Raw genomic sequence first — 115,343 nt, 5'->3', positions numbered from 1 at the left:
CGTGCCAGAGAACCGGGCGGTTGCGAAGAGAAAGGGGTGCGGCAGGTGTGCGCAGTCTGCCGTTCAGCCAGAAATCAGGAAGAGGATTTCTTTTTCTTCTTGGCTTTTTTCGTATCTTTGCTGGGGTCGTCTTTGTGCATCTGGAGCGGGTCAGCATCATCCGTCTTGCTGGGGTTGGTGATCTGGCTGCTGTCCTGCACATGGTCCCGGTAGCCGTATTTTTCCCACTCTGCCGGTGTTGTCATATGGCGCGGCTCGCTCTTGCCGAACATCCCGCAGGAGCAGAGCGTAAAAGCACATACCAGCATCAGAACCGCGTGTTTCATGTCTTGTTCCTGTGTTGCAATCCGGTTGTGCTTCTATCTCACCCGGCGGGGAGGCGAGCAAGTGGAAAAGCACGGCCCCACAGCACTGCCTAGCGCCGCAGTTCCATGGTAATGGGGCCTTCACGCCGCCCGTGGGTGAACTGGTCCACCATGGCGTTCCCGCTATCCATCAGCGCGCTTGCCGGGCCTTTCCAGATTAACTGGCCTTTGTAGAGCATTGCGGCGTCATCCCCGATGCGCTGGGCGGAGGCCATGTCATGCGTAATGGCAATGGCGGTAGAGCCGAGTTTTTTCACACAGTCTACAATCAGCCCGTCAATCACGGCGCCCATAATCGGGTCCAGCCCGGTGGTGGGTTCGTCAAAAAACAGGATGTCCGGCTGCGCGGCAATGGCGCGGGCCAGTCCGACACGCTTCTGCATTCCGCCTGAGAGTTCGGAAGGGTAAAGCTCCCCAACCGATGGGTCCAACCCGACCTGCGCGAGAATGCTGCCAGCATGGCTGCGGCCTTCCTTGCGGGTCAACCGCTTGAGCGCCAGCAGGCCGAAGGTCACGTTTTCCCACACGGGCAGGCTGTCAAACAGCGCGCCGTTCTGGAACAGCATGCCAATCTTGCCACGCAAAACGTCCTGCCGCCGGGGGGAGGCGGTGAGCATGTCCTCGCCGTCAATCTCGATGCTGCCTGAGTCCGGGATAATAAGCCCCAGAATACAGCGCAGCAGCACAGACTTCCCGCTGCCGGACCCACCGATGATGACAAAGGAGGTGCCGGGCATGACATCCAGATTGATGCCGTCCAGCACCTTTTTGGAACCGAAGGACTTGTGAAGGTCCCGGATGCGGATTTTGGGGAGGGTGCCGGTCATTGTGAGAAGAACAGATCCGTCAGGAGGTAATCAAACGCCAGCAGCAGGATGGAGGCTGCGACCACGGCGGAGGTTGTGGCCGTGCCAACACCTTCTGCACCGCCTTTGCTGTTATAGCCGTAATAGCAGCCCATCAGGGCAATCAGGAACCCGAACAGGGCGGCTTTGACCAGCCCGACTGTCACATCAATCACCTTTACGGAATTGAGTGTGGCGGTGATGTAAGCATGGGGTGAAAAGCCAAGCTTTACAACAGACACAGTAAAGCCCCCGGCCACACCCAGCACGTCCGCCACCAGCACCAGCAGGGGCAGAGCGATAATGCCTGCCAGCAGGCGCGGAGCCACCAGATATTTCATGGGGTTGGTGGAGAGGGTCGTCAGCGCATCAACCTGATCCGTGACGCGCATGGTGCCAATTTCCGCCGCCATGGCGGCCCCCACGCGGCCCGCCACCATCAGTCCGGCCAGAACAGGCCCCAATTCACGGGTAACAGCCAGCACCACAATGCCCGCAATGGCGCTCTGCACATGGTACTGCGCAAAGCCGGTGTAGGATTGCAGGGCAATCACGCCACCGGAGAACAGGGCCGTGAGCGCCACGACTGGCAGCGAGAAAAACCCGGTTTCCAGAAAGGTGGACAGAAACACGCGCCCGTAGAACGGCGGCCTGACAAGATGGGACAGGCCAGAGAGGGCAAACAGGGTCAAGGACCCCGCCGCGCGGATCAGGCCGAGGGTGGTTCGGCCCAGTCTGGCCACAAGATCGAGCAACATATCCATACGGTCAGGCGGTCCGGTCCTGTTTCTGGGTCAATAAGCGGAAGGGTCCAGCCGTAGCGTGAAGTCCCGCCCCCGTCAAAGGCTGTGTGGCGCGGGCATGGAGTGCGGATGCCGTGTTTGGCGGGAAAAGAGAGCGGGGCGGAGGCTGCTGGAGAGGGCATGCCACGGGCTGAATGTCTGAAATCTGTGCCACAGGCATTGCGGCAATCGTCCGCTGAGGGCATGTGTGTCAGCCAGTTTTAAAGTCCACCCTAACCGCGGTGATGATTACCAGCGGTGATGAGTAAAGGCAGGAGGGCAGCGGATGCGCATAGCCATGATTGGCGGCGGGTATGTCGGGCTTGTATCAGGCGCGTGTTTTGCCGAGTTCGGTATCAATGTTGCGATTGTTGAAACCAATCCTGAGCGTCTGTCCGCCCTGCGGGAAGGCCGTATTCCCATTTACGAGCCGGGGCTGGATGCGCTCGTGGCCTCCAACAGTCAGGCAGGCCGCCTGACCTTTGGGGACGATATTGCCACGGCCGTTGCCGGGGCCGAGGCCGTGTTCATTGCCGTAGGCACTCCGCCCCGCAATGGGGATGGCGCTGCCGATATGCAGTACGTCCACGCAGCCGCCCGCCAGATTGCGGAAGCCCTGACGGGCTATGCCGTGATTGTCACCAAATCCACCGTACCGGTGGGCAGCAGCCGTCGCATTGCCGAAATTATCCGGCAGGCGCGCCCGGACGCGGATTTTGATGTGGCCTCCAACCCGGAGTTTCTGCGGGAAGGCAGCGCGATTGGGGACTTTATGCGGCCGGACCGCGTGATTATCGGGCTTGACCAGACGCGCCCCGAGCGCGCCAGCCGGGCAGAGGATGTGCTGCGCCGGGTCTATCGTCCGCTGTCCGTGATTGAGGCTCCGCTGCTCTTCACCGGGCTGGAAACGGCGGAACTGACCAAATACGCCTCCAACTCTTTCCTCGCGATGAAGATCTCCTTCATCAATGAAATGGCCGATCTGTGCGAGACGCTGGGGGCTGATGTGCATGATCTGGCGCGTGGCATGGGGCTGGACGGGCGGATTGGTCGCAAGTTCCTGCAACCCGGCCCCGGCTATGGTGGCTCCTGCTTCCCCAAGGATACGCTCGCTCTCTCTCGTATTGCGCAAGAAGCCCACAGCGCCTGCCGTCTGGTGGAAACCACGGTGCAGGTGAATGAGGCGCGCAAGGCGGGTATGGCCGGGCGTATTATCGCGGCGTGCGGAGGTTCTGTTGCTGGCAAGACGGTGGCCGTGCTCGGCCTGACCTTCAAGCCGGAAACCGATGATATGCGCGAGTCCGCCTCCATCCCGATTCTGCATCGTCTGGCGGAAGCCGGGGCGGAAATCCGGGCGTATGACCCGGTCGGCATGGTCGCAGCCAAACCGCTGCTGCCGGAAAGCGTGACCTATTGTGGGGATGCGCTGGATGCTGCGGAGCAGGCGGACGTGCTGGTGGTGCTGACGGAGTGGAATATTTTCCGGGCACTCTCGCCGGTTGAACTGCGCCGTCGGATGCGCACTAAAACCATTGTGGACCTGCGCAATATTTTTGACCCTGCCGCCATGCGGGCTGCCGGATTTACCTATGAGTCCGTGGGGCGTCCGTAAGCTCCCGGCTCTTGAGAACCGGGGTGTTCACCCCCAGATGAGCGACAAGATAATGGGGGAGAACGCTCTTGGCTAAACGACCAGCCCGCCAGTTTGCGTGCCGGGCCTGCGGGGCGGTGTATCCTAAGTGGATGGGCCAGTGTGAAGCCTGTGGTGAGTGGAATACGCTGGAGGAAATAGCGGTTGAACCGCTTGCCGCCTCGTCCCCCCGCGCCAGCAGCAAGGGGCGGCGCGTCCAGCTTGAAGGGCTGGAGGGCATGGCGGCTCCCCCGCCCCGCATTAAAACCAGTATTGAAGAACTGGACCGCGTGCTGGGCGGCGGGCTTGTGCCTGCCTCCGTGGTGCTGGTGGGGGGTGATCCGGGAATTGGGAAATCCACCCTTCTGCTTCAGGCTGCTTGCAAGCTGGCCGGGAAAGGTGAGCGCGTTCTCTATATTTCGGGCGAGGAAGCGGTGGACCAAATCCGCCTGCGTGCCCTGCGTCTTGAGGTCGGGCAGGCCAAGCTGGACCTCGCGGCCTCCATTAACGTTGCGGACATAGTTGCCACGCTGGAAGCTGAGCCGGATGTGCGGGCGGTCGTGATTGATTCCATTCAGACCATGTGGCTGGAAACGGTGGAAAGCGCTCCCGGCTCTGTCTCGCAGGTACGGGCCTGCGCGTTTGAACTCATCCGTCTGGCCAAACGTAAAGGCTTCAGCCTCATTCTGGTGGGGCATGTGACGAAGGAAGGCGCACTGGCAGGCCCGCGTGTGCTGGAGCACATGGTGGATGCCGTCATGTATTTTGAGGGCGACCGCGGGCATCAGTTCCGCATTTTGCGCGCTGCCAAAAATCGCTTTGGCGCCACGGATGAAATTGGCGTGTTCGCCATGACCGACCGTGGGCTGGAAGAAGTCTCCAACCCCTCAGCCCTGTTCCTTGCGGAACGGCGCGGCAATATTGCCGGGTCCGCCGTCTTTGCTGGGCTGGAAGGCACACGCCCCGTTCTGCTGGAAGTGCAGGCGCTGCTGGCCCCCAAAAGTGGGGACAACGCGCCGCGCCGTGCCGTGGTGGGCTGGGATAGTGGCCGCCTGTCCATGCTGCTGGCCGTGCTGGAAACGCGCTGCGGCGTGAAGCTGTCTGGTATGGATGTGTATCTCAACGTTGCCGGTGGCCTGAAGGTGGCCGAGCCTGCGGCGGATCTCGCTGTCGCGGCGGCCCTGATTTCCGCAGCAACCGGCATGCCGACCAGTTCGGGTGAAGTTTATTTTGGCGAAGTTGGCCTATCGGGCGAGGTGCGGCAGGTCTCACAGGCTGATGCGCGGCTGAAAGAAGCGGCCAAGCTGGGGTTTGATAAAGCTGTCTTGCCCCGCCGTATTGCCAGAGGAAGTGCGCGCACTAAACCACCAGAGGGCCTAACTCTGCGAGAGATTGGGCATCTGTCTGATCTGGTCACAGCAGACATGGAAGCCGAATAGGCAGAGGCGGCAAGGACACAGGGCCAGAACCGACCTTCAGTTGTGCGAAGGTGAGGGAAGGGCAAAAAGAACGGCGGCCCAAACGCAAAAAACCGCTTCTGGCCGGATTGTCAGACCTAGCTGAACTCGCTATAGTGCGCGCCACGGTATGCGGATGTAGTTCAATGGTAGAACGGCAGCTTCCCAAGCTGCATACGGGGGTTCGATTCCCCTCATCCGCTCCAGTTCCCAAAAATCCAATGAAATCGACAGCTTATGACCACCAAATGGAAGCGACTGATACCGTGTTGGTCGGTGTTCAGCGGTAGTCCTTTATGCCCAAGAAGGACGCTGAAATGTTTGGTCTGAAGCTGACAGGTGGCAGGACATGGTCTGCCCGCCTGTCTATTCGGCAAAAACTATAGATATTTTCTATTTTTAATTTTTTAAAACTTCTTTTGTATCTCTATATGAATAGAAGATTATGAGGCATTACTCTTTTGAGTCATGCCTCATAATGAACAGTCTCCCTATTTTACCGGAAAAACGGAAGATTGGTTTTGGCGACGTCAAGTATTTCATCACCACGTCCATTCATAACGGCTTTCAGGGCGTAGAGGCTGAAGCCGGTAATCTGTGATTTTTCGATTTTAGGCGGCAAAGCGAGTTCCTGTGTGTTGGTGACGGCATCCAGCACGGCGGGGCCGGGGTAGTTCAGAATTTCCTCTACCGCAGCAGGGAGATCTGCCGGGTTTTCAACACGTATTGCGTGTAGGCCCATGGCGCGGGCCATCGCGGCAAAATCCGGGTTATCCAGCGTGACGCCGGTTTCCAGATAACCTGCGGCCTTCATCTCCATAGCGACAAACCCGAGGGTGCCGTTGTTTACAATCACCAGTTTAACCGGCAGTTTTTCTTGCGTGAGGGTAATTAGATCACCCATCAGCATGGTAAAGCCGCCATCGCCTGAAAGGCTGATAACCTGCCGGTTTGGTTGCGCGACCTGCGCGCCAATGGCCTGTGGCAGCGCGTTGGCCATGGAGCCGTGGACAAAGGAGCCAATCAGTTGTCGGCGGCCATTCATGGTCAGATACCGGGCGGCCCAGACAGTTGGGGTACCCACATCCGTAGTGAAAATGGCATCCTCTGTTGCCGCCTGATCAACCAGCCGCGTGAGGTATTGCGGGTGAATAGGGCCTTTACCGTTACCCGGTGTTGCCAGATCATCCAGCCCATGGCGGGCTTTGGCGTATAGGTCGAGGCTGCGATCAAGATGGGACCTGTCCGTGCGCAGGGGCAGGCGCGGTAGAAGGGCGTCCAATGTGTCAGCAATGTCTCCCACAAGCCCTTGTGCCAGTGTGCAGCGACGGCCCAGTTGTTCTGGCCGGATATCAATTTGCGCAATTTTGGCGTTTTCCGGGTAGAACTGCCGGTAAGGAAAGTCCGTGCCCAGCATCAGCACCACGTCCGCCGCCATCAGGGTGTGATAGCCGGAGGAAAAGCCGATCAGCCCGGTCATGCCCACGTCATAAGGATTATTGTAAGCAACGTGCTCTTTGCCGCCCAGAGCATGCACAATGGGGGCTTTCAGCACTTCCGCCAGTTTTAAAAGCTGTGAATGCGACCCGGCACAGCCGCGCCCCGCGAGCAGAGTGATTTTCTTGCCACTTTTTAGAAGTGCCACCAGTGCGTCCAGTTCTTCTTCCGACGGTAGAACGCGCGGCGCTTTGGGTAGAAGGGCTGATTGCGCAGAAATTGCAGTGTGAACCGCCGCTTTCAGCGCGACATCTCCGGGGATGACAAGCACGGCCACGCCACGCTGCCCCACGGCCGCGCGAATAGCGAGTTCTACAAGGCGTGGTGCCTGCTCGGGTGAGGAAATGGTCTCACAATAATGGCTGCATTCCCGGAACAGCGCTTCTGGCCGTGTCTCCTGAAAATAGCCGGTACCGAGTTCCGCGCTGGGAATTTGTGCGGCTAGGGCGAGTACTGGCACGCGTGAGCGGTGGGCATCATAGAGCCCGTTGATAAGGTGCAAATTGCCCGGACCGCAGGAGCCGGCGCAAACAGCCAGCTTGCCTGTCACATGCGCGGCCCCGGCGGCGGCAAAAGCGGCCACTTCTTCATGCCGGACATGAACCCAACGAATGGTTTTATGCTTGAGCAGGCTCTCTGTAATGCCGTTCAGGCTGTCGCCCACCACGCCGTAAATGGCGTCCACACCAGCGGTTTCAAGAGTTTGGACAATAACATCCGAAACATTGGGTTTCGCCATGGAGGAGGGTTTCCTTTTGCTTAGAGAGGGGCGTCAGAGGCGCGCTTTTTACGTAATTTCAGAACGCACGAGAGCGAGAGGGACGTCGCAGGGAGCCTGTCACAATTTTGTGACAGGCGCTTTTGGTGGTTAGGATGCTGGTGGGAGAGGCGCGTGGCGAGGAAGGAGAGGGATTAAAAAAGGGGAAGTTTTTCGTCAGCACAAAAAACTACAGATAAATATCTTTGTTCCGGTTTCGCACAATAATTAGCGTGAAAAAAATTTGTTTCATTGTCTTTTCAAAACCATATGCCGTTGAAATGTATTTTTATTACTTGGTTTTTTGAGGTCATACGTGCTAATAACATTTTCACACGGCAATAAACATAAGCGCGCCTTGCGCTTGAAAAGAATATAATACCGTGCCTATCTTATATCGCGATGCGGTTATTATAGGGTTTTCCGGCGCGTTCTCTCGGATCACTGTGGCCTTGTTGGCTGGTAGTGGTTTATAGCCGGGTGCGGTTATGCTCTGCGCGTTTTGTGCTTGTAGCGTAACATCTTGTAGAGCAACGCGTTTTACGAGGCTCAGAGAATTTGTCTGGTCCGGCAGGCGGGCCTGCAGGCAGAGGAAGAGCATACCGCAGGGCGCTCGCTGTCAGGAGTGTTTTGTGAAAATGTTGGAGTATCAGAGCATGAAACAGACTATTGCGGCTTGCTGGCGCGGTGTGCGTTAGAGCGGTATGCGCAAAACAGTTCATTCTCTTGTTGTGGGGAGTGCCTGCCTGTGTACGGCTTTTGGTACGCAGTCGGCACAGGCCGAGACAACTCTTGTTTCTCTGCATGGCCTGACAGTTCAGGGGGCTCTTGATATTGGCGGTTCAGCCTTTTTTGTCCCTAAGGTCAATTTTGGCGCAGGATCGTTTGCACCGCAGAAAAATGGCACTTTCGAGCGGCATAAAAGCCCCGTTTATGGGGAGTTGTATGGCAAACCGATCCTGACAGCCAACTGGGCGCTTGGGCATGGGTTCACCATAATAGGGAAAGCTTCCGCCATTGGCGCGGCCACCATGGGTGATGGGGATGCGGAGGAGGTTTCCCAAACCTCTGGCACACCGCGCTCTGTGTATCTGGAGGACGCAAATCTGGGCGTGGAAATGCCCGTCAAACTCTTTGGAAACCCAAACAAATTGACAATTCTGGGGGGGCGGCAGTCCTTTCTGGTGGATGATGGCTTTCTGATTGGTAAAGGTACCTATAGCGCAGGTAACCGGGGCGCGTGGTGGTATGCGCCACGTTTTGCGTTTTCCGGCCCCGGTGTCATCAAGCTGGAGGGGAACCCGGTAAGGGCGGATGTCTTCATGCTGGAAAGCAATTCCGATAATGATATTGATAAAGGCTATGACAGGCCAAAAACCAAATTTGTCGGGTTTGATGTCAGTTGGTTTCTCAACCGGCCCGGCGGACATGGGGAAAGCATTTATGTGGACCGCGCGGCATTTGTCACACTGACATATTTCCATGTGCGGCAGGCCGATACATCCTCCCATTATGATTATTCCATGCGCGGAGACAGGGAGGGGATGAATGTGGCCTCCCTAAGCTGGGGCGGGACACTGGTTCCCATAAAAGCTCTTGGTATTTCAAAAAACTTTACATTCTATGGGGATTTTGTTTCCGAGCAGAACAGCCACGCCGGGAATGGTTATAAATCGGTTGAGGCTTATGCTTTTTTTCTTGAACCCGGCTACAGATTTTTGATGCTGCCTTGGCAGCCTAGCCTGTTCTATCGCTACACCCGTTTTGGAGGGAGCCGAAACCCCGAAGGGTCCGTCAAACGAAGTTATGACACGTTGTTTTTGTTTGACGGTAAACGCTACACCTATGGCGGATACTGGCCGGGAGAAATTGTGGGTATGTATATGGCCCCGCTTTCCAATCTGGAAGTCAACCAGATTGATCTGACAGCGACCCCCCCAGTCCACCTGCTAACCCCCAAGGATAGCCTGAAGCTGGGAGTGCATTATTACAACCTGTCTGTGCTCTATGCCACTGGGGCTGGCCTTAAATCCAATACAGGCCGGCATATTTCAGATGAGTTGGATTTTTCCGCCGAATATACGCTTAGCCCCACAATGTCCGCTGCATTAACTGGCGGTGTCGCCTTTTCCGGTCCTGCCGGGAAGGCACTGGCCCGGGCAGGTGTGCCTGCCCAATACGCGTTGCCGAATATCGGGCGACATGCTGGCATTATTGAAGCCTACTTCTTTAAGCATTTCTGACGCAAATTTCCATTTCCATTCCGAATAAGCAATAATACCCGGAATAACACCAACACAGGATGCCGAACTTATGGTTGATCAGGAGAGTACCCAAGCCCCCGTGCAGTCTGCGGGTTTAAGAAACCGGCATATCGCGATGATTGCGCTTGGCGGCATTATTGGTGCGGGCCTGTTTGTTGGCAGCAGCGCCGCTATTGCGGCCACCGGGCCTGCTATATTGCTGGCATTTCTGGCTGTTGGTATTCTGGTCATTCTGGTTATGCGTATGTTGGGGGAGATGGTAACGGCAAACCCCGGCCGTGGCTCCTTTGTGGAGTATATTCGCGCGGCTCACGGAGACAGACTTGGGTTTACCGCGGGCTGGCTCTACTGGTTTTTCTGGGTTGTGGTGCTGGGTAGTGAGGCAATTGCCGGGGCCATTTTGCTACAGGACTGGGTTGCCCTACCTGTCTGGGTGTTGTCCATTGCCTTAATCGTGTTGCTCAAGCTGGTGAATTTTGCCGCCCCACGGGTGTTTGGGGAATGTGAATTCTGGCTCTCCATGATCAAGGTGCTCAGCATTGTCGCCTTCATTAGTGCGGCATTGCTCTATGTTTTTCATGTCTTTGGGCCGGGTGTGCCTGTGCGGGAAAATCTGCTGGGTCATGGCGGTTTTTTCCCGCATGGGTTTGTTGCAGTGCTTTCCATTATCCCTACCATTCTGTTCACCATGATGGGGTCTGAAATTGCGACGGTCGCGGCGGCGGAATCTCCTGAGCCGGGCCGCAATGTGGCGCGTGTTACGCGCAGTATCGGCACGCGTGTAACACTGTTTTATCTGGCGTCTGTCGCCATGATTCTCATGGTTGTGCCATGGCCGTCCATTGTGCCGGGTCGCTCTCCGTTTGTGGCAGCCATGGATGTTATGGGGATACCGGGTGCGGGCTTGCTGATGCGCATTGTGGTGCTGAGCGCCGTGCTCTCCTGCCTGAATTCCAGCATGTATATTACCTCCCGTATTCTGACAGAACTGGCTGGCGTGGGGGACGCTCCAGCCATATTGGCGCGGAAATCGACCACCCAGACGCCTCGTCTGGCCATTACGGTCAGCAGTCTGGCGGGTACGCTGGTGGCGTTTTCCTCCATCCTCGCCCCGAACACCATTTTTGCTTTTTTGCTGAACTGTAGCGGTGGCGTTATTCTGGTGGTGTATTGCCTGATTGTTTCCGCCTATGTGCAGGCCCGCCATCGGGCGGAAAAATCCGGGCAGGGTGAGGGCTATAATCTGCCGCTATTTCCGGCCTGCAATTATGCAACTCTGGTGGCTGTGGCTTTTGTGTTTATCGCCATGATGTTCAACTCGGCGGAACGCATGACGGCTGTTGCAAGCCTTGGCACGGCAGTCTTTTTCTTCCTTTTAGCATCTGTAAAAAACAAGCGGGCTTGAGGGAAAATTTCTGCGGCCTGTTTTAATATGGAAACCTTCTTGCAGCAGAGCGTTCAAGTGATGCGCCCTGCACGCAGGCTGGAGATCTTTCCTGCTGTTTTCCATGCCTGACGGGCGATTTTTCACAGTTAAATGTGAGGTTCTGTCATGGTCGAGAAAAAAGACAAAAACAGTAAACGACAGGTTCAGGAAGAAAATCTGGATGAGGCGCTGGATGACACCTTTCCGGCGAGCGATCCTCCGGCCCATAGCGGTGTGACAGGTGACCGCGGACCACCGAAAAAGCCTGAAAATGCACCCAAGAAGTAAGGTCAGTGCGGCATCTGGCACGCAGGAAAGCACACGTGTTCCGCGTGCCAGTGACGACTGTATTTAGTGCACCATTTAATGCACTGTAATCTGGTCCAGACGGGCCAGAAGTTTATGGTCACGCATATGCAGTAGCGCGCCTGCTGTCAGAATAGTGGCAGCGGCCATGGCAATTGCGATGGAAATGCTATGGCTGGAAGTAAGTGTGCCAATAACGGCCCCGACAAACAGACTGCTGATTGCGGCTAACCGCCGCCGGGTGCCCGGATTGGTGCCGCCAGCAAACGTGCTGTTATGGGCTAAACCGTGCAGAAGCATGGTCGCGGCGGGCAGGCTCATATCTGCAACCTTGGCGTGGCGTGTGGCGGACGTTTGCAGGCCCATGGCAAAGGCCAGCATGCCCAGCGTAATGTAGATACAGCCCGGCGGTTGGGCTGCCCATTCCAGCGCGGTCAGCGCCACAATGGAGCCGACAATCAGCAAAATATCTCCTACGGCAAGGCGCACGGTGCGGTCCCGCCGCACAAGGCGACCGCCCGTCAGCGCACCCACAAGGTAGAGACCAATGGCCTCAAACCCGGACAAAACAATGGTTTCTGATGTTGCAATATGCACGGCCATCAGCAGCACCGTCGCCGTCATGTAGCCTGCAAAAATCTTGAGATGTACCAGAGAGATCGCGTCCAGCATGCCCATGGCCATGGTTACCAGAATAATACTGATAACCAGTCTCGGGTCATGTCCTATACGCGTGCTCATAGGGTCTCCACTTAGAAAAAAGGCTGAAAGGAAGGATTAAGCCGGGTTCCATATCATTGTTTCCCCGGCTTGTGTGTATTGTTTTGTCTGTATTGCAGTGGATGCAAGGGAGGTGGCTTAGCTCCCTCCTTCGTTTTGCTCTTGTCTAGCCCTGCGTCGGTCAGCCCAGTGCCATCAGGCTGGCATTGCCTCCCGCCGCTGTGGTGTTGATGCTGCGGCATTGCTCTTCCACCACGCTTTCCGGGGCGGGTAGGCCAGCAGACGTAAGCCATGCCGAGGCAATGGGGCAATCGCTGGCACTCAGTGCCGAGCGGGCTTCTGTAAAGGCAGTGTCATCCTGTTCGCCAAGCACAATCGCGCAGGGTTCGTCCTTTGCGGTGCTGACGGGGCGAATAACCCGTTGCAGCGCATCTGGTAGAGTTGCAATCCAGCCCGTTAGGCTTTTATCGGCCAGAATCAGTGCCGTGTTGTCGCCAGACAGCGCGAGAGAAATCTGGTCGTACAGCCCGGCTTTTGTCTGGGCGATGCACAGAATGTTCCCGCGCCGTGTCAGGCTGTAGAGGTTGCTTTCCCCCACCGGGCCGGGGAGGGTGATCCGCCCACCCACGAGGGTCTGCCGGGTGAGGGCGGCGGCCGTACTGGCGGCTTTGCTTTCCCCCTGCTCCCGCAGCCAGTCCGTCCAGCGCGCCATGGTAGCTGGAATACGCCCACGCACTAGCGCCGGGAGGGCCGGAGCCTGTGCCAGCAGACGGCGCAGAATAAGCGGGCCACCAGCCTTTGGGCCGGTGCCGGACAGACCTCGCCCGCCAAAAGGCTGCACACCAACCACCGCGCCAATGGTGTTGCGGTTGACGTAGAGGTTCCCGGCATCAATACGCGAGAGTACATGTTGCACTGTTGAATCAATGCGCGTGTGCAGGCCAAAGGTCAGGCCGTAGCCGGTTTCATTGATTTCGGAGAGCACCGTGTCCAGCGCGCTGCGGGAATAGCGTAACACATGCAGCACGGGGCCAAACACTTCCGGACCAATTTCCCGAATAGTGGCAACTTCTATGAGTGTGGGAGCGACAAAGCTGCCAACGGCGCAGTGTTCCGGCAGGGGCAGCGCGTAAACGGGCGCCTTTTTCTGGCGGAAGGCGTCCACATGCTTTGTAATTCCCTCTGCCGCTTCCGCCGTAATGACTGGGCCAACATCGGTGGAGAGGAGCGCGGGGTTGCCAAGGCGTAGCTCGCGCATGGCTCCGCGCAGCATGGTTAAGACATGCTCGGCGCAGTCTTCCTGCACACACAGCACCCGGAGGGCGGAGCAACGCTGGCCCGCGCTGTCAAAAGCGGAGGCCACAACATCCATCACGACCTGCTCGGCCAGAGCGGAGGAATCAACAATCATGGCGTTCTGGCCACCAGTTTCCGCAATCAACGGAACTGGTTGGCTGGTATGAGTGCGGCGGTTTTGAAGCTGACGGTTGATGATCTGCGCAACCACGGTGGAGCCGGTAAACATCACGCCGGAAACGCGCTTATCCTCTACCAGAGCAGCCCCGACATCCCCTTCACCCGGAAGCAGTTGCAGGGCTGTGGCAGGCACGCCGGCCGCATGCAGGATCCGCACGGCGAGGGCCGCGATCAGCGGTGTTTCTTCCGCCGGTTTGGCCAGAACAACATTACCTGCGGCAAGGGCTGCGGCAATCTGCCCAAGGAAAATGGCCAGCGGGAAGTTCCACGGGCTGATACAGGCCACCACACCCAACGGGGTGTGGGTTGTATTATCAAAGTCCCGCGCGATGGTGGCGGCGTAATAGCGGAGGAAGTCCACGGCTTCCCGCACTTCCGCAACGCCATTGGGCAGGGATTTTCCGGCCTCACGCGAGAGCAGGGCCAAAAGGTCATCCCGGTGCGATTCAAGACTGTCAGATGCTTTAACCAGAATATCAGCCCGTGCCTGCGGGGTCAGGCCAGACCAGTCTTTCTGTTTTTTAGCGGCTGTGGCTGCGGCTTTTTGCACGCTATCCGCTGTGGCGTATTCAACTGTGCCCACCACGTCCTGTCGGTTTGCGGGGTTGGTGACAGGCCGTGTTTTCTTACCGGGTTTTACACCCACAACCATGGGACCTGCGTGCCACGGGCCAGAGGCTTTGGTCAGGCCATCCAGAAGTTCTGAGAGTACGAAATCATCCGCCAGATCAGTCCCGGCGGAGTTGCGGCGTTCTGCGCCAAACAGGGCCGGGGGTTTTCGAATATCCGGGTGAGAGGCCCCATAGGGTGTGAATTTGTGTGCGACCTCAACCGGGTCCTGCACCAGACTGGAGACCGGAATGGCGGCATCCCCAATCTGGTTGACGAAGGAGGAATTCGCGCCGTTTTCCAGCAGGCGACGCACCAGATAGGCCAGAAGCGTTTCATGCGTACCCACGGGCGCGTAAATACGGGCCGGGCGGTTGAGTTTACCAGCCCCGACAACCTGTTTGTAGAGCGGTTCCCCCATGCCGTGCAGGCACTGGAATTCATAGGAGCCGGTTTCAAATTGTTCGCCAGCCAGTGTGTAAATGGTGGCAAGTGTGCGGGCGTTATGTGTGGCGAATTGTGGGAAAATGACATCCCGCGCATTCAGCAGTTTGCGGGCGCAGGCAGTATAGCTGATATCCGTATGGGCCTTGCGTGTGTAAACAGGGAAGTCTTGCAGCCCTTCAACCTGTGCTTTTTTAATCTCGCTGTCCCAATAAGCGCCTTTAACCAGACGCACCATGATGCGATGGTTGCTGCGGCGGGCGAGGTCAATAATATAATCCAGCACGTACGGGCAGCGTTTGCCGTAAGCCTGCACCACAAAGCCAATGCCGTTCCAGCCGTCCAGACCCGGCGTGTGGCACAGGGCTTCCAGCAGGTCGAGCGAGAGGTCCAGACGCTCGGTTTCTTCGGCGTCAATATTCAGGCCAATGTCATAGCTGCGGGCCAGCAGGGTGAGTTCCTGCACAACCGGCAGTAGTTCCGTCATCACCCGCTCATGCTGGGCGCGGATATAGCGGGGGTGCAGGGCGGAGAGTTTGATGGAAATACCGGGGCGTTCATACACATTGGCCCCTTGCGCGCTGCGGCCAATGGCGTGAATGGCTGTCAGATAATCTTGTTTATACCGTTCAGCATCGCGCGCGGTCAGAGCGGCTTCGCCCAGCATATCGTAGGAATAGGAAAAGCCGATTTCTTCCAGCTTGCGGCTGTTGGCCCGTGCTTTTTCAATGGTTTCACCCAGCACAAACTGCTCGCCCATCATTCGCATGGCGGCATCCACCGCTTTACGGATTACGGGTTTGGTGCCCCGGCTGACAAAGCCGAGTAGGGCGGATTTCAGGCTGTTGTCATCCTGCGGGGTGACGAGTTTACCGGTCAGAGCTAACCCCCAAGCGGCGGCATTAGCAAAAATTGGTGTGGTGCGAGAGATGTGGGAGAGCCAGTCTCCTTCCCCAATCTTGTCACGGATCAAGGCATCGCGTGTTGCGGTATCGGGGATGCGCAGCAGGGCTTCCGCCAGACACATCAGCGCCACGCCCTCGGCGGAAGAGAGCGCGAATTCCTGCACCAGACTTTCCACAATACCGGGGTTACGGTCAGCCCGCAGGGCGGTGGCGAGGCCAGAGGCGAGATCCATAACCCGCTTGCCCTCTGCGGCAGAGAGTGTGGCGTCGGGTGTGAGTGCGGCTACGCACTGCTCTTCCGGCTGGCGCATGGCCCGGATAATGGCCTGACGGAGCGGGCTTCGGGAAACGAATGCGGGCGCAAAAGAGTCAGATAAGGACATGGCATGAATTCCGAACAGGATAAGCCGGACTTCACCTGAGCGCTGAAGACTCAGGAAGTTTTGGCTCCATAACGACTTTTCCTCGTTACACGATATTATATGATTTTCAAAATTATATAATCGTTGTCCAGCCAAGCAAATGGTTTTGCCGGATTTCTGAGGCGTGGTGCGGGACGTAGACTGGCGCGCGGTCTGTTATCGGCGTTTCAGCCAGCCTGCTCCAGACTGTTTTTGCGACGGAAAACATCGACGGAAATATTGGCGGCGTCCAGAATATGCTCGCGCGTCAGGCGGGCGGCGAGGTCCGCATCCCGAGCACGGCAGGCTTTCAGGATTGCCAGATGTTCTGCGTCGGTGATGGTTTTGCGGCCTTCCAGCACCAGATGCCCGCGAATATAGCGGTCCAGCCGGTTATGCAGGTCATCAATCATCGCCAGCAGGCGCGGTTTGCGCGCCGCCGCGTAAATGGCGTTGTGAAAGGCCCGGTTCAGCGCGCCGGAAGGGCGCGTGGTGTCTGGATTGCGGGTGCCTTCCACAAAGGCCTCATACGCATCTTCTATATGGGCAAGGTCCACGCGCGTCAGGTTCGCCACGGCGTCCCGCGCGGCCTGTTCTTCCAGCAGGGCGCGGATGTGCGAGTATTCCAGAATATCCGCGGCATCCAGCCTCATGACCATGGCACCGCGATTAGGCTGGAATGTCACCAGCCCTTCGGCTTCCAGATGTTTCAGGGCTTCCCGCACGGGGATGATGCTGACACCGAACCCGGTGGCGAGTTCAGACTGCGGAAGCGTCTGCCCGGCGTGAAGGGTGTCGGCCAGAATAGCTTTGCGCAGGGCGTCACAAATGGTGTCGGATGCCTTGCCATGGCCTGCAAATGCGGTCTGGTGAAAAAGACTGGCCGGCAGCATGGGCGACGGATCCCTTCAGATCATTTCTGATTCGTGATTATCCATCATAGTCCGCCGCTGCCGCCTGTCCAATCAGTTTGCATAAAGCAGTCGTTACAGCGGGTTGGAGGCTACGGTCACACTATCGTGATCACTTTCTGGGGGAGGAGGCGCGATGGTCTTGAAGGACCATGGAACAGACGGGCGGGAGGCAGCGGAATTACGGGATATTAGGCGTTGGTATGTGTCGGAAAAGAAGGGATGCAAGTTCTGGAGAACAGGTGTTGATCCTCTGCATAAAAGGAAAAAAATTCCTCTATCATCAAGATATTTTGTAACCTCTTCGGGCTTTGAGGTGCTTGGTGCATTCGCAGAATAACGCCCTGCCAGCGTCTTTGCAGCATGAAGAAAGTCGGATGAGAGAGGAGGCTGTTTGCGGGGTCCGGCCGGTGCCGCATTGCGCATCCGCAGGAATGTGGAGGGCAATCTGTGGTCTGCCATGCTCTTGGTGCGCGGAGGGCTGGCTTGATCTTTCCCAAATTTACAGGCCACTTTGAGGCACATTCCGCTAGGGAGATTCTGAATGAAACTGATTTCCGTACGTGCCCTGTCGGCGCTTGCTGTTACAACAATGCTGGCTGGCGCGCCGCTTTTTGCTCACGCTGCCGATACTCCTGCACCTGTCTCCAAAGGGGGCGAGCAGGCTGAAACTGGCGCCAAAACAGCAGTCCTGACGGATACAGACCTGTCCGGTTATGTCGGTTCCATCAACCCGGCTGAAGTCGGTGGCCTGCTGAACTACTGTACGCAGGGTAACTATGTTGATTATGACGACGGCTTCAAAGTGCTGCAGTCCTACAACAAGAAGACCAATGCTGTGCCGGACGGTCAGGAAGGCAACATGTTCTACGCCCGTGGGACAGCAGGCCAGTTGCAGGCCAATGGCAAGACCTATTCCATTGCCACGTCCAGCATTCCTGTGCGCCAGAAAACCTGTAAGGCCGTTCTGGATCGCGCCAAGGCTGCTCTGTAAAACAAAAAGTCTGATCCTCTTCCGGCCTGTGCTGCTCTGCGGTGCCGGGCTGGGGAGAGCAAACAGATGGGAAAGGTCAGTCGCTCCGCGGCTGGCCTTTTTTGTTGTAATGAACTAAGTTTAATGGCCCGGATCAAGCGTCTGTGCCTTTCCCCTTAGTGCCTGATGTGGTCAACATCTTTCTCGCCCTGCGACCAGACAGAACAGGGCCGAGAGATAAAAAAGGAGCGGAAAGAACGTGCCAGAAGCGTTTGAGGCTCCGGCTGGAGCAGGTCTGACAGCCGGACACTATGAGGATATGGTGCAGAAGGCACAGCAGGACCCTGAAACCTTCTGGCTGGATCAGGCCCGCAAGCTGGACTGGCATGTACCGCCGCAACAGGCCTCACGCTCTGACTTCCATCACGATGTGCGCGTTGACTGGTTTTCTGACGGACGGCTGAATGTTTCCGAAAACTGTCTGGACCGGCACGTTCGCACCCAGCCGGACAAGATCGCCCTGATCTGGCAGGGGCAGGATGAGGATAACAAGGACAGCCTGACCTATCGGGACCTGCACGCCCGCGTGTGCCGTCTGGCCAATGTGCTGCGGCGTCTTGGTGTGAAAAAAGGAGATTGCGTGGCCATTCATCTACCCATGGTGGTGGAGGGAGTGGTTGCCATGCTGGCCTGTGCGCGGATTGGCGCAATTCATGTCGTGCTGTTTGGAGGCTTTTCCGCCGAGGGTCTGGCCGAGCGGCTGAGTGACAGCGGTGCCGTGGTTGTGCTGACGGCGGACGTTGCTCGGCGGGGCGATAAACGTATTCCCAGCAAAGTCACTATGGATGAAGCCATTGAGTTCTGCGGGGCGGAAAGCCGTGTGCGGACCGTGCTGGTCGTGTCCGTGACAGGGGCTGACGTGCCGATGCAACAGGGGCGGGATCTGTTTTATACGGATGAAGTCGCGCAGGAAGTGCCAGATTGCCTACCGGAAAGCATGAACGCGCAGGACCCGCTGTTTCTCCTCTATACCTCCGGCAGCACCGGGCGGCCGAAAGGGCTTGTTCACGGGTCTGGAGGGTATCTGGTCTGGGCAGCATTTACGCACGCCATCGTGTTTGACCATAAGCCGGATGATATTTTCTGGTGTACCGCGGATACAAGCTGGATTACCGGCCATACATATGTGGTGTACGGCCCGCTGGCCAACGGCGGCACTATTATGGTGTATGAAGGTCTGCCCTCATGGCCCGCACCGGGCCGCTGGTGGGATGTGATCGACCAGTATGGCGTAACCGTCTTTTATTCCTCGCCCACCGTGGTGCGCGGTGTCATGCGGGAAGGGAATGAGGTTGTGCGCAGTCGCTCGCTCGCCAGCCTGCGCGTAATTGGCACAGTGGGGGAACCGATTGGGCCGGAAGCATGGCAGTGGTTTTATAAAGAAGTCGGTAAAAGCCGCTGCCCTGTAGCGGACACATGGTGGCAGACGGAAACTGGCGGGATCATGATTACCGCCGCCGCCAATCTGGTCACGCCTCGCCCCGGTTCGGCCTGCCTGCCGCTGCCCGGCGTGGAGGCCGCGCTGCTGGAGACGCAGGGGCACACTGTTGTGGAGGGAGCAGGTGAAGGGCTGCTGTGCATGGCGGGGTCTTGGCCGGGGCAGGCGCTGTCCATCTGGAAAGATCATGACCGCTACCGCCAGACCTATTTTACCACCTGTCCGGGCTATTATTTTACGGGTGACGGCGCGCGGCGGGAGGCTGACGGCTATTACTGGATTACGGGGCGTGTGGATGACGTTGTGAATGTCTCCGGCCATCGTATCGGCACGGCGGAAATTGAAGATGCCGTGGCGCTGGACCCACAGGTGGCGGAAAGTGCGGCTGTTGGCGTTCCGCATGATCTGAAAGGGCAGGCGCTGGTGGTGTTTGCGGTCCCCAAGAAAGCGGGCGTTTTCCATCCTGACGCTATTAACCGTGCTGTGGAGGTCGGGGTAGGGCGCTATGCCGTGCCCGAGAAGATCTATGTGGTGCGGGATCTGCCTAAAACCCGATCTGGCAAAATTGTTCGGCGTCTGCTGCGCAAAATTGCCTCGCATGATCTGGAAGGTCTGGGAGATCTGTCCACATTGGCAGACCCGGATATTGTGGCGGAACTGATCGCTCAGGTGAAAGAGCAGAACACCTGAGGGTTTTTATCAGAGCGGATGCTGTGCCTTAGCTGTGCTGCACCCTGTTCTTCTAGGTTGTTTGTTCTATAAAGCATGAAAAAGGGGCTGGTCTTGTGGACCAGCCCCTTCTTTGTATCCGCCTGCTTTCAGGCAAGGTCAGATTTATTTGGTTTTGGTGTCCGGAGCCGGAACGAGCTGCGCGCGGACCTCACCATGCGGGTGGGATGCGGTGCCCAGACCAACAAAAAGCTGACCATGGCGATACAGATCAATCTGGTCCGCGCTGAGAGTGATGGTGCCGGTCAGCGGGGCAACATACGGGCCTTTCAGGTCAGAAACTTTTTCAGCGGTTTTTCTCAGATCTTTTGCCGCCATCAGTTCTGCTCCCGTCACCGGGCCAGACAGGTTGTTCCACGTAATGGTGTAGCTAAGCTGATTGTTCTCAGTTTCCAGCGTTGCGCGGACACCGCCGGTGGCTTGGCTCGGCATTGCTTTCGCGCTGGCAAAATGGCCTTCAGACTGAATGGTTTCAGCGTGAGAAAGAACAGGCGTAAAAGCCAGAGCACCAGTCAGAAGAGCAGCGCCAAGCGTAAAATGTTTTTTTGAAATCATGATCGTCTCCTGTGAAGTATAATGTGTCTTACAGAAGTCTATAACGCGGCCTTTTGAAAACGGTTTCATGAGATTTTTTGCAGTCGGTTCTACGTCAGCACATTTTTGTGTTGTGAAGGGTGCTTTTTTCATGAGTTAACGGAAGAAAATAGTCCGGGTAATGACTTTACGGAGTGCTGCCAGAAGAGATCGGAGCAAAACGTGGCGCGCCGTTTACGGTTTCCTGCCACATGGCCAGAGGGCGCACCCAGTAATCGCCGCGTGCCTCGCTGCGGTAGGTGACAAGCCATTCCTCGGTCTCGCTGTGGCGTCCCACGCAAATCACAGTATAAAGCCCACCTTTGTAATGTCGGTACGGGCCGGGGCGAGGGTGGTTCGGGTCAGGGGTATCGAGAGTATTGGGATCGTGTGTTTTCATGGTAGTCTTCTGTTCCACAGCTTGCGGGAGGATCGCAACCTTGAACCGACATGTTCTTTCAGGCCGGATGCTGGCAGGCCTTGCTATGCTGGCGTTGGGTGCGGCACCCGGTTATAGCGCGATGCAGGCAATGGCCACCACGCATAAAAGCAGCGCGCACAGAGGGCATGCCGGGAAAGTGGCGGCACAGCAGGGCGGCGCGCCGGTGATTATGACCAGCCAGCCGGGTAGTGCGCTGGATAAGGAAGCCCGTAAGCTGAATGCGGATGATCTGGCCTCCGCCGCACGGCACCATGAAACACCACTGGTGCTGATTGGCTCGGCCCCCCTTTCCGTCAGCGGGAAGAGCATGGGCCTGTTTGTGCAGGTGCAGTCCGCCAGCCTGTGTGGCTCTGCCGGATGCTCGACAGACGTTTATTTGCAGCAAAAAGGGGGCTGGACCAAGGTGCTGGATTCCGTCAGTGGTCCCATCACCCTGCTGCCCACAACGCACGGCATCATGAAAGATATTCTGGTGGATGGGTCTGACCGCTGGATCTGGAAAAAAGGCACTTACGTGGATACGCTGGTAGCAACTGATCTGCCGGGCTTTAAAACCTCCATCCGCCGCCATCAGGCCGCTATGAAAAAAAGCGGCCATCCGGTTTCTGAATAAGAAATCTGTTTGAAAAGCCCGGTCTTGCTACACGAAAAAAGGTGGCGCGGCCGGGGTGAACGAGTACGGAGACTGCATGCCGGATAAAAGGCCACCTTCGACTGCCGCTGGCAGCATTGGGCGCACTTTGCTGAAAACCCTCGTGACCGTTGCTGTCTCGGTTTTACTGATTACCCTGCTGCGCGAAGGGCTGAGCCTGCTTCCGGCACTGGACCGCGTAACGGGCCTGCATGGTGGTGCGGCGGTGCTTCAGGTTCTGGCCGCCGATGGCAATGCCAGCCAGCAGCAAATGATTGCCGCTGGTCTGATGATCCTGTGCTTCCTGCTGGCGATTGTTCTGGTGCGTTGCGGCGAGCGGCTGTTAGACCGCAGCCGCTGAGTCCGCCTCAGCCTGAGACCAGAAAAACGTCAGCTCATGCTTGTTGTGCGCCAGATGCCGCAGGCTGCCACCGGGAATGGCCTCAAAGGCGGACACGGTCTCATGGTCTGTTTCCCCCTGAAATTTGACGGTCAGCACCATGTTGCGCGTGCGGCCTGAGTCAATCCAGCGTCTGGCTAGTGCCAGCAGGCGGGCTGGGTAGGCGATAATATCAGAAAAAACCCAGTCCACTTCCGGCAAGGACGCTGGTTCCAGCCCGAACGCGCTGCCTTGCTGAAACTGCACATGCGGCATGGCGGCCACGGCGGGGTCCAGTGGTGCGCGGTCAATCGCGGTGACATCCGCGCCAAGCTGCGCGATGGCCCATGTCCAGCCGCCGGGTGTGGCCCCAAGGTCCAGACAGGTTTCACCCGGTTGCGGCCAGCGGCGCAGAAGGGTGCAGGCTTCCCACAGCTTTAGATACGCGCGGGACGGCGGGCCTGTCCGGTTTTCCACAAATTTTGGCGCACCGTTAATGAATGGGCTGCTTTTACGCGCGGAAAACAGCATGGTGTCCGGGCTAAGTAGGGTCCATGCCCCCAGCGGGCTAACAGGCGCTGCCGTGGGAAAGGTGAGGAGCGCGGTTTTAATGGGCGGTAGATTTTCTTCAATTAACGCGGCGCGGCGGAAATAATCGGTGGCGTATAGCCCCCAGTTCCGCTGGCGGGCGCGCAGGATTTTTGCAGCCCCTTTGATGGAGGGAATAGTGACCAACTCCGGCTCTTCCCACACATCCAGCGCCCAAGGAGAAAATACGGAGGGCTGGCGGGAAAGGGCAAGTTGCCCATGCCAGCGGTCCACCGTTACGCCGCGCCGTTGTAAGTCCTGCTCCAGAACAGCTTCCAGCCCTTCCGGCCCAAGCCATGCGCCCCGAATATCCTCCGTCATGCGCGCAGCCATCCGATAGCAAGGGTGAGCCATGAAAGGATAAGAATGCTGCCGCCCGTGGGGGCAACATGAGCGGCATGCTGCCCGGTAAAGGCTGTGTAATACACACCGCCGCAGAACAGCAGCGTGCCCAACAGGAGCCCGCAGCCACCTAATGCCAGCAGTTTTGTGGGCTTCTCCCGCATAGTCAGGCCGAGCATCAGCAAGGCAAGCCCATGCCACATCTGCATTTCCATGGCGCCGTGGGCCATCAGGCGGCCACCCGAGCCGAAGTCAGCCTCTGGCAGATGGGCAATCAGCGCGCCGAGGATGACGCCAGAACCGGCAAGCAGAGCGCCGCAAACGCGCCATGAACGGGGAAGACTGGATATAGAGAGCATGATGACGCCTTATAGAGGCAGAACCGGGTAGGGCGGAAGCATAAACCTGCCTGTGAGGTTAAAGTAGCAGTAGGATAAAGTGAGTGAGCTATGAGTATTCGTATTGATCGCGTTGTGACGCGTGGGGGAGATAGCGGGCAGACCTCTCTGGGGGATGGCTCCCGTGTGGCAAAAAATAGTGCCCGGATTGAAGCCATGGGCTCTCTGGATGAATTGAATGCCGTGGTGGGCCTGTTGCGCAGCCATGGTACAGCGGACAGTCCAGTTGCCGCGCATTTGGCGCAACTTCAGAACTGGTTGTTTGATATGGGCGCTCTGCTCTGCCAGCCTCAAAAAACGGAGGCTCAGGCAGCCAGTCCATTGGGCGAGACTATTGTGGCAGAACTGGAATGCTGGGTGGAGCACCTGCGGGAGGCTCAGGCTCCGTTAACCAGCTTTATTCTCCCCGGTGGCACGCCCGCCGCCGCATGGGCGCATCTGGCGCGGACACAGGCCCGCACCACAGAGCGGCGCGTTGTCGCATTGGCGCAGGAGGAGGCCGTGAGCCCGGACTTGTTGAAAATACTGAATAGAGTGTCTGATTATTTCTTTGTTCTGGCCCGGCATTTTAATCAGGATGGCAGAACAGATCTTGTCTGGACTCCTGCCGCGCAGCGTGCGGAAAGGTAAAGGCTGGTTTAATAGGGCAGGCTTTTCTGGTTTCAAGAAAGGCCTGTCTGACATGTCACGATAAGGAGAAATTAGCCGCTGTTACTGGCATAACAGAACTTAAAATCGACTATAGTGTCCAGATTAAATATTTTTGAAACAGAATTTAGATTTAAAGAAAATTGATGATTTTTTCTTGTATCTGTTCTCAGAACTCGGAGGAACTGTCCGGGTGCGGGCCGGATTTTTGCGGAAAATGAGGCAGGTCTGCCGGAAACTGTTTGAAAATTACGGAATGCATGGTAAGCAGGCTGCACAAACCCGCTTAAGTGCTTTTAAAGCTCGGGCTGGGTGTTACCAACAAATATCATGGAACCTGTTGGGTTATTGCCCAGCCTTACCGCAAGTAAGGAAAAACGCTTTCCGGATGGTCTGACAGAAGCTGTTGCATAATCTTGCTGATCTGTATGGAAAATCCGGTTGTTACGTTTAACAGAGTCAGGAAAGTATAAAGACGCGTGACGTCCGAATTTATGAAGACCCCCTCATTTTTATCCCCTTCGATGGGTGACGAAAAACATGATGAGGCTTTTGAAGAAGCCTCTCTGCGCAGCGCACTGGACCGGTTAGGCGCACCCTCTCGTGCCCGTGCCGGAACCCCGCGCCCAGCGGTTGACCCTGCACAGGGCAAGCGGCGCCGTTTTGCAAAAGATGGTGAAGTGCTGGTGGAGAAACATTCTCTGGCCCGCACCACGCCGCGCACTCTGGCCATGCCGCGCGCAGCCAGCACATCCCGCGCCGTGCATTTTTCTGATGAGGACGCAACGGAAGTTTCCAGACTGCGCCGCCAGCTTGCAGATGAAAAACTGCGTTTTGAGGATGCTGAACGCCAGCTTGAAACTTTGCAGACCGCGCAGCGCGGGCTGGAAACCCGGCAGGCCCATGCGGACATGGTGGTGCGTGAACTCAAGTCCAAGCTGGCTGAGCGTGAAGAAGAGCTGACAGAAGCCGGTCGTGCTCTGCGCAGCGCCCAGCGCACAGTGGAAACGCTGGAAGAAGAAATGCAGGCTCTGCGCAAGAAACTGGAAGCCCGCCCGCGCGGCCGCCCGCGCCTGAAACCGCTTGAAGACGAGCAGGAAGACGAGATGCTGGTTGCCGAAGCGGATGAGCCGCAGCCCGTCAAGTGGTGGAAAGACTGAACTCCTGAGCCATTATGCATGTAGAGTGCGGGCATGAAGAATAATTCTGTCACACCTGCGCTGGTCTTTCTGGTGGTTGATGTCGCTCTGGGGGTTGCCTTTGTGCTGCTGCCCCCGGTGGTGATGAGTTTCCTGATGCTGCTTAAAGATGTGTTTGGTGTGCTGATTCTGCCGTTCAGTTTTCTGTTTGGGCTGGCGGGTTGGTCATCGGATATGTCTTCTCTGGGCAGTGTGATGGGCGGGCTGACGCCCACCATGCTACGCCATCCGTTCCGCGCAATTATTGCGGCGGCCTTTATTGCCGTGGGTGGCCTCTGCTCTGTTTTGGCCTGTAGCAGCCCGCGCGCGGCCCATGTGGAGCGGATTATTGCACCGCTTTTGACAGTGGCCGCCATTGCCCTGATGGGGTTGGAACTGGCTGTAATCCTTCTGCCAGCTTTGCTGCTCCAGCTTTCCGCCCTGCGCTATCCGGAAATGGATTTTTTCTCGCGCCGGAAATAAGCGTCGTTCCCGACTTCTGATTTTGTCTGAGAAAAACAGCGCCCTTTGCCTGATGCTATCAGGGGAGCGCTGCCTTTGCGGTTACGCTTGCGGGAAAATCTTGCCCGGATTCATTACAGTCTGCGGGTCCAGCGCGGCCTTGATTTTACGCATGGCATCCAGTTCAGCACCACCACGCCATGATGGCATCATGTAGGTTTTAAGCTGGCCGACACCGTGTTCGGCGGAAAATGATCCATCCAGTGTGCGGACAATGTTGGCAACGGTGTCCATCATCGCATGATCCTGTGCGAGAAAGTCTTTCGGGTCCATCCCTTCCGGCTGCACCAGATTAAAGTGGATGTTGCCATCCCCAATATGCCCGAACGGGGCTACGCGGATGCCGGGGATCAGCGCTTCACAGGCAGCGGTGGCTTTAGTGATAAACTCGGGGATGGCGGAAAGAGGGACGGATACGTCGTTCTTGACGGACGCGCCCGCGCGTTTCTGGGCTTCCGCATGTTCTTCACGGATCATCCACAGCGCCTGACGCTGGCTCTCGCTTTCCGCCAGCACGGCATCTGTCACCAGACCATCTTCCAACGCTTGCCCCAGCACCTCTTCCATCAAGGTGCGCAGGCTGTCATCCGCCCGAGGGCTGCCCAGTTCCACCAGAGCATAAGCCGGAGCGGGTTCGGACAGCGGCAGGGATGCGCCGTCAATCAGGCTGTTAACCAGCGCCATGCTGGTGCCAGACATATATTCAAAGGCCTGAATGGCCGCCGGGTCCTGTTTGCGGAAGGCGGCGAACAGGGTCAGCACAGCCTGCGGGTCCGCCAGTGCGCATAGGGCTGTCTCGCGTGAGCGGGGGGCGGGCTGAAGCTGAAGAATGGCGGTGGTAATAAGGCCCAACGTGCCCTCTGACCCGATCAGTAATTGTCGTAACGCATAGCCCGTATTGTCCTTGCGCAGACGGCGCATCAGGTTGAGCACCTGTCCGTCCGGCAGCACGGCTTCCAACCCCAGAGCGAGTTCCCGCGCGTTGCCGTAGCGCACCGTATTGTTGCCGCCCGCATTGGTGGCCAGAATCCCGCCAATTTCGGCTGACCCTTCGGACGAGATGGACAGGGGCAGCATCAGCCCTTCCGCCGCAGCGGCATCCTGCGCGGCTTTGAGGGTAACACCAGCTTCCACCGTCATGGTCAGGTCGGCGTGGTCAATGGTGTGAATACGCGTCATGCGGTTGGTGGAAATGACCACAGCCTTGCCGCTTGCATCCGGTGTGGCACCGCCCACCATACTGGTATTACCCCCCTGCGGCACCATCGGCACGCCGTATTCCGCACAGAGGGCCACGGCTTTTGCGCAGTCTTGTGTTGTCGCCGGACGCAGCACAGCCGCGCAGCGACCGTGGTAGAGCATGCGCCAGTCTGTGCAGAACGAGTCTGTATCCCCGGCATCGGTCAGCAGCCCGGTGGGGCCAAGCAGTTCAGACAGAGCAGTAAGAAGGGCGGCGGGCAGGGCGGTGTCGGACATGGGATAAGCCTTGGTCGGGGTCAGGGTCTTATAGGGCGGAAAGCCATGCGCTGGTCACGGATTTTCCTTAATACAGGTAACGTGCGTTGTCTGTTACGGGATGAAACGCCGCGTAAAACAGATGGAAAAGCTGTGTTCCGGCAATCCCGGCCAGCAATCCGGCGATGACGGCGACAGAGATGATCATCAACCGGGGGTAGCTGCTGTCCATCATCTTCATGCCCAGCTTGTGGTTTGCTTCGGCATAGGCTGTCTGCGCAACATGGAGTTGGGATTTCAGATTTTCATTATTCCCGCGCACAATACGCAGGTTATGTTCCATCCGGTTCAGAATTTCTCCCCGGTCATGCAACTGGATGCGCAGGGTGTGAACGGTGTTTTCCAGTGTGCGGATTTCCGCGATATCCGCTGCCGTGCGGGGCGTGTTTTGGGCGTCAACATGCGGGGCGAGGCTCTGGAACAGGTTTTTCAGTGCGCCGCCGGTTATGCCGTCGCGGCGTGCCCGGGATTTGATAGCTTCCAGCGCGGTCTCGGATTGTCCTGACTGCTCTTCCAGCACCAGTGCCAGAATATCAGAGAGAATCTTGATTTCTCTTTGGTCCATCCGGCTCATGGTTTGTCTGCATCCGTCGGCCGAGGGGCTGCGGCGCGGCGCAGACGGTCCTGAATGGCAAGGCCAAGCCCCTGCGTGGGGATGGGCTGCACGGCAAGGCCGGTCAACTCAAAGGTCGCCTGCTGGCTGTCCAGAAAACGCAGGCCGGAAAACAGGCGAGCAGCGGCTTCTTCCAGATTGCCCGTGGGGCTGAGGTTCCATGTCACAACAGCATCCGGCAGCGGTGTCGGGCCAAAAGCCAGCAAACCTTCCTGCGGGCTAATGCTGGTGGCGTTCAGGCGCACGGGCAGGCTGGGGGCGTAATGCGAAAGCATCCGGCCCGGCGAGAGCGGGGCTGTATCGGCGTTCGTTTCCGGGTAGGCGAGGGGACCACACAGCACTTCCAGCGCTTCAACCGGAATACCGCCGGGGCGCAGCAGGCAGGGGCGGCTTGGGTCGGTCAGATCCAGCACAGTGCTTTCCAGCCCTACGGTGCACGGGCCGGTATCCAGCACGGCATCAATCCGGCCTTCCAGTTCTTCCAGAACATGGCTGGCGTCAGACGGGCTGATGCGGCCGGAGCGGTTGGCGGAGGGGGCTGCAACCGGCCGCCCGACGGCTTCCAGCAAAGCCAGAACGGCATCTCCCCGTGGCACACGCACGGCAAGGGAGGAGAGGCCATCCGCAGCCAGATCGCTCACCGTGCTGTCGGGGGTGCGAGGGAGCACGAGTGTCAGCGGGCCGGGCCAGAAGGCTTCTGCCAGTTTCAGGGCAAGCGGATTGGCCTGCACCTGCGTAAAGGCAGCTTCCGCGCTGGCAAAATGGCTAATTAGCGGGTTAAAGCGCGGGCGGTTCTTGGCTTCAAAAATACGCGCAACGGCTGCGGGTTGTGTGGCGTCTCCGCCCAGCCCGTAAACAGTCTCCGTGCCAAACGCCACAAGGCCACCTTCCCGCAGGATGTGGGCGGCGGTGGCAATGCCGGATGGGGTGGCGGCAAGACGTTCTGTCATGGAAACTCAGAGTTTTCCGGTGCAGATAAAAGGCGGATTTTTCCAGTCCGCTTTGCCGTAAAGCAGCGGGCTACCATCCAGCAGCGTGACGTGACCGCCAGCGGCTTCCACAATAGCCTGTGGCGCTGCGGTGTCCCACTCCATGGTGGGGCCAAGGCGGGGGTAAAAATCCACAGCCCCTTCCGCCACGCGCGCGAATTTTACAGCAGAGCCGATATTGCCCACGGAGGCCACGCGGCGCTCGCCCAGACAGGCAGATAGGCGTGGGTCATCCGCATAATGGCGGGAGGCCAGAACACTCAGCCCTTCAGGTGGCGGGGTGCGGGTCTGGATCACAGTGGTGCCGTTTTTATCGCGGCGTTCAGCAGGCAGACCAACGCCCCCCGTATAAAGCTGATAATAAGCGGGGAGAGCCATGGCGCCCAGCACGGCGCGACCGCCGCGCACAAGGCCGATATTCACCGTAAAATCATCCCGCCCGGCGGCAAATTCCCGCGTGCCGTCCAGCGGGTCCACCAGCCAGTAGGTGTCAGATACCGCATGGCGCAGCCCAGCAGCCATTTCTTCTTCGGCTATCACGGGAATATCCGGCACAGCCGCGCGCAGACCTTTGAGGATATGGGCTTCTGCCGCATGGTCCGCTTCCGTCACCGGGGAGGAGTCGGTTTTGGTCAGCGTTTCAAAACCCCGCGCACGGATGGTGCGGATAATTTCGGCGGCTTCATCCGCCAGTCTGGCGGCAAGAGCCAGCAGGCCTGCATCGGTATGGGTGTTCATTCCGCCACCATACGCTAGGAACGGCGGCGCGTCATGCCCTGCCAGTTTTTTTAAGAGTGCCCCTGCCGTGCTCTTGCCAAGGGGCGAGGCGGGACGTACCCAAGGTAGGTATAAAGCTTGAGACGTTTATGGAGGCCAGCCATCATGCTTCAGATTTCATTTTCTCCCGAAACCCTGCCAGAAGACGGGGCACTGGCTCTTCTGCTGGCTGAAGGGCAGGATCGTCCCGCTATTTTCGCCGCGGCTGACAAGGCGACCGGCGGTGCGCTGAGCCGCGCGGCAGAAGCAGATGACTTTACCGGCAAAGACGGCTCTACCTGTGTTGTGCTGGCACCGGGCGCTGGCTTTTCCCGCATTGTGCTGGTGGGCGTTGGCAAACTGGACGCTTTTGGCGCGAAGGAAGCCGAAGCCGCTGGTGGCGTTGCGGCCTCTGCGCTGAGCGCGCAGGAAAAAGCGACTGTTGCGCTGGGCAATGTGCCACAAAACTTTGCTGCATCTGTTGCGCAGGGTGCCGTGCTGGGCGCGTATCATTTCTCACTCTATCACAGCGCACCGGCTGTTGAGAAAAAGCACCGTCTGGCTACCGTAACGGTTCTGACGGCAGACGTGGCCGCGGCAGAAGCCGCTTTTGCGCCGCTGGCCGCTGTGGCGCGTGGCGTAATCCTGACGCGTGATCTGGTGACGGAACCAGCCAACGTCCTGAACCCCGAAGAATTTACCGCCCGTGTTACGACTCTGCGCAGCCTTGGGCTTGAGATTGAGGTGCTTGAGCAGGCCGAGATGGAAAAGCTCGGCTTTGGTGCGCTGCTGGGTGTGGCGCAGGGGAGTGCGAACGCCCCGCGCACCGTCATCATGCGTTGGAATGGCGGCGCGAAGGATGAAGCCCCGCTGGCCTTTATTGGCAAAGGCGTAACGTTTGATTCCGGCGGCATTTCCATCAAGCCCGCAGCGGGCATGGAAGAAATGAAAGAAGACATGGCTGGTGCTGCCACCGTGACCGGCCTGATGACCGCGCTTGCTGGCCGTAAGGCGAAAGTGAATGCTGTTGGTGTGATCGGGTTGGTGGAAAACATGGTGTCCGGCACGGCCCAGCGCCCCGGGGACGTTGTGCGCAGTGCTTCCGGCCAGACCATTGAAGTGCTGAACACAGACGCCGAAGGGCGCCTCGTTCTGGCAGATATTCTCTGGTACGCGCGGGACCGTTTTGCACCGAAGCTGATGGTGGATCTCGCTACGCTGACAGGGGCCATCATCATCAGCCTTGGCCATGAATATGCTGGCCTGTTCTCCAATAATGATGCTCTCTCGGCCCATCTGACCGCCGCAGGTACCGCAACGGGTGACAAGCTGTGGCGCATGCCGATGGGCGCTGAGTATGATGCCATGCTGAAATCCGACATTGCGGACATGAAGAACATCGGTGGCCGTCCGGGAGGCTCCATCACCGCCGCCCAGTTCCTGAAGCGCTTTGTGGGGGAAACTCCGTGGGCGCATCTGGATATTGCCGGAATGGCATGGAACAAAACCCCGCGTAACGGTCAGCCCAAAGGTGCCTCCGGCTTTGGTGTGCGTCTGCTGAACGAATTTGTGCAGAAAAACTACGAAAACGCCTGAGTTTTTCTGGCTTTACATGACGAAAAAGGGCCTCTTGCGAGGCCCTTTTTTATGGGTCGCTCTGTCTGCTACCGCTTTCGTGGCGGTCATGTGATGGCCCAAGGGTTTGCAAGTTCCGAAAGCGAACCGGCGACAGACCCATCAAGCCGGTAAAAGCTTTTGCAAAGGCGCTAAGCGATGCGTAACCGACACTTGCGGCCACGTCCGTTACGCGCTGCCCCTCTGCAAGCAGGTTTGCCGCGTGGAAGAGGCGAGCCTGAGTGATCCACTCCTGCCATGTCATGCCGGTTTCTTCCTGAAAATAGCGGCGAAAGCTGCGTTCTGACATTCCGGCATAACGTAGCGCCAGAGGCAGGTTTGCCTGACCGGGGCTGACAAGGGCTGCGTCCATGGCGCGTATCACAGACGGATGGGTTGCGCGCGGCAGTGTGAAAAACCTGTCTGATCTCGCCTGCATTTGCTCCATGCAGAGCATACCCAGAGTCTGGAAAAAACTCTGGGCAATGGGGGTTTGTTCTACTGTGCCCGGTGGCCAGCGCAGGGTGTGGAGCAGCATCTCCTGCACCAATGTCGTTATGGGGAATGTCTGGATAGTGTTCACGCGGTTATGCGGAAAATATGCAGGGTCAAAATAGACGGAAACACCATCCAGATCACGGATCATGGTCCTATGGCGTGTTTCGGCGGGAATCCAGATGGCATGAGCCGTGGGCAACAGATGATGGCCGTCCGGCCCCTCAATCTGCGTTGCGCCGCGTCTTGCATATGTGATCTGGTGGCATGGATGGGCGTGCCAGTCGTAAAAGATGGCTGACGAGGGATTGCGGAATGCAAAGCCGGGTTTCCCCGGGCCATCCAGTCTGTTCTCGACAAGGACGCTTTGTGTTTCTCTGGCTGTCAGATTTTTCATTGGCCGATATTCGCTTGTTTCTGGCCGTATGGCGTTAGACGGCCAGTGCTCACGTCTTTATCCTGAATCGACAAGGAAAGGAATAAAGATGTCTGCTTCTCGCACACCTCATGACGCTCAGATTGTTGCGCAGTTTACACGCTGGGCGAAGCCGTTTGCCGAGTTGGCTATTCACGCGGAAGCGGAAAGCATGGCGCAGACCCTTGCTGCCTGCGCATTAACAAGAGGCATGAAAGTGCTTGATGTTGCCTGCGGTCCCGGGATTGTTGCGTGTGAACTGGCCCGCGTTGGCGCGCAGGTTACAGGCATTGATCTGACACCGGCCATGATCGAACAGGCACGCCTGCGTGCGGACAATATGGGTGTCACGGTGGCATATCATGTTGGCAATGCACTGCATTTACCGTTTCAGGCGGACAGTTTTGACCGAGTGGTGACACGCTACAGCTTTCACCACATGCAGGAACCGGAGAAAGCTCTGGCGGAAATGGTACGCGTCTGCCGTCCCGGTGGCCGGATTATTGTGATTGACGCCACCCCGGCACCAGAATGTCAGGAAGGCTATGATCGGGCGGAAACTTTGCGTGATCCTTCGCATACTAGCGCCCTGACACTGCCTCAACTCTTGTCGCTGGGGGAGGGTGCGGGGTTATCTCCTGTGGTGATGCATCAGTATCGTCTTGCCTCCCATCTGCAAGATCAGGTCGCGCCGGAGGACTGGAATGCCCTGAAGGCGCTGTTTGCAGAGGACATCGCAGGAGGTCAGGATCGTTTGGGTATGGGGGCATGGGAAGATGCAGACGGCATCCATTTCTATTTCCCGATCTCTATCGTGGCGTGGAGCAAAAATGTGCACGACAAGACTCTCACTTGATCTTGAGTGAATAAACTATCTGTCAACAGGCCTGTCATGTTGGGATGAGGCAAGTAGACAGGCATTTTCTGCCTTCATCTGAGTCGATTAACGAACCCTGAAACTTATCCAGCAGGAGACCTGTCACTCTTCCTTAGTCGTCGGTCAAACGCGTTGGCGCTTTGCCTGCTATCAGGTGACCTGCGCGACCTGTTGGAGCCTATCTGTTATGCTGTGGGCGTGTTCGCCATCATTGTATAGATATAGGGTCTGACCATGGAACGCATTGCTCATAGACGTTATCTTTTATTACCGGAACTGTCAGAGTAATGCCGACTGTCCTTCTCCCTGTTTCGATTTCCGCCCGGCGGGTATTCATTCTCGGGCTTGTCGCGGGTTATGTCGATGCTCTGAGTTTTGTCGATCTGGGCGGTCTCTTCGCGGGTGCGATGACGGGCAACACGACGCATATGGGCGCATCATTTATCAGTGGCAACTGGCAACGCGGTCTGCTTCTAACTGGTGCATTGGGCATATTTTTTCTTGCCGCCACTCTGGCCAGCTTGTTGCGGTTATTGTGGGCACCAGCTTGCGGGATTTTGATCATGACGATCCTCATGGTTCTGGCGCAGGCAGTTCATGGCTCAGCCTTACGATATTGGGGAGAATTTCTTGTGCTTCCCGTCCTTCTTGGTGTGCAAGGCGAGACGATCGCCAAGTTTTCGGGCACCCCTATGCCAACCATTGTCGTGACGACAAATCTTCTGAAAGCAGCATCTGGAGTTGCGGAGTGGATGGGCGCTTGTATCGCACCGGATAGGGTTACACGCCCTGCCGCAGGAAGTATTTTTTTGCCGTTGCTGTCTTGGGTAGCTTTTCTTGCGGGTGTGATGGCTGCTGCAATGGGGCTGGCTTTGCACGGTAGTTTTCCGTTTTTATGGCCAGTCCCTTTCCTTGCTTTTCTTTATTGGGATATCAGGAAAACTGAGCGGGCAGGGCAGGATGATAATTGATATTTTTGCGCCACACCATTGGATCAGGGCAAGATATCATGTCTTCTGCCATAGTGCAGACAGTCCGTTTTCTCCCGCTTTGCCAACGTGCCATATGATCATGGGATCGATAATTTTTTATTAAGGCTTGGTAGGGGTGTCATAAAAAAACGACAACCCCTACCAAGATATTTTAGAAAAATCAGGATTTTTTCTTGGTGTCAGAAGGCGCTTTTTTAGCGGTTTCCCCTGCCTGCGCAAAAATCCGTCCTTCTTTAATTGCCGCACAGAATCCTTTCCAGTCCGTATTGGTCTGGTCGGCATAGGCGGTGGAGAAGCTGGCAATGGCGTCTGCAAAGGCGCGGCCTGCGCCGAGATAGCCTGAAAGGGTGGCAACGTCCCCGGAGCGGGCATGGGCGCGGGCGAGTGTGCGACCGCAGAGGACGGCGTAATCAGGCAGACCGACCTGCGCGAATTCTGCACCAATGGCGGCCAGACGCTGGTCTTTCAGGCGGCGGACATAAAACTGCCGCTGGCCGACGGGCAGAGTGCCCGTTTCTCCGTCCACCTCATCCGTGCCGCCGCTATGTGTCCAGCCCAGAAAGGCATCTGTTGCTGTCTGCATGATGCGCTGACCCGTAACAACCCGCTCTCCCTGATTATGGAACGGGGAGGGGGCAAGATACGGAGCCAGAACGGAGGTCTGCGCTTCCTTGATCTGGAGCAGAAGCACCTCATTATCCGGCGTGGAAAACAGGCCGATCGCGCAGAACGTGCCAACGCTGCCTACGCCGACAACCTTGAAGATCACGTCCTGCAAGCGGTAGCGGGAAAGCAGAATGGCGCGCTCTGGCGGCTGTGTTGCAAGGTAACGGGCAAAGGCGGCGCGAATGGTGTCATCCTGCTCCGGCAGGCGGACTACCAGCGGCGGCTTTTCCGTCAGGCGCGGCGTGCCGCAATCCTGCGCCACAAGGCCGAAGTGGGTGCGGGCACTTTCCAGCCGGGCATCCAGCAAGCTCTGCACTTTTTTACGGGCCTGCTTGTCCTGAAAGCCGGCAATGGCGGCAGAAAGATCAATGCGCTCAGCCCAGACGGCCAGCGGGTTGAGGGGGGCCAGATACGCCATTTCCTGCGCGTAAGCCTGTGCCATGTTGCGGGCCAGCGCGCGGGCGGCAGTGTTGGGCAGGCCGCCTTCACGTCCCGCCAGCACTAGAGAGGTGCCTAGGCGCTTTACGTCCCATTCAAAAGGCGCGGACAGTGTTTCATCAAAATCATTGATGTCAAAAACAGGCAGGCCTTCGGGAGAGGCATAGCTGCCGAAATTGGCCAGATGGCAATCGCCACAGCTTTGCACCTTTTGGCCAGTGGTGGGTGTTCCGGCCAGATCCGCCGCCATGACGGCCGCTGCCCCGCGCAGGAAGGCAAAGGGGGAGACCGCCATGCGAGCATAGCGGACCGGCAGCAGCGCACTGATGCGGTGCGTACCCTGCTCCACAAGAATGGAAACAGGGTCCTTCCTGTGTTTGGGGGGCTGCCATTCCGCCTGTTGGGTGCGGGGGGCGCTTTTGCGAAGTTTCACGCCCTCAGCATGGCGGAGGGCGCGGGGGCGGAGGCTGGCAGTCTGGGCCGGAGGAGCTGATGTCATACAACATTTTTAGGCTCAGTCCGGCGGTTGTGCAAACACACTAATTATAACGGCGCTTAGTTCCGCGTCGGTGTCATTTTTGATCCGGCTTATGTCGCCAGAACATGCCTCAGCCCGAGATTTTCAGATTGACGTAAAAGTTGCGCCCCTGTTCCGGGTAACCACCGACCATCTGATAGTTTTGGTCCAGCAGGTTGGAGGCGTTCGCGCCAATCTGCACGTTAGGTGTGATCTGGTAATCCACTCGGGCGGAAATATTTACGTTATGGCCCGTGCGGAAATAGGTTGTGCCGAGTGAGTTCATGGTCCAGCGGTTGGAGGAAATAGCCACGTTCGGCACAAAGCGCAGTTTTTTGACAGGCGACCATTCTACATAGGCGAATGCCTTATGAGACGGCACATCCATGGGCCGATAGCGGGGTTCAGACCCCGGCGCGCTGACCTCCTGATGCGTATAGGTATAGTTGCCGCCGAGCAGAAGGTTTTTGCGGAGCGGAATAGCGAGAGAAATTTCAGCCCCGGCATAATTCCCACTGTTGATGTTCCGGCTTTGGGAGACCGTGACGCCATTATAGTGGACTGGGAACGAGGCAATAAGGTCTGTCAGGTGGGAATAGAAAAGTGCTCCCGCGACTTCGATATGTCCGAAAATGTGAGAACCGCCAAGCTCATAGTTCTGTGCGCGTTCCGGGCGCAGGCCGGGGTTGGAGACAGCGCCGCCAAACCGGGTGCTGAAACGCTCAAACAGCGTGGGGAAGCGCACACGGTCTGAGACGCTGATGTGCAGTTCGGACATTTTATCCGGCCGCCAGCTCAGGCGGGCCTGCCCGTTTGGAGCGCCCCGGTTGCGGGTAGGATAGCGGATAATACCGTCAGCATACCCCTGCGCATGATCCAGCACGCGCCAGTCGTAACTGACTCCGGTTGTCAGATCCAGTGTGGGCAGGAAACGAAACACGTTTTCCGCAGCGATACTGTAGCTTTCCTCAACAGAGGACGTGGTTGGCTGGTACGTCCCGCTGGGGAAAACCTGCTCATGCTCTGTATGTTCGTCACGGCGGCCATAAAAGGCGATGCCCAGCGTATCCTTGCGGGAAAGTTCCGCATCCAGCCGGACGTTTCCACCCCATGCGGTGTCATTATAATAGCTGTTGAAGGCTTTGGGTCTGGTCTGGGTATTCAGGTTGGCATTATCAAAACTTTGTAGAAGATTATAGAATGTATTGCGATACAGGCGGGAACGTAGGGTGAGCCTGTCGCTCAGTCTGGTGCGGGAGGTTAGGGAAAGGCTGTCCAGATCCCACGCGGGCCATGTCCAGTCCTTCTGGGCGCTGACAGGGTCCGTCACGCTGAAGGGCGCACGTTTCTCCCCGCTCTGGCGGGTGTAGTTAACGGTATATTCGTCTGTCGCGTTTGGTGTGTAGCCGACTTTAAAATTAACGCGCCAGTCTTGAGAGTCTGTCAGAAGCCGTTTGCCTTTGCCTTGTGAGGGCGTGGGCTCGTAGTTGGAGGACAGGTCCGTATGGTCCACATTATTGATCGCGAAATTGGCCTGTGCGTACCATTTTTCATGCTTGGTGCCGATCAGCCCGAACACGTTATAGCCTGAATAGCCGCCATCATGCCCCAGCATGGTGCCGCCGCGAAGTTCCCCTTCCAGCGCCTTATGGGGTTTTCTGGTCACAAGGTTGACCATGCCGCCCATGGCGTCTGGCCCGTCCAGAACGGAAGCATACCCTTTGGCGACCTGAATTTCCGCAATGTCAGGGGTTAAAAAGCGCCCGTAATCCAGCCGGTTGTCAGCAGGCAGATAAATGCGGATACCGTCCACCATAAGCGGCACCTGAAAGCGGTTGAACCCGCGCACCATAATTGTGCGCTCATTGCGCGCGCCGCCGGTATTGGCTGCGTTCACACCGGGGATGAGATTAGCGGCCTCATCCAGCGTATTTTTGTTCAGAGTATAAATAGCATTTGCGGAGAGAGTGGAGGTACCTACCAGCGCGTTGCGATGTGGGTTGCCGAACACTGTAATTTCGCCGGGACCATAAATGTCGGACCCAGCGCGATCAGCCACCACGCTTTTATAGGTTGGAGTGCCGGTAGTCAGCGCATCATAGGCACTGTCAGGACGTGTCTGCGGTGGGGCGGCGGGCGTGGCGGCTGCGGGGAAGGAAGCCTTCTTTTTGGCGGGTCTCTGCTTTGGCGCGTCCATGAGCGGAGTGGGGGCGGCAAAGGCTGCTCCCGTGGAGAGCAGACTGGCCAATGTCATGGCGGAAAGCGCGCGCGTGCTTGCCGGGAGAAAGGCTTTCATTGAGGGGGAAGTTCCTTTAACAATATATCAGAATATACAATATTTCACCGTATATAGATGGAGCGTAAAGCCAATGGCAATCAGCAAGCAGATTGCGTTAAAAACTGTTGCGGTTTTATCACTTGCTCTGGCCGCAACAGGGGGTTTTAGGGGGGAAGTCATGCCCTTGGCGCAGGCTGCGGAGGTAGGCCAACCTCAGGCTGGTTCGGCAAGTCATGGGATGCAGAATTGTCCAAAAGGACCGATCTCCCTGCCAGATGCGCTCAAGGGGTGGGCTGAGCCAGCATCCGTGATCACCGCCGCGACCTCAAAAGAACTGGACGGAGTAAAGCTGACAGTTGGTAAATCTGTCGCTGCGCATCTCCGCTCCACCGCAGAAATGCAGTATGTCGCACGGCCCGAGGAGCCGGGCGGCAAGGTGAGTTCCGGCGGCATGTTTGCGTTTGATGCTCCTGCGGCAGGGACATACCGCGTCATGCTGGGTAGTCGGGCGTGGCTGGATGTGGTGCAGGATGGCAAAACCGTTGTTTCCTCGGACCATCATCGCGGGCCGGCCTGTAGCGGAATTGGCAAGATGGTGGATTTCCCGCTGACTGCCGGGCGTGCGGTGGTGGAAGTTAGTGGAAGCGGTAAGCCGGACATGACGGTGATGGTCATCCGGGTTCCATGAGGGCAGGCGTGCCTCTCCGCCGTTTTTTGGCTTTGCGTCTCCTGATCGGGGTGGGCCTGCTGTCCGCAGTCTGGGGTGCGGCGGATAGGTGTGACGCCGCGCAGGTCGCGCCGGTTCTAGCGCCGACCGAGATGAGACCCTCCAAGACGGAAAAGGTCGGGGAAGCTGCCTCTGAGCAAGGTGCTACGCATAAGGACATTGAAGCCCCAAAGAACGCGCCTTTGTCGGATGAAGAGGCACGTATCCAGCTTGGGCGGCGGTTGTTTTATGATGCCGATCTGTCGGGTGACGGCAGCATGGCCTGCGCGTCCTGCCATGAACAACGGCATGCCTTTTCTGATGGAATGGCCACACATGCGGGCATTACGGATGAACCCGGAGTGCGCAACGTGCCCTCCTTGGGGAATGTAGGTGCCTTTAAAACTCTGACATGGCTGGATCAGCACATCACAACGCTGGAGCAGCAGGTGGGTACACCGGTTTTTGGGCATGTTCCTGTGGAAATGGGCATGCCAGACGGGGCGACGCTTCTGCGCCGCGTATCGGCGGACGCCTGCTACCGAAAGCTGTTTGCACAGGCGTTTAAAAACGAAAATGGACGGATTGATGCCCAAACGGTTCCCAAAGCACTGGCTGCGTTTGAACGCACGCTGACATCTGCCAACAGCCTGTGGGATCAGGCGCGGCGGGAAAAGGCGCATCTGCCAGACGCGGCGCAGCAAGGGGAGGCGCTCTTTTTCGGGCGAGGCCACTGTGCCTCGTGTCACAGCGGCTTTCTCTTGAGTGATCAGTCTTTTCACAGCATTAATGCGGCCCGCCCAATGCGGATCAGAACGCCGTCTTTGCGGAATGTGGGCGTCACGGCCCCGTATCTGCATGATGGGTCTGCCCCCACACTGCGGGATGCCTTAGTGGCCCATACCCAAAGCCCCGCTTTGTCCGCTAAAGAAGAAAAGGCGCTGGAAGCGTTCCTCCATACGCTGACAGACACGGATTTTTTGCATAATCCGGCTTTGTCCCTGCCGCCGGAACAGTGCCCTGTCTAGCCGCACTATGGAGCGGGCAGGGGCTTCCTGAAGGTCGATCGGCGTTCGTTCCTGTGGGTGCGTATTAGGCTCTTCCGCGTAGCCTGCGCGGCACGGGGTATGCAACTTTCCAGTGTGTCCTGCGTCCCACATAACGCCTGTTTATCATGTCATGATGAAAAATGCTTTGTCGCGTGTGGCGTGCTCAGGCATCAACATAGGTACCATGCGGTAGCAGTCTGGCGCGTAAGCCGGGGATGCTTCGCACTAAAACCACGTTCGTGTCATCGAGACCGGGTCCTGAGGGCGCGTGCGTTCTGAAAATGGAGTACGGGCCTCGTGGGTGCACTGGATCCCTTATTTCTGGCACGATTGCAGTTTGCATTCACTGTCGGATTTCACATCGTCTTTCCCGCTTTTTCCATCGGGCTGGCGGCTTTTCTGGCCGTGCTGGAAGGGTTGTGGCTTAAAACCGGACGACAGGTCTATCTGGACCTCTTTCGCTACTGGCTGCGGACCTTTTCTATTGTTTTTGGTATGGGCGTGGTCTCCGGGCTGGTTATGTCCTACGAGTTCGGCACCAACTGGGCGCAGTTTTCCCAAAAAGCCGGGCCTATTTTAGGGCCGCTGCTTGGGTATGAAGTCATGACGGCCTTCTTTCTGGAGGCAGGCTTCCTCGGCATCATGCTGTTTGGCATGAACAAGGTTGGCCGGAAGTTGCATTTCTTCGCTACCTGTGTGGTGTCCCTCGGCACGCTGATTTCTATGAGCTGGATCCTCTCCTCCAACTCATGGATGCAAACGCCGCAGGGATATACCATTGAAGCAGGCACAGGCCGCTTTATTCCCGCAGACTGGTGGGCGATTGTCTTTAACCCCTCCTTCCCCTTCCGCCTTGTGCATATGGCGCTGGCGGCGTTCCTGTGCGTGGCGTTTGCCGTCGGGGGCGTGGGGGCGTGGCATCTGCTGAAAGCCAGACGGGAAGGACGTGCTCCGACGGAAGCTGTGAAGGTCATGTTCTCCATGGCCATGTGGATGGCGGCGATTGTGGCGCCGGTGCAGATTCTGGCTGGCGATACGCAAGGGCTGAATACACTGAAATACCAGCCTGCTAAAATTGCAGCCATTGAAGGCGACTGGGACAGTGAAAGCCGTGCGCCAGAATTGCTGTTTGGTATTCCGGACATGGAGCAGGAAACCACGCATTATAAGGTGGCCGTGCCGCTACTTGGCTCGCTTATCCTCACCCACAGCCTTGATGGCAAAGTGCCGGGCCTGAAGGACTACCCGAAGGACCAGCGCGCCCCGTCTCCCATCGTGTTCTTCAGTTTCCGCATCATGGTGGCGCTGGGTATGCTCATGGCGTTGATGGGCGTGTATTCGCTCTGGCTCCGCTGGCGCGGCCGCCTGTGCGCGGATGTGCTGTTGCAGCGTTTTGCGCTGGTCATGGCGCCTGCCGGATTTATAGCCATGTTGTGTGGCTGGGTAACGACGGAAGTTGGGCGGCAGCCCTTTACCGTTTACGGGCTGCTGCGCACGGCGGACAGTGCCTCGCCCGTGGCCGGGGGCACGATTGCCACTACACTGGTTGTTTTTGTTATTGTGTATTTCATTGTGTTTGCGTCTGGCATTAGCATTCTTCTGCGCGGATTTGCGCAGGAACCGCATGTGGGTGAAGTCGGGCCGGATGCCCATGCGCCACAGCGGGCCGCGTCCATGCAGGCGGCTGTTTCAAGCACCGCCGCCGCAGGCCAGACAGGGAAGGATAACTGAGCATGGATATGACCGGTGCAGCCTATTGGCTCCCCATTGTCTGGTCGGTTCTCGCGGCTCTGGCAATTTTTATCTATATTGTGCTGGATGGGTTTGATCTCGGGCTCGGCATTCTTTTTCTTGCCGAGCAGAACAAGACCTATCGCAACGTTATGGTGCAGACCATCGCCCCCGTATGGGACGGCAATGAGACATGGATGATTTTTGGCGGCGCGGCGCTGTATGGCGTTTTTCCCAACGCCTACGCCACCATCCTGCCTGCGCTCTATCTGCCTGTTCTGATCATGCTTTTTGCCTTGATCATGCGCGGAGTGGCGTTTGAATTCCGGTCCCGCATGCATACGGAAAAAATGCGGGATTTGTGGGATGTCGGGTTCTGCGGTGGCTCCCTTGTGGCCTCTGTCATGCAGGGGGTTATTCTGGGCACGCTGGTGTCCGGTATTCCTGTTGAAAACAATGCCTTTGTCGGCAGCGGGTTTGACTGGCTGGCTCCGTTCCCGCTGTTTTGTGGTCTGGCTGTGGCTTGCGGCTACACGCTGCTGGGCGCGACGTGGCTGGTCTGGCGGACGGAAAACACCTTGCAGAACACCATGCGCAAGTGGTCCGGCGTTCTCTCCATTATCATGCTGGTGATGATTGCGGGTGTATCCGTATGGACCCCGGCGCTGCATGCTACATATATGCAGAACTGGACAGAATGGCCGCGTATTCTCTTTGTAGCACCCGTGCCTGTAGCGGTACTTATTCTGGCCCTCATTATGTTCAGAGCGCTGCGCGGCAAGGAGTCTCGTCGTGTTCCGTTTTTCTGTGCGCTGGGCTGGTTTTTCCTGTCTTTTTCAGGGTTGGGTATTTCCATCTGGCCATATATCGTGCCGCCGGGCATGACCATCTGGCAGGCATCCGCTCCGCCATCCAGTCAGGCCTTTCTGCTGGTTGGGGCTGCGGTGCTGATCCCGCTGATCCTGTCTTATACAGCCTTTGCCTACCATGTGTTCCGTGGCACCGTGAACGAGCATAGCGAAAGCTACCATTGAGGGAGAGCCCCATGCAGCAGACAGCAGAACGCCCGCTCTGGCTCAAGCTCCTCTGGTTTGTGGGGCTATGGGCTGGCGGTGTGGTCGCGCTGGGTGTGGTGGCCGGAGTGCTGCGGTTGCTGATCCATCCGTGACCTGAGCCAGCGTTTCAGGCTTGCAACAGGGCGTATTCGCTTTTGAGAGCGGATACGCCCTGTTTGTTTTGTGGAGCACTGTTGCTTTATAAAAACGGTCGTGAATAGTGTTGGGTCTGACTTTAGCCAACTGGAATGCAGGACACAGCAGAATGCGCAAAACTGATAAAACCGTGCCGTACCCTACAGTGCGTGACGGAGCGATGCGCCCTCTGCGGCGTGGCCTGCTGGCCTGTGCTGTATCGGCTGTCGCTCTTGTTGCTAGTGTGGAGCCGATGATGGTCGGGCGTGTCGCACAGGCAGAAGATGTTTCTCCGTCCGTTTATGCCCCTATCAGCCCGCAGCGTATGTCAGACGCCATGAAGGTGTTGGGGAGCGATGCATTTGAAGGCCGCGCGCCCGGCACACCGGGGGAAGCAAAAACCGTTGCGTGGCTTATTGAACGTTATAAGCAGATCGGTCTGGAACCAGCGGGTGAGAACGGCGGATGGATACAGCGTGTGCCCTTGCAGCACACCCGCGTTGGCACACCGGACCTGTTGCAGGTTGCGTTTGGCAAGAACACCCTCAAGCTGGCGCATGTGCAGGATATTTATTTCACCACCGCACGTGGAGTGGACCGCCTGACAATTCGCAACGCCCCGTTAGTGTTTGTGGGTTACGGTGTTCATGCGCCAGAACGGGGGTGGGATGATTTCAAGGATGTCGATCTGAGAGGAAAAATTGCTGTCTTTCTGGTTAACGATCCTGATTTTGACGCAAAACCGGGTGAAGCTGTTGCAGGCAAATTCGGCGGTCGCGCCATGACGTATTATGGCCGCTGGACCTATAAATATGAGGAAGCCGCCCGCCGAGGCGCCATTGGCGCGCTGATTGTGCATGATACGCCGGGAGCGTCCTATGGCTGGTCCACGGTTATTGCACCGGGGGGTGAGTCCTTTGATATTGCCCGCAGTGGAGAAAGGCAGCCAGTGCTGATGCAGGGCTGGATTTCCACCCCTGCTGCGATAAAGGTTTTTGCACAGGCCGGGTTGGACCTGCCTGCGTTGCGGGTGCAGGCGCGGCAGGTATCCTTCAAACCTGTTACTTTGCCAAAAGCACTGTTCTCTGTTGATGCGCCAGTTGAGGTCTCACATCTGGAAAGCCAGAACGTGCTGGGCAAGCTGACAGGTAGTAAACATCCGGATGAAACCGTTATGTTTGGCGCACATTGGGATGCGTTTGGCATGAGCAAGGATGCGCAGGGCCACACTATTATCCGTCATGGTGCGATTGATGACGGGTCCGGTGTGGCAGGCGTTCTGGAAATTGCCCGCGCGTTTAAAGCAGGCCCACAACCGGACCGCACGGTGATGTTCGCATCATGGACGGCTGAGGAACGCGGGCTGCTTGGCTCCGCATGGTACACCATGCACCCGATGGCACCCCTTGAGAAAACAGCCGCCAATTTCACCATGGATGTGTTGCAGATGGCCGGCCCTGCCCGCAATGTCTTTATGGTCGGGGCAGGGCAGGATAGCGTGCAGGATGATATTGCCGCCGCTGCGGAAAAGCAGGGTCGGGTGATGCTACCGGAAGCCATGCCAGAACGCGGTGCCTTCTACCGCGCCGACCATCTGCCTTTTGCGCGCGCCGGTGTGCCGGTGGCTGCTTTAATGGATATGGCGGGCTACCCGGATCTGATCAAAGGTGGCGTGCCCGCTGGGCGGAAATGGTTGCAGGATTATATGGTGTGCTACCATCAGGCATGTGATGCGTGGAGCCCGGATTGGGACGTACGGGGTGCGGCGGAAGATGTCGCGCTACTTTACACTGTCGGTCGCAATCTCGCATTTTCGCAAAATTGGCCGCAGTGGAAGCCGGGCTCAGAATTTGCGTCTGTGCGTGCAAAAAGTGCGGCGGTGCGGGGCAATAAGTAAGTCTGTTTAGATGCGGGCTGACGGTTTCTGTCATGAGACTGTCAGCCTTTTTCAAAGCGTAATCACCAACGTATGCTGATCAGCTCTCGTTGAATGCCGTGTGGACATTATGTTTTGAAAGACCTTTGCGCACGTTTACAAATACGGTGTGTCGCTGGATTGTGCCCTGTTTCGCTCAGCCAGCGATGACATAAGTTTTTTACAAAGTCAGGTTGATCCTTGGCTGCATCGTTCAGCCAGTTGGCAACGGAATCCTGCACATATTTCTCGCTCTCACATTTTAACGGTTCAAGGAGCGGCAGTCCGCGTTGTGGCTCTTTGCGCAAGATGGGGCTATGGCGAGCCCACACGCCGCGAGGGCGTAAAACCTCAACAGCAAAACGCCGGATAAATGGACGGGGAGAGGCTGTCTACGGCACAAGAGCGATCAGTGAGTCGCCCAGCGAGGCCATTAGCTTGTCCCGCACGGCCAACCACGCCCACTCGCGAACGCCAAAATGTGTGTCATCAGCAAAAGGTTTGATCGCAGAGAGTAACGTTGGTACGTCATCAGTGGATGTTAATCGTGCCGTGGCGAAAGCGGCAATGCCGCGTACCGTGTCGCTCCGATGGTCGGCAAGGGCTTGCACGGTGGCAGGACTGGTTTTGTCCACAAAAATATCTGCCGCCATTTGCATCCGTTTAACGATACCCACCTGAGCCAGAGGCGAGAGTGCCTGCAAAGCGGACGTATCAAATACTTCAAGACTTGAAATAAGAATTTTGAAATCGATTAAAAGAATGTCAGTCAGGGTCCCACTCTCGCATAGCCCATGGTTGAGGTCGTTTATTTTCTGTGTATCCATCATGGCGGGCGGCTTTCATAGTGGTTCCAGTGTTCCAGTGTTCCAGTGTTCCAGTGTTCCAGCGTGCGCGCAGGGGTGGGGTGGGAGTAGCCCGCTAGGCAGAGGGTGTCAGAGCAGGTGGAGCAGGCGCTCTAAACCACCCAAAACGTCGGCACAGTATGAGGACGCGCCGGCCATTCATGCTGATCAGCATCATGACACCCAGACTGCTCCAGCCGATCAGTGTACGCAGCGTAAGGGCTTTTGTGAGCGGGAACGCGGTCATCAGCCAGAAGAATACACCGGCTCGGGCAACAAAATAGGCGGCCCACAGGAGTGTAAACGCCCGGAAAAACCGGATGAGTTCAGGCTGATCTTTCGGGATCATATGTCCGTTTTTTGAGCGCGCGGCAAAGCGCAGCACTAGGGGTTCTTCCGCCACGGCTCCGGCTGTAAAAAAGGCGGCGGTGATGAGGTTGGACACTGTGGCTTCATAGCGCAGCATGAAAGGAGTTTTGGCGTAGAGATCAATCACGCCGAACACCAGCGCCATGCTGTTAGAGAACCACCACAAAACCGGAAACGGGCGGCGGGTGGCTAAGCGCCAGACACATTCCGCGACAATAAAAAGCAGTGTGATGGCAATGGCAGGCTTAATGCCAAAAACAAGCAGCATACCCCAGTAGAGGATCAGGCCGCCGAACATATGGAAAAGACTGACCAGTGATCTGGAAAATCGTTTCATTTTTTCTGTCACAGGATTTTTCCATAATGTTGGTTCTGGGTTTAAGCCGTGTGGCAGAGTATGAGCAGAGTTTGTGTCTGTTGTCCCGTGAAAGAAGGAATGTTAGCGCGCGCGCTTCCAGCCCCGGTCTTCCTGCCGCCAGTAGGCCAGATCATGCCCGGCGGCTTTCATGGCGGTCCAGCGTTCCCGCGCTGCGGCAACGGCGGCGGCGTCATGCCCGTCAAACAGGTCGAACACACGGTCAAAAGGAGGGGTGTCCGGGCAGGTGCGGCCTTCCAGAAGGAACAGGAACGGGGCGGCGTTGGGCACGTCTTCCCCTTGTGTCAGCCAGATCGGTTGCAGGTCCGGGCACAGGATGCCCTCACTGCCATGCGGCAACCATGCCGGTTCCGAGACTTTCCACAAGGCTTTATCCACCGCGTCCAGTAGGGGTTTGGTTGCACACCACACTACGGCTTTCTGCCCACTGGCCAACGTGCGAGCGAGCAGTTGTGGCAGAGCCTCCTCCACGCTGGTGCGGGTAAGATGATAAAAGCCAATCTGCGTCATGCGGGCCGGGTCCTGTCTTCTGGCATAAGGGGCAGCCTATCAGCTTTCGGTCTGTATGCAGAGGGCCGCAGGCGGTCAAACCGGTGGGTAAAGGACCGGCTTTGTGTTTCGGCGCCGCTATGTGCTGCCAGCATGTGCGGCTCCCGCAGGGGAACGATTGCAGTGCTGCCGCGCTGGCAAGACTATGCACTCACCACAAAAGACGCCGCCTGACTGATATATCATGCGCCCCTTCGTGCTCTCCGTCGCTGTGCGACAGGATGAACGCGCGGTGGCGAGGCGGGCTTTGTATGAAGAAGGACACAGACATGATGGCGAAAACAGTCACGCTACCCGATGGCACCAAACTGCCCGCGCTGGGTATGGGCACTTGGAACATGGGAGATTCGTCTGCCTCATGGAAGGATGAAGTCGCCACGTTGCGCCATGGCGTGGAGGCTGGCCTGAAGGTGGTGGATACTGCGGAAATGTATGGGCAGGGCCGGTCGGAAAGTCTGGTGGGCGAAGCCATGCGGGACGTGCGGGACGATATTTTTCTGGTCAGCAAGGTTCTGCCGTCCAATGCCTCGGCAGAAGGTGTGGCCAAAGCCTGTCGCTCTTCCCTCCGGCGGTTGGCGACGGACCGGATCGACCTCTACCTACTGCACTGGCGCGGGAGTGTGCCGTTGGCCGAAACCATAGAGGCGTTCCGCAAGCTGAAAGAGGACGGGCTGATCCGCTACTGGGGCGTGTCCAATTTTGATGTGGACGATATGCAGGATTTAGAGAAATACACCCGATCCTGTGAGTGCGCGAGCAACCAGATCCTCTATAATTTGGAGCATCGTGGCGTGGAGTATGACCTGCTGGACACCAACCGCTTCCGGCATGTGATGACCATGGCTTATTCTCCCATTGGGCAGGGTGGGGAATTGTTGCAAAACTCGGCTGTTAAAGCCGTAGCGGCTCGCCATACAACCAGTAATGGCCCAGCAAGCCCCGCACAGATTGCGCTGGCTTGGGTGCTTCGGATGAGCAATGTCATGGCGATCCCTAAAGCCTCTTCTCTTGCGCATATCAAGGATAATATCGCCGCGCAGGAGATTACGCTGACTGAGGATGATCTTGCTGCGCTGGACGCTGCCTTTCCGCCGCCTTCCCGCAAGACGCCGCTGGATATGATCTGATCCGGTGTGTCTGACGCGCGGCATAAAGGGCGTCAGACACAAAAAAGCCGCCGGGCAGAACCACGGCGGCTTTTTTTGACTTCAGTCAGATAAATCGGGGCTGAAAAATCAGACGCCGTCTTTCTGCATGTTGTCCAGAATGTAGGTGGCCATCAGCACGACCGGCAGGCCGAAGGCCAGAGAGAAGGTCAGAAAGTTCATGTCGTTCAGCTTGAGGCCGGTAAACAGCATGTCCAGACCCAGCAGTGTCAGAAAACCGTACATTTGCATGGTGAAGCCCTTTCGGTAGCGCGCAACATCGGAAGAAAGTCAGCCAACTCCCGGTATGGGGCGGCATCATTCAGAAACTTTGTTCCTTTTGAGGCGTATTTTACGCTGCCGCTAGGCGGGGTCAATATTTATTTGGTTTCCGTAAGTAATGGACCATTCTGGTCTTGTTTCATCAAACCGTAATTTAAGTCGGATCACGGTGAGTTTTTGAGAACTTATCTGATTTTTAAATAGAAATCAGAAGCGTGGCAGGCTGCGTGAGCCGATCAGTCTTCCGAAACCGGGCGATGGCCAACATGGATAGTCAGGGTCATGGGCTGGCTTTGCCGCTGCACGCTGATCTGCACCGTGCTGTTGGGGTGGGCGGCGGCTACGGCGCGGATCATGGTGCGGGCAGTGTCCATATGCTCGCCGCTCATGGCGGTAATAATATCGCCACGCTTTAGGCCGCCTTGTGCGGCGGGGCCGTTGCGGTCCACTTCCGCCACGCGGGTGCCGTTGCGGGTGGTAATGTCTTCCAACGTGGCACCCAGCCAGCCACGGTCAATCCGCCCGTCCCGTTGGAGCGCGTTGACAACGGGGATGACAATTTCAGACGGAATGGAAAAGCCCAGCCCGACAGACCCACCCGTGGGGGAGACAATAGCGGTATTCAGCGCAATGACCTGTCCGGCCAGATTAAAAGTCGGGCCGCCGGAATTGCCCGGGTTGATGGGGGCATCCAGTTGCAGAAAATCATCAAATGGGCCGGTGCCAATATCCCGCCCACGGGCGGAAACAATGCCTGCGGTGACGGATGAGCCAAGGCCAAACGGGTTGCCTGCGGCCATAATCCAGTCCCCCACCTGCACAAGGCGGCTGTCTCCCCATTCCACAAACGGAAGCGGGGTGGGGCTGTCGATCTTGATGACAGCAATATCCGTCAGATCATCAATCCCGATCAGGCGGGCGGAAAACTCCTTACCGGTGACAAGAGCCACGGTAATTTTGTCCGCGTCTTCCACCACATGCCCGTTGGTGACAATCACGCCGGATGGGTCAAGAATAAAGCCCGAGCCTGCGCCTAGCACTTCATCCCCATGCTTGCGCATCCGTTCCCGAAAACGGCGTTCCAGCGGTGTGCCTTTAACGGCGGAGGGTAGCTTTTTGCGTGTGCTGGAATCTGAATCCCGCGTGACGGCGATATTGACCACCGCAGGCACAACCTTACGCACCAGTGGCGCAAAGCTGGTTGGGCCGGGGGCAGCAACCAGAGGCGTAGGCGGTGCAAAAGTGGGGGCTGGGTCCGCCAGTGCAGTGCTCGTCCCGGTGGAAAGGCCGGACAGACTCATGGCGGCCATTACAGGTAGGCTCCGCAGCAATGTCTTCATGAGTAGGTGATCTGCTTTCCGGTCATATCGACTTTTGGCCCTGTTTCTCAATTTTACGCAATGATTCTATGCGCCAACAGGTCACACTGGTGCGGGTTTGCAACGCAAGTGTGGTGCTTGGGTAACAAAATCTTAATGTGCAGGGCGGCCCAGATATAGTCTTATCGGGCGGGCTTGCGCGGCGTTGCTGGGTTGAGGGCCGGGTTTTCCGGCCATTCATGCCGAGGGTAGCGCCCCCGCATATCCCGCCGCATGTCGGCCCAGCCGCCTTTCCAGAAGCCAGCCAAATCCGCCGTAATGGCTTGCGGGCGGCCAGCGGGGGAGAGCAGGGCGAGGCGTAGCGGCACACGGCCACCTGCCAGTTTCGGGGTGTCTTCCGTGCCGTAAAAAACCTGCGCGCGGGCGGAGGCTACAGGCACAGGTTGCGTATAGTCCACGCTGGCCTTGCCACCGGGGAAGGAGAGGGCGGTCGGCAGGTTTTTATCCAGCCACGCGTTGAGCGTGTAGCCCAGATGGTTTTTCAGCAGCGTTGTTAAGTCCAGCCCGCGCAGATCAGCCAGAGAGGTTAGGCCTTCAAGGGAGGGGGCGAGCCAGTCGTCCATCCGCGCGGCCAGAGCCGGGGTCGTGAAATCCGGCCACTCTTCACCCACGCCTACGCCATCAGGCAGGGCGCGGGCCAGTTCCACGCGGGCCTGAAGCTGGCGGGCGGCATCCGGCCAGTCCAGCGTGGTGTCTGGCGCGGCTTTGGCCTGTGCCAGCAGCAGGGAGGCGGCATTACCGGCCTGCACCTTTTCTGTCAGGTCCCGCAACACAAGGCAGCCGATGCGCGTGCGGCGGCGGGCGAGGATATTGCCAGAGACCGGGTCCAGAGAGGTTTCTACCTGCTCCTTCGTGCGGTCCAGCAGCGCGGGGGGCAGCGCATTGAGGTCGAGCGGGGCGGCAAGGCGGATTTCCGCGGAGGTGCGTAAATGCAGCCCGGCCACGGCGAGCAGTTTTTTCTCCGCCAGCCCATCATCCCGGCGCAGGCGGGCATTGCTGCCATTGGAGAGGCGGAACGTGCCAGCTTCCCCACGGGAGAGCGCGATACGGTCCGGGAAGCCTGCGGCAATTAAGGCGGCAGGGTCTCCCCCGACCTGCTGGCGGGCACGTAGCCCAAGCCGGAGGCGGAAGCGGGACGCGGCCTGACGGATGCGGGCCAGAGCGCCTCGGTCGGCTTCAGGATGATCCCCCCCGGCAATCAGATCCAGCCGTAAGGAAATATCAGAAGGGGGGATGGGGGGTGGCCCGCCGCGTCCAGCCGCGCGGGGGCGGAGAGGGTCACGTTCCTCCAGCAGGGCCGCGAGGTCCGCCGCCATCGCGGCTTCCTCCGCTGTGCGGGCGGCGAGCATCATCGCGGCAAGGCGCGGATGTGTGCCAAGGGCGGCCATGTCGCGACCATGGGGGGTAATCACGCCGTCCTCATCCAGTGCGCCGAGCATGATCAGCAACTCCCGCGCCGCAGCGATCGCGCTACCGGAAGGCTGGTCTGGCAGGGGCAGAGGCGTGTCAGACTGACCGACCGTATCCGCCCATAAGGCTGTAGCCAGAACGAAATCAGACAGGTCTGCTTCCAGAATTTCCGGCCTGTCATGCTGGGGCAGGCCGCGTTCCGTCGCGGTGGTCCAGAGGCAGAAGGCGGTGCCGGGAGCTTCTCGTCCAGCGCGTCCGGCCCGCTGGCGGGCGGCGGCGCGGGAGATGCGCAGGGTTTCCAGCCGGGAAAGACCTGCTCCGGCATCAAAACGCGGAGCGCGACGGAAACCGCAATCCACCACAACGCGCACACCGGGCACGGTTAGCGATGTTTCCGCAATGGAGGTGGAAAGAATAACCCGCCGTTGCCCCTGTGGGCCGGGGCGTAGCACGAGCGCTTGCTCTGCCGGGGAGAGTTCCCCATGCAGGGGGAGAACTGTGGCGCGGCAGTCTTCCAGAAGCTGCGCCGTGCGGCGGATTTCCCCCGTGCCGGGCAGGAAGACCAGAATATCGCCTTCGGTTTCCGCCAGTGCCTGCCGCACCCCGGCGGCGGTTACGGCGGGCAGGTCACGCAGGTGCGGAATGTCGCGTTTGGCGTGCTGCACGGTAAGGGGATACATCCGCCCTTCGCTGGTCAACACCGGGGCGTTCATCAGTGCTGCGAGCCGTTCCGTTTCCGCAGTGGCGGACATGGCAACCAGCCGCAGGTCTGGCCGCAGGGTGCGTTGCAGGTCCAGACAGAAGGCTAGCGCGAGGTCCGCGTCCAGAGAGCGCTCATGCACTTCATCAATAATCACGCAGGCGACATTTTCTAGCATCGGGTCGCCCAGCAGGCGGCGCAGAAACAGCCCTTCTGTCAGCACTTCGATGCGTGTGCGCTCCGAGACCACGGACTCCAGCCGGGTGCGGAAGCCGACAAACCCGCCCAGCTCTTCTCCCATCAGGGACGCAATGCGCGTGGCGGCGGCGCGGGCTGCCAGACGGCGCGGTTCCAGCATGATGATGCGGTCCGCCTCTCCCCGCCACGGAGCAGCCGCCAGAACCGGGGGCACCGTTGTGGTTTTCCCCGCGCCCGGCGGAGCAACCAGAATGGCGGATGCAGGCTGCCCCTCCACGGGAGTGCGGGCAAGTGCGGCGCAGAGGTCTGGCAGCACGTCCTGCACGGGCAGGCCATCGGCAATGGCAAACGGTGAGGCAGCGGGCATCTGGTTCAGTATAAAAGAGTGAGAATGGCGGTGTGGACCGAGATGCGTCTTTTTACCGTTTGGGCAGTTTCAGAACGCCGGGCTCGGGCGAGCGGACTTTTGGCGTTGCGGGGGCTGCGCTTTCATTATCTTCACCTGCCGGAAAAACCGGGTCGGGTTCAGAGGATTGTGCGGGAGCCGCACGGTTTGGTGTCGCACTATCCGCCGTGCCATCCGTGGCGGGTGCATTTTCCGGCACCGTGGCGGAGGGTGTTGCGTCCGGGACGGAGACCGTCGGGGTTGTCACGGTCGGCACTGTGACCGTGGGTGTTGTAATTTCTGGCGTTGTCACAGCAGGTGTTGTGAAGGCGGGAGTGCTGCTCAGGCCAGTCGCGGCTACCGGAATCGCGGCCGCTGCTCCTTTACGGGCTGCGCTGGTTTTTGCGCCCGGCGCATCAAGGGACTGGCTCTGAATAGCCGAGCCAACCGGTGTGCCGCCCGCATCCACCATCCAGTCTTTCAGGGTTTTGCGCACCTGATATTCAAACTCTACATTCATGCGCTGCATCATGTCTTTGGTGAGTTCGTACAGGTTGGCCGGGCTGTCCGCATCGCCTTTGGACAGGTCAGGCCGGATGGTTTCGGACACATGGGCTTCCGCTCGTGCCGCCTGTGTGCCGCCGCTGTTCAGCAGTTCCAGATGCACCGCCATCTGCCCGACCAGCACGCCGCCTGCGTTATGCAGGATGGAGGCGCGGTCAATCACGAACTTTGCCGTGCCGGATGAGCCTGCAGCCACCAGCCGGTCCTGCGCCATCTGGCGGAGTGCCTGCGCGGGTGGGGTCGGCGCGTTGGGGCCAATGTCCCCCGGAACTGGGTTTTGCAGCGTCTTATCTTCAATATCCAGCGTGCCAGCGTTCAGGTGCATCACGCTCAGATAATCATAGCGCAGGGGGGCGAAGTGTGTCGGCTGCGTATCGCCCGCGCAGCCTGCCAGAAAGGCTGGCAGGAGCAGAGCGACAGAGCATGTTGCGCGAAGCGGGCGAGAAAACAGCGACATGGAAACACGGTCCTTCAGGCGCGGAGTCCGGATATGGCAGCCAGAATCCTGCCTGCCCGGACAGATGCGGTCAACGGGTCTGTGCCGCGTCCTTTACGGGGTGCGCGGCGTAATATCCTTACGCGGAAAGCGGAAGTCGTGATTGCAGAATTCGCATGTCATCACAATCTGCCCGTCATCCTGACACATATGGTCCAGATCATCCGCGTCAAACCCCTGCAAGACATCAGACAGACGCGCGCGGGAGCAGCGGCAGCCATAGGCCAGAGCGCGCGGCTGGCTGACGTGCAAGTCTTCCTGATGGAACAGGCGGTGCAGGAGCGTGGCGGAGGACAGGGTATCATCCAGCACTTCCTTTGTGGAAAGCGTGGAAGCCAGAATAGTGGCAGTTTCCCAGCTTGCGTCGGCGTTTTCCTCGCCCACAACAGCGGTGCCACCTTCACCGGCAATGCGTTCCAGCACAAGGCTACCCGCGCGCCAGCCTGCGTCCGTCATGGTGCAGCACAGGTAAATCCAGCAAGCATGCTGCTCACTCGTGTTGAAATAATGCACAGCCATTGTCGCAAGGTCATCCCCCGCGAGGTCTACAATGCCCTGATGGCGCTCCATGTCCGCGCCCTGATCCACCGTGAGGGCCATATAGCCATCGCCCAGCAGTTCGCGGTCGGTCGGGTTCGGGGTTTCTTCAAGCAGCGCATCCAGAGCGTCATCGTCCGTGCGGGCGTAAAAGCGCAGCGCACCGGTATCTGTGCAGTCCGCCACCAGCATCGTCACGGGGCCATCGCCCTTGATCTGGAGCGAAAACGCCCCCTGAAACTTCAGGGCGGACGCCAGACCAGCCACCAGAGCCAGCGCTTTGCCTGCCAGACGGTTGACCACGCCGGGGTGGTCGTGGCGGGTCAACAGGACGTCGGTCAGCACACCAAGGCGGACCAGACGCCCGCGCACGGGACGGCCTTGCAGGTAGAACGGTGTCACACCACCGGGGACAACCAGATCCGGCACATCGGGGCGGTCACGGTCGAGAAAAGCAGGAGTTTCCATAAAAAACCTTAAATGCGATCAGTTCTGAGAATATGGGGAGACGCCCCGCATAATAACAGGGGGCGCCTTTGCTGACTGATGCAGTGGCCCCAGAGGCCCGAGGATGCCCAGAGGCCCAAGGATGCTCAGATATCCGAGGAAATGGACAGTTCCAGTTGTTCAAGCTGCTGTTCCAGCGTGCGTAGCGTGCTGGCATCCAGTTCAAGCCCGTCCTTTACCGCGCGCAAGAAGCCCTGACGGCAGGCATCATGGGCCTGATCGAGATCCGTCGTGCGGCCACAGCCTGCCAGACAGTCAAGGTAAGAGGCGCGGAACGGAGCAAGCTTGTCCGCCGTAACCGGCAGGCTGGCCAGAATACGGTCCAGACTCTCTTCCACCCAACCCGGTGTGGCGGGGGTGTCTTCCGTGCTGGTAGGGGTTACTGGTGTGTCTGCGCCGTTCATCCGCTTAGTCCTTCCCGAAAGAGGTCCAGTTCTCGCCGCCCATCGTCCAAGCCAGCAGGCCTTTTTGGGCATGTAGCCGGTTTTCGGCTTCATCAAACACGACCGACTGCCGCCCTTCAAACACGTCTTCCGTCACTTCCTCCCCAATATGGGCAGGGAGGCAGTGCATGAAGAGGGCATCCGGCGCGGCCAGAGCCATCAGGGCCGCATTCACCCGATAGGGGGAGAGTTTGGCAAGGCGCATGGCGGATTCTTCTTCCGAATCCGACATGCTCAGCCATGTATCCGTCACCACACAGTCTGCACCTTCAACAGCGGCGCGGGGGTCTGTGGTCAGCACCACATCGCCCCCTTCCTGTCTGGCCCAGTCCAGCACGGCTTGCGGCGGGGCCATGTCCGCAGGCGTTGCGGCGCGGAGTTTAAAGCCGAAGCGCACCGCGCCTTCAATCAGGGACACCAGCACGTTGTTGCCATCCCCGGTCCACGCAAAGGTGCGCCCTTTGACCGAGCCACGATGCTCTTCATAGGTCAAAACATCCGCCAGAATCTGCACCGGGTGGGAAGAGGGCGTCAGGCCGTTGATAACCGGCACGCTAGCGGCGCGGGCCAGTTCATGCAGGTTTTCCGTCCGGCCTGTGCGCAGCACGAGTGCATCCACAAAGCGCGAAAGAACGCGGGCGGTGTCCGTAATGGTTTCGCCTCGGCCAATCTGCATATCGGACGGGGAGAGGATGACAGCATCCCCCCCAAGCTGACGGATGCCCACTTCAAACGAAACACGGGTGCGGGTGGACGGTTTGGAGAGAATAATCCCCAGAGCACGGCCAGCCAGCGGCACGCGGGGGTGTAATGGAAAGCGGCGGCCCTTCTGCATCTGTTTCATACCGGCGGCCACATCCAGAATCTGGCGCAGCGTGGTGGCATCCAGATCTTTCAGGTCGAGAAAGTGGCGCGGCCCGGACTGTGTGGAAGATGTGGAGAGGGAAGACAGGGCGGCACTCACAGGCTTGGCTCCAGTGTTTTCGTGGTCTGGGTATCAGTCAGGGTCTGCACCGCTTTTTTCAGGCGTGTCGCGGCTTCACGGCACTCGTCTTCGGAAATGGTCAGAGGCGGGACCAGACGGAGCACGTTGTCTCCCGCCGTGACGCACAGCAGGTCGGCCTCCTGCGCCGCCGCCTGCACCGTGCCAACCGGCAGCACGCAGCGCAGGCCGATCAGCAGGCCAAGGCCGCGCCGTTCCGCAAAAATGGCAGGGGCGTTCTGCACCAGATCATCCAGAAGCCTATCCAGCAGGGCGGCGCGGGCACGGACCTGCTCCAGAAAGCCGGGGGCCAGCAGGACATCCAGCACTGCATTGCCAGCCGTGCAGGCCAGCGGGTTGCCACCAAAGGTTGTGCCGTGTGTGCCCGCCGTCATGTTTTTTGCGACGGCTTCCGTCGCCAGAACAGCCCCGATGGGGAAGCCCCCACCCAGACCTTTGGCAGCGGACATGACATCCGGCGTAATGCCTGCCCATTCATGCGCGAACAGCTTGCCGGTCCGGCCCATGCCGCACTGCACTTCATCCAGTGCGAGCAGTACGCCGGTTTCATCACACAGCGCGCGGACCGCCTTGAGATAGTCCGGGCTTGCAACTTTGATGCCGCTTTCCCCCTGAATGGGCTCCAGCATAATGGCGGCGGTCTGCGGGGTGATGGCGGCTTTCAGGGCGGCAATGTCATGAAACGGGACATGCACAAAGCCCGGAACCGGGGTGCCAAAGCCCTCCAGATATTTCGGGTTGCCCGTGGCGGAGAGCATGGCCAGCGTCCGGCCATGGAATGCGCCGTCCATGCAGATAATGTCCGTCCGCTCCGGGTGGCCTGCCATGGCCTGCGCCCGGCGGGCGAACTTCACCATGCCTTCATTGGCTTCCGCGCCGGAATTGCAGAAGAACACGCTGTCCGCAAAGCTGTTGGCCACCAGCCGCTCCGCCAGCCGTGTGGCCTGCGGAATCTGGAACAGGTTGGAGACATGCATGACCCGCCCGATCTGGCCGGTCAGTTCACTTACCATATGCGGGTGTGCGTGCCCGATGGAGCAGGTTGCAATGCCTGCGGCAAAGTCCAGAAATCGTCGCCCGTCCGTCGTGTACAGCCAAGCGCCTTCGCCACGCTCAAAAGCGAGGGAGGCACGGTTGTAGGTCGGTGTCAGGGCTGGAATCATGGAACAGTTCTTTGTGTTGCGTTGAGGTGATCAGCAAAAAAGGAAAAATGGCGCAAAACAGAAAATGCCCGCTGCCTGTCTGGAGCGGGCGACCCGTTTGCACCCGGCATGATGCGGCTGTCCTGCGCGCAGAGTCAAACGTCTAAAACGAAAGTCTCGCATGAAATTGTTATATTTGTTGCGTCTGGAGGGGGTTCGCTGGTCACGAATGGTCTTTTTACAGCAAAATAGGGCATAAGGGGTACTATGGGATCCGAAACCACACCCGCTGCCGAGGCACCGCCGCCACCTGACCGCAAAATCCTGCGGGAAGCAGCACTCGCGCATCTGGCGCGCTTTGCCACCACGCGGCAGGGGCTGGAGCAGGTTCTGCTTCGTCGCATAGCCCGCTGGGAGCGCAGCGCCTTGAAAGCCGGGGTGGAGCAGGATGACGTACGCGCCAAGGCCGCCGCCCTGCGGCCGGTGGTGGAGGCTGTGGCGGAGGAGATGATTCGTCTGGGCGCGGTGGATGATGCCGCCTTCGCGCAGGCCCGTGCCCGCAGGCTGGTGCGCTCCGGCCGGTCTGGCCGCGCCGTGCAGGCGCACCTTGCCGCGCGCGGTGTGGAAGCTGATGTGCGGGAGGCCGCCTTGCAGGAAGTGGTGGAAGGGTTTTCCCCTGCGGATGTGGAATTATCCTCAGCCCTTGTGCTTGCACGCAAGCGGCGGCTGGGGCCTTTTGCTGGTGCGCCCTCCCTCAGGCCGCCGCGTGTGTCCGGGATGCAGGAGTCTGGCGCGCAGGATTTCGGGGCTCAGGACGATGGGGACGGACGTAGCCCCGGCCTCAGCCCGGAAGAGGCGGAGCAGAGGCGGGCTATGGGGATTTTTGCCCGCGCCGGTTTCGGGCGGGATGTGGCGCAGCGGGTTCTGGAAATGGACCCGGAGGAGGCGCAGGAGTGGATGGAGCGTTTGAGGGCCGAGTCGTGAAGCGTTGGAGTAGTCTTTGTCTGCCCCTGCTGCTATCCGCCTGTGCGGGGCATGGGGGCTGGAACGGACCTGTGCAGTGCGCGCCATATGCGCGGGAACAGTCAGGTATTCAGTTGCGCGGGGATGCGGCGAGCTGGTGGCGGCAGGCAAGCGGGCATTATACGCGCACCTCCACGCCGGAACCGGGTGAGGTGCTGGTGTTCCGGTCCACCCGGCGGTTGCCGTCCGGGCATGTCTCGGTAGTGCGGGCCGTGAAAAATTCGCGCCTTGTGCTGGTGGACCATGCCAACTGGGAGCCGGGGCGGGTGACGCACCGTGCCCCGGTGGAAGATGTCTCGCCGGGGAATAACTGGACGCAGGTGCGCGTCTGGTGGACGCCTATTCACGGCATGGGGAAAACCGTCTACCCTGCGTATGGGTTTATAGAACCTGTGCTGGCGGGTGGCAGTTCCTGAGCCAAAACCCGCCGAGGGAAGGCCACAGGCAGTTTGCCCCGTTTTTCAGGCAGGCAGAGAGATCGGGCTTGCATGATGGGGGAAGCGCCGCCATGTGGTCAGAACACAAACAGGGAACTGGGCCGTAGCGCACTGCGTCGGCCTGCTAAACTAGAGGGCTGTTGAATGGGTAGCTTAAGCATCTGGCACTGGCTGATTGTGCTTGCGGTTGTGCTGGTGGTTTTTGGCGGTGGCGGCAAGATCAGCTCCATGATGGGTGATTTCGCGAAAGGGATTAAATCCTTCAAGAAACACATGGCGGATGATGAGCCGATGGATGAACCGGCCCCGCGCGCTGGTGGCCATATTTCCCCTCCGCCTGCCACAAACCCGGCAGACCCCGCTGCCGTGCAGCCAGAAAAAACGCGCCAGCCCTGAGCTTTGATCCTTGCTGCACGGCACAGGGATGCGCCTTAGGGCGGCTTTCTGGCTGGCCCGCAGACTGAGGACAGTGCCTTACAATAGCGCCGGATTTGAAGCATGAGCGAAAGCATGACGGATTTTGCACGCGCCACGCAGGAGATTCTGCTGGCAGGGCAGCGGATGGATGCGCGTGGCTGGGTGCCTGCTACAGCGGGTAATATCAGCCGCCGCCTGCCGGACGGGCGCATCGCCATTACGCGGTCTGGGTGCCACAAGGGCTTTCTGAAGGCTGAGGATGTCATCACGGTCAATGGCGGTGGCATTGCGCATCGCCCCGGTGACAAGCCGAGTGCTGAAACACTGCTGCATTGCCAGATCTATCAGCAGGACCCGACCGCAGGGGCCGTGCTGCATGGCCATTCCGTGGCGTCCACCGTGCTGTCCATGATCGAGAAAAGCCCGGCCCTGCACCTTGCGGACTATGAAGTGCAGAAGGTGTTTGAAGGCCAGACCACGCACGAAGCCTCCGTGCCGGTGCCGTTGTTTGAGAATGATCAGGACATTGCGCGTCTGGCGCAGAAGGTCACGCCGTTCTTTGGCACCATGCCCGCCGGATACATCATTCGCGGGCATGGCGTGTATGTGTGGGGCAAGGATATGCCAACCGCACTGGCACGGCTGGAAGGGCTGGAGTTTCTGCTGGCCTGCCTGCTGGAAAGAAGGAAGCTGGGGCAGTGAGCACGCTCACCATCTATCAGGATACCGTGCCGGAAACGCCTGTTCTGCAAACGCAGGACCCGGCGGACATTGCCAGCCATCTGCGCCCGCTGGGGGTGCGGTTCGAGCGGTGGCAGGGCCCGGAAATCCCGCCGCGCTCGGCAGATGCGGAGACCGTTCTGGCCACCTATCGCCCGTTTCTGGACAAGTTGATGGGTGAGACCGGCGCTGGCTCCGCCGATGTCATGCGTGTGGACCCGGCCACTCCCGGCCTTGAAGCGCTCCGGGCCAAATTCCTGTCCGAACATACGCATAGCGAAGATGAAGTGCGCTTTTTTGTGCATGGCTCCGGCCATTTCATCCTGCATGTGGCGGACAAGATTTATGACGTGGAATGCACGCAGACAGACCTGATTTCCGTGCCCGAAGGCACAAAACACTGGTTTGATGCCGGGCCGGAGCCGGATGTGGTGGCTCTGCGGATTTTTACCCACAAGGAAGGCTGGGTGGCCAACTACACCGGCACCGACCTTGCAAACCGTTTTATGGCGTATGATCAATGAGTGCAGTCTCTCACACCCCGCGCGTCGCCCTGCTGGATATTGAGGGCACAACAGCGCCGGTCTCCTTCGTGCATCAGGTACTGTTTCCCTACGCCCGTACGCATCTGCCGCACTTGCTGGCGGAGCAGGCGCATGACCCTGTGGTGCAGGCTGAACTGGAAGAAATCGCTCGGCTGGCCCCCGGTGTGCCACCCATGGAGCAGTTGACGCGCTGGATGGATGCGGACGCCAAGGTCGGCCCGCTCAAGGCGCTTCAAGGGATTGTCTGGGGGCAGGGCTACCAACGCGGTGAGCTTGTTGCGAGCCTCTACCCGGATGTGGTGCCAACATTGGAAGCGTGGTCAAAAGCCGGGCTGACGCTGGCGGTGTATTCTTCCGGCTCCCAGCCCGCGCAGAAGCTGATTTTTGGCCATACCCAGCAGGGTGATGTGACCCCGCTGTTCAGCAAGTTTTTTGATCTGAGGGTTGGCGGTAAGAAAGAGGCGGAAAGCTATCGCAACATCCTGCGTGAAACAGGTTGGCAGGCGGAGGACGTGCTGTTCCTGTCTGACGTGACGGCGGAACTGGATGCCGCGGCGCAGGCCGGGTTGCAGGTCTGCCAGATTGTCCGCCCGGAGGACGCTACGGTGGCGGGGAAACATCATCCGGTGGCGGCCACGCTGCCAGAAGCAGCGCATTTGTTTGGCCTGCCGGACACGGAGTCTGCGGCGTGATCAGGGCGCAACTGCACGAGGGTTGGCAGGCTACTCCGCAGGAGGCCCGTGGCTGCGCGGCCGCTTTGGGGAATTTTGACGGCGTGCATCTGGGCCACGCGCACCTTGTGCATACGCTCCATTCCGCACGGCCTGACCTGCCGTTGGCTGTGGTGACGTTTGACCCGCACCCGCGTGAGTTGTTCCGCCCGCAGGACCCGCCCTTCCGTCTGACGCTTTCAGACGAAAAACTGGCGGCCCTTGAAGCACTTGGGGTGCGGCATGTTTTTCAGATCAGGTTTGATGAAGACTTCTCTCGCATGTCCGCCGAGCGATTTGTGGAAGATGTGCTGTATGACGGACTGGGCCTGAAGCACGTTGCCTGCGGGCCGGATTTTGCGTTCGGGCATCGGCGCGGCGGCAATGTTTCCTTTCTGTCTGAACGCTCGGCGGAACTGGGTATGGGCTTTACCCCTGTGCAGGCGCTTTCGGACGGAACCGCGCCGTATTCGTCCTCCCGCATCCGGCGGCTGTTGCAGGATGGGTATCCGGAACGGGCGGCGGAAGAACTTGGTCGCCCGTGGTTTATCCGGGGTGAGGTGCAGCATGGGGACAAACGCGGTCGTCTGCTCGGTTTCCCCACGGCCAATATTCCGCTGGGGCGGCATCTGGAACCCGCGCGTGGTGTGTATGCCGTAACGGTCCGCCTGCCAGACGGGCAGACCCGGCCCGGCGTGGCCAATATTGGCCGCCGCCCGACGATTAATGACGGGCAGGAAAGCCGGCTTGAGGTCAATCTGTTTGATTTTGATGGGGATTTGTATGGCCAGACACTCTCCGTCGCGCTGCACCGCATGTTGCGGACAGAAAAACGGTTTGACGGGCTGGACGCGCTGAAAGACCAGATTGCGCAGGACGCCACACAGGCCCGCGCCGTTCTGGACGAAGAACTCCGCGCGAATTATCTCTGAAATGCCGCTTGCTGCTTGACCCTGCGGGCTGGCGCTTGGATAACGGATACCCCTGCGGGTCTGCCAGTCTGGCGGGCCTGTTCTTGTGCTGAACCCGAACCAGAGTGACACCTGCCGTTCCATGTCTAAATCCAGCAGCAGTGATTCAGAAACAAGCGCTAATGCCGATCTGTATCGCGATACCGTCTTTCTGCCCCGCACGTCCTTCCCCATGCGTGGCAATCTGCCCAAGCGGGAGCCGGACTGGCTTGCCCGGTGGGCCGAGATTGGGCTGGATGCGCAGATAAAGCAGCAGGCGGAAGGCCGCCCGGCGTTTACGCTGCATGATGGCCCACCCTATGCCAATGGTCATCTGCACATTGGTCACGCTCTGAACAAGATCAATAAGGATGTCATCAACCGCGCCCATCGCATGTCTGGCTATGCCGTGCGGTATGTGCCGGGCTGGGACTGCCACGGTCTGCCGATTGAGTGGAAGGTGGAAGAGGAATACCGCAAGGCTAAACGGGACAAGGATTCCGTGCCTGTGCTGGAATTCCGTGCGGAATGTCGGGCCTATGCGGCCAAATGGCTGGCCGTGCAGATGGAGGAATTCAAGCGTCTGGGCGTGCAGGCCGAATGGGCCAACCGCTACGCGACGATGGATTTCTCTTCCGAATCCGCCATTGTGGGTGAGATCGGGCGTTTTCTGCTGAATGGTGGCCTGTATCGTGGTCTGCGCCCGGTGATGTGGAGCCCGGTTGAAAAAACCGCTCTGGCCGAAGCCGAAATTGAATATCACGACCACAAATCCACAACCATTCTGGTGGCTTTCCCGATTGTGAAAGACCCCACGCCCGCGCAGGCGCTCAAGGATGTGTCCGTGGTGATCTGGACCACCACGCCGTGGACCATCCCCGGTAACCGCGCGCTGGCCTATGGGGCGGAGATTACCTACGTGGTGCTGCGCGTGGATGAAACGCGGGAGGGCGCGCTGCTGGAGCCGGGAGCCAAGGTTCTGGTGGCCGAAGCTCTGGTGGAAAACTTCTGCAAGGAAGCGCACATTTCCGCGCATCATATCCTCTACACCCTGCCGGGTGAGGCGCTGGAAGGGGCTGTCTGCGCGCATCCGCTGCGTGGCGCGGGCTATGATTATGATGTGCCGATGCTGCCGGGTGATTTTGTCACGACCGAAGCAGGCACCGGCCTTGTGCACATGGCCCCGGCCCATGGTGAAGATGACTTCCGCCTGTGCAAATCCTTCGGCGTTGAAGTGCCGGAAACCGTGCAGGATGACGGCACTTATGCCCCATGGGTTCCGGGTTTTGCCGGTGTGCATGTGTTCAAGGCGGCAGACCCGGTCTGCGCCGCGCTGACAGCCGTGATGGAGCAGGCCAACACCGCAGGCACGGCCCCTGCTGGTCTGGTGGCGCGTGGCGAGCTTGTCCATTCCTACCCGCACTCTTGGCGCTCCCGCGCGCCTGTCATCTACCGGGCGACGCCACAATGGTTCATCCGGATGGATGGCGAATCCGCGCTCCGCCAGAAGGCGCTGGACGCGCTGGATGATGTGACGTTTGTGCCCGCACAGGCCCGCAACCGCCTGACCTCCATGATCGAAAACCGCCCGGACTGGTGCATCAGCCGCCAGCGCGCATGGGGCGTGCCGATTGCCGTGTTTGTTGAAAAACGCACGGGCGAAGTCCTGCGGGATGCGGAGGTGATGCAACGCGTGGTGGATATCTTCCGTGAGGAAGGGGCGGACGCCTGGTACAGCTCTCCAGCCTCCCGCTTCCTCGGCGCGGATCGCAACGTGGATGACTACGAGCAGGTGTTCGACATTGTCGATGTCTGGTTTGAAAGTGGCTCCACCCATTCCTTCGTGCTCGGCCAGCCCGGCCTGTCTTTCCCGGCGGACTTGTATCTGGAAGGCTCTGACCAGCATCGCGGCTGGTTCCAGTCTTCCCTGCTGGAAAGCGTGGGCACACGCGGGATTTCCCCGTTCAAAGCGGTGGTGACCAATGGGTTCGTGCTGGATGAGCACGGACGCAAAATGTCCAAATCTCTGGGCAACGTGATTGCCCCGCAGGAAGTGAATGATGAGCTGGGCGCGGATATTCTGCGCCTGTGGGTCATGAATTCCGACACCAATGAAGATCTGCGGATTGGCAAGGAAATTCTCAAACAGCAGGGCGAACTTTATCGCCGCCTGCGCAACACGCTGCGCTGGTTGCTGGGTGCGTTGGATGGCTTTGCGGAGGAAGAGGCGCTGCCGTATGACCAGCTTCCCGAACTGGAACGCTGGGTGCTGCACCGCCTGACTGATCTGGGCGGCCTGATGGCCCGTGCGGTGGAAACACATGAGTGGGTTGGGGTCTATCCGGCCCTGCATGGTTTCTGCACAACCGATCTATCCGCGTTCTACTTCGATATTCGTAAAGACACGCTCTATTGCGATGCACCATCCAGCCTGACGCGTCGCGCCGCGCGGACGGTGCTGGACCATCTGCATCGCTGCCTGACCACATGGCTCGCCCCCGTTCTGGTCTTTACGGCGGAAGAAGCATGGACGGCCCGCTTCGGGGATGCGGAGAGTGTGCACATGCAGGCTTTCCCGGACCTCCCGGCGGAATGGAGCAATCCGGAGTTGGATGAACGCTGGACGCGCCTGCGCGCCGTGCGTCGTATCATCACCACGGAAATTGAGGGTGCGCGGCGGGATGGCACGGTCGGGTCCTCCCTTCAGGCGCAGGTTGAACTCACGCTTTCAGAGGCGGAAGCAGGTGAGTTTGCCGGGGTGAACTGGAGCGAACTCGCCATTGTCTCCCACGTCGATGTGCTGATCGTCCCGCAGAGTGGCTCGGTTTATGGCGAGAGCGAGCAGGGAGGCATCTTGCATGGCGCCCCGGTTGTGCGTCCGGCTGAGGGTGAAAAATGCGCCCGCTGTTGGAAAGTCCTGCCGGAAACCGGAACTCGTGCCGGTGCGCCGGGCCTGTGCCTGCGTTGTGCCGATGTGGTGGCGGAGCGGGAACAGCAGATAATGACAGCCGCGCAGGAGGGAGCGTGAGCACACCGCTTATGCGCAGACCTTTCAGCATCGGTTTTCTGGTGCTGATGCTGTCCCTCTCGGCGGACCAGTTGAGCAAATACTGGATTTTATATGGGCTGGACTTGCCGGACCGTGTGTCCGTCAAGGTGCTCCCATTTCTGAATTTTACCATGGTCTGGAATCATGCCGTCACGTTCGGCATGTTTGGCGGGTTGGGTAATGCCGGGCGCGTTCTGTTTTCCGTCATCGCGCTCAGCGTGGCCTGTGGCCTGCTGGTGTGGATGGCCAGAACGCCCAGTAAGCTGACAGCCGCCTGCGTGGGTGCCATTACCGGCGGGGCCATTGGAAATGTCATTGACCGGGTGCGCTATGGCGCGGTGGTCGATTTTATTCATGCACATGCTTTTGGTTGGTCATGGTATGTGTTTAATGTGGCTGACTCTGCTATTGTATGTGCAGTCTGTGTTCTGGTGTTGCAGAGTGTCTTTTCAGACCGTCAGCAGCAGGCATCGTGAGTTATAAAGCAACCTGTCATCCCGGCAGGTTGGGCAGGAAGGATATAAGACAGAAGATGGCGCGCCGTGTCTCGACACTGATTTCTCCGCTGCTTCTTGTTGGTGGCTGCGTAATGCTGACCGGATGTACCGGGTCTGAAGCGGCCCGTGCGTTCGGGCTGGAACGCAGTATGCCGGATGAATATACCGTCACCACCCGTGCGCCGCTGTCCATGCCGCCCATGGATGCGCTGGCCAAACCCGTGAGCGGCGCAGATCGCCCGCAGGATGAAAGTGAACGCCTGCAGGCGCTGGAAACACTTTCTCCAGATGTGGCCCTGCGCGGCACGAACGGGGACACCAGCGGTGCCCAAACCATTCTGGTGAACGAAGCAGCGGAAGCGTCCGATGCCCCGGATGAAGGTGAACTGGGAGAAGCTGGGTCCGGCTTTGTCAGCCAGTTGATGTTCTGGAAAGGTGGCAAGGCGGGCTCCGCTGTGGATGCAGACGCGGAAAACCGCCGCCTGAAGTCCAATGCCGCTCTGGGTAATAAGCCCACCAAGGGCGTGACGCCCACCGTTCATCCCAAAAAATCCGGCCTGTTCTGAGGCTGAGGTCTGACCATGTCGGACCCGGTCTCATCCTCGGCTGAACACTCCGGCATTCTACCGCTGCGGCCCACGCTGCGGCGGTTGCCGGAAGTGTTGGTCAACCGCATTGCCGCGGGTGAGGTGATTGAGCGCCCGGCCGCCGCCCTGAAGGAACTGGTGGAAAACGCCATTGATGCCGGGGCGAAGCGGCTGGATGTCAGCCTGCGAAATGGCGGGATTGACCAGATTATTGTGACAGATGACGGGAACGGCATGTTCCCGGAGGAACTCACATTGGCGGTTGAACGCCATTGCACGTCCAAGTTGCAGGACGAATCCCTTGTGCATATCCGCACCCTTGGTTTCCGGGGGGAGGCGTTGCCATCCATCGGGGCTGCGGCGCGGCTGAGCATAACCTCCCGCCCACGTGGGGAAAGTGGGGCATGGAAAATCCGTGTGGAAGGCGGCAAGGTTTTTCCGCCCGAACCCAGCGCGGGCGCGCCCGGCACCAGCGTGGTGGTGGAAGACCTGTTTTTTGCCACTCCGGCGCGGCGCAAATTTCTTAAAAGTGCGCGGGTTGAAGGTGGCCATGCGGAAAGCGTTATCCGGCGCTTGGCCTTGGCGGTGCCGGACACGGCCTTCCGCTTCAGTTTAGATGACCGTGTGGTGTTTGACCTGCCCGCGCAGGACATGGCGGCGCGGGCTGCGGCCCTGCTTGGCGCGAATGAGGCTGATGGTTTTCTGAGCATTCATGGCGAGCGGGACGGCATGACTCTGTCCGGCTTTGCCTGTGGCCCGTCCGTGCATCGCGCTACGGCGGCGGGGCAGTTTATGCTGGTTAATGGTCGCCCGGTGGTGGACCCGGTGCTGAAAACCGCCGTGCGCGTCGCCTATCGGCGGGTAATTGAACACGGACGGCACCCGGTCGTGGCGCTGATGCTCACCATCCCGCCTGACCGCGTGGACGTAAATGTGCATCCGGCTAAAACGGAACTCCGCTTTGCGGATGAAGCCTCAGTCCGTTCTTTAGTAATTGGCACGCTCGGGCGCGCTCTGGAGGCAGGGGCCGGGATAGTGGGTGTGCGGCCCTCCTTTTCCGCCGTCAGGCCGGGACGAATCTGGTATCCGCCGGAAAACACACAGCAACAGTCTGGCCTATTAACGCCCGGCCAGCGTTCTACAACGTCGCCTGCTCAAAGCAGTTTCGCCGAACCCCGGCTCGGGTTGGGCGATACGCCCTCCGCCCGTATGCTGCCGCCTCTGCCGACAGGGAGCTTATCTGATGGGCAGGATTCCGGTTTTGACGAGGCCGGAGCCGGACTTGGCACCGGACTGGGAGGCTCAGCTTATCCGCAGCAGGACTATCAGCGTACGGCGGCTGGCGGCGCTGCGCAGGGCAGGCTGTTAACCGAATCGGGAACAGGATTCGCCGGACAAAATGACGGTGGGGATGCCGGATGGGAGGCTCGGGCCGTCAGCTTTGCGGAGTCGCACCCCGGTCAGTCAGGGGCGTCCGTTCCACATCCCGCTGGGCAGATTGCGGCGCATCCGCTAGGGGCGGCGGTCGCGCAGGTGCTGGATACCTACATTATTGCCGTGGCGGCCGATGGTAGTCTTGTGCTGGTGGACCAGCATGCCGCGCATGAGCGGCTGACGCATGAGCGACTACGGGAGCAGTTTCTGAGCGGCAGCGTGCGGGGGCAGCGGTTGCTGGTGCCGGACGTGATTGAACTGGCGCGTGGGCAAGTGGAATTGCTGCTCAGCCGACAGGAGATGCTGGCCAGACTAGGGATTGAACTGGAAGCTTTTGGCGGCACTGCGGTGCTGGTGCGCGCTTTGCCCGCCATGCTCAACAGCACGGACGCTCTTGGTCTGTTGCGGGATCTGGCGGAAGAGCTGGAAGCGGATGATGCCGGTGCGCCGGATGAAATGCCCTCGCTGGATGGGCGGCTGGACGCGGTGATTGCCCGCATGGCCTGCCACGGCAGCATTCGCGCGGGGCGACGGCTGACGCGGGAGGAAATGGACGCCCTGCTGCGGCAGATGGAAGCCACGCCACGGGCTGGCACCTGCTCCCACGGGCGGCCAACATGGCTGAAACTCAGCAAAAATGATCTTGAAAAACTCTTCAGCCGACGCTGAGAAAGTGCCGGTTTTCATGGCACGTGCGTGTCTGCTCTGCTGAACGTGAACAGAACTTCTCTGGTTTCTCTTTTTAAAAGGGGGCAGAGTCCGGGCGAAGTCATGCAATCCGGATGGTAAAAACACCGTGCCTCATGCTCTGTTGTCTCTGATAACCTATCTTCCTCTCGCCGGTGCGCTGGTAGCGTGGCTGTTTTGCCGAGGAGGAGCGGCGCAGGATATTTTAGCCCGCCGTATAGGCATAGGCACAAGTCTGGCCGTGCTGGCTCTGAGCGTTGCGCTGTGGTGCGGCTTTAATCCCGCAACGCCGGGCCTCCAGTTTGAAACCCGGCTGGGCTGGGTGTCGGACGCCGGGATTTCGTACCATACCGGGGTGGATGGCATCTCGCTGGTCTTTATTCTGCTGACAGCGTTTCTCACACCACTGGCCATGGCAACGGGTGCTCGGAGCATCCGCACGCAGGGGCGTGAGTTTGTTGCTGCCATGCTGCTGCTTGAAACAGCATTGTTTGGCCTGTTTTCAGCGCAGGACCTGCTGCTGTTTTATGTGTTTTATGAAGCAACGCTGATCCCCGCCAGTTTGATGATCGGCATCTGGGGTGGCCCCAAACGGGCGTGGGCCTCCTTGCAGTTTTTCCTGTTCACGTTCGGCGGCTCGCTGTTCATGCTCATCGCGCTTATCGTGATGTGGCAGCAGGCAGGCACCACGGATATTCCGTCCCTCATGCAGGCTGGTTTTTCCCACTCCCTGCAAGGCTGGCTGCTTCTGGCCTTCCTGCTGGCCTTTGGCGTGAAGCTACCGCTCTTTCCGCTGCATGCATGGCTGCCCGATGCGTATTCCGAGGCACCGGCTCCGGCCTCCGCCATGCTCTCCGGCGTGCTGTCCAAAACGGGGGCCTATGGGCTGCTGCGGTTTGGGGTGCTGATGTTCCCGGATGCAGCCCATCTTTTCGCGCCCTATGTGCTGGCGCTGGGTGTTGTGGCGATTCTCTATGCTGCCTTCGTGGCGTTTGCGCAGACGGACATGAAGCGCGTCATCGCTTATTCCTCCTTCTCCCACATGGGCATGATTGCCGTTGGCCTGTTCACGCTGACAGCGGAAGGGATTGATGGCGCTATTTTCCAGATGCTCTCGCATGGTGTGGTGATTGCAGCACTATTCTTCTGTGTCTCCGCCGTGGCTGTGCGGTCAGAAACACAGCAGATTTCAGCCCTTGGCGGCGTGGCGCGGCAGATGCCGGTGCTGGCGGTGCTGACCATGCTGTTCACCATGGCCAATGTTGGCCTGCCCGGTACGGGCTCTTTTGTGGGAGAGTTGCTGGTGCTGATGGGGGCGATCCACGTCTCTTTCTGGGTCGCGCTGCTGGCTGGGGGCACCATGATTATGGGGGCGGTTTATATGCTCTCGCTATATCGCCGGGTGCTGTTTGGCGGCTTGCAGGGCACGGTGCATCTGCTGCGTGATCTCAGCATGGGAGAAATTGCAGTGCTGGCACCATTGGCGCTTGTTACGCTCTGGATGGGTATTCACCCCGGCAGCTTTACCCGCCTGTTTGACCCCGTGGTGATGCAGGCCGTGCATCATGGGGCTACAGCTGCCACGGCGTCTTTGTCCGATGGCACGCTGCATCTGGCCTCCCGTTAAGGTGCAACTGGCGGACTGATAAGAGCGTCCGCCAGCCCATTACGGTGTTCCCGCCAGAAGGCTGAGCGGATAGGGCAGGGGTGGAAAGGGCGCTGTGGCTCAGAGAGAGGGAGGTGAAAGCCTCCTGACTATGAGCATTTATCTGTGACTCCGTCCTTCGTAATCTGAAAATGGTGGCTGGAAAGGAGCAAATGGCTTCTTTGATGTTGAACTCTCTCGCTTGCCAGAGAGGGCTTGGTAACCAGTCTGAAATGCTTTCCCGGACTATAGATTTTGCGCTGTTGCGTCCTGAGATGGCCGAGGTTCTGGCTTGTTCCGATGGGAGTAGGGGCAGTGGGCCGCCGCCGTGCGATCTGATCAGGGTCAGATCGAAAATGTCCGTATCATCTATTCTTTGATTTCTTTACGTTTATAGCAGAATAGGTCCGTCGTCGCTTTTGCTTCGGCCATGACGGGGTGAACGTAACAAGTGCGGTGCGCGTAGAAGAGCATCACACGGCTGCTTCAGGCAGCAGGTTTGCGTTCGGCCATGTAACGGCCGGGCGGCGCACCCAGATTTTTACGGAACATCGTCACGAAGCTACTGGCGCTTTCATAACCCAAAGCATCGGAGACCTGTTGAACTGAGGAACCTGCACCCAGCCACCTGACCGCAAGCATCAGATGGAGTTGCTGACGCCAGCGGCCAAAGCTCATGCCGGTTTCGTGGACGAGAAGACGTGCCAGTGTGCGCTCGCTCATGCCCACGCGCCGTGCCCATGTCTGGATCGTGCCGCGGTCGGCGGGATCATCCATGATCATGTCAACAATCTTGCGTAGCCTAACATCGGTTGGCATCGGCAGATGCAGGTTCCCGACCTGTTGCAGCGCGATTTCATCCAACAGCAAGGTCATCAGGTGCGATTCCATGCCGCCCTCGGCGTAAAGCATGGGGAGGCTTGCGGAACGGACCATCAATTCACGCAGTAGCGGCGTGGTAGACAGGGAGCAACAGGTCAACGGGAGCTTCAGGGCCGCATGCGGATCAATAAAGACGACATAGCATTCGAGCAGACCGGTCGTTGTGAATTTATGCTCGACGCCCCCCGGTACCCAGATGGCGCTTTGCGGCGGCACTATCCAGAAGCCGTTTTCCACTTCGCAGGTCATCACGCCACGCAGCGCCAACAGGAGTTCACCCTTGAGGTGGCGATGGAAATCTATTGCTGGTTGATGGCGGAAATCTGCATCCTGACGGTCAAGGCTTTCCATCACGATACCTGTGGCACCAATGCTCACCACTGGGCGCGGTACGAGGTCCGGGTCGGTCCATTCGAAGGACGGTGAGTGCTCGTTCCAGAGAGGCATGGCGCGGTTCTGATCGTCATCCCGAGAGAATTGGCCATATTTCCATATATTCTGGCCATATTGCCCAATGCTGTCAAACCTGTCCGACCCTACCATGCCTGAAGCGGTAACGGAGTTCTGTTACCGCCCCCCTTTTCGGAGCAGGCGATATCATGGATTCATTGAGCACGGGACGCGTTGCCCAAACCTTGCAACGGGTTTTTCAAGAAGCAGAACAGGCGGATCGGGCCTTGATGGCGCAGTTCGAGAACGCAGAAAATCTCGAACAACTAATGGCTGAGAGCGTCGCCGAGCATCGCGAGCAGGAGTGTCGCGATGTCCGCAGTTTCTATCATGGCTACGTCAATAACTACCTTAACGTAGAGCCAGCATATGGCCGCTTTCTTTATCAGTGCGCACGGGCACGTCAGGCGACACGCATCGTCGAGTTCGGCACGTCGATGGGCGTCTCCACCCTGTATCTGGCCGCAGCCCTGCGCGACATGGGGGGTGGCCATCTGATCGGCACCGAACTGGAGCCCGACAAGGCCGCGCGTGCCCGCGCCAATCTGGAAGAGGCGGGGCTGGCCGATCTGGTCGAAATCCGTGTGGGCGATGCACGGGAAACACTTGCCGATGTTGGAGGGGAGGTGGATCTGGTATTGCTCGATGGCGCGTTCAGCCTCTATCTGCCGGTGCTGAAGCTATTGGAGCCTCATCTGAAGTCCGGCACCCCGATCCTTGGGGAAAATGCCTTTGACTATGACAACGAATATCTGACCTATGTGCGCAATCCCATGAACGGTTATCTCTCGCAACCGATCCCGATCAGCGCATGCCGGGGCAACGAGTTCACCGTGTTCACGCGATGACTAGGTCCTACGTCTGGGAGGTGTCGGCCATCTGATAATCCGGGCGACTGGGCGGGGCGCTCTGTTTCACGAGGTCATGAAACGCGCAGGTGCCACTGCTGTAGTGTTTCCTGCCGTGGCGCATGAGTGCCCCCGCTTAAATAGCGTTACGGAAGACTATTGCAAAAATTGCGGATGACCAGTGGGGCGTGCCCGTTTGCGCCTGACCGCATGGTCTGGTTTCCGCGATGCCACCCGCAGCATCGGGGCTGTAAAGCCCGCGGTTCAGTCATAAAAATGCCTGCAATCCTTGGCTCTGAGCTTTCGGATCAGCTTTTTAAAGAAGGATGTCAGATTGCCCCGATCCTGAACGCTCTGAGGCGATGGCTGGTGTTTTACTGGGGTAACTCAGGCAGTTCGTTCGGTGGACCCTTTTTGCCCGGCGTCAGCACCGTTCCAGCAGATGCCACCACAATGCATAGAATGCCGACCATGCGTAGCGGGGAGAGGGTTTCGTGCAGCAGCAGGATGCCCGCGCAGGCTGCGCAGACGGGTTCCAGACTATACAGCACACCCAGATCTCGCGCGGAGAGCCGGTGCATGGCCTGCATTTCCAGTGCGTAAGGCAGCGCGGAGGAGCAGAACGCCACTAGCACAGCCATCCCTAGCAGAAGCGGGTGATGCAGTCCGGTCACGAAGGCCGGGGTGAAGCAGGGCAGGAACAAAATAGCCGCGCTGCACAGCAGACCCAGAGCGCAGGCGTGGCCGGGGGCGAGTTTCCCCGTCATCCGTTTACCAAAAATAATATAGAGCGCCCAGCAGATGGCTGCGCCAATGGCATAGGCCACACCCAGCATATCGGGGAGTGCCGCTGTATCTGGCCGCAACAACAGGGCTAAACCGAGCACTGTCAACGCAACCCAGCCAATATCCGCCAGCCTGCGGGAGCCGATAAAGGCCAGAAAGAGGGGGCCGGTAAATTCAATGGCGACCGTCATGCCCAGCGGGATGCGTTCCAGCGCCAGATAGAAGCACAGGTTCATCCCGGCAATTGCAATGCCGTAGGGCAGCACCAGCCGTATCGTGCGGCGTGAGAGGACATGCCAGCTTCGGAAGAACAGGACCAGCACGATCGCGGCAAACGCCGTGCGCAGGCCGACCATGCCCACGGCCCCGAAGAGCGGGAACAGGGACTTGGCCATGGAGGAACCGAACTGAAGGCAGATTATGCCGCCGACCAGTTGGGTGAGCGCCAGCAGACGCTCCCTGAGGGCGGTGTTGGGAAGGGAAGCCGCCATGCTCAGACCTGCTCAGAAGTCCGGAGCATGCCGAACGTGATGTTAGAAAAAGGCGGCTGAATCATACATCCAGCAATTCGCCAACAGATTGCGCGTGTTCCTGAATGAACGCAAAGCGCAGTTCCGGCTTGCGGCCCATCAGACTTTCCACCCGTTCCCGCGTGGCCAGACGGTCTTCCGGCGGGGCCACCACGCGCAACAATGTGCGGCGTTTGGGGTCCATGGTGGTTTCTTTCAGGTCACCCGGCGGCATTTCGCCCAAGCCTTTAAAGCGGGAGACATCAATTTTGCCACGCGCCTTGAAAGCCGTTTTCATTTTCCGCTCGCGGTCAGCATCATCCATTGCATAAACGGAGTGTGCGCCCTGCGTCAGTCGATAAAGTGGGGGCTGGGCCAGATAGAGATGCCCGTTGCGGATCAATTCCGGCAGTTCCCTGTAGAAAAACGTCATCAGCAGGGAGGCGATATGTGCACCGTCCACGTCAGCATCGGTCATGATGATGACGCGGCCATAGCGTAGCTTGCTCAGATCAAACCGATCGCCTGAACCGCAGCCGAGGGCTTCAATCAGATCCCGCAATTCCTGATTGGCGCGGAGTTTTTCCGTGGTGGCGCTGGCCACGTTCAGGATTTTACCGCGCAGGGGCAGGACAGCCTGTGTCTCACGATTGCGGGCCTGCTTGGCGGAGCCACCGGCGGAGTCACCCTCCACCAGAAAAATTTCGGTCTCTTCCGCCCGTTCCCGCGTGCAGTCTGTCAGCTTACCCGGCAGGCGCAGGCGGCGCGTTGCACTTTTGCGCGGTGTGTCTTTCTGCTCACGCCGGCGCAGGCGTTCTTCCGCGCGCTCAATCACAAAACTGAGCAGGGCATCAGCCTGAGGCGGGTTTTGCGCAAGCCAGTGGTCAAACCGGTCCCGCAGGGCGGTTTCCACCAGTTTGCTGGCTTCGGCGGAGGTCAGCTTTTCCTTGGTCTGGCCCTGAAATTGCGGGTCACGGATAAAAACAGACAGTTTGGCGGCAATCGTGCCCAGCACGTCTTCGGCTGTAACAGACGCGGCTTTTTTATTGGACCGCTGCTCCCCCCATGCGCGCAGGCCTTTGACCAGCGCGTTCCGGAATCCCGTCTCATGCGTGCCGCCCTGCGGGGTGGGGATGGTGTTGCAGTAGGAGGCAAGGGCTGCCGTACCGCTTTCCAGAAAAGCGACGGCCCATTCCACCCGGCCATTATCCGTGCCATCGGCGGCCGGCGGAAGGCTGGCATCTCCATCCCAGAGCGGGGTGAGCAACGGGGCGGAGGCCCCCAGCTCGTCCGTCAGGCTGTCAGCCAGCCCGCCGGGAAAGTGCAGCGTGGCTTCCGTCGGGGTTTCATCGCCCGCTTTGATCAGGGACGGGTCACATGACCAGCGAATGGTCACGCCCCGGAACAGGAACGCCTTGGAGCGGCACAGCTTATACAGCCGGGACGGCACAAATACATGGGAACCGAAAATGAGGGTGTCCGGCTGGAAAGTAATTTGCGTTCCGCGCCGGTTTTGCGTGGGGCCTACTTTTTCCAGTGGCGTGACGGGTTTGCCGCGCTCATAGGCCTGTCGCCAGATGGCGCGGTCTCGCGCAATTTCCACATCCATGCGGGAGGACAGGGCGTTCACTACGGAAGACCCGACTCCATGCAGACCGCCGGACGTGGCGTAGGCCTTGCCGGAGAATTTACCGCCAGCGTGGAGGGTGGTGAGGATGACTTCCAGCGCCGAGCGGTCCGGAAAACGCGGATGCGCGTCCACGGGGATGCCGCGCCCGTTGTCCCGGATGGTCAGGCGATTATCCGGGTCCAGCCGCACATCAATGGCGGAGGCGTGGCCAGCCACGGCTTCGTCCATGGCGTTATCCAGCACCTCGGCGGCGAGGTGATGCAACGCTGCCTCATCCGTGCCGCCAATATACATGCCGGGGCGACGGCGCACAGGTTCAAGCCCTTCCAGAACCTCAATGGCGCTGGCGTCATAGGCTTGGGGGCTGGTGTCCGCTTTGGTCGCAGTTTTCCCTGCAGGCTTGCGGGAAGGCGGGGGCGGAGAAAACAGGTCGCTCATGGATAAGGTCTGTCCCGCTTTGTCGCTGATTCGTCAAGCAGGCCTGAACAAAAGGTGGACGGATGGCCGGGCCTGAAACGCGACGCCACCCGCCGGAATGCTGTGACGATTAAGCGCGGTGTGCTGTTTTTGCCTTTGTCGTACGGCGCGCAGGGCGAGACGGACGGGAAGAGGCGGCAGGAGCTGCACAGGTTTCAAAAGAGGCAGGCTGGGTCACGTCTTTGGCATCTGTGTAGTTGGCCAGATCTTCAGAGCTTTCCAGCGCGCTGACTTCATCAAACATGGCAAGACGCTGCATGCAGAAAATGGTGCCGGACTGGAGGCCTTTTTCAGACTGAATGTTGGCGAGCTGCGTGATGTAGTCATCATGCTCGCGCTGGGCGCTACGGCCATAGGTGGTGCGGAAGTAGGAGTTGAGCTTCTGCTCTTCGTTCAGCAGCGTGGAGCGGAATTTGCCCACGAACGCGTTGTAACGGTCCTGCGCGTTGCAGGAGAGAGCTGTCACCATCAGCTCGCTTTTTAGAGCCTGAATGTTGAATGCTTCATGCGCCGGGGAATGGCCGCACGGGGTGGCGGCTAACGTGACAGTGCTGTGCAGCACACCAAAAGCAACGGCACCAGCGGCAAGAAAACGGGAAAAAGACATGCGGGTCCTCCGATACATGCTGGAGCGGGCGTGCCTCTTCATAGCAAGGTCTCCCCGGCAGGCTCAGCGTATAAAACGGTTTCTACAAGGTTTGATGAACGAAATAGCGTATTCAGCAGAGAAAGATAGAAGTATTTTTTCATACCGCGTCTTAGCATTTCCGGATGCAGGAAACTCGTTGTTGCGAGTGGGCCGGCACACACGAAGGACACAGTCTGCTCTTCCAAACCGTTAATTTCGGGCAAAATAATGTTTCTTGTGAATAGGCCAGCCAGAAACTGAAACAGAAAAGCCCGCGTTGCCCTGCGGGAGAGGGATATGAGTTACCCCCTTTCTTCCTTCTGCCGTATGCTCTAAAGGCAGAGACGAATCATGTGGCACAGCGGGAGATGGGCATAAATTTGCCTGATTTGCCCGCATACGGTGCGCAGAAGGTTCATGTACTGAATAATAATAGTGAAGCGGAGCTGTCGAGTGCGCTTACGAGGAATTGCCGTTCTGGCGCTAACTGGTGGTATGCTTGCCGGCTGTGCAACTACAGGTGGCCCAGTTATTACCGGGTCTCCTAACCCGTTCGGGTATATGAAGAAATCAGCGGTCTGCCAGACCACACCGCTGAAAAAGGCCGCTGATGGCAGCCTGAGCACCACGATGACGGTGCGTTCAGACGATGGCCTGTGTGACCTGAAGGTCTCTAAGGATTCTGGTAAGGCCTACACCTCTTTCGGTGTCTCTCCGTCACCAGAGCATGGGAAAGCCTTCCTGTATAATCTGGATAACGACACCCATGTGACCTACACGCCCACCATGGGCTACGCTGGTCAGGATACGTTTACGGCCATTCTGGTGCCCGCACCCGGTGAAAAGCGTGTCCGCCTGACGGTAACGGCACAGGTTGACGCGACAGGCGTTGTGCTGCCCAAGGCTCCGGCTCCGGTTGAAAGCAAAACGGACGCCACGAAAACAACAGGCTCCAAAGGCAAGAAGGCCGTCACGCGCCGTCGTGTTGTGAGCCACAAGAAATAAGCCTCAAACAAGAAAGCCTCACAGTCGCGGATGACGCCATCGTGTAAACGGTGGCGTTATTCTTTCTGAGTGTCTCTACAAAAACGCGCTGCCACCAGTTTGCTGGTGCAGCGCGTTTTTTGTTCAACATCCCGGCCGGCCAGATTGACCAGACCCGCAACAGCCAGCCTGCTACAGGTCTGTCCACCACAGGTTAGCTCTCATCTGGTCAGATTGAGAAAGTAATCGGCTCACTCAGCGGGCGTTTAAGGCCGCAGTTCTCGGTTTTTTTAACCAGATCATCCAGCGTGGTCTTTTTCATCTGTGCTGTGAGCTCTTTATCAAATTGCTTCCAGCACGGCTCTATCACCTTGTTGAATAGCGGGCCTTGCGGACCATCCTCCCCGTTACCGTCATCCTGCGTGACAGCATTGATGATGTCTACCAGAGAGATATCCCGGCGGGGACGACCCAGACGATACCCGCCACGCGGCCCACGGATGCTCTCTAGCAGGCCTGTGCGTGAGAGAGCCTGAAGCAGAGGCTCAATGCCACGCCGTGCCAGAGCGGAGCGTTCTGCAATATCCGCAGCACTAACCGTGCCGGAGCGGCCCGCATGAAATGCCACATCCAGCATGATGAGAACGGCTGTCATGGCTCTGTCCCGACGCAAAATCATGAGTCTGGTTTCCTTTCACACCAAGAAAAGGCCGATCGGCCGTTAAACATGAATAATGGTGAGATATAGCAGGCGTTCTTCTGTTTATCTACGTTGATAATTCGTATTATACAAAGAGCAACGAGAAAGAAGACACTCAGAAAAGGGACGTTCATGGCAAGTTCGGATAAATCCGGCGGGAGTTACGGTTTTGCTGCTCCGCGCGGCAAAGTGTACGACTCGGTTGTCGATCTGGTGGGTGGAACGCCTCTGGTGGCTCTTCCCCATCTGTCGCGAGAGGAAGAGCTGCAATGCCGGCTCCTGCTCAAGCTGGAATTTTTCAATCCGCTAGGCTCTGTTAAGGACCGGATTGGCGCGGCCATGGTGCTGCAAGCGGAGCGGGAAGGGCGCATTACCCCCGGCCGCACGGTGCTGGTGGAGCCCACATCCGGCAATACTGGTATTTCGCTGGCGTTTGTCGCTGCGGCGCGAGGCTACCGGCTGATTGTAACCATGCCCGAAGGTGCCTCCATTGAGCGGCGGCGGATGCTGCGCCTGATGGACGCACAGGTGGAACTTACCCCGGCCCGTTTGGGAATGGCCGGAGCCATTGCCCGTGCGAATGAGATTTTGCAGGAAACGCCGGACGCATGGATGCCGGACCAGTTTGATAATCCGGCCAACCCGGCTGTCCATGCTGCCACCACGGCAGAAGAAATCTGGGTGGATACGGACGGCACGGTAGATGCAGTTATTGCGGGGGTGGGCACAGGGGGCACCGCGACGGGTATTGCTGAAGCTCTGAAGCCGCGCCGCAAAGGTTTACAGGTATTTGGGGTTGAGCCGACAGAAAGCGCCATTCTGAATGGCGACGAACCCGGCCCGCATGGCATTCAGGGCATTGGCCCCGGTTTCTGTCCGGCGACACTCAACACGAAACTGCTGGATGGGGTCATTACCGTTTCCGAGCGTGAGGCGATTGCCTCTGCCCGCCGCTGTGCGCGGCTGGACGGTGTGCCTGTGGGGATTTCTTCCGGCGCGGCCCTGCATGCGGCCCTTCAGGTGGCGAAGAAGCCAACCTCTAAAGGCAAGACGATTGTTGTTATCGCACCGTCTTTTGCAGAACGGTATTTGTCCACGTCCTTATTTTCAGGGTTATAAAAAGGGTTTAAAAAAGCCGCTCCGGCATTGCGCTAGAGCGGCTTTTTTTGGGTTTAGAACCCTTCATTACCCCTCTGTTTGAGAGGGGCGTAAGACACCGACGGTCTTAGCGGAAAATGATTTCCACACGACGGTTCTGGGGTTCTTTGGTGTTCGGGCCGGTTTTAACCAGCGGGTTTTCTTCACCGTAGCCGTGAATGTCGATGGTCGCGCCGGGTACGCCATCCCGCACCAGTTCGGCTTTCACAATCTCTGCACGACGGAGGGACAGCTTCATATTATAGGCCTCACCGCGCTTCTGGCCGGGGAAAGCGGAGGAGTTATCCGTGTAACCAGACACGAGAATGCGAGTCAGGCTGGTGTGCGCGGTGGCTTGCGCAGCAACCGCCACAATGGAGCGTGCCCTGTTGGACAGTTCAGACTTGTCCCAATCAAAAAACACCAGATAGCTACGCGCTGGCTGCGGGGCCGGGGCTGCTGTGGGTTCTGGTATTGCGGGGGGAGGGGGCGGTGCGGGATTGAACTCATACCGCAGGCCCAGCATCAGGGAATGGTTGAAGTCTGTTTTGGTGTCCCGGTTGCCGGTGGCAAAGCTGTATGGCTTGGACTGGTTGGCGCCCCCAATGGTGCCCCACGCGGAAGACCCATGAGACTGCGGGCCAAGCATGGTCCAGAAGCGGTATTCCGCCGTGAAGGACAGTCCCACCACCCACGGCGTGGGGAAGGCGACACCAAAAATGCCCTGATAGGCAAAATTGCCAAACGTGCCACCGACATGCTGGGAAAGCTGGTTCCCCGGTGCCGTGATGGAGGTGTTCAGCGCCGTCCAGCCATAGCCGACACCCGCGCCAAAATACGGAAAGATGAACGGGTTGCCCACATCCATGTCAAACAGGGCGTTAGCCATCACGCCGTAGGTCTGGCGGCGGCCATCGGCGCGGCTGCTGAGGGAGTTGGTTACAAACCGCTGATAGGTCTGGTTGCGGTAGTCGCCTTCCACTTCCACACGGAACCCGTTGCCCAGACCGTAACCGATAGACCCGATTCCGGTCGCACCGGTGCGCCAGCGGTCACGCCCGTCAGGGAACATGTTGGAGGTGCGGACGCGCTGGTCCTGATTGAAGGTAGCACCGCCCTCACCTGCAATATACAGACCTTGAACAGGCTGAGCCATGGCAGGCGCGGCACACAGCAGGAAACCTGCCACCAACGGTGCAGAAAGCAGTGATTGCGCGAGGAGGCCTTGGCGCAGCGTCATGTTCTTCTCCCTGCTGTGGCACTGTTTCCGCAGTGGCCGGGCATTGTGGTCTTGGTGCTCGTGGCACATATGCCTGCCTTCTTTGCTGTAAACTGGCGTTCTGCGCAACTGCTTGTGGAAACAGTTTTCAAAAACACCCCGATTTTAGAGGTAATCAATGTGTCAGGCGTGTGACATAAGTCACACAGCGTTAAGTCTTATCAGAGCAGCGTTGCTTCAAACGGAGGTCTGAAGTCCGGGGCTTCCACTTCCAGAACCCACAAATCCGGGTCGTAGCGGAGTTGCCGGTCAAGATAGGTCTGTGTTTTTTCCGCACTAAGCGGTGTGTCCCCAGAGCTTTTCAGCCATGCGGCATCTCCTGCCGCGGTACGGGTCTGGCTGAGCACCACGGCCTTATCTTCCCGCCCCAGTAGAACAACCAGAATGCCCCCGGCATCGGCATCACCCCGCTTGAGTAGCATGGCGGACCGCCCATCCTGCCCGCATTGGCGGAGCAGGGCGCGGGCAACAATGTCAGAACGCAGGCGGGGTGTCGTCATTCATGCGTGGCCGGGCCGGGGGAGGCGGAATCATCCGGCATGGCGGCAATGGCGGTTTTGTACCCTTTCGGGTTTTCCAGCAGGGCGCGGGCAGCGTCCAGATCCCGATCACTCCCGAGTGCCGCCGGACAGGCTTTGCGGATGGCCAGAATGCGTGACACCGGTAGCGGGAAACGGGCAAGGCGAGACGCCTCGACCGCAGGCTGATTGTCTAGTTTGCCCGCAGCAAGGTCATGCATCTGGCGCGTTATCTCGGCTTCGCCAAGGCTGGTGCAGACCTGCGGCATAACGCCCAGCCCCTGAAGCGGCCAGTGGAGGGGGGCAATCACGCGGCTCCATGTCACAAACAGTTCGCCTTCATCCGGCAACTGCGCCACGGTCTGCACCAGTCCTTTGCCAAGGGTTGAACTGCCAATAACCACCGCCCGACGATGGTCCGCCAGAGCTGCGGCGAGGATTTCCGCCGCACTGGCCGTGCGCCCGTCCACCAGAATGGCAATGGGCAGGCCTTTGGTCATGTCCCCACCCTGCACAGCCCAGATATGGTTGGCCTGCTGGTCGCGCCCGTCGGTCACGGCGGCTACGCCGCGGTCCAGCAGCAGTGCTGCTGCGGTTACCGCCTGTTGCAGCACGCCGCCCCGGTTGCCGCGCAGGTCTATAATCAGCCCTTTCAGGTTCGGGTCCTGCGTGGCTTGGTCGAGATACTGGCTCATTTCTTCCGCTGTATCGGAAGAAAAGGAGGTAACGCGCAGCACCACGAGCGGGCCGCTGGCAAAAGCGAAAACGGTTTCCGGCGGCACCTTGGCGCGGCGCAGCACAATGGTATGCCCGCGCCGGTTGCCCGGAGAGAGCAGGCGCAGGGTGACGCGAGAGTCTTCCTCGCCCCGCAGCCAGCCGGTTACGGTTTCTACCGACTGCCCGGCTGTCAGCCTGTTATTTACCGCCAGCACCTTGTCTCCCGGGTCCACCGTGGCGGTCCATGCCGGTCCGTTGGCGTTGACAGCGGAGATGACGATATCCCGCCCCTTGCGCGTCAGGCTAACGCCAGCATCAGCCTCTCCCCCCACGCGGGCCTGACGGTCCGTTGTGGCGGAGGAAGGGCCGATATAGCGGGAATAGGGGTCTAGGTGATTGAACAATTCATCAAAGAACGCCTGCACCAGATCTTCCCGGCTCGCACTCCCTACAGAGGTGGAATGGGCGCGGGCTGCGGAAATGAAGTCCACGGCCAGCTTCGCCCATTGTTCCACATTGTCGGCAGTCGGAGCGGGTTGGGCGAGCAGGGTGGTCTGCCCGGTCAGCAGGCGGATGTCAGCGCCGCGTGTATCGAGGGTGAGCATCGGGTCGAGCGCCGTCAGGCACCCAAGACCCCATAGCGTAAACTCCCGGCTGGTATGGGCTTCCAGCGTACGCGGGGCGAGAAATTCCAGAGCCGTGGCAATCACGGAGCGCACCAACGCCATATCGACGACGGGTTTGTCCGGCTCCACGGCCTCTGGTGCTTCAGCCGTGTTTGCCGGAGGAGCGCTGGGTGTCGCGCTGCCTGTCGCACTGGAGGATGCACTAGGGGGTGCATTGGGAGGCTCGCTGGGGGGCGCACTGGCGGTTGAACTGGCGGTTGAACTGGCAGTTGCATTGGTGGGCACGCTGGGGGCCGCTTCGGCTTGGGGCACCGTGGCTTTGGCCGGGCTGGCGTGCGCTGCGTCTAGTGGGGCAGAGTCCGGCGGGGCAGAAGGCAGCTTGTCTGGTTCGGACGCAGGCGCGCTGCCCTGTGCATACAGAGGTAGCGGCTGATAGATCAGCAGGGTTGCGATCAAAATGCAGGGGAGTGCACGGCGCAACGGGCTGGGAAGAAGCAAGCGGCGAGCCGTACTAGCTGTCATGGCATACGGAAGCCAGAGCCAGTGTACCCTGTGCTGGATGGGTGGCGGTCAGGACAACAGGCAGCACGTCGCCGTTCAGGAAACGGGTTCCTGAACTGAAGTCTGAGCGCGTGAGTAACGAGTCGTCATGCATCCCTGAGTCATCCGGCAAGGCAAGAAAGGAAAGGAAAGACGGAGTTCCTGTTTTCGTCAATGTCACGGCAAGGCCAGACCGGGTTGCAGTGGTGATGTGTGTTTCCAGAGTCTGCCCGATGAACGGGGTCAGAAAAATGGCAGCAAGTCTGTCCTGACAAGCCTGAACGGCGGAAGTGGCTCTGCGTTCCGTCATCTGGAGATGTTCGGCGAGGGCGGGCAGGTCTGCTCTGTCTGGCTGGTGGGAGGCTGTATTGCGTGCAGTGCGGTCAAGGAGAGCAAGTAGCGCGCGGTGCGTGACAAGGTCCGCATAGCGGCGGATCGGGCTGGTGAAATGCGTGTAGCGTGCCAGCGCCAGACCGTGATGCTGTCCCGGCGTTGCACTGTAACGTGCTTGCATGCGTGCGGGCGGTTGGGAATGGCTCGTCCGCTCTGCGGACGGGGCGGGTGGTGCGGGGTGTACACGGAACAGCCCCGGTGCAGTGTGGCGCACAAGCTCTTCCGCGGCAAAGCGGTTGGCGGCGATCATGAAGGCCGCCACAAGATCATGCGCGGGCAGGCGTTCACGGAGTTTGAAGTCTGCTGGCTGTCCGGTGGCATCAAGCGTGACGTGATAGTCTTCTTCCGGCAGGGTCAGCACGCCGCGGGCAGCGGCGTCTGCTTGCAACGCCGCTGCGGCCGCCTGTAACGTCGGGATCAGGTCTGGCGGGAGAGTCGAGAGGTTGGCCGTGCCACCTTCAGAGAAACCGGACGGGCTCGCCGATACCTGCGCCGCTATCGCTGTTTTGGGTTCAAGTGCTCGCTGCACATCCTGATAGGTCAACCGTGCGGCGCTGCGCATGATCCCCCGGCCCAGCGTGCCGGAACGAGTCTGCCCCGTAGGGGTGATGGTGAGTTCAACAAATACGCACAGCCGGTCTTCCTGCGGTTTGAGCGAGCAAACCCCAGCCGAAAGAGCCAATGGCAGCATAGGCACCACGCGGCCCGGCAGATAGACAGAGTTGCCTCGTTTTCTGGCTTCAATATCCAGTGCCGAGCCGGGGGTGACGTAATGCGCGACATCCGCGATGGCGATCATCAGGCGGAAGCCGTCCGATGTTCGTTCCGCCCAGATGGCGTCATCAAAATCCTGCGCGCTGGCATCATCAATAGTGACAAGGGGGAGAGCGCGCAGGTCCGTTCGCCCGTCCAGCGGGTCATCCGTGGCGTTGCCCATGGTGGCCGGGTGTGAAGGGGGCCGGGCGACGCGTTGTGCCTCGGCTTCTACCTCTGGCGGGAACTCTGCGGGGATGTCGTGGGTCAACAGGCTTAAGGTGGCGGGCATGCCTGCTGCTGTGGCGGGCCCCAGAATAGTGCGGATCCGCGCACAGGGAGCGTGATGGCTATCCCGTGCGGGAAGAAGGTCCGCCAGCACGATTTCCCCCGCTACAGGGTGCTTGGTGAGGGAAGCCAGCGCGGGATGTGAGGGGGCGGACTCCAAAGGGAATTGCGGAGGGATGGCATCCAGAGCGCTTTCTGGTGCGCTCGCCGGTGAATTAATGTGTCCGTTTTCTGGTGCATTCTCTGGTGCGGTGTCCTCTGGCGTGGTGCCCGCTGGTACGGTGTCCGGCCCGTCCCGCGATGCGGGTAAGTCGGGCACGATGTCCAGCGCCCGCGTGAGCCTGCGGTCACAGGGGAGCAGCCTGTCCGGGTTGGTCTGAAAAACAGCGGCAATCTGGCGCGGGGCGGTGGAGACGAGACGGATTGGCCGCCCTTCCCGCCGGGTACGGCCGGTGGCGGGGCGGAGGCGAAGGATCACCTCATCACCGGGGATAAGCAGGCTGCCGTCCAGATGCGACGTGACGAGTGCCACGCTGCTGCCATACGGGTCATCGGGCAGGTGGGCCAGAGGCAAGCCGTCATGCCTCATGCGTGTGATGATGGCGCGGGCGGTCTCCGGCAGGCCGGTCACACCTTTCAGTCTGCCCGGCGGCAGGAGCGCGAGATCTCCCGCGACGGCCATGGCGTGCAGATGCGTCCGCAAAGCGGCTTTTAGATGCGCGGGTAAACCAAAGGCCCGAAGAATATCGGGCGGGGAAATGGGGGTGCGGTCTGCTTCCAGAAAAGTCCGGAGGGCCGCAGAGTCAGGCAGAGTTGCGGCCCCCGATCTTTTCTGCACGGGTTAGTCCGCCTTTTTCTTTCGGGCGGCGGGCTTTTTGGCGGGAGCCTCAGCGCCGTCTTCCGTCGTGCTTTTTTTGGCTGCCGTTTTACGGGTAGTCGTTTTCTTGGCGGCTGCCGTGGTCTTGGTCGCAGTCTTTTTCGGTGCCGCTTTTGGCTTGGGTTCTGCCTTGCTTGCGGTCTTTTTTGTAGCCGTTTTGGCGGTGGCCTTCTTTTTGGCAGCACCCCCCTTGGCTTTCAGGGGTTTGCCTTTTTCAGCCAGCAGGGCCACGGCCTCATCCAGCGTGACCTCGTTCATATCCGCGCCACGCGGCAGGGTGGCGACCAGATTGCCATGCTGCGCATAAGGGCCAAAGCGGCCTTTGCGGATCGTGACAGGTTCGCCATCCTTGGGGTGCGCGCCCATAGCGCGGATGGAGGCCATTTTTTTAGCCAGCGCATCCACAGCGCGGTTCAGGCCGATGGTCAGAACATCATCGTCCTTGTCCAGAGAGCCGAAGATCCCGCCCATTTTCACGTAAGGGCCGAAGCGGCCCAGACCGGCTTCAATCGGTTCCCCGCTTTCCGGGTGCAGGCCGACAAGGCGGGGCAGGGACAGCAGACCAACCGCCTGATCCAGTGTAATGGCCTCGCCATCCATTCCTTTGGGGAGGGAGGCGCGTTTCGGCTTGGCTTTCTTGTCCGCCGGGTCCGGCTCGCCCTGCTGTACATACAGGCCATAAGGCCCCTGACGCACGGTGATGTCCTCACCCGTATCGGGGTGCTGGCCCAGCACACGCATACCGTCTTTCAGCGCAGCGCCTTCCCCTTCTTCCGCACTTTCGGAAGAGAGGCGGCGGGTGAAGGAACATTCCGGGTAATTGGAGCAGCCAATAAAGGCGCCGTAACGGCCCAATTTGAGGCCGAGGCGGCCCGTGCCGCAGGCTGTGCAGTGGCGCGGGTCGGACCCATCCTCACGCGGCGGGAAGAAGAACGGACCGAGATCCTTATCGAGTGCGTTCAGCACATCGGTAATGGTCAGATCCTTGGTGTCCGCCACAGCTTTGGAAAAAGCGGACCAGAAGTTGGCCAGCACATGCTTCCATTCGGCCCGGCCATCGGAAATATCGTCCAGCAGTTCTTCAAGGCTGGCGGTGAACGTGGTGTCCACATACTTCTCAAAGAAGGACACAAGGAACGCCGTGACCAGCCGCCCGCGTGCTTCGGGGATGAAGCGGCGGTTTTCCAGCGTGACGTAGTTGCGGTCCCGCAGCACGGTCAGGATGGAGGCGTAGGTGGAAGGGCGGCCAATGCCGATTTCTTCCATTTTTTTGACCAGCGAGGCTTCCGAAAAGCGCGGCGGCGGCTGGGTGAAGTGCTGGTCCGCCGAAACGCTTTCACGCTTGAGCGGGTCCTTTTCCTTCATGGGCGGCAGCATGCGGGACTCGTCATCCGCAGGCTTGTCGCTATCGTCCCGGCCTTCCGTATAAAGACGCAGGAAGCCGTCAAACGTGATGATGGAGCCGTTGGCGCGCAGCACGGTCTGGCCGGAGGGACCCGCAATATCCACGGCAACCTGATCAAGGGCAGCGGATTCCATCTGGCTGGCAACGGCCCGCTTCCAGATCAATTCATAGAGGCGGCGCTGTTCCGGCGTGAGGTGGGAGGCGACGGAAGAGGGGGTGCGGGAAACATCCGTCGGGCGGATGGCTTCATGCGCTTCCTGCGCGTTCTTGGCTTTGGAGCTGTAAAAGCGCGGCTGGGCGGGCACATAGTCCCCACCAATATGCTGGCCGATATGGTCCCGGATGGCGAACATGGCTTCCTTGGCCATCTGCACACCGTCTGTTCGCATATAGGTAATGAGGCCCACGGTCTCCCCGCCAACATCAATGCCTTCATACAGTTGCTGGGCGGTGCGCATGGTGACTTGTGCGCCCATGCCCAATTTGCGGGAGGCTTCCTGTTGTAGGGTGGAGGTGGTGAAAGGCGGCTGCGGGTTGCGGCGCACCTTGCGGCGTTCGACAGACTGAACGGCGAGGGTTTCCGCTTCCACGGCCTTTTTGGCGGCGGTGGCAAGCTCCTCGTTGTTCAGATCGAACTGGTCGAGCTTCTTGCCATTCAGATGTGTGAGGCGGGCGGTAAACGGCGCGCCAGACGGAGTGGCGAGGGCCGCCTGCACCGTCCAGTATTCACGCGGTTTGAAGACTTCAATTTCGGCTTCCCGCTCACAGATCAGCCGCAGGGCGACGGACTGCACACGGCCCGCGCTGCGGGAGCCGGGCAGTTTGCGCCACAGAACGGGGGAGAGAGTAAAGCCGACCAGATAATCCAGCGCGCGGCGGGCTAGATACGCCTCGATCAGCGGCATATCGAGGTCACGCGGGTGCGCCATGGCGGTCTTGATGGCGCTTTTGGTGATCTCGTTAAAGGTGACGCGCTGAACGTCTACACCCTTCAGCGCCTTTTTCTCTTCCAGCATGGCGCGGACATGCCATGAAATCGCTTCGCCCTCACGGTCCGGGTCAGTCGCGAGATAGAGGGTTTTAGCGCCTTTTAAGGCTTTGATAATGGCGGCAACCTGTTTGTTGCCTCGCTCATCGGCCTGCCAAGACATGGCAAAATCTTCATCCGGGCGCACGGAGCCATCTTTGGGCGGCAGATCGCGCACATGCCCGAAGGAGGCCAGAACCGTGTAGCCATTACCCAGATATTTGTTGATCGTTTTCGCTTTTGCGGGCGATTCGACCACCACAACGTCAGTCATACTCTCTCCGACCTGCCGGAAGCAGCACCTTAAGATCAGCCATGTTTGCCATGACTGGCGACACGAACAACACGCCCACCGGGGAGTGAGTCCAGACAGCCAGACAGCTCAAGTTCCGTGAGCGCGGTCAAGACGGCGGAAGCTGAGAACTGGCAGCGCCTAACCAGATCGTCAACCGCTATGGGCGTAAAGGAGAGCAGATCAAGCACTTTTTCCCGCACGGTCTCACTGGATTCTAGGGGCGGAATCGGTGCTTTTCTTATGACTGAGGAAGGGGCGGGGCTGGTATGAGATGCGGGGGTGGGAACGGGCGCTGGCGGCAGAAAAGCGCCATTTTCTGGCTCTCTATTGTTTTCGGTAGACGGGAGATTGGGCGTGCCCCCTCTGTCTAGCCGCTCTGCCGTTTCAGGCACCTCTGGCAAAGGCAAGGAAAAAGAGTGTTGCGGTGCAGGAAGACCACCTGAAACGCTCTGTCGTGTGGGTTCAACTGACACTGGCGGCGTAAACTGGTGCCGTTTCTGCTGCTCTGGGAAAAGTGGTGGAAGGTGCGGAAGGATGTCGGCGACACTTTCCGTCAGCACTGCGCCGTTGCGCAGCAGGTCATTGCTCCCCCGGCAGCGCGGGTCCAGCGGAGAGCCGGGCACAGCGAAGAGTTCCCGCCCGTACTCCCCGACAAGGCGCGCCGTAATCAGGGTGCCGGATTTGGGGGCGGCTTCCACCACCACGCAGCCAAGCGTGAGCCCGGCTATCAGCCGGTTGCGGCGCGGAAAATGGCGGTTGAGCGGGGCTGTGCCCAAGGGCGCTTCCGTCACGACCGCGCCTTTCTCGGCAATTTCGGCTTGCAGGTGGGTGTTTTGCGGCGGGTAGGGCTTGTCCAGTCCACCCGCAATGGCGGCTACGGTCAGGCCGTGCCGGTGGAGCGCGCCTTTATGGGCCGCACTATCAATTCCTCGTGCCAGACCGGAAACAACGGATAGGCCTGCTTCAACCAGTTCTGTCGCCAGACTTTCCGCCAGTCGCAGGCCCGAGGAGGACGCATTGCGCGCGCCAATCAGCCCGATGCCGGGTGTGCTCAAGGCCGCAACATCCCCCAGCACGCTGAGAACCGGCGGGGCATCGGGGATTTCTTTCAGTAGAAACGGGTAGTCCGCATCCAGCAGCGTGAGAATACGGCCGCCCATGTTCAGGGTGGCCTCAATTTCCCGCAGGATACTGTCTTGCGAGGGGATGATGACGGGCACCCGTCCGCGCTGTGGCAGGCGGGGCAGGGCCTTAAGAGCGGCCTCGGCTGAGTGATACTGGCTAACCAGCCGCCGCCATGTACGTGGCCCCACAGACTCGGTGCGGGCCAGACGCAGGCAGGCGACAAGCGAGGTCATTTTTGTTTGGGTGGAACCCGTGGCTCAGTACCGTTCAGAATACGGCCAATGTTTGCGCTGTGCCGCATGAGCACCAACAGGCTGATAAGCAGCACGGCCATGGGCTTGCCGGAGGTCTGGAAACTGAAGCCATACAGGGCAAGCGTGACAAACGGCATGACGATAAAGGCCGCCAGCGCGCCAGCGGAGGAAATGCGCGTGAGTTTTGCCACACCCAGCCATGTGGCGCAGCCGATCAGCCCGGTTATGGGGGAGAGCGCCAGCAGAGCGCCCAACCCGGTCGCGACACCTTTGCCGCCCTTGAAGCCGAGAAAAATCGGGTAGCAATGGCCCACTACAACGGCCAGCGCGGTGACAGCCAGAATCCGGTCGGAAAAGTCTGGTGGCGTCATGATCCACGCAATCGCCACGGCCAGCGCGCCCTTGGCGGCGTCTAACCCAAGCGTGGCGGCGGCAAGATCTTTCCGGCCCGTGCGCAGCACATTGGTGGCCCCGATATTGCCGGAGCCGATTTTGCGCAGATCACCAAGGCCAGCGGCATTGGTCAGAATCAGCCCAAACGGCACACTGCCCAGCACATATCCCATGAACGCCATGGCCGCGAGCAGCCACAGCGCGTAGGAGGGGAGAGCGGTCATCATGCTGAGGCTCCGTAAACCCGCCGTCCGGCCTTCCATGTGCCTAGTACGCGGCCTTCCAGCGGACGGCCATCAAACGGTGTATTCTGCGCACGGCCCGGCAGCTTGCCTGCTTCCACCAGCCAGCTCTGGTCCGGCGCAAACAGGCAGAGGTCCGCCGCAGCCCCAGTTGCCAGCGTGCCGCAGGGAACATCCAGCAGCGCGGAGGGTTTGTGAGTAAGCAGGGCAAGTGCTTGTGGCAGCGTGAGCGTGCCGTCATGCACCCGCGCCAGTGTGACCCCTAGCAGCGTGACCATGCCGGTGCCGCCAGTGGCGGCCTGTGCGAAGGGCAGGCGTTTATCGTCTGCGTCACGCGGTAGGTGGTCAGAGGCAATGGCGTCAATCGTGCCGTCGGCCAGAGCAGCGCAGATGGCCAGACGGTCGGCTTCCGCCCTGAGCGGCGGGGAGAATTTGGCGTAGGTGCGGAAGTCACCAATCGCGTTTTCGTTCAGGTCAAAATAATGCGGGGCGGTGTCACACGTCACCTGTACCCCACGCGCTTTGGCCTGACGGATAAGGTCAACGCCTTCCCCCGTGGAGACATGCCCGAAATGCAGGCGTCCCCCGGTGAGTTCGGCCAGACGAATATCCCGTGCGATCATAATGGCTTCCGCCACGGGCGGAACGCCGGGCAGCCCCATGCGGGTCGCCAGTTCCCCCGCCGTGGCGCAGCCGGAACCGGCCAGAGAGGGTTCTTCGGGGTGCTGCACAACCAGCGCCCCGAAGCCTCCGGCATAGGACAGGGCCAGACGCATCAGACGGGCGGGGTCAATGGCGCGCGCGCCATCGGTAAAGGCCACGGCGCCCGCTTCATGCAGCAGGCCGATTTCCGCCAGTTCCTGCCCCTTGCAGCCTTTGGTCAGCGCGCCATAGGGCAGGATGGTAATGGCCCCGGTTTCTTCCCCGCGGCTGCGGAGCAGGCGGACCAGAGCGGGGTTATCAATGGCGGGTTCACAGGTGGGCAGCACCGCGATGGTGGTAATGCCCCCGGCGGAGGCGGCGCGAGCGGCCGACGCAATCGTTTCACGATATTCGTGTCCCGGCTCGCCAATTTCCACGCGCATATCAACAAGGCCGGGACACAGCACAGCGCCCTGACCGTCAATAACTTCAGCACCTTCCGGCACGCTGTCCGCACCAGCCTTGTCTGTCCCGGCAATGGCGCCATCGCGCACCAGCAGACGGCCCGGCTGATCCAGCCCGGAGGCCGGGTCTATCAGGCGGACATTATCAAAAAGAAGAGTGCTCATGCGGAATGTCTGCCTCGGGTCAGCCGGTCCAGCACAGCCATGCGAACAGCAACGCCCATTTCAACCTGTTCCTGAATCACGCTCTGGTCAGAATCGGCAACCAGACTGTCAATTTCCACGCCGCGGTTCATGGGGCCGGGGTGCATGACGAGCGCGTCCTTGTTCGCCAGAGCGAGCCGCCGCTGGTCCAGCCCATAAAAGCGGAAATATTCCCGCGCACTGGGGATCTGCCCGGAGGACATGCGCTCACGTTGCAGGCGCAGCATCATCACCACATCCGCACCGCGTAGTCCTTCCTCCATGGTGTGAAAGACCTCAACACCGAGGCTTTTAAAGCCGTTCGGCACGAGGGTCGGTGGACCGACCACACGGACCTTACAACCCATGGTGGTAAGAAGATGAATGTCAGACCGCGCTACGCGAGAATGGGCGACATCCCCGCAGATGGCGACCGTCAGCCCGGCAAATCGGCCGCAATGGCGGCGGATGGTCAGGGCGTCCAGCAAAGCCTGTGTGGGGTGCTCATGCGTGCCATCACCCGCATTGACCACGCAGGCTTCCACCTTCTGCGCCAGCAGGGCGGGCGCGCCGGACTGGGAATGGCGCACCACCAGCAGGTCGGCCTGCATGGCGTTAAGAGTTGCCGCCGTATCCAGCAGGGTTTCCCCCTTGTTTACGGAGGATTGCGCGACGGACATGTTGATCACATCCGCGCCCAGACGCTTGCCTGCCAGTTCAAAGGAGGTCCGGGTCCGGGTGCTGTCCTCAAAAAAGAGGTTGATCAGCGTCCGGCCACGCAGCACGTCCCGTGGCACCTTGCGGGAACGGTTGAGCAGGGCATAGCTTTCGGCCAGATCAAGCAGCGGCTCGATCTGGTCTGGCGTCATGCCTTGCAGACCGAGCAGATGCCGGGAGTGTCGGCCTGAAAAGCTAGCCATGCAGAACAGCTCCAATGCGGGCGAGAGTTTCATCCTTCCCCAGAGCGGCCAGCGTGGCGTCAATGCCCGGAGAGGTGTTGGAGCCTGTCACCGCGGCGCGCAGCGGCTGGGCGACCTGCCCGAGCTTGTGCTCACCGGCTTCCGCAAAGCGGCGCAGGGCGGCATCAACATTTTCCGGCGTGAAATCGCTTACCGCAGCCAGTTCACGTGCCAGACCGTCCAGAATGGTGCGGGCTTCCGGTGTCAGGATTTTTTCGGCCTTGGCGTTGAAGTCCAGCGGCACATGGCGGCCAAGGAAGGCAGCGCTTTCCGTCAGTTCCACCAGTGTGCGGGCACGCTCCTTCAGGCCGGGCATCAAAGCCAGAACGCGGGCGCGGACGGTGTCATCCGTGCTGACACCCTCAACAGCCTTCAGGCGGTCCATCACGTCATCTGTCAGGCGGTCATCATCCGCCTGACGCATCCAGACAGCGTTGATGTGCAGCAGCTTGGCGTAATCCATGCGGGAGGGGGAGCGGCCTACGCCGTCCAGATCGAACAGGTTGATCTGTTCTTCACGGGACAGGATTTCCGCATCGCCATGGCCCCAGCCCAGACGCAGCAGATAATTGCACAGAGCTTCCGGCAGATAGCCTTCATCCCGGAATTCCACTACGGACTGCGCGCCGTGACGTTTGGACAGTTTGGCACCATCCGGCCCGTGGATAAGCGGCAGATGCGCAAAGCGCGGCAGATCCCAGCCCATGGCGCGGTAGATCATGGCCTGACGGAAGGTGTTGGTCAGATGGTCATCACCGCGAATGACGTGGGTGATATCCATGTCATGGTCATCCACCACCACGGCGAGTTGGTAGACAGGGGTGCCGTCGGAGCGGAGGATAATCATGTCATCCAGTTCCGCGTTGGCCACGCGGACTTCGCCCTGCACCAGATCGTCAAGAACCGTCTCACCTTCACGCGGGGCTTTGATGCGGACAGCATAAGGGGCACCGGCCGGGGCTTCCGAGGGGTCACGGTCACGCCACATCCCGTTGTAGCGGGGCGGTTTACCGTTTGCCATTGCGTCTTCACGCATTTGCTTGAGTTCTTCCGGCGTGCAGTAGCACTTGTAGGCCAGACCTTTTTCCAGCAGCTCTAGTGCGACTTCCGTATGGCGCGGCTGCCGGGTGGACTGGAAAACGGGCTTTTCATCAGCCGTAATGCCCATCCAGGCCAGTCCGTCGAAAATAACATCGACAGCCTGTTGGGTGGATCGCTCACGGTCGGTATCCTCAATACGCAGGAGGAATTCGCCGCCGTGATGACGGGCAAAAAGAAAGTTGAACAGGGCCGCGCGGGCGTTGCCGATATGCAGCAGGCCGGTCGGACTCGGGGCAAAGCGTGTGCGGATCGTCGTCATGGGGCGCATCCTTATCACGCACACACGCGGGGAGCCATATGTCGTTCCTGACGGCTGCTCTTCTTGCCGAGCAACGTCGGCTGGTGCTGTGGGTGCCGGTCGGCATGGCGCTTGGGGTGGCGGCCTATTTTCTTCTGTCGCAGGAACCGGGCTTTGTGGGCGGTGTGGTTCTGCCGCTGGTTGGACTGGTGCTGGGGGCTGCTCTTCTGATTGCGGGCTGGCTGTCCCTCTGGGGGCGGCTGGTGGGTGGTTGCTGTGTGGCGGTGGCGTTGGGGTTTGTCTCCGCATGGAGTGCGGCGCACCGCCAGCCGCCCATGCCGGAACTGCCGCGCCGTGCGGTGATGGTGTCTGGCACGGTGCAGTCCGTGACGGTTCTGCCGCCTCGCGCGGAGGGCACGGTTGGCGCGCTGCGCATGGTGTTGGCTGGGGCCAGATTCGCAACCCCGCTGGATCACGATATGCAGCCTTTGCGCCGCACCTTGAGCATCACACTTCAGCCCGACGAGTCCGCCCACTTGATGCCGGGTGAGGCTGTGCAGGTGCGCGCCTTGCTCCGGCCACCGCCGTTTCCGGCTTTGCCGGGTGGGCGGGATTTTCAGCGGGATGCATGGTTTTCCGGCCCCGCGGGCTCTGGTCGGGCGCTGGGGAGGGTGGAGCCTTTGGTGTGTCCACAGGCGCAGTACCCTGCTCTCAATTCTAATAATGAAGCCCGTGCTGTTCTGGGTGGAGACGGTGTGCGCACGGATGGCGTAGCGCCCGCCGCCTCGAATGCCGAAGATCTGGCATGTGCAATCTCGCGTCCATACTGGTCTTTTTTAGCACTGGAGCCGCTGCGGGAGCGGATTGATAGGCGTATCCGGACGGTGCTGCCGGGGCCTACCGGAGCCGTGGCGTCTACCGTGCTGACCGGCGAGGGGGCTGCTGTGCCTCGTGCGGTGCGTGAGGAGTTCGCGGCGTCTGGTCTGGCGCATCTGCTGGCGGTGGCCGGGTTGCATCTGGGTATTGTGCTGGGTGTGTTGATGGCCGTGTCCCGTATTGGCCTCTCCGCATGGATGTGGGCGGCGTTGCGTTGGCCCTGCAAGGAAATTGCGGCTTTGCTGGCTCTGCTGGGCGGCGTTGCCTATGTGGCGCTGACGGGGCTGCATCTGCCCGCCCTGCGTAGCCTGATGATGGCGGCGGTTGTTGTGCTGGGGCTGGTGGCGGGGCGACGTGCCGTGTCCATGCGCGGACTGGCGCTTGCGGCGATAGTCTTGCTGCTGCTCATGCCGCAGGCGGTTGTGAGTGTGGCGTTCCAGATGTCTTTTGCTGCGGTTATGGCGTTAATTGCAGGGTATGAGGTGGCGCGCCCGCATCTCGCCCGGTTCCGGGAGGAAGGTCGAGGGTTTCGTCGCTGGCTGGCGCTGCATCTGGCGACACTGATGTTTACCAGCCTGCTGGCGGGGCTGGCGACACTCCCCGTCGTGATGGCGCATTTTGGGGAGGTGCAGCCCTTTTTTATTCTCGCCAATCTGGTCGCGGTGCCGCTCATGGCGCTCTGGATTATGCCGCTTGGCCTGCTGGCTCTGGTGCTGATGCCCCTGCATCTGGATGCCGTGCCGCTGCATCTTATGGGGTGGGGGATTCAGGTCGTTGTGGCTCTTGCCCACAGCATCGCGCACTGGCCTGCCGCGCGCGTCATGGTGCCGCAGATGCCGGGATGGGGGCTGGCAGCGGTGCTGCTGGGGCTGTGCTGGCTGTGTCTGTGGCGGCCCGTGTGGCGGCTGGCCGGGGTGTTGCCTGTGCTGGTGGGCGTCATATCACCATTTCTGGTTCCGCAGCCCGACCTGCTTATCAGCCCGGATGGTGGGCTTATGGCGGTGCGGGATGGGCGCGTTCTGCTGGTGGGTGGGCAGTCGCGCGATGCGTTTCTGGTGCTGGCGGCGTGGCAGCAGGCGTTGGCGTTGCCTCCGCATCCGTTCCCGGTAGAGGGGGACGATACACCGGACGGGGGGCTGGCGTGCGGGCAGGACGGCGAGCCCGGCGTGTGCCTGCTGAGTCTGAACGGGCGCTCCGTGCTGCTTCGGGTGCGGGACAAATCGGATGGTGAAGCTACGTTACCCGACTCGCTATGTGCGGGCATGGATCTAGTGATCAGCGCGGCTCCCCTGCGGCAGTCCTGCCCAAGCGCACGCAGACTTGATCGGTTCACGGTATGGCGGGAGGGCGCGCAGATGATCTTCCTGCGCGCGGACGGTATCAGGGTAATTTCAGACCGCATGAGCCGTGGTACGCGCCCGTGGGTGATGAAGCCCGGCGGTCACGGTCAACCGAATCTGCCTCTGGCCCCGGCAGAATAAGGACCATGGAAAAATAGGGGTGGTTAAGTGGCTGTTTCAGGAAGTCGTGGTGAGGTCTCCCTGAATATTTCTGGCTGAGTATTGTTGTGGCGGAACAGGCGACTTTCCCGCCCCGATAGCGCGGTATCGGGGCGGGAAAACATTGTTTTCAGGTGCAAAAGTGCAGCCAGACCGCCCGCCAGACTGATAGAGCGGCCTTATACTTTAGAACGGCTTTTTGTGCGCCCCCTGAAGCCTGCTGATCAGGTCGGCTGGTTTTCAAACGCATCCAGAACGCGGCTGGAATAGACCAGAGCGGCCCCGGCATTCAGGGCCACGGCCACGCCGAGGGCTTCTGCGATTTCTTCCTTTGTCGCACCGGCTTTTTTAGCCGCGACGGTATGGACGGCAATGCAGCCATCACACCGGGTGGTGACAGCGACGGCCAGAGAGATCAGTTCCCGCGTCTTGGCGTCCAGATGTTTCTGGCCTTCCGGGACGGTTTCAAGGGTCTGCAAACCCTTCAGCGTATTAGGGGAAAGCTGGGCTAAAACCTTTACGTTGGCACCCATATGCGTGCGGTAGGCGTTCCAGTCCATGATCGTGCTCCTGCTTGGAAAAGTCCTGCTAAGAGTGCCGCCTGAAGGATGGAGTCTGTCACGACACAGTTACGAGAGCGTCTGGCTCTTGCCGAGGAGCATATCTCCCCGCTATCGGCCTATAGTTATGACATATATCAATAAGGACGAGACCTCGTCTTTTACCGGGCGGGGACCTCTGGCTGTTTATCGGGAGCGTACTGCTTCTGGTGAGCTGAATAGTGACCCGGATCAGGCCCGTGTGGTGGAGCGGCTGGACCAGCTCTGGCGGGAGCTGGCAACCATGCCGCCCCCGGCCGCCCCGGCAAAAGGCGGGCTGCTGGCGGGGCTGGCGCGCAGGCTCAAGCCGCAGCCAGTGCAGGCGCGTCCGCGCGGGCTTTATATTGTGGGGCGGGTGGGCCGTGGCAAAACCATGGTGATGGACCTGTTCTTCAGTTGCGCGCCTGTGCAGTTGAAGGAGCGCATCCATTTCCTGCGCTTCATGCAGGAGGTGCACCAGAAGCTGCATGCGCTCAAAGCCGCCAACCCCGGCATGACTGACCCTATCCCGCCACTGGCAAACGCTATTGCGGCGCGTGCCCGCCTGCTGTGTTTTGATGAATTTCAGGTCAATGACATTGCCGACGCCATGATTCTGGGGCGGCTGTTTGAAGCTCTGTTTGCGCAGGGCGTTGTGATTGTCGCGACATCCAACACCGAGCCGGGTGAACTGTTCCAGAACCGCCCCGGTGCGGATGCCTTCAAACCCTTTATTGCCATCATCCGGCGGGAACTGGATACGGTGGAGCTGGACTCCCCGCGGGATTACCGGCGCGGGCGTGAGCAAGACCGGGAGACATGGCTGACCCCCGCGGATGTGCAGGCTCGTGCCCGACTGGACGGTATTTTCACACGTTATGCCGGGGGCGAGAAAGCGGCTCCAGTCACGCTGGAGTTTAGTGGGCGAACGTTTGAGGTGGATCAGGCAGCGGGTTCCGTCGCACGGTTTGATTTCAATTCTTTGTGTGGCACCCCGCGTGGCCCGAATGATTATCTCGCACTGGCCAGACGCTTTCCGGTGCTGATTATCGACGGAATTCCTTGCATGGGGCAGGATGAAGCCAATCTCGCCCGGCGGTTTATCACCCTTGTGGATGCGCTGTACGACAACGGAAATCTGCTTTTTGCCTCAGCGGAAGCGGCTCCTGACCAACTTTTTACCACGGGTGAAGGATCGGATGCGTTTGCCCGTACGGCCTCACGCCTCGCTGAGATGGGAAGTCAGAGCTGGCTGGAGCGCGGGGCGGCGGCGGCACAGGCCGCGCATCGCCTCTCCACACCGTGACAGCGGGCTCTCTTGTCCCGGCTTCGGGCGCGGTCTAGCAAAATCATCAGAGCGGTTGAGGGCAGCCCCGCCTTCAACCTCACCAAATTCAGACTATGCGGGCAGGGCACTTCGCGCCACAGCGCGGGGTGATGGGAACAATGAACCGGCTTACGTTCGGGACTAACACAACCGCTGGCTGCCAGAACGGGCTTGCCCGGCAGCAGGGAGGACTCTGATCATGGCAGCTTCAGACGTACTAACGACCGCGCTCAACGGAGCGAATATCGCGTATCTGGCGGACCTGTATGCCCGCTGGGCGCAGGACCCAAAAAGCGTTGATCCCTCATTTGATACGCTCTTTGGCTCTCTGGAAGATGATGAAGCCGCTGTGCTGAAAGACGCCGTAGGGGCCTCATGGGCGCCGCGTGCCTCCATTATCACGGGGGAAGAGCCGGTCGCTCCGGCCAAAGGGGCGGCAGGGAGTGCTGCTGGTGGGCTGGCGGCAACGGACAGTCTGGCTATTGCCCGGCTGATCCGCGCTTTCCGCGTCTATGGGCATCAGGAAGCCCAACTGGACCCGCTGGGCCTGCGCGTGCCGCACGCCACGCCGGAACTGGACCCGGCGACCTACGGCTTCGGGCCGAAGGATCTCGGCCGTGAGGTCTTTATCGGCACTCTGATCGCGCCGCTGCTCAAGGGCCGGACCACGGCCAAAGTGAGTGAGGTGGTAGAGGCGCTGCGTGCGGTCTATTGCGACACAATCGGTGCGGAATACCTATATGCCCGCAATGCCGAGCAGCGTGAGTGGCTCCGCACCCGGCTTGAGGGCGACCAGTGGCGCACGACGGTGACGGTGGATGAGCAGAAAGCCATCCTGAAAAACCTGACGGAAGCCGAAGGTTTTGAATCCTTCTGCCAGAAACGGTATGTCGGCGCGAAGCGCTTTGGTCTGGAAGGCGGGGAAATTTCCATCCCCTCCCTGCATGCTATTATTGATCAGGCCGCCGCACAGGGCGTGCGCTCCGTCACCATCGGTATGGCGCATCGTGGACGCCTGAACACGCTGGTGAACGTCGTGCGTAAACCCTACGTGGCGATTTTCAATGAATTCGCCGGTGGGTCTTTCAAACCGGACGATGTGGCTGGCTCTGGGGATGTGAAATATCATCTCGGTTCCTCCACGGATGTGGAAGTTGGCGGGAAGTCTGTCCATATCGCCCTGCAACCCAACCCGTCTCATCTGGAAGCGGTGGACCCTGTGGTGTGCGGCAAGGTGCGCGCTATTCAGGATGATAGCGGGGATACGGAAACCCGTAGCAGCCATATGGGCATTGTCATCCATGGGGATGCCGCGTTCGCCGGGCAGGGCGTGGTGTATGAAACACTCTCCATGTCCCAGCTTCCCGGCTACCGCACGGGCGGCACTATCCATATGGTGGTGAACAATCAGGTCGGGTTCACGACTGATCCGAAAAACGGCCATTCCGGCGTTTACGGCACAGACGTTGCGAAAGCGATTGAAGCCCCAGTCCTGCATGTGAACGGTGATGACGCCGAGGCCGTGATTTACGTCTCTCGCCTTGCACAGGATTACCGGCAGGCTTTTGCCAGTGATATCGTGCTGGATATCGTCTGCTACCGTCGCCATGGGCACAATGAAACGGACGAACCCGCTTTCACGCAGCCGGTGATGTATAAAGCCATTGCGGACCATGAAACCCCGCATACGCTTTACGCAAAACGGCTTGTACAGGCTGGCGTTGTGACGGAAGATGACGTCAAAAGCCAGTGGGATGCCTTCTTCCAGAAGCTGGATGAAGACTACAAGGCCGCACAATCCTATAAGGTGAACAAGGCGGACTGGCTTGAAGGTGGCTGGGCAGGACTGATTGCCCCCACAACCGGCAAGGTGGAATCCGCCTACCCGGAAACGGGTGTGGCGCTTGAAACGCTCCAGAAAATCGGGTCCGCCATCACGAAGGTGCCGGGTGATTTTGACCTGAATTCAAAAATCGCACGCCAGCTTAAAGCAAAAGCCGGAATGTTTTCATCTGGTGAAGGGTTTGACTGGGCCACAGGCGAGGCAATGGGCTTTGGCTCTCTGCTGCTGGAAAACCATCGTGTGCGTCTGTCTGGGGAAGACTGCCAGCGCGGCACGTTCAGCCAGCGTCACGCCACACTGATTGACCAGACCAACCAGACCCCCTTCACACCGCTGAACCATATTGATGGTGATCAGGCTAAAATCGAAATCTGGAACTCCTTCCTTTCGGAATATGGCGTTCTGGGCTTTGAGTATGGCTACTCCCTGCGCAACCCCAAAACGCTGGTGCTGTGGGAAGCGCAGTTTGGTGACTTCGCCAACTGTGCGCAGGTGATTATCGACCAGTTCATTGCCTCGGGTGAAACCAAGTGGCTGCGGATGTCTGGTCTGGTCATGCTGCTGCCGCATGGGTACGAAGGGCAGGGGCCGGAACATTCTTCCGCGCGTCTTGAGCGGTATCTCCAGCTTTGCGCTGAAGACAATATGTTTGTGTGCAACATCACAACGCCTGCCAACTACTTCCATGCGCTGCGCCGCCAGTTGAAGCTGGAGTACCGCAAGCCGCTGATTGTGATGGAGCCGAAATCCCTGCTGCGCCACAAGCTGGCTATTTCCGCTCTGTCCGACTTCGGGCCGGGAACACGCTTCCAGCCGGTGCTGGCGGATGTGAATGACCCGCAGGAAGATGGCATGGTGGCGGATGCCAGCATCAAGCGCGTCGTGATCTGCTCCGGTAAGGTCTATTACGATCTGCTGGCCGCGCGTCGTGAAAACAAGCTGAAGGATGTCGCCATCCTGCGTCTGGAACAACTCTACCCCTTCCCGGAAGCGGCTCTCGCTGTCGAGCTGAAGCGTTATCCTGAAGCAGAGATCATCTGGTGTCAGGAAGAGACGGAAAACGGCGGGGCATGGCATTTTGTCGATCGTCGGATTGAAAATGCCCTGCAGGCGGCGCAGCATAAAGCGGGTCGCCCGCGTTATGTGGGCCGTGCAGCCGCTGCCAGCCCGGCAACAGGTCTGGCGCGCATTCATGCGGCAGAACAGGCGAACCTTGTGGAAAGGGCCTTGGGTTTGAAGAAAACGGACTGAAAACAGACCATCTGAAAAGACCGCCTGCCCACCTGTGGCAGGCATGACAGCCCGGCGGATTTGAAAAAGCAGAAGCCTCTGCCGGGGAGTGTTTGAAGGAAATGGGGATATAGGATGTCAGTCGAAATCAAGGTGCCGACACTGGGTGAGAGCGTAACAACGGCGACAGTGGCAAAATGGCTGAAAAAAGCTGGTGACACTGTGGCTGCTGATGAGCCGATTGTTGAGCTTGAAACCGACAAGGTGAGTGTGGAAGTTCCGGCACCGCAGGCTGGTGTATTGGGCGCGGAAGTGGCCAAGGTTGGGGATGAAGTCGAAGTCGGCGCGCTGCTGACCACGCTGGAACCCGGTGGCGCTGGCGCTGCAAAACCCGCAGCCAAAGCCGCTCCGGCTGAAAAGAAAGAAGCGCCTGCTGCGGCACCTGCTGCTCCTGTGGCAAAAGCAGCCCCGGCCTCCGCCCCGGCTGTGGATGCCGCTGCGGCATTGCCCGCAGCCCGCAAGATGATGGCGGAAAACAGCCTGAGTGCTGCTCAGGTTGGCGCGGGTACTGGCAAGGATGGCCGCATTACCAAAGGGGATGTTCTGGGCTTTCTGGCCCAGCCAGCGGCGGCACAGGCTCCTGCTGCCCCCAAACCCGCCCGTAATGATGACCCGCGTGAAGAACGCGTGAAAATGACGCGCCTGCGCCGCACCATTGCGCGCCGCCTGAAAGATGCGCAGAACACGGCCGCGATCCTGACAACCTTTAACGAGGTTGATCTGTCCGGCGCCATGGAAATGCGTAAGGAATATCAGGACGCATTTGTGAAAAAGCATGGTGTGAAGCTGGGCTTTATGTCCATTTTCTCCCGCGCTGTGATTGCCGCCCTGAAAGAGTTCCCGGCCATTAACGCTGAAATCGATGGGGATGACGTCATTTATCGTGACTTCGTCAATCTCGGCATTGCCGTGGGTGGCCCGAATGGTCTGGTCGTGCCGGTTATTAAAAATGCCGACAAGATGAACTATGCGGATATTGAAAAAACCATTGCAGGCTTTGGAAAAGCCGCGCGGGAAGGCACGCTGAAGATTGATGATCTGGCAGGCGGCACCTTCTCCATTACCAATGGCGGTATTTACGGGTCTCTGCTGTCCACCCCCATTCTGAATGCGCCGCAGTCCGGTATTCTGGGCATGCACTCCATTCAGGAACGCCCGGTGGCGGTGAATGGTCAGGTTGTTATCCGCCCGATGATGTATATCGCGCTGTCTTATGACCATCGCATTGTGGACGGCAAAGAGGCTGTCAGCTTCCTTGTCCGCATCAAGCAGAATGTGGAAGACCCCCGTCGTCTTCTGATTGACGTCTGAGAGTGATTGGGGCTGGCTGAAAAAACCTCAGCCAGCCTTTTTCTTTTTCTGACCCTGAACGTAAACGAGAGCAAAGCCATGCCGATTGAAATCAAGGTTCCGTCCCTTGGAGAAAGTGTCACCACCGCCACCGTGGGGAAATGGCTCAAGCAGCCGGGTGATGCCGTGAAAACGGACGAGCCGGTTGTCCAGTTGGAAACGGATAAGGTGAGCGTGGAAGTGCCCGCTCCGGCAGATGGTCGGCTGGCTGCGCACACGGTTGCGGAAGGGGATGAAGTGGCCGTAGGGGCCGTGCTGGCCACGCTGGAGCAGGGCGCTGCGGGTGCCTCGGCTTCCAAAACGGCTCCGGCAGACACCAAATCTGAAAAGCCTGCTCCGGCACAGGGTTCTGCTCCCGCCAAAGCGGCACCGGCTGCTGCGCAGGCGGAGGCTCCGGCCCAGACTGACTATGATGTCGTTGTGATTGGCGCAGGCCCCGGTGGCTATGTGTGCGCCATCCGTGCCGCACAGCTTGGGTTCAAGGTTGCCTGCGTGGAAAAACGCGCGACACTGGGTGGCACCTGCCTGAATGTGGGTTGTATTCCGTCCAAGGCGCTGTTGCAGTCTTCTGAAAACTATCATGCCGCAGGCCATGATTTTGCAGCGCATGGCGTGGTGATTGACAGCGTGAAGCTGGATCTTGCCCGTATGCAGGCCCGTAAGGCTGAGATTGTAGGCGCCAACGTGAAAGGGGTTGAATACCTCTTCAAGAAAAACGGCATCACTTGGCTGAAAGGCCACGGCAAGGTGGAAGGCACGGGCCGGATTACGGTTGATGGCAAGCCGGTTACGGCCAAGCACATCATTATTGCCAGCGGGAGCGACAGCGCGAACCTGCCGGGTATTGAGGTGGATGAAAAAACCATCGTGACCTCAACCGGCGCGCTGGAGCTTTCCGAAGTGCCGAAGCGCCTCGTGGTGATTGGTGGCGGCGTGATTGGTCTGGAACTCGGCAGCGTGTGGCAGCGTCTAGGCGCTGAAGTCACGGTAATCGAGTATCTGGACCGTCTGGTGCCGGGTACGGATAACGAAGTTGCCGCGCAGTTCCAGAAACTACTGGTCAAGCAGGGCTTCAAGCTCAAGCTGGGCCATAAGGTGACCAAGGCCGAAAAAACCAAAAAAGGCGTGATTCTGACAGTTGAACCCGCTGCTGGTGGTGCAGCCGAAACGCTGGAAGCCGATATTGTTCTGCTGGCCGTGGGCCGCACGGCTGCCAGCAAGGGCATGGGGCTGGAAGAAGCGGGCATTGCGCTGGACAAGCGTGGCCGCGTTGTAACGGATGCGCATTTCGCCACCAATGTTCCGGGCATTTACGCCATTGGGGACGTGATTGCCGGACCGATGCTGGCCCACAAGGCGGAAGAAGAAGGCGTAGCTCTGGCCGAAATTCTGGCTGGACAGGCTGGGCACGTAAATTATGACGCCATTCCGGGTGTTATTTATACGTGGCCGGAAGTGGCGTCCGTTGGCTTTACGGAAGAGCAGCTTAAGGAAAAAGGCACCGCCTATAAAACCGGAAAATTCCCCTTCATGGCCAATGGTCGCGCGCGGGCGCTGGGCATGACGGACGGATTCGTCAAAGTGCTGGCCTGTGAGAAAACAGACCGCGTTCTGGGCGTGCATATCATTGGCCCGTGCGCGGGTGAACTGATTGCCGAAGCCACCATGGCGATCGAATTCGGAGCCTCCGCCGAGGATATCGGGCGCGTTTGCCACGCTCACCCGACACTGAGCGAAGCGGTGAAGGAAGCGGCTCTGGGTGCCGATAAACGGTCTATCAATATTTGACAATTTCCCTCCCGCGGGAAGGGGTGCCATAATCTCTCCTGCTAATAAGGCAGGAGAGACGTAGTATGTCAGGGGCAAAGTGTCCGACACTTCTTTTTATAGCGGGCAGTTTGCTCCTTGTGCCGGGATTTGCGTGCGCGGCGGGAGCGGGCTCCCCCGTTCCGGCACCGTCTGTCGGGCGGGAGGATGGTCAGCCCGCGCAGGCTGATCAGGAAGGGGCGCCGTCCCCCACGCTTCCTCCTGCACCGGTGTTGAAAGAAGCGCCGCCGCTACCGGATATTCCAGTTCTGAATGAAGAGGATGCCCGGGCGGAAGCCACGCGGCTGACCAGTGCCTTCCGGCATGAAGTGCCTGCGGCCATGAAAGTCTCCTCCGCCCAGAAAGCAGCTTGGGTTGCTCTAGCAAAGGAGCAGATTCAGCAGGCGTCTTTTCCGCTGGATCGCCCGCAGGTGGTTCTGGTGGTGGACCGTAATCCGGCTGTGCAGCGTATGTGCCTGATTCTGGCTTTGCCGGGCCAGTCAGACTGGCAGGTGATTGGCAGCACCAAGGTCTCCACGGGCACAACCGGACGGAAATTCTACTACATCACCCCGACCGGCGTGTTTATCAACACGGCGGATATTCTCGGCTATCGTGCTCTGGGCACCAAGAACGAGAATGGCATTATGGGCAACGGCATCAAAGGGATGCGGGTGTGGGATTTCGGCTGGCAGTGGGCTGAAAAAGGCTGGCTGCCGTCCCGTGAAAAAGGGCAGATCCGGCTGGAAATGCACGCGACGGACCCGGTCTATCTGGAAAGCCGTCTGGGGCATGTGGCGTCTGAAGGTTGTATCCGTATTCCGGCCTCACTCAATGTGTTTATCGACAAACACGGGCTGATTGATGCGGAAGATGAGCAGATGGCCGTGGTGGATAATCGCTTCCGCGCGCTCCTGCGGCCTGACCGCGTGGTGACGCCGCTGGCCGGTTCCGCCGTGATTGTGGTGGATAGCGCGAACAGGCCGGAACTGGCGCATGTGAATATCAGCGAGAACAAGCCCGCCGCGGCGCATCATGCGGCACAGATCCATAGCTGACGCCAGCCTGCACTCGTTCGTCTGGCCTGTCTTTCCGTGTTCTTGTCTGGAAGGCGTTGTGGGGCACCACGCAACCCGAAAGCCGGTATGAGCTTATACGTGCGCAGGGTGGCGTGAGAAAATCGGGAGGTTGGCTCGGCGAGTTGGGCCTTTCGTAGAAAAAGGCGTGCGAGGTTTCCCCCGCACGCCTTTTTTGTGTCCGTGTTTCTGTAAAGACTTACAGACCAGCAGGAACCTTGCCGCCGTTGGCAGCCAGTTTGGCGCGGACTTCCTTGATCAGCCAGATGTTCATGGCTGCGGAATCATCCGTGCTGCCGGTGTAGCCGAGTTCTGCGGCCAGCTTCTTGCGGGCATCCAGAGAGCTGTCCAGCCCAAGCAGCTTCAGCAGGTCAACAATGGACTCTTTCCAGTTGAGGTTCTGCCCGTTCTGTGCAGCCATTCCAGCCAGAACGGCGTCAATATCGACCGGAGCAGCGGGAGCCGCGGCTGCGGCGTCTGCCGGAGTTGCCGGTGCGGCGGCCTGTGTGGCCGGAGCATCAGCCGGAGCGGCTGACGGTGTGGCGGCATTGGCGTGGTGGAAAATGGTGGAGAGAATTGTGCCGAAAATGCTCATTCTAAAAGTCCTTTCGCAGCAGACAGCGCCCAGCCGCTAACACGGGAAGCGTGTCAACGTTCTGAACCATCTTCTTACAAACAATACACCAATAGGCATGGTTGCAAAGAATGATGCGGGAGATTTACTGAGTTGAGAAGCACGCCCAGCCAGCCAGCCAGCCAGTCAGTCAGCCAGATGGGCAGGGCATGGTGCAGGGGCGTGCAAGGTGAGGGAGACGCAGGCGGCCTCGCCAGAAGGCGGCGTAAAAGGCCGCTGGTCTTCCCTCTTTAGTGCCTTAGTAGCGGTATTCTTCGTGCTTGAACGGGCCGTTAACCGGCACGTCAATATAGTCAGCCTGCGTCTGAGACATTTTGCTCAGATGCGCGCCAACCTTGGCAAGGTGCAGGAAGGCCACTTTTTCATCCAGCTTTTTGGGCAGGGTGTAGACTTTGGCTTCATACTTACCTTCCGGCGCAGTCCACAGTTCGATCTGGGCCAGCGTCTGGTTGGTGAAGGAGGCGGACATCACGAAGGACGGGTGGCCCGTGGCGTTGCCAAGATTCACCAGACGACCTTCGGACAGGATGATCAGGCGCTTGTTGTCAGGGAACACAACTTCGTCCACCTGCGGCTTGATGTTGTCCCAGACGAGGTTGCGCAGGGCACCGATCTGAATTTCAGAATCGAAGTGGCCGATGTTGCACACAATGGCGCGGTGCTTCATGGCGCGCATGTGGTCCAGCGTGATGACGTCCACATTGCCGGTTGCGGTCACGAAGATGTCGCCACGCGGGGCGGCTTCTTCCATGGTCACAACTTCATAGCCTTCCATGGCGGCCTGAAGAGCGCAGATCGGGTCAACTTCCGTTACCAGCACGCGGCAACCGGCGTTGCGCAGGGAGGCAGCGGAACCTTTGCCCACGTCACCATAGCCCGCCACAACGGCAATCTTGCCAGCCATCATCACGTCCGTGCCACGGCGGATGGCGTCCACAAGGCTTTCACGGCAGCCATACAGGTTGTCGAACTTGGACTTGGTAACGCTGTCATTCACATTGATGGCCGGAACCTTCAGCGTGCCTTTTTTCTGCATTTCCCACAGGCGATGCACACCTGTTGTCGTTTCTTCGGACAGGCCCTTCACGTTGGCCAGCAGTTCCGGGAACTTGTCATGCATCATAACGGTGAGGTCACCGCCATCATCCAGAATCATGTTCGGGGTCCAGCCATCGGGGCCCTGAATGGTCTGCTCAATGCACCAGTTGAATTCGTCTTCCGTCAGGCCTTTCCATGCGAACACGGGGATTCCAGCGGCCGCAATGGCGGCGGCGGCCTGATCCTGCGTGGAGAAGATGTTGCAGGAAGACCAGCGCACGGTGGCACCCAGAGCAATCAGCGTTTCAATCAGCACAGCGGTCTGAATGGTCATGTGCAGGCAGCCCGCAATGCGTGCGCCTTTAAGCGGCTGGCTTGCGCCGTATTCCTCACGGAGCGCCATCAGGCCGGGCATTTCACCTTCGGCAATGGAAATTTCCTTGCGGCCCCACTCAGCGAGCGAAAGGTCTTTCACCTTATAATCGGTCATGATTGTCCTGCTTCCTGATCAAAATCGAGGGTTTCTATACAGGGTGGGAGGCAGGCAGACCAGCCGTAACCGGCACTCTTCATGCGTAAACCTGCTACATAGCTTGCCAGAGAGGCGGTTTTCTGGTCTCCACAGGGCAGATTAATCCCTTGAATTTCGTTGGTCAGGCTCGCTCATGGCTCTGCTTCGCTCCATCCTGTTCAATGTTACGGCTTTTGTGCTGACCCTGATTATGGGCGTTGGCGCATTCCCTATCCGCTGGTTCGCCAAACGGTTGGCCCTGCCGTACGCCAAGCTGTGGAGCCGGTTGGTGCTGATGCTGTTCCGCGATATCTGCGGGGTGGACGTGCGGATTACCGGGCTTGAAAACCTGACTGCGGCGGGCAATGGCCCGATGCTGATTGCCTCCCAGCACCAGTCCGCGTTTGATACGCTGATCTGGATGCTGCTGGTGCCGTCTCCCTCCTATGTCATGAAAGGCGAATTGCGACGTATCCCACTGCTTGGCCCGATGCTGATTCTGGCGGGGATGATGCCGATTGAGCGCGCCGCCGGGGCCAAAGCCATGCGGGCTTTACTGCGGGAGACGGAAAACGCGGTCGAGGCAGGCAAACAGATTGTCATTTTCCCTGAAGGCACCCGCACGGCTCCCGGTGAGCATGTGCCGCTTAAACCCGGTATTGCCGCCATGGCCGCGTATGCAGGGCTGCCGGTTGTGCCGGTGGCAACCAATTCCGGGCTCTTCTGGGGGCGGAATGCCTTTCTGAAACGCTCTGGCGTGCTGCATGTGGCAATAGGCACCCCGCTGGCCCCCACAAACCGGAAGCTTTTGCTGGGTGAGATTGAGGAGAGCTGGCGTGCTCTGGAGCAAGGGTTTGTGGCACGGGATTGAGGGATAGTGGGTAAGGCGGTTTGGGAGAGGGGATAAATCAGAACATCCTGTGGATAATTTTGTGGATCGCCCGTCTGATGTCCGGTGTTTTCTCAGGTAATACTCTCTTTTTCCTACTATCTTTCAGTAAAGTCTTGGTTGAATACTGATGGGGTGGAGGGATGAAATTTTGATAAAAATAAATAAAATCCTTAAAAAATCATGATGTTTTAAATTTTACACTTTTATGAATGAACCTCCGGTAACTGTCATGATCTGTAACAGACTTCACGCACCACGCGGCATGTTTGAAGAAAGGCCGAATGTGGATGAAATGCAGATTTTTCAAAAAGCGTCGTGTGAATCTGCGGGCGTGCTGGGGAAAATCAGAGCCTATTGGCCACCGTTTCAGCCTATATGAAAATCTGGTAAGCTTGCTCTGTTTTTCGCTCAGCCAGAGTTTTCCATGCCTCAGATGACGCCCGCCGCACAGCTTCCTCCCTTTTTGCTGCGCAATGCCCGACTACTGCCCAACCGGGATGATATTTTACCTCTTCTGCCCAAACAGGCGGTGATTGCGGAAGTTGGGGTGATGACCGGGGATTTTTCCCGGAAAATTCTCGATACCTGCCAGCCACGTCTGTTTTACGCGCTGGATATTTTTAATGTGCATGAACTGCCGGAAGTCTGGGGGCGTCCGTCTGCTGAAATGTTCGCCAACAAAACCCAGCAGGCATTTTATGAATCCCGCTTTGAGGAGGAGATCGCCCGCGGGCAGGTGCTGGTTCTGGCAGGGGATAGCGGCGTGATGCTGGAGCAATTGCCGGACCATGGCGTGGATGTGATTTATCTGGATGCCGACCATAATTATCAGGCGGTGGTCCGGGATATGGAGGTGTGTGAACGCAAGCTGAAACCCCATACTGGCCTGCTGATCCTGAATGATTACATTATGGCAGACGGCGGTGGCCCGTATGGCGTGATACAGGCCGCGCATGAATTCATGCTGCGCTATGGCTGGGAAATGGCCGTTTTTGCCCTTCAGGACTACATGTATTGCGATGTTGTTCTGCGTAAACATCCCGCCACCCGTCCGCGCCGTATTCTGCAAAGACTGGTGCAGAAGCTGGGATATACCGGACTGGGGCGCTTCTGAGTGCGCAAGGCTGCATTCCTGCTGACGTGTGGTGCGGTTTCGGTGTTGGCGTTGCAGACTGTGGTGTGGTGGGGCGGTGTCCTGTTTCTGGAGCACAGACTGGCCAATGCCAATATAGATACCCATGCCAGTGCTCAGGCCATGACCCCTGCCGGTCTTGATGTGCATACAGGCGGTGGGCCAGATGCGGCGCAGTCTACCCGATGCTCGCTCGTATTTCAGAACCGGGTGCGCGGGGGCTGGCCTTTCCGGGCGCGGGTGATGCTGGACGGTGTGCAGATAAGCTGTGGCGGGACAGCCGATAGGGCGGGGCTGTCCTATGCTGTGCGTCATGCCGTGCTGGAACTGGTCCCATGGCATCCGCTGACCGTGCAGGGTACGCTGGAGGGCGGGCAGGCGTTTGCTGTCATGCAGCAGGACAGTGCTGGTCATGGAGCGCAGGGGGGTGTTTTGCTCCGGGTAGAGGGTGCGCCGGTGCGGATTGCTCTCCCCTTGCGCGTTGGGCCGGTGGGTGCTGTGCAGTTCAGCACAGATTTTATCCATCTGCTTCCGCAAAGAGGCACGGCGGAAGCGCATCCCGTGACGGCGCGTGGTGTGCGCGGGAAGCTGGTGTGGAACAGTCAGGCAAATACACAGGCCAGCGCCGTTGGTCTCTCCTTTACCGCGCAAAGTGCAGTGGTGGCGCCATGGGCGGACCGTGTGGATGATGTGAGGGGTGCTGTTTCCATGCCCGGCCCGGCGGTGCGGCTTTCGGCTTTGTGGGCACCGGAAGGTGCCGGACTTTTGGCCTCTGCGGATGGGTCCGCTACGCCTTCCGCGCAGGGTTTGCCGTCATTGCAATCGTCTGTGGCGAATGGGGCATCGGGCTATGCGGAAATTCTGGTGCAGCATCTGGCCGGGCGTTGGCGTGGTCTGGGGTTTTCATGGTCCGGGCGGCTGGTGATGGCACCGGGCGGTGCGCCGTTGGGTGAGACATGGCTGACCCTGAGCGACTGGCGGCCGTTTCTGGCGCATTTACAGCAGGATAAAACGCTGCGCCCGGAGCAGACCGTTCTTTTGTCCAGACTGACGGACCAGCTTGAGCAGCGCACCGGCGGTATTGAAGGGCCGCTGAGTGTGCCTTTGCAGGTCAGGGACGGGGCAGTGCAGCTTGCGGGTGTTCCGTTGCTGTCCGTGCTGGCAACGCTGCGTGGGGTTTCAGTGTCCGGGGCAGAGCCTCTCAAAGTGGATCGCGGGGATCCGTGAGGTTCTTTTTCCGGTCCTGTCTGGCCAATCCTGTCTGGCCTGCCCAGTCTGGATACGCTTTTCCTTCAGAAGGTATCTTTCTCTCGCCGTAATCTGGCGAGGGTCAGCACGTCAGCAGCGCGCAGGAACGGGTTGGTTGCGCGTTCTTGGCCAAGAGTGGAGGGTACAGTTGCTCGGCCTTCTGCACGCAGGCGTTTGACCTCTGCCGCCCGGGCTTTCAGGGCTGCGTTGTCGGGTTCAGCATGCAGGGCGAAGGCGCAATTGCTTTGTGTATATTCATGCCCACAGCAGACAAGCGTTTCGTCCGGCAGGCTGGCAAAGCGTTTCAGGCTCTCAAAAAGCTGTTCCGCCGTGCCTTCAAACAGGCGGCCACAGCCAAGGCTGAACAGGGTATCACCACAGAACAGGGTCGGTGGGTCCGCAAAATAGTAGCTGATATGGCCGAGTGTATGGCCGGGCACGGCAAGAACATGCCCCTGAGAGTGGCCGACCGCTATCGTCTCCTTATCCTTCAGGGCGATATCCAGTGCTGGCATCCGGGCCTGTTCCGCGGCAGGGCCAGCAACACGCGCCTTGTATCGGGCGCGTAGGGCGTCCGTGCCGCCTACGTGGTCAGCATGGTGGTGCGTCAGCAAAATCAGGTCCAGTCGGCCACCTGCTGCATCCAGAACAGCCTGAATGGGGGCGGCTTCACCGGGGTCTACAATGGCGGTGCAGCCCGTGGCGGTGTCTTGCAGAAGCCAACTGTAATTGTCTGATAAAACCGGAATGGCGCGGGTCTGAAGAGACATAATGGCATTCTCCCTGAAGAGCGTGTGCGGCTGAACTGTGCAAACTTTTACAGGATGCGCGCGTGGTGATAGCGCGGAGGGTCTGTGTCATGGTACACATCAGCCATGCATATGGCCATTCCCTATCCGGCGGACGCGTTTTATCAGACCCATGAAGGCCAGATATGCGCGGCATTGCTGCGGGAACGGCTGCAATGGTTCTGGCCGGACCTGCGCGGCCAGCGTGTGCTGGGGCTGGGTTATGCCGCGCCGTATCTGGGCGCGTGGCGGGGCCGAGGTGCGCTCTGCATTTCCGCGCGGACGCCCGACCACTGGCCAGACATGGAGCGTGGGCTGGATCGGACACGCGCCGCGTCCTTCGAGCGGGACTGTGTGGTGGACCCTTACGCTCTGCCCTTTGATGAGGAAACATTTGACCGCATTGTGCTGGTCCATGCCTGCACGGAACCGGACCAGATGGTGCCCTTGCTGCGGTCGGCAGGACGCGTTTTAAAAGATGATGGCCGTGTCCTGATGATTGTGCCTAGCCGGCTGGCAGGCCGGATACGGCAGAGACATACGCCCTTTGCGCGGGATGTCGCTTTTTCCCGCTCGGGTTTGCGCACCGTGCTTGGCCACGCCATGCTGCTGGCGGAACGGCGGGATGAGGCGCTGTTTCTACCCACCCGGCAGGGTTGCGCCAGTGTGCGCCGGGGTCGCCGGTCTGACATTGCCGGCAAGGTGCTCTCACCGGGGTTGGGGAGCGTGATGCTGGTGGAAGCGGTGAAAAATGTTTTCTCCGGCACCCTGCTGCCTGCGCGCTCGCCCACAACATGGTTTAAAAAAATAATCTACCCGGTGCCGGAAGCCGCGAGCCAAAAGAGCGGTGTGCCGCCGGAAGGTGCGGCGCGTATGCCGGAGACGTAACGGCGATTCCCCAGCGCGTGGCCTTGCCTTCCGGCGCGAGCGTTGCCACACAACCGCGCTCATGGTGTTATCCGCCGGTCTTTCCATAACGTCTGGAGCCAGAGTTCCATTTTCACCTCTTTTGTTCTGTGCAGTTTGTTCGTGCTGTTTGTAGTGGCGGGCGTTTTGGCGGTGTTGCCGGAGCGTCTGTTGCGGCAGTGCGCTCCATGGCGTTCCGAAATTCTGGCCGGGGTCTGGGGCTGTCTTGGCCTGCTGGCGCTGGTGGGCGCGGTGTGCAGGCTGGAAGGCGGGGTCAACTGGTTTCCGGTGTTTGGACTAGATGGCCCAGCACTCCCCATGCTGCTGCTTCTGGCGTTTACCGGCGGGCTGATGGGCACGGGCCTGCGCGGTCTGGCCTGCGCACTGACCGGGCTGGCTTTTTTAGCTCTTTCCCCGCTGGTTTTTGGTCTGCTGGCTGGCACTGCACTGGTTTTACTGGCGGACAGGGGGCGGCAGGGTGTGTGCCTGCCTTTTGCGGTTATTCCGGCCTGTATTCCTGCGGATAGCCCGCTCTCCCCCCCCGCTTTATGCCTGATGGTTCTGTTGCTGGGCTGGGCGGTTTCCTCCCAGAGAGGGTCCGAGGCTGTTCTGCCTGCTGGTATCGGCCTGTTTCTGCTCGGTCGTTTGCTGGCGGAAGTGGGTGTTCTGCCTCCTGTGCAGCAAGGGTTGCTGATTATCAGCGGCGGCGCTGTCGCCTTGTGGGGGGCTGTGCAGGCCGTAAGAAATCCGACGGCCTGCGGTATTCTCTCTGGTGTTGCGAGCGCAGGGTATGGCGGGCTGGTGGTGATGTTGACGCTGGCTCTGGCCGCGCCCGTCAAAGGGGAGGAGCTGTTTCGCACCGCAACGCTTCTGGCAACGGGCGCGCCGTTTCTGGCCCTGCTGGCGGCTCTGTGGTTGTCTCGTCAGGATGGCGGGCTGTTTGCGCCCAACAGTGCCGTGGCACAGGCGCGGGGGAGCCGGATTGCTCTGGGGGGCAGCCTGCTTCTGCTCTCTGCGGTGCCGCCGCTGGGGGGCTTTTCCGTCTTCTGGTGCCTGCTGAGCGCGGGTGAGGTCGCTGCCACGAATACCCACCCCGCGCAGGCTCTTTCCCTGCTTCTGGTCCTTGTCGCGGCAGCGTGTGTCATGGCGCTGAGCGTGGTCGGTCTGATGCGTGTGGGGTTTGCCGCGTTTGTCTCGCCTGCGGCCTCTCAAGGTGAGCATGCGCCGTCTCTGAGTAGTGTGCTTTTGCTGCCCGCATGGATCTGCGCAGGGGGTGCCACGCTGATTACTGTGTTGCCCGGAGGCTGGCTTGCGCTGGTAGACCATCTGTTTGCCGGAAACGCGCCGCGCGATTTTGCGTGGAACACACTGGCACGGGTGCAGTTTTCCGGGGCCGACATGACGCTGACCCCCGCTTTCTCATTGCTCGCGCTGGCAGTCTGTGTTGTGGGGGCAGGAGCTCTTGGGCGGGCGTTTGGCGTGTTTCCGTTGCGTCAGCCCGTCTTGGGTGCCGTGGCATGGCGAGAGGGCGCGCCGGTTGTGCAAAGGGATGAAGCCGTGCCTGTGCCTGTGTCCGTGTCCGATACGGCCATGCCGGTTGTCTGGCGTGCGTTCGGTGTGCTGCTGGGCGCGGACGGGCAGAAAGCAAAAGACTGGCCTGTGGTAGAAAAAACCGGGGCCGGTGCGCGATATCTTCAGGCTGTGCTGTTCAGAACCGTGGCATGGTGTGAGGCTCAGGGCATGGTTCTGATCCTGCTTTTTCTCGGGGCGGGGCTGCTGCTGGGGCTGTTTGCTGCAAAATGACGCATGATCTCACATGGGGCTGGTTTTTTGCCTGTCTGCTGGCTCTGGCCCTGCAAACGGGTGTCCTCGTACTGGCTGCACCATGGTTTAGTGGTTGGGTAAACCGGCTGACTGGCCGCCTGACAGGTGAGCGACGTTTTCCCGCGGGTGGGCGCTGGCAGGATAGTCACCATCAGTTTCGCAGGCAGGGGTTGCGTCTGCGGGGGGATGGGCTGAGTGGTCTGGCCTGTCGCGGTGCGCTTATTCTGGCGGTGTTCGCGGCCTGTATGACCCCCGTTTTCACGCTGGTTCCGGCTGGCTTTCCGGCTCCGGGGTTTTTCCTATTATGCGCGGCTCTGGTGGGGGCTTCTCTTCTGCTGGGCCTACCTCTGGTTGTGCAGGGTGGAACGGCTACTCTTGCGGGCTATACGGCATTGCTGGCGGATGCCTTGCTGCTGCCCGCACTTGTGCCCGTGCTGGTTATGGCAGGCGGGCAGGATTTTTCCGTTTTTCTTGCTCATTTACGCCTGCTTTCTCCGGCAGGAGAGGGTGCGCCGTTTGTGTTGATGGGCGTTGCGCTGTTTCTGGTGACGGCATGGAAAGGACGGCTGGCGGGGGAAGACCTGCAAGGCCAGCTTTCGGGCGCAGACCGTGCGTTATGGATGCTCGCTGCGGATTGCGTTCAACTGGTGTGGATCACGCTGGCGGGTGATGTCGCGTGGGCAGGCAGCCTTGCGCTGCCGGGAGATGGCGGGGCGGAACCTTGGCTGGCGCAATGTCTTGCGGGGGGAGCATTTTGGGTGGCGAAGCTGAGTGTGGCGGCTCTTCTGCTGGCCGGTACACACCTGATGGTGCTGACCTACCAGCGCCGCGCGCGGGTGCGTCTGGCAGCGGTATTTCTGCTGGGGTTGCTGGCGTGGCAGGTGGCGTACGCTGGCCAGTCCGGCCCGCAGACAGGCAATAAAACCGCCTCCATGCAGGATGAGCAGGAGTCCGCGTGGCGGGATGACGGGGCAACACCATGACGCTTGCTGTTATTCTGGCACCGTTGCTGGCTTTGTGCGTTGTGGCGCGTGGTATGGGTTTTCTGCCTGTTCTGGGTGCAGTGACAGCGGCGGCCATGCTGTTGGACCGGCAAGAGCCCTTGCAGGAGTTTGGCGCGGCGTGTGTCGTGCTGTTCTCGGTGCTGCCTGTCTGGTTTGTCAGCCGCTATCAGGATGATGGTGCGCGGGAGCGCAGCGGCCCGGCTGTACCGTTTCTGGCGTTGGGGCTGATGATTATTCTGCAACTCGCCACCGGCACGCCCGCCGCCATGGGGAATGCATCGGGTCACGGTGGTGCGGCCTATCTGCCCGCAGGCTTGTGTGTGGCGCTGGCTGGGCTGGTGGCGGTTACGTGCCGTCAGGCTATGGTCTGGCAATGGGCAGGGCTGCTGGTGTGCGTGGATGGCGTCATGCTATCCGGCGTTATTGAAAACCAGATTATGGTGGTGGGTGTTACCGCGCTGGCCGGTTGTGTGGTGGCTCTGCTGGGCGGCATGTGTGTGCATCGCGTCATGCTGCGGGTTACCGTAGCCCCGGCGCAGGGGAAGGCCGGGGTTGAGCACCCATCAGCCCGTCCCGGTGGGTTTGAGCTGGGGGATATTGACCCGGCCGGACCCGAGCCGCGTAGCTTAGGGCCGGAATCCGTTGTGGCACCGCGTATCTGGACGGAAGCGGAAGCTGCGGCGGACGATGAAGAACCGCTGCCCCGCCCTGAGAAGACAGACCAGAAAACGGCATCCTCTACTGTAAAACCAGAGCCGAGCATAGAACAGGCAGAAGCCTCTGAGGGCGCGCTGCGGCGGAAGAGGCTTCTTGATGCCGAGGCGGCCTTCTCCGGCGATGAACGTGACGAAGAGGCTGGCTTGCCGAAAGCAGAAGCCGAGATGGATA

General features: G+C 59.4%; 99 protein-coding genes and 1 tRNA gene (1 of these 100 running past the window's edge). 51 read left to right on the top strand and 49 right to left on the bottom strand.

Annotation, left to right across the window (positions count from 1 at the left end; genetic code table 11):
- Positions 1-74: 74 nt before the first annotated feature.
- The 4 genes from AD949_RS09205 to AD949_RS14120 form a co-directional block, all read right to left on the bottom strand.
- The gene (locus tag AD949_RS09205; protein ID WP_048835131.1) at positions 75-326 is read right to left on the bottom strand and encodes a hypothetical protein; all 252 of its coding nucleotides are present in this window, start codon (positions 324-326) and stop codon (positions 75-77) included.
- 89 nt (positions 327-415) lie between these two features.
- On the bottom strand, positions 416-1,192 hold the full coding sequence (locus tag AD949_RS09200; protein ID WP_048835132.1) for an ABC transporter ATP-binding protein: 777 nt from the start codon (positions 1,190-1,192) through the stop codon (positions 416-418).
- Positions 1,189-1,974 carry an MlaE family ABC transporter permease gene (locus tag AD949_RS09195; RefSeq protein WP_048835133.1) on the bottom strand — a complete coding sequence of 262 codons (786 nt, stop codon included), beginning with the start codon at positions 1,972-1,974 and terminating at the stop codon, positions 1,189-1,191. Before AD949_RS09195 ends, AD949_RS09200 begins: the two co-directional genes overlap by 4 nt.
- Positions 1,920-2,198 (bottom strand): hypothetical protein, encoded by a 279-nt coding sequence (locus AD949_RS14120; protein ID WP_141325326.1) that lies wholly within the window; start codon positions 2,196-2,198, stop codon positions 1,920-1,922. The genes AD949_RS09195 and AD949_RS14120 overlap by 55 nt, the downstream gene beginning before the upstream one ends.
- Before the next feature lie 80 nt (positions 2,199-2,278).
- Between AD949_RS14120 and AD949_RS09190 the strand changes: the two genes are divergently transcribed.
- From AD949_RS09190 to AD949_RS09180, 3 genes are all read left to right on the top strand, one after another.
- A complete protein-coding gene (locus AD949_RS09190) occupies positions 2,279-3,604 on the top strand; it encodes a UDP-glucose dehydrogenase family protein (RefSeq protein WP_174766746.1) in 1,326 nt (441 codons plus the stop codon).
- Between the two features lie 68 nt (positions 3,605-3,672).
- Positions 3,673-5,061 (top strand): DNA repair protein RadA, encoded by a 1,389-nt coding sequence (gene radA, locus AD949_RS09185; protein WP_048835134.1) that lies wholly within the window; start codon positions 3,673-3,675, stop codon positions 5,059-5,061.
- A gap of 150 nt (positions 5,062-5,211) precedes the next feature.
- Positions 5,212-5,285 (top strand) — tRNA-Gly (locus tag AD949_RS09180).
- A gap of 290 nt (positions 5,286-5,575) precedes the next feature.
- Here AD949_RS09180 and poxB read toward each other — a convergent pair.
- A complete protein-coding gene (gene poxB, locus AD949_RS09175) occupies positions 5,576-7,315 on the bottom strand; it encodes a ubiquinone-dependent pyruvate dehydrogenase (protein ID WP_048835135.1) in 1,740 nt (579 codons plus the stop codon).
- A gap of 722 nt (positions 7,316-8,037) precedes the next feature.
- Between poxB and AD949_RS09165 the strand changes: the two genes are divergently transcribed.
- The 3 genes from AD949_RS09165 (at position 8,038) to AD949_RS14235 (ending at position 11,311) form a co-directional block, all read left to right on the top strand.
- Positions 8,038-9,576 carry an alginate export family protein gene (locus tag AD949_RS09165; RefSeq protein WP_048835137.1) on the top strand — a complete coding sequence of 513 codons (1,539 nt, stop codon included), beginning with the start codon at positions 8,038-8,040 and terminating at the stop codon, positions 9,574-9,576.
- Between the two features lie 70 nt (positions 9,577-9,646).
- Positions 9,647-11,002: an amino acid permease gene (locus AD949_RS09160; RefSeq protein WP_048835138.1), complete on the top strand. Its 1,356-nt coding sequence runs from the start codon at positions 9,647-9,649 to the stop codon at positions 11,000-11,002.
- A 147-nt stretch (positions 11,003-11,149) separates the two neighbouring features.
- Positions 11,150-11,311, top strand: coding sequence for a hypothetical protein (locus tag AD949_RS14235; protein WP_167334764.1), 162 nt, complete (start codon positions 11,150-11,152; stop codon positions 11,309-11,311).
- A gap of 75 nt (positions 11,312-11,386) precedes the next feature.
- Here the strand turns inward: AD949_RS14235 and AD949_RS09155 are convergent, their stop codons facing one another.
- From AD949_RS09155 to AD949_RS09145, 3 genes are all read right to left on the bottom strand, one after another.
- Positions 11,387-12,070 carry a YoaK family protein gene (locus AD949_RS09155; RefSeq protein WP_048835139.1) on the bottom strand — a complete coding sequence of 228 codons (684 nt, stop codon included), beginning with the start codon at positions 12,068-12,070 and terminating at the stop codon, positions 11,387-11,389.
- Positions 12,071-12,230: 160 nt separating this feature from the next.
- Positions 12,231-15,866 (bottom strand): bifunctional proline dehydrogenase/L-glutamate gamma-semialdehyde dehydrogenase PutA, encoded by a 3,636-nt coding sequence (gene putA, locus AD949_RS09150; protein ID WP_082064619.1) that lies wholly within the window; start codon positions 15,864-15,866, stop codon positions 12,231-12,233.
- A 206-nt stretch (positions 15,867-16,072) separates the two neighbouring features.
- Complete coding sequence (locus tag AD949_RS09145; RefSeq protein WP_048835140.1) at positions 16,073-16,777, bottom strand: GntR family transcriptional regulator; 705 nt, start codon at positions 16,775-16,777, stop codon at positions 16,073-16,075.
- A 562-nt stretch (positions 16,778-17,339) separates the two neighbouring features.
- Here AD949_RS09145 and AD949_RS09140 point away from each other — a divergent pair.
- Positions 17,340-17,789 carry a DUF2501 domain-containing protein gene (locus tag AD949_RS09140; protein ID WP_048835141.1) on the top strand — a complete coding sequence of 150 codons (450 nt, stop codon included), beginning with the start codon at positions 17,340-17,342 and terminating at the stop codon, positions 17,787-17,789.
- Positions 17,790-18,027: 238 nt separating this feature from the next.
- Positions 18,028-19,956 (top strand): acetate--CoA ligase, encoded by a 1,929-nt coding sequence (acs, locus tag AD949_RS09135; protein ID WP_052944524.1) that lies wholly within the window; start codon positions 18,028-18,030, stop codon positions 19,954-19,956.
- 144 nt (positions 19,957-20,100) lie between these two features.
- On the opposite strand, the gene AD949_RS09130 is transcribed toward acs, so the two are convergent.
- Entirely contained in the window at positions 20,101-20,550 is a 450-nt protein-coding gene (locus tag AD949_RS09130) for a CHRD domain-containing protein (RefSeq protein WP_048835142.1), read from the bottom strand.
- 166 nt (positions 20,551-20,716) lie between these two features.
- Complete coding sequence (locus AD949_RS09125) at positions 20,717-20,968, bottom strand: DUF1653 domain-containing protein (RefSeq protein WP_048835143.1); 252 nt, start codon at positions 20,966-20,968, stop codon at positions 20,717-20,719.
- A gap of 130 nt (positions 20,969-21,098) precedes the next feature.
- Between AD949_RS09125 and AD949_RS09120 the strand changes: the two genes are divergently transcribed.
- Complete coding sequence (locus tag AD949_RS09120) at positions 21,099-21,623, top strand: hypothetical protein (protein WP_371277357.1); 525 nt, start codon at positions 21,099-21,101, stop codon at positions 21,621-21,623.
- A gap of 76 nt (positions 21,624-21,699) precedes the next feature.
- Complete coding sequence (locus AD949_RS09115; protein ID WP_048835144.1) at positions 21,700-22,002, top strand: hypothetical protein; 303 nt, start codon at positions 21,700-21,702, stop codon at positions 22,000-22,002.
- On the opposite strand, the gene AD949_RS09110 is transcribed toward AD949_RS09115, so the two are convergent.
- Positions 21,985-22,929, bottom strand: a complete 945-nt coding sequence (locus tag AD949_RS09110) for an SAM-dependent methyltransferase (protein ID WP_048835290.1) — start codon at positions 22,927-22,929, stop codon at positions 21,985-21,987. The genes AD949_RS09115 and AD949_RS09110 overlap by 18 nt on opposite strands.
- A complete protein-coding gene (locus AD949_RS09105) occupies positions 22,926-23,309 on the bottom strand; it encodes a DUF423 domain-containing protein (protein ID WP_048835145.1) in 384 nt (127 codons plus the stop codon). Before AD949_RS09105 ends, AD949_RS09110 begins: the two co-directional genes overlap by 4 nt.
- A gap of 90 nt (positions 23,310-23,399) precedes the next feature.
- On the opposite strand from AD949_RS09105, the gene AD949_RS09100 reads away from it, so the two are divergent.
- The 3 genes from AD949_RS09100 (at position 23,400) to AD949_RS09090 (ending at position 25,657) form a co-directional block, all read left to right on the top strand.
- On the top strand, positions 23,400-23,978 hold the full coding sequence (locus AD949_RS09100) for a cob(I)yrinic acid a,c-diamide adenosyltransferase (protein WP_048835146.1): 579 nt from the start codon (positions 23,400-23,402) through the stop codon (positions 23,976-23,978).
- Between the two features lie 497 nt (positions 23,979-24,475).
- Positions 24,476-25,156, top strand: coding sequence for a hypothetical protein (locus tag AD949_RS09095; RefSeq protein ID WP_244463291.1), 681 nt, complete (start codon positions 24,476-24,478; stop codon positions 25,154-25,156).
- 33 nt (positions 25,157-25,189) lie between these two features.
- The gene (locus tag AD949_RS09090) at positions 25,190-25,657 is read left to right on the top strand and encodes a hypothetical protein (protein ID WP_048835148.1); all 468 of its coding nucleotides are present in this window, start codon (positions 25,190-25,192) and stop codon (positions 25,655-25,657) included.
- 81 nt (positions 25,658-25,738) lie between these two features.
- On the opposite strand, the gene AD949_RS09085 is transcribed toward AD949_RS09090, so the two are convergent.
- The 4 genes from AD949_RS09085 to AD949_RS09070 all read right to left on the bottom strand — a co-directional run bounded on the left by AD949_RS09085 (position 25,739) and on the right by AD949_RS09070 (position 29,551).
- On the bottom strand, positions 25,739-27,172 hold the full coding sequence (locus tag AD949_RS09085) for an FAD-binding oxidoreductase (RefSeq protein WP_048835149.1): 1,434 nt from the start codon (positions 27,170-27,172) through the stop codon (positions 25,739-25,741).
- A 67-nt stretch (positions 27,173-27,239) separates the two neighbouring features.
- Complete coding sequence (locus AD949_RS09080) at positions 27,240-27,785, bottom strand: hypothetical protein (RefSeq protein ID WP_048835150.1); 546 nt, start codon at positions 27,783-27,785, stop codon at positions 27,240-27,242.
- Positions 27,782-28,774, bottom strand: a complete 993-nt coding sequence (locus tag AD949_RS09075) for an L-threonylcarbamoyladenylate synthase (RefSeq protein ID WP_048835151.1) — start codon at positions 28,772-28,774, stop codon at positions 27,782-27,784. The genes AD949_RS09080 and AD949_RS09075 overlap by 4 nt, the downstream gene beginning before the upstream one ends.
- A gap of 6 nt (positions 28,775-28,780) precedes the next feature.
- Positions 28,781-29,551 carry a 3'(2'),5'-bisphosphate nucleotidase CysQ family protein gene (locus AD949_RS09070; protein ID WP_048835152.1) on the bottom strand — a complete coding sequence of 257 codons (771 nt, stop codon included), beginning with the start codon at positions 29,549-29,551 and terminating at the stop codon, positions 28,781-28,783.
- 144 nt (positions 29,552-29,695) lie between these two features.
- Between AD949_RS09070 and AD949_RS09065 the strand changes: the two genes are divergently transcribed.
- Positions 29,696-31,165, top strand: coding sequence for a leucyl aminopeptidase (locus AD949_RS09065; RefSeq protein WP_048835153.1), 1,470 nt, complete (start codon positions 29,696-29,698; stop codon positions 31,163-31,165).
- A gap of 49 nt (positions 31,166-31,214) precedes the next feature.
- Here the strand turns inward: AD949_RS09065 and AD949_RS09060 are convergent, their stop codons facing one another.
- The gene (locus AD949_RS09060; protein ID WP_048835154.1) at positions 31,215-32,075 is read right to left on the bottom strand and encodes an AraC family transcriptional regulator; all 861 of its coding nucleotides are present in this window, start codon (positions 32,073-32,075) and stop codon (positions 31,215-31,217) included.
- Between the two features lie 88 nt (positions 32,076-32,163).
- On the opposite strand from AD949_RS09060, the gene AD949_RS09055 reads away from it, so the two are divergent.
- Positions 32,164-32,949, top strand: a complete 786-nt coding sequence (locus tag AD949_RS09055) for a class I SAM-dependent methyltransferase (protein WP_048835155.1) — start codon at positions 32,164-32,166, stop codon at positions 32,947-32,949.
- Positions 32,950-33,257: 308 nt separating this feature from the next.
- The gene (locus AD949_RS09050) at positions 33,258-33,941 is read left to right on the top strand and encodes a YoaK family protein (protein ID WP_048835156.1); all 684 of its coding nucleotides are present in this window, start codon (positions 33,258-33,260) and stop codon (positions 33,939-33,941) included.
- Between the two features lie 181 nt (positions 33,942-34,122).
- Here the strand turns inward: AD949_RS09050 and AD949_RS09045 are convergent, their stop codons facing one another.
- Both AD949_RS09045 and AD949_RS09040 read right to left on the bottom strand, forming a co-directional pair.
- Positions 34,123-35,565, bottom strand: a complete 1,443-nt coding sequence (locus AD949_RS09045; protein WP_048835157.1) for a DUF2252 domain-containing protein — start codon at positions 35,563-35,565, stop codon at positions 34,123-34,125.
- Between the two features lie 109 nt (positions 35,566-35,674).
- Positions 35,675-37,879 carry a TonB-dependent receptor plug domain-containing protein gene (locus AD949_RS09040; protein WP_052944525.1) on the bottom strand — a complete coding sequence of 735 codons (2,205 nt, stop codon included), beginning with the start codon at positions 37,877-37,879 and terminating at the stop codon, positions 35,675-35,677.
- Between the two features lie 73 nt (positions 37,880-37,952).
- Between AD949_RS09040 and AD949_RS09035 the strand changes: the two genes are divergently transcribed.
- From AD949_RS09035 to AD949_RS09015, 6 genes are all read left to right on the top strand, one after another.
- The gene (locus AD949_RS09035) at positions 37,953-38,549 is read left to right on the top strand and encodes a hypothetical protein (RefSeq protein ID WP_052944526.1); all 597 of its coding nucleotides are present in this window, start codon (positions 37,953-37,955) and stop codon (positions 38,547-38,549) included.
- Positions 38,550-38,557: 8 nt separating this feature from the next.
- Positions 38,558-39,595 (top strand): cytochrome-c peroxidase, encoded by a 1,038-nt coding sequence (locus tag AD949_RS09030; RefSeq protein WP_244463292.1) that lies wholly within the window; start codon positions 38,558-38,560, stop codon positions 39,593-39,595.
- A gap of 318 nt (positions 39,596-39,913) precedes the next feature.
- Positions 39,914-41,347 (top strand): cytochrome ubiquinol oxidase subunit I, encoded by a 1,434-nt coding sequence (locus AD949_RS09025; protein ID WP_048835158.1) that lies wholly within the window; start codon positions 39,914-39,916, stop codon positions 41,345-41,347.
- Between the two features lie 2 nt (positions 41,348-41,349).
- Positions 41,350-42,381 carry a cytochrome d ubiquinol oxidase subunit II gene (gene cydB, locus AD949_RS09020; protein ID WP_371277353.1) on the top strand — a complete coding sequence of 344 codons (1,032 nt, stop codon included), beginning with the start codon at positions 41,350-41,352 and terminating at the stop codon, positions 42,379-42,381.
- Between the two features lie 11 nt (positions 42,382-42,392).
- Positions 42,393-42,515, top strand: coding sequence for a DUF2474 family protein (locus tag AD949_RS13830; RefSeq protein ID WP_082064621.1), 123 nt, complete (start codon positions 42,393-42,395; stop codon positions 42,513-42,515).
- A gap of 275 nt (positions 42,516-42,790) precedes the next feature.
- Positions 42,791-44,434 (top strand): M28 family metallopeptidase, encoded by a 1,644-nt coding sequence (locus AD949_RS09015; RefSeq protein ID WP_244463309.1) that lies wholly within the window; start codon positions 42,791-42,793, stop codon positions 44,432-44,434.
- A 410-nt stretch (positions 44,435-44,844) separates the two neighbouring features.
- Here AD949_RS09015 and AD949_RS14570 read toward each other — a convergent pair whose 3' ends face one another.
- The 3 genes from AD949_RS14570 to AD949_RS09000 all read right to left on the bottom strand — a co-directional run bounded on the left by AD949_RS14570 (position 44,845) and on the right by AD949_RS09000 (position 46,552).
- Positions 44,845-45,282, bottom strand: coding sequence for a hypothetical protein (locus tag AD949_RS14570; protein WP_048835159.1), 438 nt, complete (start codon positions 45,280-45,282; stop codon positions 44,845-44,847).
- 91 nt (positions 45,283-45,373) lie between these two features.
- On the bottom strand, positions 45,374-46,015 hold the full coding sequence (locus AD949_RS09005; protein WP_061504654.1) for a DUF3159 domain-containing protein: 642 nt from the start codon (positions 46,013-46,015) through the stop codon (positions 45,374-45,376).
- A gap of 90 nt (positions 46,016-46,105) precedes the next feature.
- On the bottom strand, positions 46,106-46,552 hold the full coding sequence (locus AD949_RS09000; protein ID WP_048835161.1) for a DNA polymerase III subunit chi: 447 nt from the start codon (positions 46,550-46,552) through the stop codon (positions 46,106-46,108).
- Positions 46,553-46,863: 311 nt separating this feature from the next.
- Between AD949_RS09000 and AD949_RS08995 the strand changes: the two genes are divergently transcribed.
- Entirely contained in the window at positions 46,864-47,718 is an 855-nt protein-coding gene (locus AD949_RS08995; RefSeq protein ID WP_048835296.1) for an aldo/keto reductase, read from the top strand.
- Between the two features lie 108 nt (positions 47,719-47,826).
- Here AD949_RS08995 and AD949_RS14115 read toward each other — a convergent pair whose 3' ends face one another.
- The 8 genes from AD949_RS14115 to AD949_RS08960 form a co-directional block, all read right to left on the bottom strand.
- Complete coding sequence (locus AD949_RS14115; RefSeq protein ID WP_156475926.1) at positions 47,827-47,988, bottom strand: hypothetical protein; 162 nt, start codon at positions 47,986-47,988, stop codon at positions 47,827-47,829.
- A gap of 266 nt (positions 47,989-48,254) precedes the next feature.
- Entirely contained in the window at positions 48,255-49,358 is a 1,104-nt protein-coding gene (locus tag AD949_RS08990; RefSeq protein ID WP_048835162.1) for a S1C family serine protease, read from the bottom strand.
- A 161-nt stretch (positions 49,359-49,519) separates the two neighbouring features.
- A complete protein-coding gene (hrpB, locus tag AD949_RS08985) occupies positions 49,520-52,072 on the bottom strand; it encodes an ATP-dependent helicase HrpB (protein WP_048835163.1) in 2,553 nt (850 codons plus the stop codon).
- A gap of 52 nt (positions 52,073-52,124) precedes the next feature.
- Complete coding sequence (locus AD949_RS08980; protein WP_048835164.1) at positions 52,125-53,111, bottom strand: hypothetical protein; 987 nt, start codon at positions 53,109-53,111, stop codon at positions 52,125-52,127.
- Between the two features lie 93 nt (positions 53,112-53,204).
- Positions 53,205-54,155 carry an Hsp33 family molecular chaperone HslO gene (gene hslO, locus AD949_RS08975; RefSeq protein WP_048835165.1) on the bottom strand — a complete coding sequence of 317 codons (951 nt, stop codon included), beginning with the start codon at positions 54,153-54,155 and terminating at the stop codon, positions 53,205-53,207.
- Positions 54,156-54,280: 125 nt separating this feature from the next.
- Positions 54,281-54,598: a hypothetical protein gene (locus tag AD949_RS08970; protein WP_048835166.1), complete on the bottom strand. Its 318-nt coding sequence runs from the start codon at positions 54,596-54,598 to the stop codon at positions 54,281-54,283.
- Between the two features lie 4 nt (positions 54,599-54,602).
- Complete coding sequence (argF, locus tag AD949_RS08965) at positions 54,603-55,601, bottom strand: ornithine carbamoyltransferase (RefSeq protein WP_371277352.1); 999 nt, start codon at positions 55,599-55,601, stop codon at positions 54,603-54,605.
- Entirely contained in the window at positions 55,598-56,803 is a 1,206-nt protein-coding gene (locus AD949_RS08960; RefSeq protein WP_048835167.1) for an aspartate aminotransferase family protein, read from the bottom strand. Before AD949_RS08960 ends, argF begins: the two co-directional genes overlap by 4 nt.
- A 246-nt stretch (positions 56,804-57,049) precedes the next feature.
- Between AD949_RS08960 and AD949_RS08955 the strand changes: the two genes are divergently transcribed.
- From AD949_RS08955 to AD949_RS08900, 12 genes are all read left to right on the top strand, one after another.
- Positions 57,050-57,766 (top strand): RecX family transcriptional regulator, encoded by a 717-nt coding sequence (locus AD949_RS08955; RefSeq protein WP_048835168.1) that lies wholly within the window; start codon positions 57,050-57,052, stop codon positions 57,764-57,766.
- On the top strand, positions 57,763-58,221 hold the full coding sequence (locus tag AD949_RS08950; protein WP_048835169.1) for a CHAP domain-containing protein: 459 nt from the start codon (positions 57,763-57,765) through the stop codon (positions 58,219-58,221). The genes AD949_RS08955 and AD949_RS08950 overlap by 4 nt, the downstream gene beginning before the upstream one ends.
- A 165-nt stretch (positions 58,222-58,386) precedes the next feature.
- Entirely contained in the window at positions 58,387-58,638 is a 252-nt protein-coding gene (locus AD949_RS08945) for a twin-arginine translocase TatA/TatE family subunit (RefSeq protein ID WP_048835170.1), read from the top strand.
- 102 nt (positions 58,639-58,740) lie between these two features.
- On the top strand, positions 58,741-59,361 hold the full coding sequence (locus tag AD949_RS08940) for a methylthioribulose 1-phosphate dehydratase (RefSeq protein WP_048835171.1): 621 nt from the start codon (positions 58,741-58,743) through the stop codon (positions 59,359-59,361).
- Complete coding sequence (locus AD949_RS08935; RefSeq protein WP_048835172.1) at positions 59,358-59,903, top strand: 1,2-dihydroxy-3-keto-5-methylthiopentene dioxygenase; 546 nt, start codon at positions 59,358-59,360, stop codon at positions 59,901-59,903. Before AD949_RS08940 ends, AD949_RS08935 begins: the two co-directional genes overlap by 4 nt.
- Positions 59,900-60,616, top strand: coding sequence for an acireductone synthase (gene mtnC, locus AD949_RS08930; RefSeq protein ID WP_048835173.1), 717 nt, complete (start codon positions 59,900-59,902; stop codon positions 60,614-60,616). Before AD949_RS08935 ends, mtnC begins: the two co-directional genes overlap by 4 nt.
- Positions 60,613-61,566, top strand: coding sequence for a bifunctional riboflavin kinase/FAD synthetase (locus tag AD949_RS08925; protein WP_174766745.1), 954 nt, complete (start codon positions 60,613-60,615; stop codon positions 61,564-61,566). The genes mtnC and AD949_RS08925 overlap by 4 nt, the downstream gene beginning before the upstream one ends.
- A gap of 121 nt (positions 61,567-61,687) precedes the next feature.
- Positions 61,688-64,612, top strand: coding sequence for an isoleucine--tRNA ligase (ileS, locus tag AD949_RS08920; RefSeq protein ID WP_048835174.1), 2,925 nt, complete (start codon positions 61,688-61,690; stop codon positions 64,610-64,612).
- Between the two features lie 11 nt (positions 64,613-64,623).
- Positions 64,624-65,109, top strand: coding sequence for a signal peptidase II (gene lspA / locus AD949_RS08915; protein WP_048835299.1), 486 nt, complete (start codon positions 64,624-64,626; stop codon positions 65,107-65,109).
- 56 nt (positions 65,110-65,165) lie between these two features.
- Entirely contained in the window at positions 65,166-65,696 is a 531-nt protein-coding gene (locus AD949_RS08910) for a DUF3035 domain-containing protein (protein ID WP_048835175.1), read from the top strand.
- Between the two features lie 15 nt (positions 65,697-65,711).
- Positions 65,712-67,820, top strand: coding sequence for a DNA mismatch repair endonuclease MutL (gene mutL, locus AD949_RS08905; protein WP_048835176.1), 2,109 nt, complete (start codon positions 65,712-65,714; stop codon positions 67,818-67,820).
- A gap of 127 nt (positions 67,821-67,947) precedes the next feature.
- Positions 67,948-69,465, top strand: a complete 1,518-nt coding sequence (locus tag AD949_RS08900) for a complex I subunit 4 family protein (protein ID WP_048835177.1) — start codon at positions 67,948-67,950, stop codon at positions 69,463-69,465.
- Positions 69,466-69,969: 504 nt separating this feature from the next.
- Here the strand turns inward: AD949_RS08900 and AD949_RS08895 are convergent.
- Positions 69,970-70,908, bottom strand: a complete 939-nt coding sequence (locus AD949_RS08895) for an AraC family transcriptional regulator (RefSeq protein WP_244463293.1) — start codon at positions 70,906-70,908, stop codon at positions 69,970-69,972.
- Positions 70,909-70,964: 56 nt separating this feature from the next.
- Between AD949_RS08895 and AD949_RS08890 the strand changes: the two genes are divergently transcribed.
- Complete coding sequence (locus AD949_RS08890; RefSeq protein WP_048835178.1) at positions 70,965-71,663, top strand: O-methyltransferase; 699 nt, start codon at positions 70,965-70,967, stop codon at positions 71,661-71,663.
- Positions 71,664-72,037: 374 nt separating this feature from the next.
- On the opposite strand, the gene AD949_RS08885 is transcribed toward AD949_RS08890, so the two are convergent.
- The 3 genes from AD949_RS08885 to AD949_RS08875 all read right to left on the bottom strand — a co-directional run bounded on the left by AD949_RS08885 (position 72,038) and on the right by AD949_RS08875 (position 75,672).
- The gene (locus AD949_RS08885; protein WP_048835179.1) at positions 72,038-72,940 is read right to left on the bottom strand and encodes an EamA family transporter; all 903 of its coding nucleotides are present in this window, start codon (positions 72,938-72,940) and stop codon (positions 72,038-72,040) included.
- 61 nt (positions 72,941-73,001) lie between these two features.
- Positions 73,002-75,026 (bottom strand): DNA topoisomerase IV subunit B, encoded by a 2,025-nt coding sequence (gene parE, locus AD949_RS08880; RefSeq protein WP_048835180.1) that lies wholly within the window; start codon positions 75,024-75,026, stop codon positions 73,002-73,004.
- A gap of 109 nt (positions 75,027-75,135) precedes the next feature.
- The gene (locus AD949_RS08875; RefSeq protein WP_048835181.1) at positions 75,136-75,672 is read right to left on the bottom strand and encodes a hypothetical protein; all 537 of its coding nucleotides are present in this window, start codon (positions 75,670-75,672) and stop codon (positions 75,136-75,138) included.
- A gap of 474 nt (positions 75,673-76,146) precedes the next feature.
- On the opposite strand from AD949_RS08875, the gene AD949_RS08870 reads away from it, so the two are divergent.
- On the top strand, positions 76,147-76,698 hold the full coding sequence (locus AD949_RS08870; protein ID WP_048835182.1) for a hypothetical protein: 552 nt from the start codon (positions 76,147-76,149) through the stop codon (positions 76,696-76,698).
- Between the two features lie 208 nt (positions 76,699-76,906).
- On the opposite strand, the gene AD949_RS08865 is transcribed toward AD949_RS08870, so the two are convergent.
- Entirely contained in the window at positions 76,907-77,356 is a 450-nt protein-coding gene (locus tag AD949_RS08865; RefSeq protein ID WP_048835183.1) for an RrF2 family transcriptional regulator, read from the bottom strand.
- 153 nt (positions 77,357-77,509) lie between these two features.
- On the opposite strand from AD949_RS08865, the gene cysK reads away from it, so the two are divergent.
- Positions 77,510-78,496, top strand: a complete 987-nt coding sequence (cysK, locus tag AD949_RS08860) for a cysteine synthase A (RefSeq protein WP_048835184.1) — start codon at positions 77,510-77,512, stop codon at positions 78,494-78,496.
- Between the two features lie 106 nt (positions 78,497-78,602).
- Here cysK and AD949_RS08855 read toward each other — a convergent pair whose 3' ends face one another.
- From AD949_RS08855 to gltX, 10 genes are all read right to left on the bottom strand, one after another.
- The gene (locus AD949_RS08855; RefSeq protein ID WP_048835185.1) at positions 78,603-79,754 is read right to left on the bottom strand and encodes an OmpA family protein; all 1,152 of its coding nucleotides are present in this window, start codon (positions 79,752-79,754) and stop codon (positions 78,603-78,605) included.
- A gap of 200 nt (positions 79,755-79,954) precedes the next feature.
- Positions 79,955-80,293: a DUF1491 family protein gene (locus tag AD949_RS08850; protein WP_048835187.1), complete on the bottom strand. Its 339-nt coding sequence runs from the start codon at positions 80,291-80,293 to the stop codon at positions 79,955-79,957.
- Positions 80,290-82,176 carry a S41 family peptidase gene (locus tag AD949_RS08845; protein WP_082064622.1) on the bottom strand — a complete coding sequence of 629 codons (1,887 nt, stop codon included), beginning with the start codon at positions 82,174-82,176 and terminating at the stop codon, positions 80,290-80,292. The genes AD949_RS08850 and AD949_RS08845 overlap by 4 nt, the downstream gene beginning before the upstream one ends.
- Positions 82,166-84,466: a ribonuclease R family protein gene (locus AD949_RS08840; protein ID WP_048835188.1), complete on the bottom strand. Its 2,301-nt coding sequence runs from the start codon at positions 84,464-84,466 to the stop codon at positions 82,166-82,168. Before AD949_RS08840 ends, AD949_RS08845 begins: the two co-directional genes overlap by 11 nt.
- 3 nt (positions 84,467-84,469) lie before the next feature.
- Positions 84,470-87,211 carry a type I DNA topoisomerase gene (gene topA, locus AD949_RS08835; RefSeq protein ID WP_048835189.1) on the bottom strand — a complete coding sequence of 914 codons (2,742 nt, stop codon included), beginning with the start codon at positions 87,209-87,211 and terminating at the stop codon, positions 84,470-84,472.
- 35 nt (positions 87,212-87,246) lie between these two features.
- Positions 87,247-88,590, bottom strand: a complete 1,344-nt coding sequence (gene dprA / locus AD949_RS08830; protein ID WP_048835190.1) for a DNA-processing protein DprA — start codon at positions 88,588-88,590, stop codon at positions 87,247-87,249.
- Positions 88,587-89,228, bottom strand: coding sequence for a glycerol-3-phosphate 1-O-acyltransferase PlsY (gene plsY, locus AD949_RS08825; RefSeq protein WP_082064632.1), 642 nt, complete (start codon positions 89,226-89,228; stop codon positions 88,587-88,589). The genes dprA and plsY overlap by 4 nt, the downstream gene beginning before the upstream one ends.
- A complete protein-coding gene (locus tag AD949_RS08820) occupies positions 89,228-90,517 on the bottom strand; it encodes a dihydroorotase (protein ID WP_048835192.1) in 1,290 nt (429 codons plus the stop codon). The genes plsY and AD949_RS08820 overlap by 1 nt, the downstream gene beginning before the upstream one ends.
- Positions 90,514-91,455: an aspartate carbamoyltransferase catalytic subunit gene (locus AD949_RS08815; protein WP_048835193.1), complete on the bottom strand. Its 942-nt coding sequence runs from the start codon at positions 91,453-91,455 to the stop codon at positions 90,514-90,516. The genes AD949_RS08820 and AD949_RS08815 overlap by 4 nt, the downstream gene beginning before the upstream one ends.
- Positions 91,448-92,854, bottom strand: coding sequence for a glutamate--tRNA ligase (gltX, locus tag AD949_RS08810; protein WP_048835194.1), 1,407 nt, complete (start codon positions 92,852-92,854; stop codon positions 91,448-91,450). The genes AD949_RS08815 and gltX overlap by 8 nt, the downstream gene beginning before the upstream one ends.
- Before the next feature lie 38 nt (positions 92,855-92,892).
- Here gltX and AD949_RS08805 point away from each other — a divergent pair, with 38 nt between their 5' ends.
- Positions 92,893-95,190, top strand: coding sequence for a ComEC/Rec2 family competence protein (locus tag AD949_RS08805; RefSeq protein WP_048835195.1), 2,298 nt, complete (start codon positions 92,893-92,895; stop codon positions 95,188-95,190).
- Between the two features lie 242 nt (positions 95,191-95,432).
- Here the strand turns inward: AD949_RS08805 and AD949_RS08800 are convergent, their stop codons facing one another.
- On the bottom strand, positions 95,433-95,771 hold the full coding sequence (locus AD949_RS08800; protein WP_048835196.1) for a carboxymuconolactone decarboxylase family protein: 339 nt from the start codon (positions 95,769-95,771) through the stop codon (positions 95,433-95,435).
- A 124-nt stretch (positions 95,772-95,895) separates the two neighbouring features.
- Here AD949_RS08800 and zapE point away from each other — a divergent pair, with 124 nt between their 5' ends.
- The 5 genes from zapE (at position 95,896) to AD949_RS08775 (ending at position 104,460) form a co-directional block, all read left to right on the top strand.
- Positions 95,896-97,092, top strand: coding sequence for a cell division protein ZapE (gene zapE / locus AD949_RS08795; RefSeq protein WP_048835197.1), 1,197 nt, complete (start codon positions 95,896-95,898; stop codon positions 97,090-97,092).
- Positions 97,093-97,312: 220 nt separating this feature from the next.
- Positions 97,313-100,207: a 2-oxoglutarate dehydrogenase E1 component gene (locus AD949_RS08790; RefSeq protein ID WP_048835198.1), complete on the top strand. Its 2,895-nt coding sequence runs from the start codon at positions 97,313-97,315 to the stop codon at positions 100,205-100,207.
- 114 nt (positions 100,208-100,321) lie between these two features.
- Positions 100,322-101,557, top strand: a complete 1,236-nt coding sequence (gene odhB / locus AD949_RS08785; RefSeq protein ID WP_048835199.1) for a 2-oxoglutarate dehydrogenase complex dihydrolipoyllysine-residue succinyltransferase — start codon at positions 100,322-100,324, stop codon at positions 101,555-101,557.
- A gap of 78 nt (positions 101,558-101,635) precedes the next feature.
- The gene (gene lpdA / locus AD949_RS08780; protein WP_048835302.1) at positions 101,636-103,384 is read left to right on the top strand and encodes a dihydrolipoyl dehydrogenase; all 1,749 of its coding nucleotides are present in this window, start codon (positions 101,636-101,638) and stop codon (positions 103,382-103,384) included.
- Between the two features lie 65 nt (positions 103,385-103,449).
- Positions 103,450-104,460 (top strand): L,D-transpeptidase, encoded by a 1,011-nt coding sequence (locus tag AD949_RS08775; RefSeq protein ID WP_048835200.1) that lies wholly within the window; start codon positions 103,450-103,452, stop codon positions 104,458-104,460.
- Positions 104,461-104,677: 217 nt separating this feature from the next.
- On the opposite strand, the gene AD949_RS08770 is transcribed toward AD949_RS08775, so the two are convergent.
- Both AD949_RS08770 and ahcY read right to left on the bottom strand, forming a co-directional pair.
- Positions 104,678-105,073, bottom strand: a complete 396-nt coding sequence (locus tag AD949_RS08770) for a DUF3597 domain-containing protein (RefSeq protein ID WP_048835201.1) — start codon at positions 105,071-105,073, stop codon at positions 104,678-104,680.
- 277 nt (positions 105,074-105,350) lie between these two features.
- Positions 105,351-106,640 carry an adenosylhomocysteinase gene (gene ahcY / locus AD949_RS08765; RefSeq protein ID WP_048835202.1) on the bottom strand — a complete coding sequence of 430 codons (1,290 nt, stop codon included), beginning with the start codon at positions 106,638-106,640 and terminating at the stop codon, positions 105,351-105,353.
- Between the two features lie 175 nt (positions 106,641-106,815).
- On the opposite strand from ahcY, the gene AD949_RS08760 reads away from it, so the two are divergent.
- The 3 genes from AD949_RS08760 (at position 106,816) to AD949_RS08750 (ending at position 109,912) form a co-directional block, all read left to right on the top strand.
- Positions 106,816-107,532: a lysophospholipid acyltransferase family protein gene (locus tag AD949_RS08760; protein ID WP_048835203.1), complete on the top strand. Its 717-nt coding sequence runs from the start codon at positions 106,816-106,818 to the stop codon at positions 107,530-107,532.
- A gap of 445 nt (positions 107,533-107,977) precedes the next feature.
- Positions 107,978-108,667, top strand: coding sequence for a class I SAM-dependent methyltransferase (locus AD949_RS08755; protein WP_048835204.1), 690 nt, complete (start codon positions 107,978-107,980; stop codon positions 108,665-108,667).
- Positions 108,668-109,912, top strand: coding sequence for a DUF2125 domain-containing protein (locus AD949_RS08750; RefSeq protein WP_048835205.1), 1,245 nt, complete (start codon positions 108,668-108,670; stop codon positions 109,910-109,912).
- Positions 109,913-109,977: 65 nt separating this feature from the next.
- Here AD949_RS08750 and gloB read toward each other — a convergent pair whose 3' ends face one another.
- The gene (gene gloB / locus AD949_RS08745; RefSeq protein ID WP_048835206.1) at positions 109,978-110,703 is read right to left on the bottom strand and encodes a hydroxyacylglutathione hydrolase; all 726 of its coding nucleotides are present in this window, start codon (positions 110,701-110,703) and stop codon (positions 109,978-109,980) included.
- Between the two features lie 84 nt (positions 110,704-110,787).
- Here gloB and AD949_RS08740 point away from each other — a divergent pair, with 84 nt between their 5' ends.
- The 4 genes in view from AD949_RS08740 to AD949_RS14295 are tightly spaced (at most 42 nt apart) and all read left to right on the top strand, a layout consistent with a single transcriptional unit that may run on beyond the window.
- Positions 110,788-111,609: a class I SAM-dependent methyltransferase gene (locus AD949_RS08740; protein WP_048835207.1), complete on the top strand. Its 822-nt coding sequence runs from the start codon at positions 110,788-110,790 to the stop codon at positions 111,607-111,609.
- Positions 111,610-111,651: 42 nt separating this feature from the next.
- Entirely contained in the window at positions 111,652-113,430 is a 1,779-nt protein-coding gene (locus AD949_RS08735) for a hypothetical protein (RefSeq protein WP_048835208.1), read from the top strand.
- Positions 113,427-114,434: a hypothetical protein gene (locus AD949_RS08730; RefSeq protein ID WP_048835209.1), complete on the top strand. Its 1,008-nt coding sequence runs from the start codon at positions 113,427-113,429 to the stop codon at positions 114,432-114,434. The genes AD949_RS08735 and AD949_RS08730 overlap by 4 nt, the downstream gene beginning before the upstream one ends.
- Positions 114,431-115,343 carry the 5' portion of a DUF2339 domain-containing protein gene (locus AD949_RS14295; protein ID WP_052944527.1) on the top strand. It continues 296 nt past the right edge of the window, so only the first 913 of its 1,209 coding nucleotides appear in the window; its start codon is at positions 114,431-114,433; its stop codon lies beyond the right edge, outside the window. The genes AD949_RS08730 and AD949_RS14295 overlap by 4 nt, the downstream gene beginning before the upstream one ends.

The sequence above is a fragment of the Acetobacter orleanensis genome (genome assembly GCF_001581005.1).
Lineage (GTDB): Bacteria > Pseudomonadota > Alphaproteobacteria > Acetobacterales > Acetobacteraceae > Acetobacter > Acetobacter orleanensis.
Note: the sequence above shows the minus strand (reverse complement) of the source record. Positions and strands in the feature narration are given on the sequence as shown.

Excerpts from the sequence above, each read along its gene's own strand:
- AD949_RS09205 (WP_048835131.1), bottom strand. The coding sequence starts at position 326 with ATGAAACACGCGGTTCTGATGCTGGTATGTGCTTTTACGCTCTGCTCC.
- AD949_RS09200 (WP_048835132.1), bottom strand. The coding sequence starts at position 1,192 with ATGACCGGCACCCTCCCCAAAATCCGCATCCGGGACCTTCACAAGTCC.
- AD949_RS09195 (WP_048835133.1), bottom strand. The coding sequence starts at position 1,974 with ATGGATATGTTGCTCGATCTTGTGGCCAGACTGGGCCGAACCACCCTC.
- AD949_RS14120 (WP_141325326.1), bottom strand. The coding sequence starts at position 2,198 with ATGCCCTCAGCGGACGATTGCCGCAATGCCTGTGGCACAGATTTCAGA.
- AD949_RS09190 (WP_174766746.1), top strand. The coding sequence starts at position 2,279 with ATGCGCATAGCCATGATTGGCGGCGGGTATGTCGGGCTTGTATCAGGC.
- poxB (WP_048835135.1), bottom strand. The coding sequence starts at position 7,315 with ATGGCGAAACCCAATGTTTCGGATGTTATTGTCCAAACTCTTGAAACC.
- AD949_RS09165 (WP_048835137.1), top strand. The coding sequence starts at position 8,038 with ATGCGCAAAACAGTTCATTCTCTTGTTGTGGGGAGTGCCTGCCTGTGT.
- AD949_RS09160 (WP_048835138.1), top strand. The coding sequence starts at position 9,647 with ATGGTTGATCAGGAGAGTACCCAAGCCCCCGTGCAGTCTGCGGGTTTA.
- AD949_RS14235 (WP_167334764.1), top strand. The coding sequence starts at position 11,150 with ATGGTCGAGAAAAAAGACAAAAACAGTAAACGACAGGTTCAGGAAGAA.
- AD949_RS09155 (WP_048835139.1), bottom strand. The coding sequence starts at position 12,070 with ATGAGCACGCGTATAGGACATGACCCGAGACTGGTTATCAGTATTATT.
- putA (WP_082064619.1), bottom strand. The coding sequence starts at position 15,866 with ATGTCCTTATCTGACTCTTTTGCGCCCGCATTCGTTTCCCGAAGCCCG.
- AD949_RS09145 (WP_048835140.1), bottom strand. The coding sequence starts at position 16,777 with ATGCTGCCGGCCAGTCTTTTTCACCAGACCGCATTTGCAGGCCATGGC.
- AD949_RS09140 (WP_048835141.1), top strand. The coding sequence starts at position 17,340 with ATGAAACTGATTTCCGTACGTGCCCTGTCGGCGCTTGCTGTTACAACA.
- AD949_RS09130 (WP_048835142.1), bottom strand. The coding sequence starts at position 20,550 with ATGATTTCAAAAAAACATTTTACGCTTGGCGCTGCTCTTCTGACTGGT.
- AD949_RS09125 (WP_048835143.1), bottom strand. The coding sequence starts at position 20,968 with ATGAAAACACACGATCCCAATACTCTCGATACCCCTGACCCGAACCAC.
- AD949_RS09120 (WP_371277357.1), top strand. The coding sequence starts at position 21,099 with ATGGCCACCACGCATAAAAGCAGCGCGCACAGAGGGCATGCCGGGAAA.
- AD949_RS09115 (WP_048835144.1), top strand. The coding sequence starts at position 21,700 with ATGCCGGATAAAAGGCCACCTTCGACTGCCGCTGGCAGCATTGGGCGC.
- AD949_RS09110 (WP_048835290.1), bottom strand. The coding sequence starts at position 22,929 with ATGACGGAGGATATTCGGGGCGCATGGCTTGGGCCGGAAGGGCTGGAA.
- AD949_RS09105 (WP_048835145.1), bottom strand. The coding sequence starts at position 23,309 with ATGCTCTCTATATCCAGTCTTCCCCGTTCATGGCGCGTTTGCGGCGCT.
- AD949_RS09100 (WP_048835146.1), top strand. The coding sequence starts at position 23,400 with ATGAGTATTCGTATTGATCGCGTTGTGACGCGTGGGGGAGATAGCGGG.
- AD949_RS09090 (WP_048835148.1), top strand. The coding sequence starts at position 25,190 with ATGAAGAATAATTCTGTCACACCTGCGCTGGTCTTTCTGGTGGTTGAT.
- AD949_RS09085 (WP_048835149.1), bottom strand. The coding sequence starts at position 27,172 with ATGTCCGACACCGCCCTGCCCGCCGCCCTTCTTACTGCTCTGTCTGAA.
- AD949_RS09080 (WP_048835150.1), bottom strand. The coding sequence starts at position 27,785 with ATGAGCCGGATGGACCAAAGAGAAATCAAGATTCTCTCTGATATTCTG.
- AD949_RS09075 (WP_048835151.1), bottom strand. The coding sequence starts at position 28,774 with ATGACAGAACGTCTTGCCGCCACCCCATCCGGCATTGCCACCGCCGCC.
- AD949_RS09070 (WP_048835152.1), bottom strand. The coding sequence starts at position 29,551 with ATGAACACCCATACCGATGCAGGCCTGCTGGCTCTTGCCGCCAGACTG.
- AD949_RS09065 (WP_048835153.1), top strand. The coding sequence starts at position 29,696 with ATGCTTCAGATTTCATTTTCTCCCGAAACCCTGCCAGAAGACGGGGCA.
- AD949_RS09060 (WP_048835154.1), bottom strand. The coding sequence starts at position 32,075 with ATGAAAAATCTGACAGCCAGAGAAACACAAAGCGTCCTTGTCGAGAAC.
- AD949_RS09055 (WP_048835155.1), top strand. The coding sequence starts at position 32,164 with ATGTCTGCTTCTCGCACACCTCATGACGCTCAGATTGTTGCGCAGTTT.
- AD949_RS09050 (WP_048835156.1), top strand. The coding sequence starts at position 33,258 with ATGCCGACTGTCCTTCTCCCTGTTTCGATTTCCGCCCGGCGGGTATTC.
- AD949_RS09045 (WP_048835157.1), bottom strand. The coding sequence starts at position 35,565 with ATGACATCAGCTCCTCCGGCCCAGACTGCCAGCCTCCGCCCCCGCGCC.
- AD949_RS09040 (WP_052944525.1), bottom strand. The coding sequence starts at position 37,879 with ATGAAAGCCTTTCTCCCGGCAAGCACGCGCGCGCTTTCCGCCATGACA.
- AD949_RS09035 (WP_052944526.1), top strand. The coding sequence starts at position 37,953 with ATGGCAATCAGCAAGCAGATTGCGTTAAAAACTGTTGCGGTTTTATCA.
- cydB (WP_371277353.1), top strand. The coding sequence starts at position 41,350 with ATGGATATGACCGGTGCAGCCTATTGGCTCCCCATTGTCTGGTCGGTT.
- AD949_RS13830 (WP_082064621.1), top strand. The coding sequence starts at position 42,393 with ATGCAGCAGACAGCAGAACGCCCGCTCTGGCTCAAGCTCCTCTGGTTT.
- AD949_RS09015 (WP_244463309.1), top strand. The coding sequence starts at position 42,791 with ATGATGGTCGGGCGTGTCGCACAGGCAGAAGATGTTTCTCCGTCCGTT.
- AD949_RS14570 (WP_048835159.1), bottom strand. The coding sequence starts at position 45,282 with ATGATGGATACACAGAAAATAAACGACCTCAACCATGGGCTATGCGAG.
- AD949_RS09000 (WP_048835161.1), bottom strand. The coding sequence starts at position 46,552 with ATGACGCAGATTGGCTTTTATCATCTTACCCGCACCAGCGTGGAGGAG.
- AD949_RS08995 (WP_048835296.1), top strand. The coding sequence starts at position 46,864 with ATGGCGAAAACAGTCACGCTACCCGATGGCACCAAACTGCCCGCGCTG.
- AD949_RS14115 (WP_156475926.1), bottom strand. The coding sequence starts at position 47,988 with ATGCAAATGTACGGTTTTCTGACACTGCTGGGTCTGGACATGCTGTTT.
- AD949_RS08990 (WP_048835162.1), bottom strand. The coding sequence starts at position 49,358 with ATGAAGACATTGCTGCGGAGCCTACCTGTAATGGCCGCCATGAGTCTG.
- hrpB (WP_048835163.1), bottom strand. The coding sequence starts at position 52,072 with ATGCCCGCTGCCTCACCGTTTGCCATTGCCGATGGCCTGCCCGTGCAG.
- AD949_RS08980 (WP_048835164.1), bottom strand. The coding sequence starts at position 53,111 with ATGTCGCTGTTTTCTCGCCCGCTTCGCGCAACATGCTCTGTCGCTCTG.
- hslO (WP_048835165.1), bottom strand. The coding sequence starts at position 54,155 with ATGGAAACTCCTGCTTTTCTCGACCGTGACCGCCCCGATGTGCCGGAT.
- AD949_RS08970 (WP_048835166.1), bottom strand. The coding sequence starts at position 54,598 with ATGAACGGCGCAGACACACCAGTAACCCCTACCAGCACGGAAGACACC.
- AD949_RS08960 (WP_048835167.1), bottom strand. The coding sequence starts at position 56,803 with ATGATTCCAGCCCTGACACCGACCTACAACCGTGCCTCCCTCGCTTTT.
- AD949_RS08955 (WP_048835168.1), top strand. The coding sequence starts at position 57,050 with ATGGGATCCGAAACCACACCCGCTGCCGAGGCACCGCCGCCACCTGAC.
- AD949_RS08945 (WP_048835170.1), top strand. The coding sequence starts at position 58,387 with ATGGGTAGCTTAAGCATCTGGCACTGGCTGATTGTGCTTGCGGTTGTG.
- AD949_RS08940 (WP_048835171.1), top strand. The coding sequence starts at position 58,741 with ATGAGCGAAAGCATGACGGATTTTGCACGCGCCACGCAGGAGATTCTG.
- mtnC (WP_048835173.1), top strand. The coding sequence starts at position 59,900 with ATGAGTGCAGTCTCTCACACCCCGCGCGTCGCCCTGCTGGATATTGAG.
- ileS (WP_048835174.1), top strand. The coding sequence starts at position 61,688 with ATGTCTAAATCCAGCAGCAGTGATTCAGAAACAAGCGCTAATGCCGAT.
- lspA (WP_048835299.1), top strand. The coding sequence starts at position 64,624 with ATGCGCAGACCTTTCAGCATCGGTTTTCTGGTGCTGATGCTGTCCCTC.
- AD949_RS08910 (WP_048835175.1), top strand. The coding sequence starts at position 65,166 with ATGGCGCGCCGTGTCTCGACACTGATTTCTCCGCTGCTTCTTGTTGGT.
- mutL (WP_048835176.1), top strand. The coding sequence starts at position 65,712 with ATGTCGGACCCGGTCTCATCCTCGGCTGAACACTCCGGCATTCTACCG.
- AD949_RS08895 (WP_244463293.1), bottom strand. The coding sequence starts at position 70,908 with ATGGTAGGGTCGGACAGGTTTGACAGCATTGGGCAATATGGCCAGAAT.
- AD949_RS08890 (WP_048835178.1), top strand. The coding sequence starts at position 70,965 with ATGGATTCATTGAGCACGGGACGCGTTGCCCAAACCTTGCAACGGGTT.
- AD949_RS08885 (WP_048835179.1), bottom strand. The coding sequence starts at position 72,940 with ATGGCGGCTTCCCTTCCCAACACCGCCCTCAGGGAGCGTCTGCTGGCG.
- parE (WP_048835180.1), bottom strand. The coding sequence starts at position 75,026 with ATGAGCGACCTGTTTTCTCCGCCCCCGCCTTCCCGCAAGCCTGCAGGG.
- AD949_RS08875 (WP_048835181.1), bottom strand. The coding sequence starts at position 75,672 with ATGTCTTTTTCCCGTTTTCTTGCCGCTGGTGCCGTTGCTTTTGGTGTG.
- AD949_RS08865 (WP_048835183.1), bottom strand. The coding sequence starts at position 77,356 with ATGATTTTGCGTCGGGACAGAGCCATGACAGCCGTTCTCATCATGCTG.
- cysK (WP_048835184.1), top strand. The coding sequence starts at position 77,510 with ATGGCAAGTTCGGATAAATCCGGCGGGAGTTACGGTTTTGCTGCTCCG.
- AD949_RS08855 (WP_048835185.1), bottom strand. The coding sequence starts at position 79,754 with ATGACGCTGCGCCAAGGCCTCCTCGCGCAATCACTGCTTTCTGCACCG.
- AD949_RS08850 (WP_048835187.1), bottom strand. The coding sequence starts at position 80,293 with ATGACGACACCCCGCCTGCGTTCTGACATTGTTGCCCGCGCCCTGCTC.
- AD949_RS08845 (WP_082064622.1), bottom strand. The coding sequence starts at position 82,176 with ATGACAGCTAGTACGGCTCGCCGCTTGCTTCTTCCCAGCCCGTTGCGC.
- topA (WP_048835189.1), bottom strand. The coding sequence starts at position 87,211 with ATGACTGACGTTGTGGTGGTCGAATCGCCCGCAAAAGCGAAAACGATC.
- dprA (WP_048835190.1), bottom strand. The coding sequence starts at position 88,590 with ATGACCTCGCTTGTCGCCTGCCTGCGTCTGGCCCGCACCGAGTCTGTG.
- plsY (WP_082064632.1), bottom strand. The coding sequence starts at position 89,228 with ATGACCGCTCTCCCCTCCTACGCGCTGTGGCTGCTCGCGGCCATGGCG.
- AD949_RS08820 (WP_048835192.1), bottom strand. The coding sequence starts at position 90,517 with ATGAGCACTCTTCTTTTTGATAATGTCCGCCTGATAGACCCGGCCTCC.
- AD949_RS08815 (WP_048835193.1), bottom strand. The coding sequence starts at position 91,455 with ATGGCTAGCTTTTCAGGCCGACACTCCCGGCATCTGCTCGGTCTGCAA.
- gltX (WP_048835194.1), bottom strand. The coding sequence starts at position 92,854 with ATGACGACGATCCGCACACGCTTTGCCCCGAGTCCGACCGGCCTGCTG.
- AD949_RS08805 (WP_048835195.1), top strand. The coding sequence starts at position 92,893 with ATGTCGTTCCTGACGGCTGCTCTTCTTGCCGAGCAACGTCGGCTGGTG.
- zapE (WP_048835197.1), top strand. The coding sequence starts at position 95,896 with ATGACATATATCAATAAGGACGAGACCTCGTCTTTTACCGGGCGGGGA.
- AD949_RS08790 (WP_048835198.1), top strand. The coding sequence starts at position 97,313 with ATGGCAGCTTCAGACGTACTAACGACCGCGCTCAACGGAGCGAATATC.
- odhB (WP_048835199.1), top strand. The coding sequence starts at position 100,322 with ATGTCAGTCGAAATCAAGGTGCCGACACTGGGTGAGAGCGTAACAACG.
- lpdA (WP_048835302.1), top strand. The coding sequence starts at position 101,636 with ATGCCGATTGAAATCAAGGTTCCGTCCCTTGGAGAAAGTGTCACCACC.
- AD949_RS08775 (WP_048835200.1), top strand. The coding sequence starts at position 103,450 with ATGTCAGGGGCAAAGTGTCCGACACTTCTTTTTATAGCGGGCAGTTTG.
- AD949_RS08770 (WP_048835201.1), bottom strand. The coding sequence starts at position 105,073 with ATGAGCATTTTCGGCACAATTCTCTCCACCATTTTCCACCACGCCAAT.
- ahcY (WP_048835202.1), bottom strand. The coding sequence starts at position 106,640 with ATGACCGATTATAAGGTGAAAGACCTTTCGCTCGCTGAGTGGGGCCGC.
- AD949_RS08760 (WP_048835203.1), top strand. The coding sequence starts at position 106,816 with ATGGCTCTGCTTCGCTCCATCCTGTTCAATGTTACGGCTTTTGTGCTG.
- AD949_RS08755 (WP_048835204.1), top strand. The coding sequence starts at position 107,978 with ATGCCTCAGATGACGCCCGCCGCACAGCTTCCTCCCTTTTTGCTGCGC.
- gloB (WP_048835206.1), bottom strand. The coding sequence starts at position 110,703 with ATGTCTCTTCAGACCCGCGCCATTCCGGTTTTATCAGACAATTACAGT.
- AD949_RS08730 (WP_048835209.1), top strand. The coding sequence starts at position 113,427 with ATGACGCATGATCTCACATGGGGCTGGTTTTTTGCCTGTCTGCTGGCT.